The sequence below is a fragment of the Pseudoxanthomonas wuyuanensis genome, from assembly GCF_900215535.1.
In the GTDB taxonomy this organism is placed as follows: Bacteria; Pseudomonadota; Gammaproteobacteria; order Xanthomonadales; family Xanthomonadaceae; genus Pseudoxanthomonas_A; species Pseudoxanthomonas_A wuyuanensis.
On sequence record NZ_OCND01000003.1, the window covers coordinates 300,422 to 403,456 of the forward strand.

The 103,035-nt window shown below is 64.6% G+C and carries 94 protein-coding genes, 2 tRNA genes and 1 pseudogene (1 of these 97 running past the window's edge); 73 read left to right on the forward strand and 24 right to left on the reverse strand.

Annotation, left to right across the window (positions count from 1 at the left end):
* The 3 genes from CRO39_RS08875 to CRO39_RS08885 form a co-directional block, all read left to right on the forward strand.
* Nucleotides 1-952: the 3' portion of an MFS transporter gene (locus tag CRO39_RS08875; protein WP_217991842.1), read on the forward strand. 395 nt of this gene lie to the left of the window's left edge; 952 of the gene's 1,347 nt are visible here — the last part of the coding sequence; its start codon lies beyond the left edge, outside the window; it ends in the stop codon at nt 950-952.
* 97 nt (nt 953-1,049) lie between these two features.
* The gene (locus CRO39_RS08880; RefSeq protein WP_162125936.1) at nt 1,050-1,862 is read left to right on the forward strand and encodes an inositol monophosphatase family protein; all 813 of its coding nucleotides are present in this window, start codon (nt 1,050-1,052) and stop codon (nt 1,860-1,862) included.
* A complete protein-coding gene (locus tag CRO39_RS08885; RefSeq protein ID WP_097121533.1) occupies nt 1,859-3,322 on the forward strand; it encodes an alkaline phosphatase D family protein in 1,464 nt (487 codons plus the stop codon). Before CRO39_RS08880 ends, CRO39_RS08885 begins: the two co-directional genes overlap by 4 nt.
* Here the strand turns inward: CRO39_RS08885 and CRO39_RS08890 are convergent.
* Nucleotides 3,288-5,348, reverse strand: coding sequence for a TonB-dependent receptor plug domain-containing protein (locus tag CRO39_RS08890; RefSeq protein WP_097121534.1), 2,061 nt, complete (start codon nt 5,346-5,348; stop codon nt 3,288-3,290). The genes CRO39_RS08885 and CRO39_RS08890 overlap by 35 nt on opposite strands.
* Before the next feature lie 110 nt (nt 5,349-5,458).
* Between CRO39_RS08890 and CRO39_RS08895 the strand changes: the two genes are divergently transcribed.
* The 4 genes from CRO39_RS08895 to CRO39_RS08910 all read left to right on the forward strand — a co-directional run bounded on the left by CRO39_RS08895 (nt 5,459) and on the right by CRO39_RS08910 (nt 8,454).
* Nucleotides 5,459-5,785 (forward strand): PepSY domain-containing protein, encoded by a 327-nt coding sequence (locus tag CRO39_RS08895; protein ID WP_162125935.1) that lies wholly within the window; start codon nt 5,459-5,461, stop codon nt 5,783-5,785.
* Entirely contained in the window at nt 5,785-6,447 is a 663-nt protein-coding gene (locus CRO39_RS08900) for a response regulator transcription factor (RefSeq protein ID WP_097121536.1), read from the forward strand. Before CRO39_RS08895 ends, CRO39_RS08900 begins: the two co-directional genes overlap by 1 nt.
* On the forward strand, nt 6,444-7,805 hold the full coding sequence (locus tag CRO39_RS08905) for a sensor histidine kinase (protein ID WP_097121537.1): 1,362 nt from the start codon (nt 6,444-6,446) through the stop codon (nt 7,803-7,805). Before CRO39_RS08900 ends, CRO39_RS08905 begins: the two co-directional genes overlap by 4 nt.
* Before the next feature lie 295 nt (nt 7,806-8,100).
* Nucleotides 8,101-8,454 (forward strand): YkgJ family cysteine cluster protein, encoded by a 354-nt coding sequence (locus CRO39_RS08910; RefSeq protein WP_097121538.1) that lies wholly within the window; start codon nt 8,101-8,103, stop codon nt 8,452-8,454.
* A 234-nt stretch (nt 8,455-8,688) separates the two neighbouring features.
* Here the strand turns inward: CRO39_RS08910 and CRO39_RS08915 are convergent, their stop codons facing one another.
* The 5 genes from CRO39_RS08915 to CRO39_RS08935 form a co-directional block, all read right to left on the reverse strand.
* On the reverse strand, nt 8,689-10,005 hold the full coding sequence (locus tag CRO39_RS08915) for a jacalin-like lectin (RefSeq protein ID WP_097121539.1): 1,317 nt from the start codon (nt 10,003-10,005) through the stop codon (nt 8,689-8,691).
* A 92-nt stretch (nt 10,006-10,097) separates the two neighbouring features.
* Nucleotides 10,098-11,411 carry a histidine-type phosphatase gene (locus CRO39_RS08920; RefSeq protein ID WP_141400758.1) on the reverse strand — a complete coding sequence of 438 codons (1,314 nt, stop codon included), beginning with the start codon at nt 11,409-11,411 and terminating at the stop codon, nt 10,098-10,100.
* Between the two features lie 73 nt (nt 11,412-11,484).
* Nucleotides 11,485-14,289 carry a TonB-dependent receptor gene (locus CRO39_RS08925; protein ID WP_097121540.1) on the reverse strand — a complete coding sequence of 935 codons (2,805 nt, stop codon included), beginning with the start codon at nt 14,287-14,289 and terminating at the stop codon, nt 11,485-11,487.
* A gap of 203 nt (nt 14,290-14,492) precedes the next feature.
* A complete protein-coding gene (locus CRO39_RS08930) occupies nt 14,493-15,482 on the reverse strand; it encodes a FecR family protein (RefSeq protein ID WP_097121541.1) in 990 nt (329 codons plus the stop codon).
* A complete protein-coding gene (locus tag CRO39_RS08935; RefSeq protein WP_202926350.1) occupies nt 15,463-16,104 on the reverse strand; it encodes an RNA polymerase sigma factor in 642 nt (213 codons plus the stop codon). The genes CRO39_RS08930 and CRO39_RS08935 overlap by 20 nt, the downstream gene beginning before the upstream one ends.
* A 519-nt stretch (nt 16,105-16,623) precedes the next feature.
* On the opposite strand from CRO39_RS08935, the gene dusA reads away from it, so the two are divergent.
* The 5 genes from dusA (at nt 16,624) to CRO39_RS08960 (ending at nt 21,276) form a co-directional block, all read left to right on the forward strand.
* On the forward strand, nt 16,624-17,637 hold the full coding sequence (gene dusA / locus CRO39_RS08940; RefSeq protein WP_244904257.1) for a tRNA dihydrouridine(20/20a) synthase DusA: 1,014 nt from the start codon (nt 16,624-16,626) through the stop codon (nt 17,635-17,637).
* A 7-nt stretch (nt 17,638-17,644) separates the two neighbouring features.
* Nucleotides 17,645-18,556, forward strand: coding sequence for an arginine deiminase-related protein (locus tag CRO39_RS08945; RefSeq protein WP_097121544.1), 912 nt, complete (start codon nt 17,645-17,647; stop codon nt 18,554-18,556).
* A gap of 146 nt (nt 18,557-18,702) precedes the next feature.
* A complete protein-coding gene (locus CRO39_RS08950; protein ID WP_238394722.1) occupies nt 18,703-19,083 on the forward strand; it encodes a hypothetical protein in 381 nt (126 codons plus the stop codon).
* Nucleotides 19,084-19,147: 64 nt separating this feature from the next.
* A complete protein-coding gene (locus CRO39_RS08955) occupies nt 19,148-19,834 on the forward strand; it encodes a response regulator transcription factor (protein WP_097121545.1) in 687 nt (228 codons plus the stop codon).
* A complete protein-coding gene (locus tag CRO39_RS08960; RefSeq protein ID WP_097121546.1) occupies nt 19,834-21,276 on the forward strand; it encodes a sensor histidine kinase in 1,443 nt (480 codons plus the stop codon). Before CRO39_RS08955 ends, CRO39_RS08960 begins: the two co-directional genes overlap by 1 nt.
* Nucleotides 21,277-21,283: 7 nt before the next feature.
* On the opposite strand, the gene CRO39_RS08965 is transcribed toward CRO39_RS08960, so the two are convergent.
* Nucleotides 21,284-22,033, reverse strand: a complete 750-nt coding sequence (locus CRO39_RS08965) for a M90 family metallopeptidase (protein ID WP_338015740.1) — start codon at nt 22,031-22,033, stop codon at nt 21,284-21,286.
* 53 nt (nt 22,034-22,086) lie between these two features.
* Nucleotides 22,087-22,389 carry a hypothetical protein gene (locus CRO39_RS08970; RefSeq protein WP_097121547.1) on the reverse strand — a complete coding sequence of 101 codons (303 nt, stop codon included), beginning with the start codon at nt 22,387-22,389 and terminating at the stop codon, nt 22,087-22,089.
* A 325-nt stretch (nt 22,390-22,714) separates the two neighbouring features.
* On the opposite strand from CRO39_RS08970, the gene birA reads away from it, so the two are divergent.
* The 8 genes from birA to CRO39_RS09010 all read left to right on the forward strand — a co-directional run bounded on the left by birA (nt 22,715) and on the right by CRO39_RS09010 (nt 27,475).
* A complete protein-coding gene (gene birA, locus CRO39_RS08975; RefSeq protein WP_162125934.1) occupies nt 22,715-23,698 on the forward strand; it encodes a bifunctional biotin--[acetyl-CoA-carboxylase] ligase/biotin operon repressor BirA in 984 nt (327 codons plus the stop codon).
* The gene (locus tag CRO39_RS08980; RefSeq protein WP_097121549.1) at nt 23,695-24,450 is read left to right on the forward strand and encodes a type III pantothenate kinase; all 756 of its coding nucleotides are present in this window, start codon (nt 23,695-23,697) and stop codon (nt 24,448-24,450) included. The genes birA and CRO39_RS08980 overlap by 4 nt, the downstream gene beginning before the upstream one ends.
* Nucleotides 24,451-24,499: 49 nt before the next feature.
* Nucleotides 24,500-25,258: an SPOR domain-containing protein gene (locus CRO39_RS08985; protein ID WP_097121550.1), complete on the forward strand. Its 759-nt coding sequence runs from the start codon at nt 24,500-24,502 to the stop codon at nt 25,256-25,258.
* A 37-nt stretch (nt 25,259-25,295) separates the two neighbouring features.
* A tRNA-Thr gene (locus CRO39_RS08990) sits at nt 25,296-25,371 on the forward strand.
* Between the two features lie 156 nt (nt 25,372-25,527).
* A complete protein-coding gene (gene rocF / locus CRO39_RS08995) occupies nt 25,528-26,451 on the forward strand; it encodes an arginase (protein ID WP_097121551.1) in 924 nt (307 codons plus the stop codon).
* A gap of 134 nt (nt 26,452-26,585) precedes the next feature.
* Nucleotides 26,586-26,738, forward strand: coding sequence for an entericidin A/B family lipoprotein (locus CRO39_RS09000; RefSeq protein WP_097121552.1), 153 nt, complete (start codon nt 26,586-26,588; stop codon nt 26,736-26,738).
* A 193-nt stretch (nt 26,739-26,931) separates the two neighbouring features.
* Nucleotides 26,932-27,066 carry an entericidin A/B family lipoprotein gene (locus CRO39_RS09005; RefSeq protein WP_097121553.1) on the forward strand — a complete coding sequence of 45 codons (135 nt, stop codon included), beginning with the start codon at nt 26,932-26,934 and terminating at the stop codon, nt 27,064-27,066.
* Between the two features lie 190 nt (nt 27,067-27,256).
* Nucleotides 27,257-27,475, forward strand: a complete 219-nt coding sequence (locus tag CRO39_RS09010) for a CsbD family protein (protein WP_097121554.1) — start codon at nt 27,257-27,259, stop codon at nt 27,473-27,475.
* Nucleotides 27,476-27,564: 89 nt separating this feature from the next.
* On the opposite strand, the gene CRO39_RS09015 is transcribed toward CRO39_RS09010, so the two are convergent.
* Nucleotides 27,565-28,377, reverse strand: a complete 813-nt coding sequence (locus CRO39_RS09015) for a hypothetical protein (RefSeq protein WP_097121555.1) — start codon at nt 28,375-28,377, stop codon at nt 27,565-27,567.
* Between the two features lie 208 nt (nt 28,378-28,585).
* Between CRO39_RS09015 and CRO39_RS09020 the strand changes: the two genes are divergently transcribed.
* The 4 genes from CRO39_RS09020 to CRO39_RS09035 all read left to right on the forward strand — a co-directional run bounded on the left by CRO39_RS09020 (nt 28,586) and on the right by CRO39_RS09035 (nt 33,256).
* Nucleotides 28,586-29,881: a tryptophan--tRNA ligase gene (locus CRO39_RS09020; protein ID WP_097121556.1), complete on the forward strand. Its 1,296-nt coding sequence runs from the start codon at nt 28,586-28,588 to the stop codon at nt 29,879-29,881.
* A gap of 3 nt (nt 29,882-29,884) precedes the next feature.
* Nucleotides 29,885-30,184, forward strand: a complete 300-nt coding sequence (locus CRO39_RS09025; protein ID WP_097121557.1) for a hypothetical protein — start codon at nt 29,885-29,887, stop codon at nt 30,182-30,184.
* 298 nt (nt 30,185-30,482) lie between these two features.
* Nucleotides 30,483-31,412 carry an MBL fold metallo-hydrolase gene (locus CRO39_RS09030; protein ID WP_097121558.1) on the forward strand — a complete coding sequence of 310 codons (930 nt, stop codon included), beginning with the start codon at nt 30,483-30,485 and terminating at the stop codon, nt 31,410-31,412.
* 197 nt (nt 31,413-31,609) lie between these two features.
* The gene (locus CRO39_RS09035; RefSeq protein ID WP_238394721.1) at nt 31,610-33,256 is read left to right on the forward strand and encodes a M28 family metallopeptidase; all 1,647 of its coding nucleotides are present in this window, start codon (nt 31,610-31,612) and stop codon (nt 33,254-33,256) included.
* A gap of 213 nt (nt 33,257-33,469) precedes the next feature.
* Here CRO39_RS09035 and CRO39_RS09040 read toward each other — a convergent pair whose 3' ends face one another.
* From CRO39_RS09040 to CRO39_RS09060, 5 genes are all read right to left on the reverse strand, one after another.
* Nucleotides 33,470-33,856, reverse strand: a complete 387-nt coding sequence (locus tag CRO39_RS09040; protein WP_097121647.1) for a VOC family protein — start codon at nt 33,854-33,856, stop codon at nt 33,470-33,472.
* Nucleotides 33,857-34,042: 186 nt separating this feature from the next.
* Nucleotides 34,043-35,491 (reverse strand): dihydrolipoamide acetyltransferase family protein, encoded by a 1,449-nt coding sequence (locus CRO39_RS09045; RefSeq protein WP_097121559.1) that lies wholly within the window; start codon nt 35,489-35,491, stop codon nt 34,043-34,045.
* Nucleotides 35,492-35,606: 115 nt separating this feature from the next.
* Nucleotides 35,607-36,590: an alpha-ketoacid dehydrogenase subunit beta gene (locus CRO39_RS09050; protein WP_097121560.1), complete on the reverse strand. Its 984-nt coding sequence runs from the start codon at nt 36,588-36,590 to the stop codon at nt 35,607-35,609.
* A 91-nt stretch (nt 36,591-36,681) separates the two neighbouring features.
* Nucleotides 36,682-37,761: a pyruvate dehydrogenase (acetyl-transferring) E1 component subunit alpha gene (pdhA, locus tag CRO39_RS09055; protein WP_097121561.1), complete on the reverse strand. Its 1,080-nt coding sequence runs from the start codon at nt 37,759-37,761 to the stop codon at nt 36,682-36,684.
* Nucleotides 37,762-37,950: 189 nt separating this feature from the next.
* Entirely contained in the window at nt 37,951-41,535 is a 3,585-nt protein-coding gene (locus CRO39_RS09060) for a lamin tail domain-containing protein (RefSeq protein WP_097121562.1), read from the reverse strand.
* Nucleotides 41,536-41,678: 143 nt separating this feature from the next.
* On the opposite strand from CRO39_RS09060, the gene CRO39_RS09065 reads away from it, so the two are divergent.
* From CRO39_RS09065 to CRO39_RS09075, 3 genes are all read left to right on the forward strand, one after another.
* Nucleotides 41,679-42,557: a tryptophan 2,3-dioxygenase gene (locus tag CRO39_RS09065; protein WP_097121563.1), complete on the forward strand. Its 879-nt coding sequence runs from the start codon at nt 41,679-41,681 to the stop codon at nt 42,555-42,557.
* Nucleotides 42,554-42,958: an NUDIX domain-containing protein gene (locus CRO39_RS09070; RefSeq protein WP_097121564.1), complete on the forward strand. Its 405-nt coding sequence runs from the start codon at nt 42,554-42,556 to the stop codon at nt 42,956-42,958. Before CRO39_RS09065 ends, CRO39_RS09070 begins: the two co-directional genes overlap by 4 nt.
* Before the next feature lie 233 nt (nt 42,959-43,191).
* Complete coding sequence (locus CRO39_RS09075; protein ID WP_097121565.1) at nt 43,192-44,694, forward strand: peptide MFS transporter; 1,503 nt, start codon at nt 43,192-43,194, stop codon at nt 44,692-44,694.
* A gap of 376 nt (nt 44,695-45,070) precedes the next feature.
* Here CRO39_RS09075 and CRO39_RS09080 read toward each other — a convergent pair whose 3' ends face one another.
* Nucleotides 45,071-45,553: a MarR family winged helix-turn-helix transcriptional regulator gene (locus CRO39_RS09080; protein WP_097121566.1), complete on the reverse strand. Its 483-nt coding sequence runs from the start codon at nt 45,551-45,553 to the stop codon at nt 45,071-45,073.
* A 128-nt stretch (nt 45,554-45,681) separates the two neighbouring features.
* Here CRO39_RS09080 and hppD point away from each other — a divergent pair, with 128 nt between their 5' ends.
* The 11 genes from hppD (at nt 45,682) to CRO39_RS09135 (ending at nt 56,973) form a co-directional block, all read left to right on the forward strand.
* Nucleotides 45,682-46,752, forward strand: coding sequence for a 4-hydroxyphenylpyruvate dioxygenase (hppD, locus tag CRO39_RS09085; protein WP_097121567.1), 1,071 nt, complete (start codon nt 45,682-45,684; stop codon nt 46,750-46,752).
* 130 nt (nt 46,753-46,882) lie between these two features.
* Nucleotides 46,883-48,172, forward strand: a complete 1,290-nt coding sequence (gene hmgA, locus CRO39_RS09090) for a homogentisate 1,2-dioxygenase (protein ID WP_097121568.1) — start codon at nt 46,883-46,885, stop codon at nt 48,170-48,172.
* A gap of 67 nt (nt 48,173-48,239) precedes the next feature.
* Nucleotides 48,240-48,860: a lectin gene (locus CRO39_RS09095; protein WP_097121569.1), complete on the forward strand. Its 621-nt coding sequence runs from the start codon at nt 48,240-48,242 to the stop codon at nt 48,858-48,860.
* 188 nt (nt 48,861-49,048) lie between these two features.
* Nucleotides 49,049-49,999, forward strand: a complete 951-nt coding sequence (locus CRO39_RS09100) for a calcium/sodium antiporter (RefSeq protein WP_097121570.1) — start codon at nt 49,049-49,051, stop codon at nt 49,997-49,999.
* Between the two features lie 217 nt (nt 50,000-50,216).
* Nucleotides 50,217-53,042 (forward strand): monovalent cation/H+ antiporter subunit A, encoded by a 2,826-nt coding sequence (locus tag CRO39_RS09105; protein ID WP_097121571.1) that lies wholly within the window; start codon nt 50,217-50,219, stop codon nt 53,040-53,042.
* Nucleotides 53,042-53,434 carry a Na+/H+ antiporter subunit C gene (locus tag CRO39_RS09110; protein WP_097121572.1) on the forward strand — a complete coding sequence of 131 codons (393 nt, stop codon included), beginning with the start codon at nt 53,042-53,044 and terminating at the stop codon, nt 53,432-53,434. The genes CRO39_RS09105 and CRO39_RS09110 overlap by 1 nt, the downstream gene beginning before the upstream one ends.
* Nucleotides 53,431-54,957: a monovalent cation/H+ antiporter subunit D gene (locus tag CRO39_RS09115; RefSeq protein ID WP_097121573.1), complete on the forward strand. Its 1,527-nt coding sequence runs from the start codon at nt 53,431-53,433 to the stop codon at nt 54,955-54,957. Before CRO39_RS09110 ends, CRO39_RS09115 begins: the two co-directional genes overlap by 4 nt.
* The gene (locus CRO39_RS09120; RefSeq protein ID WP_097121574.1) at nt 54,954-55,442 is read left to right on the forward strand and encodes a Na+/H+ antiporter subunit E; all 489 of its coding nucleotides are present in this window, start codon (nt 54,954-54,956) and stop codon (nt 55,440-55,442) included. The genes CRO39_RS09115 and CRO39_RS09120 overlap by 4 nt, the downstream gene beginning before the upstream one ends.
* On the forward strand, nt 55,439-55,708 hold the full coding sequence (locus CRO39_RS09125) for a K+/H+ antiporter subunit F (protein WP_097121575.1): 270 nt from the start codon (nt 55,439-55,441) through the stop codon (nt 55,706-55,708). Before CRO39_RS09120 ends, CRO39_RS09125 begins: the two co-directional genes overlap by 4 nt.
* On the forward strand, nt 55,705-56,091 hold the full coding sequence (locus CRO39_RS09130) for a Na+/H+ antiporter subunit G (protein WP_097121576.1): 387 nt from the start codon (nt 55,705-55,707) through the stop codon (nt 56,089-56,091). The genes CRO39_RS09125 and CRO39_RS09130 overlap by 4 nt, the downstream gene beginning before the upstream one ends.
* Nucleotides 56,092-56,100: 9 nt before the next feature.
* A complete protein-coding gene (locus tag CRO39_RS09135) occupies nt 56,101-56,973 on the forward strand; it encodes an NAD-dependent epimerase/dehydratase family protein (protein ID WP_097121577.1) in 873 nt (290 codons plus the stop codon).
* 52 nt (nt 56,974-57,025) lie between these two features.
* Here the strand turns inward: CRO39_RS09135 and CRO39_RS09140 are convergent, their stop codons facing one another.
* Together CRO39_RS09140 and CRO39_RS09145 are read right to left on the reverse strand one after the other, a co-directional pair.
* Nucleotides 57,026-57,505, reverse strand: coding sequence for an Mpo1 family 2-hydroxy fatty acid dioxygenase (locus tag CRO39_RS09140; protein ID WP_097121578.1), 480 nt, complete (start codon nt 57,503-57,505; stop codon nt 57,026-57,028).
* A 119-nt stretch (nt 57,506-57,624) separates the two neighbouring features.
* The gene (locus CRO39_RS09145; protein WP_162125911.1) at nt 57,625-58,566 is read right to left on the reverse strand and encodes a phosphoribosylaminoimidazolesuccinocarboxamide synthase; all 942 of its coding nucleotides are present in this window, start codon (nt 58,564-58,566) and stop codon (nt 57,625-57,627) included.
* A gap of 192 nt (nt 58,567-58,758) precedes the next feature.
* On the opposite strand from CRO39_RS09145, the gene CRO39_RS09150 reads away from it, so the two are divergent.
* From CRO39_RS09150 to CRO39_RS09190, 9 genes are all read left to right on the forward strand, one after another.
* Entirely contained in the window at nt 58,759-59,085 is a 327-nt protein-coding gene (locus tag CRO39_RS09150; RefSeq protein WP_097121580.1) for a J domain-containing protein, read from the forward strand.
* A gap of 20 nt (nt 59,086-59,105) precedes the next feature.
* Nucleotides 59,106-59,777: a ribulose-phosphate 3-epimerase gene (gene rpe / locus CRO39_RS09155; RefSeq protein WP_097121581.1), complete on the forward strand. Its 672-nt coding sequence runs from the start codon at nt 59,106-59,108 to the stop codon at nt 59,775-59,777.
* Nucleotides 59,778-60,392: 615 nt separating this feature from the next.
* Entirely contained in the window at nt 60,393-61,880 is a 1,488-nt protein-coding gene (gene trpE, locus CRO39_RS09160; RefSeq protein WP_097121582.1) for an anthranilate synthase component I, read from the forward strand.
* A gap of 32 nt (nt 61,881-61,912) precedes the next feature.
* A complete protein-coding gene (locus CRO39_RS09165; RefSeq protein WP_097121583.1) occupies nt 61,913-62,626 on the forward strand; it encodes a hypothetical protein in 714 nt (237 codons plus the stop codon).
* 3 nt (nt 62,627-62,629) lie between these two features.
* On the forward strand, nt 62,630-63,208 hold the full coding sequence (locus CRO39_RS09170) for an anthranilate synthase component II (protein ID WP_097121584.1): 579 nt from the start codon (nt 62,630-62,632) through the stop codon (nt 63,206-63,208).
* Between the two features lie 165 nt (nt 63,209-63,373).
* Nucleotides 63,374-64,426: an anthranilate phosphoribosyltransferase gene (gene trpD, locus CRO39_RS09175; protein WP_097121585.1), complete on the forward strand. Its 1,053-nt coding sequence runs from the start codon at nt 63,374-63,376 to the stop codon at nt 64,424-64,426.
* Nucleotides 64,423-64,770 carry an antibiotic biosynthesis monooxygenase family protein gene (locus tag CRO39_RS09180; protein ID WP_097121586.1) on the forward strand — a complete coding sequence of 116 codons (348 nt, stop codon included), beginning with the start codon at nt 64,423-64,425 and terminating at the stop codon, nt 64,768-64,770. The genes trpD and CRO39_RS09180 overlap by 4 nt, the downstream gene beginning before the upstream one ends.
* Nucleotides 64,771-64,885: 115 nt before the next feature.
* A complete protein-coding gene (gene trpC / locus CRO39_RS09185) occupies nt 64,886-65,680 on the forward strand; it encodes an indole-3-glycerol phosphate synthase TrpC (protein ID WP_097121587.1) in 795 nt (264 codons plus the stop codon).
* Entirely contained in the window at nt 65,677-66,399 is a 723-nt protein-coding gene (locus tag CRO39_RS09190) for a haloacid dehalogenase-like hydrolase (RefSeq protein WP_097121588.1), read from the forward strand. Before trpC ends, CRO39_RS09190 begins: the two co-directional genes overlap by 4 nt.
* A gap of 546 nt (nt 66,400-66,945) precedes the next feature.
* Here the strand turns inward: CRO39_RS09190 and CRO39_RS09195 are convergent.
* The gene (locus CRO39_RS09195) at nt 66,946-67,695 is read right to left on the reverse strand and encodes a sulfite exporter TauE/SafE family protein (RefSeq protein ID WP_097121589.1); all 750 of its coding nucleotides are present in this window, start codon (nt 67,693-67,695) and stop codon (nt 66,946-66,948) included.
* Nucleotides 67,696-67,774: 79 nt separating this feature from the next.
* Nucleotides 67,775-68,461, reverse strand: coding sequence for a cAMP-activated global transcriptional regulator CRP (gene crp / locus CRO39_RS09200; protein ID WP_097121648.1), 687 nt, complete (start codon nt 68,459-68,461; stop codon nt 67,775-67,777).
* A 198-nt stretch (nt 68,462-68,659) separates the two neighbouring features.
* Between crp and speD the strand changes: the two genes are divergently transcribed.
* Nucleotides 68,660-69,454 carry an adenosylmethionine decarboxylase gene (gene speD, locus CRO39_RS09205; protein WP_097121590.1) on the forward strand — a complete coding sequence of 265 codons (795 nt, stop codon included), beginning with the start codon at nt 68,660-68,662 and terminating at the stop codon, nt 69,452-69,454.
* 176 nt (nt 69,455-69,630) lie between these two features.
* Entirely contained in the window at nt 69,631-69,951 is a 321-nt protein-coding gene (gene sugE / locus CRO39_RS09210; protein WP_097121591.1) for a quaternary ammonium compound efflux SMR transporter SugE, read from the forward strand.
* 153 nt (nt 69,952-70,104) lie between these two features.
* Here sugE and coq7 read toward each other — a convergent pair whose 3' ends face one another.
* Complete coding sequence (gene coq7, locus CRO39_RS09215; RefSeq protein WP_097121592.1) at nt 70,105-70,749, reverse strand: 2-polyprenyl-3-methyl-6-methoxy-1,4-benzoquinone monooxygenase; 645 nt, start codon at nt 70,747-70,749, stop codon at nt 70,105-70,107.
* A gap of 228 nt (nt 70,750-70,977) precedes the next feature.
* Here coq7 and rplM point away from each other — a divergent pair, with 228 nt between their 5' ends.
* The 6 genes from rplM to maiA all read left to right on the forward strand — a co-directional run bounded on the left by rplM (nt 70,978) and on the right by maiA (nt 74,637).
* A complete protein-coding gene (gene rplM / locus CRO39_RS09220) occupies nt 70,978-71,406 on the forward strand; it encodes a 50S ribosomal protein L13 (RefSeq protein WP_097121593.1) in 429 nt (142 codons plus the stop codon).
* Between the two features lie 3 nt (nt 71,407-71,409).
* Entirely contained in the window at nt 71,410-71,820 is a 411-nt protein-coding gene (gene rpsI, locus CRO39_RS09225) for a 30S ribosomal protein S9 (RefSeq protein WP_097121594.1), read from the forward strand.
* A 9-nt stretch (nt 71,821-71,829) separates the two neighbouring features.
* Nucleotides 71,830-71,904, forward strand: a tRNA-Gln gene (locus tag CRO39_RS09230).
* A 90-nt stretch (nt 71,905-71,994) separates the two neighbouring features.
* Nucleotides 71,995-72,732: a 2OG-Fe dioxygenase family protein gene (locus CRO39_RS09235; protein WP_097121649.1), complete on the forward strand. Its 738-nt coding sequence runs from the start codon at nt 71,995-71,997 to the stop codon at nt 72,730-72,732.
* 160 nt (nt 72,733-72,892) lie between these two features.
* Nucleotides 72,893-73,882, forward strand: a complete 990-nt coding sequence (locus CRO39_RS09240) for a fumarylacetoacetate hydrolase family protein (protein ID WP_097121595.1) — start codon at nt 72,893-72,895, stop codon at nt 73,880-73,882.
* 95 nt (nt 73,883-73,977) lie between these two features.
* Nucleotides 73,978-74,637: a maleylacetoacetate isomerase gene (gene maiA, locus CRO39_RS09245; RefSeq protein WP_097121596.1), complete on the forward strand. Its 660-nt coding sequence runs from the start codon at nt 73,978-73,980 to the stop codon at nt 74,635-74,637.
* Between the two features lie 22 nt (nt 74,638-74,659).
* On the opposite strand, the gene CRO39_RS09250 is transcribed toward maiA, so the two are convergent.
* Nucleotides 74,660-75,796 (reverse strand): PilT/PilU family type 4a pilus ATPase, encoded by a 1,137-nt coding sequence (locus CRO39_RS09250; protein ID WP_097121597.1) that lies wholly within the window; start codon nt 75,794-75,796, stop codon nt 74,660-74,662.
* A gap of 93 nt (nt 75,797-75,889) precedes the next feature.
* Here CRO39_RS09250 and CRO39_RS09255 point away from each other — a divergent pair, with 93 nt between their 5' ends.
* The 13 genes from CRO39_RS09255 to CRO39_RS09310 all read left to right on the forward strand — a co-directional run bounded on the left by CRO39_RS09255 (nt 75,890) and on the right by CRO39_RS09310 (nt 94,111).
* Nucleotides 75,890-76,285 carry a DUF4398 domain-containing protein gene (locus CRO39_RS09255; RefSeq protein WP_097121598.1) on the forward strand — a complete coding sequence of 132 codons (396 nt, stop codon included), beginning with the start codon at nt 75,890-75,892 and terminating at the stop codon, nt 76,283-76,285.
* Nucleotides 76,282-77,169 (forward strand): OmpA family protein, encoded by an 888-nt coding sequence (locus CRO39_RS09260; protein WP_097121599.1) that lies wholly within the window; start codon nt 76,282-76,284, stop codon nt 77,167-77,169. Before CRO39_RS09255 ends, CRO39_RS09260 begins: the two co-directional genes overlap by 4 nt.
* A 355-nt stretch (nt 77,170-77,524) precedes the next feature.
* A complete protein-coding gene (locus CRO39_RS09265) occupies nt 77,525-77,743 on the forward strand; it encodes an HP1242/YdcH family protein (RefSeq protein WP_097121600.1) in 219 nt (72 codons plus the stop codon).
* Nucleotides 77,744-77,926: 183 nt separating this feature from the next.
* Entirely contained in the window at nt 77,927-79,297 is a 1,371-nt protein-coding gene (locus CRO39_RS09270; RefSeq protein WP_097121601.1) for a pyridoxal-phosphate dependent enzyme, read from the forward strand.
* A 106-nt stretch (nt 79,298-79,403) separates the two neighbouring features.
* Nucleotides 79,404-80,603 (forward strand): cystathionine gamma-synthase, encoded by a 1,200-nt coding sequence (locus tag CRO39_RS09275; RefSeq protein ID WP_097121602.1) that lies wholly within the window; start codon nt 79,404-79,406, stop codon nt 80,601-80,603.
* 2 nt (nt 80,604-80,605) lie between these two features.
* Nucleotides 80,606-81,394 carry an ABC transporter permease gene (locus CRO39_RS09280; protein WP_097121603.1) on the forward strand — a complete coding sequence of 263 codons (789 nt, stop codon included), beginning with the start codon at nt 80,606-80,608 and terminating at the stop codon, nt 81,392-81,394.
* A gap of 2 nt (nt 81,395-81,396) precedes the next feature.
* Nucleotides 81,397-82,542, forward strand: coding sequence for an ABC transporter ATP-binding protein (locus CRO39_RS09285; RefSeq protein ID WP_097121604.1), 1,146 nt, complete (start codon nt 81,397-81,399; stop codon nt 82,540-82,542).
* Between the two features lie 27 nt (nt 82,543-82,569).
* Nucleotides 82,570-83,958, forward strand: coding sequence for a class I SAM-dependent methyltransferase (locus CRO39_RS09290; RefSeq protein WP_097121605.1), 1,389 nt, complete (start codon nt 82,570-82,572; stop codon nt 83,956-83,958).
* A 55-nt stretch (nt 83,959-84,013) separates the two neighbouring features.
* The gene (locus CRO39_RS09295; protein WP_097121606.1) at nt 84,014-85,816 is read left to right on the forward strand and encodes a hypothetical protein; all 1,803 of its coding nucleotides are present in this window, start codon (nt 84,014-84,016) and stop codon (nt 85,814-85,816) included.
* A 40-nt stretch (nt 85,817-85,856) separates the two neighbouring features.
* Entirely contained in the window at nt 85,857-89,372 is a 3,516-nt protein-coding gene (locus tag CRO39_RS09300) for a glycosyltransferase (protein WP_162125909.1), read from the forward strand.
* A gap of 140 nt (nt 89,373-89,512) precedes the next feature.
* A complete protein-coding gene (locus CRO39_RS09305) occupies nt 89,513-90,619 on the forward strand; it encodes a methyltransferase domain-containing protein (protein WP_176520182.1) in 1,107 nt (368 codons plus the stop codon).
* Between the two features lie 15 nt (nt 90,620-90,634).
* The gene (locus CRO39_RS20480; RefSeq protein WP_141400760.1) at nt 90,635-91,243 is read left to right on the forward strand and encodes a hypothetical protein; all 609 of its coding nucleotides are present in this window, start codon (nt 90,635-90,637) and stop codon (nt 91,241-91,243) included.
* A 75-nt stretch (nt 91,244-91,318) separates the two neighbouring features.
* Nucleotides 91,319-94,111, forward strand: coding sequence for a glycosyltransferase family 2 protein (locus CRO39_RS09310; RefSeq protein ID WP_238394708.1), 2,793 nt, complete (start codon nt 91,319-91,321; stop codon nt 94,109-94,111).
* Nucleotides 94,112-94,153: 42 nt separating this feature from the next.
* Here the strand turns inward: CRO39_RS09310 and CRO39_RS09315 are convergent, their stop codons facing one another.
* The 3 genes from CRO39_RS09315 to CRO39_RS09325 form a co-directional block, all read right to left on the reverse strand.
* Nucleotides 94,154-95,092, reverse strand: a complete 939-nt coding sequence (locus CRO39_RS09315; RefSeq protein ID WP_097121609.1) for an electron transfer flavoprotein subunit alpha/FixB family protein — start codon at nt 95,090-95,092, stop codon at nt 94,154-94,156.
* Between the two features lie 95 nt (nt 95,093-95,187).
* Nucleotides 95,188-95,934: an electron transfer flavoprotein subunit beta/FixA family protein gene (locus CRO39_RS09320; RefSeq protein ID WP_097121610.1), complete on the reverse strand. Its 747-nt coding sequence runs from the start codon at nt 95,932-95,934 to the stop codon at nt 95,188-95,190.
* Nucleotides 95,935-96,009: 75 nt separating this feature from the next.
* Nucleotides 96,010-96,942, reverse strand: coding sequence for an ATP-grasp domain-containing protein (locus CRO39_RS09325; RefSeq protein WP_097121611.1), 933 nt, complete (start codon nt 96,940-96,942; stop codon nt 96,010-96,012).
* A gap of 111 nt (nt 96,943-97,053) precedes the next feature.
* On the opposite strand from CRO39_RS09325, the gene CRO39_RS09330 reads away from it, so the two are divergent.
* The 5 genes and pseudogenes from CRO39_RS09330 to CRO39_RS09350 form a co-directional block, all read left to right on the forward strand.
* Nucleotides 97,054-97,806 carry a CoA transferase subunit A gene (locus CRO39_RS09330; RefSeq protein ID WP_097121651.1) on the forward strand — a complete coding sequence of 251 codons (753 nt, stop codon included), beginning with the start codon at nt 97,054-97,056 and terminating at the stop codon, nt 97,804-97,806.
* Nucleotides 97,806-98,435 (forward strand): CoA transferase subunit B, encoded by a 630-nt coding sequence (locus CRO39_RS09335; protein WP_097121612.1) that lies wholly within the window; start codon nt 97,806-97,808, stop codon nt 98,433-98,435. Before CRO39_RS09330 ends, CRO39_RS09335 begins: the two co-directional genes overlap by 1 nt.
* Nucleotides 98,436-98,629: 194 nt before the next feature.
* Complete coding sequence (locus CRO39_RS09340) at nt 98,630-100,981, forward strand: reprolysin-like metallopeptidase (protein WP_097121613.1); 2,352 nt, start codon at nt 98,630-98,632, stop codon at nt 100,979-100,981.
* 420 nt (nt 100,982-101,401) lie between these two features.
* The gene (locus tag CRO39_RS09345) at nt 101,402-102,388 is read left to right on the forward strand and encodes an IS5 family transposase (RefSeq protein WP_097121614.1); all 987 of its coding nucleotides are present in this window, start codon (nt 101,402-101,404) and stop codon (nt 102,386-102,388) included.
* Nucleotides 102,389-102,774: 386 nt separating this feature from the next.
* A pseudogene (locus CRO39_RS09350) lies at nt 102,775-103,035 on the forward strand (IS5/IS1182 family transposase); the annotation flags it as partial.

The following is a 103,035-nucleotide window of genomic DNA, read 5'->3' on the forward strand; positions in this document are numbered from 1 at the left end:
CGGCTGGTTCCAGAGTTTCGGCGCGCCGGGGGGCGTGGTGGCGATGACCGCGTGGTTCTCCAACAAGGAGCGCGGCCGTGCCTATGGCATCTGGAGCACCGCGCATTCGATAGGCGAGGGCCTGACGTTCCTGGTGGTGGGGGCGGCGGTGGCGGCATGGGGCTGGCGGATTGGGTTCTGGGGGCCGGGGCTGATCGGCATGGTTACCGCAGCCGGCGTGTGGATGTTGCTGCAGGATCGTCCGCAGACCCTGGGTCTGCCCAATGTCAACGACTGGAAACACGACCGCTATCAGGAAGCGGAGAAGCCGCATCTGAAATCGGTGCTGGCGTTGCAGCTTTCCATCCTGAAGATTCCGGCGATCTGGGTGCTGTGCCTGGCCAGCGCCAGCACCTATGTCACCCGCTACGCCATCAACTCCTGGGGCATCCTGTACCTGCAGGAAGAACGCGGATTCAGCCTGCCGATGGCCGGCACGCTGCTGATGACCAGCACGCTGGCCGGCATCGTCGGAGCGGTGGCGTTCGGTTTCATTTCCGACAAGCTGTTCGATGCGCGCCGCCCGCCGGCCAACCTGCTGTTCGGGATACTCGAGCTGATCGGCCTGCTGCTGATCTTCTTCGGGCCCACCAGCATGCCGGCGCTGATCGCGGGCATGCTGCTGTTCGGCATGGGGCTGACCGGCCTGGTCACCTCGTTGGGCGGACTGTTCGCGGTCGACATCGCGCCCAACCGGGTGGCCGGCGCAGCGATGGGCGTGATAGGCATCTTCAGCTACATCGGCGCGGGCATCCAGGAGCAAATCTCCGGCGCGTTGATCCAGAAGGGCATGATCGTGGCCGGCGATGTCCGCACGTATGATTTCGGGCCGGCGATCTGGTTCTGGATCGGTTCGTCGGTGCTTTCCATCCTGCTTGCCACCAGTCTGTGGCGCACGCGTCGCCGGGATTGACGGTGGGGATGGCGACATCCGTGTCCTCGCTCCTTTCTGCCGTGCGGGCAACCGGGCCCGGCGCGGCCCATCCACGTGGCGTCAACAGGCCCTAGACATGCTCGTACCTTCATCCGATCTGCAGGCGATGATCGAGGCCGCGCAAGCGGCCGGCGCCGGCCTGCAGCGACACTTCGGCCAGCTGGCCGAACTGGCCATCCGCTCCAAGAGCGGTCCTGCCGACCTAGTTTCCATTGCCGACGAAGAAGCCGAGCGAACCTGTCGCGCGCTGTTGGCCAAGGCGCAGCCGGCCTATGGCTTCCTGGGCGAAGAAGGCGGCGCGTTCGGCGGCAGCGACGATGCGCAGACCTGGATCGTCGATCCGCTCGACGGCACCACCAACTTCCTGTTCGCCTGCCCGCTGTGGGGCGTCAACATCGCGTTGGCGCGCGAAGGGGAGGTCGTCGCCGGCGTCACCTACCTGCCGGCCGTCGACGAAATGTACGTGGCCGAACAAGGCAAGGGCGCCTGGCTCAACGGGCAGCGCATCCGGGTATCGCAGCGCGGTGCGTTGATCGACGCAGTACTGGCCTGCGGCATTCCCTTCGCCGGCAAGCCGGATCACCCGCTGTTCGCGCGCGAGATGGCGCTGCTCAGCGCGCAGGTGGCCGGCATCCGCCGCACCGGCGCCTGCGCGGTCGACATGGCGTGGGTGGCGGCCGGACGCTGGGATGCGTACTGGGAACGTGCGCTCAACGTCTGGGACATGGCGCCGGGGGTGATCCTGGTGAAGGAGGCCGGCGGCGTGGCGACCTCGGCCACCGGCAGCGTGCTCGATCTGCACGGCCAAAACGTCTGCGTGTCGAACGGCGCGGTGCACGCCGCGCTGATCGAAACACTAAATGCCGCATTGGAGAATCCCGCCGCATGAAGACGCCCCGCCGCACCTTCCTGAAAAGCACCGGCCTGGCCGCGCTGTTCTCATTCGTTCCGCGTAGCTGGGCCGGTGTGCTGGGCTATCCGCGCGCGCTGCAAGGGCCGATGATCGGCGCACCGGGTCCGCATCATTTCACCGTATGGGTCCGCGCCAGCGGCGCGTTCGAGGTGACGCTGGAATATTCCACAGACCGCGAGTTCAAGACGGTGCTGCAGGGAGCCCGCGCGACCGCGAAGACGGAAAGCGACTGCTGTGTGGTGCTGCGTGCCGAGGGCCTGCAGCCGGATACGACCTACTGGTACCGGCTGAAATACGCGGGCGAAACCGACCGACACCAGTTCCTGCCGCAGCGGACACGGACCGCACCGGCCGGCGCGGCCGATTTCCGCGTTGCCTTCGGCTCCTGCTGCCGCATCCAGTTCGACCCGGATCAGCGCATCTGGAACGCGGTGCGCGGACTGGAGCCGGACATGTTCTTCTGGCTGGGCGACAACATCTACGCCGACAGCGATCAGCGTGCCGCGCTGGTGGACCTGTACGGCCGCGGCCGCACGGTCGAGCGGCTGGAGCCGCTGTTGCGTTCCACGCCGCAACTGGCGACCTGGGACGACCACGATTTCGGCTACAACGATTCCGACGGCCACAGCCCATACAAGGCCGAATCGCTGCAGGTGTTCAAGAATTTCTGGGCCAATCCCGGCTATGGCGAAGCCGGCAATCCTGGCGTCTATTTCAAGCAGCACTACGGTGGCGTGGACTTTTTCGTGCTCGATGGCCGTTACCACCGCGACCGCACCGACAAGACCGACGACGCCGGCAAGACCATGCTTGGCGCTGTGCAGAAGGCCTGGCTGAAGCGCGAGCTGAAGGCCAGCCGCACGCCGTTCAAGGTGTTGGCCATCGGTGGCGGCTGGTCGACGGCGGAGAACGAGAAGGGCGGCGATTCCTGGGGCGTCTACCTGACCGAACGCGATGAGATCTTCGATTTCATTCGCGACAACGGCATCGGCGGCGTGGTCTGCATCTCCGGCGATTCGCACATGGGCGAACTCAACTGCATCCCGCGCTCGCAACAGGGCGGCTACGACATCTACGATTTCTGCTCTTCGCCGCTGGCGCAGATGCCGGCCAACAAGAACACCCGGCAGGCGCCGGAAGTGCGCGTGCGCGACACCTGGACACGCAGCGTCAATGTCGGCCTGATGCGCTTCGACATGACCGGCGACAAGCCAACGCTGACCTATACACTGCACGATGTGCTGGGCGAGTCGGTGTGGGAACCGCTGGTGCTGACTCCGGAGGATCTACGCAATGGTGTCAGTACCTGGGAGAGCAAGAGCGATCCGGTGGAACTGCAGCGGCTGGAACGGTTCAAGCGCGGCGGCGGCTACTACGGCCAAGACGTGCCCGAAGGCTGGCCTAGCCGCCCGTACTACGACGGAAGCTCAGACTGAAATAGCCGGGACTGTTGCGATCGCGCCGCTCGACTTCCTCTATCGGGGAACTCGAACGCGGGCCGTCGTACTTCTGGCGGATCTCGCGGAAATCGCGCCCGCCGATATCGGTCGCTTCCGCACGCACACGCCAGCGCTGGCCGATGCGGCGCTCGATGAAGACTGTCCAGCCGCTGTCTTCCGACTCGCGCGAGATCTCGTCGAAGCGGTACTTGCTTTCGCGCTCGGCAATGTGATCGAAGCCGATGCCCCAGTGCATACGCAATGCCGGCAAATCCTGGGTCAGCGACACGCTGGCCTCCACCGGCTTCTCCTTCGAAATGGAACGCCGCTGCCCGGTCGTCGGATCGGTCACGCGGCTCCTGCGCCACAGCATCGACGAGCGCAGATGCGCGCCGTTGAATCCGAACCGATCCAGCGGAGCGGACAGATCGAACGCCAGCGTGTCGCGCTGCCCGTCGCCGATATTGCCGGGCGCATCGAAAACCTCGCCGTCGGCCGCGGTCACCAGCACCCGATCGACCGCGTCGGAAATGGCGTCGTGGGTCCAGCGCAGGGTGATGGCCGCGTCGGTCGGGAAGCGATGCTCCCACGCCGCCGCCAGGCGCCAGCTCTTGTCCGGCGCAAGTTCCGCGTTGCCGGCGGTCACCACGCCGCTGTCCAGCGAGGCGGAGGCGACGAAATCCTCGAAATCCAGTTGCCCCACTTCGCGCGACAGCGACAGCCGCAACTGGTTGCGGGCGTCGGCTTCCCAGCGCAGCGCAACGCGCGGCTTGGGGTAGGTGAAGCGGCGCTTCAGCGGACTGTCGCCGGTTTGCGAGATGGCCGAATCCTCGACCCGCAAGCCGGCCTCGGCCATCCACCGCTCGGCAAAACGCCAGCTCGCGCCGGCCGCCGCTTCGAAGCGTCTTTCCTCGATGCGTACGTCCGAACCGGGAAGGAACACTGGCATGCCGTCCTCCTCGAGCCGGGTATCGCTTTCCAGGAAATTGAATGCGCCTTCCAGCGAGGCGCTGAGCGACCAGGTTTCCGACCATTCGTGGGTCAGGTCGATGCGGCCGATGCTTTCGCCGGTGTCGGTGCGCTGGGCGAAGTTCTCCGAATCGCCGCCTTCGCGCGATCGCTCTTCCGCATCCAGCCACCCCAGGCGCTGGCTGGCCACCGCTTCCAGCGTAGTGCGCTTGCCGATCTGACGCACGTAACGGGCACCGACCTCCGCCTCGAGCAGGTCTTCGCCCTCGTCGATGATTTCGTCTGGATCCCCGGAATCGGCGGCACCGATTCGGGTATCGGTCCTTGCGCGCTCGCTGCGTACCGCACCGGTCAGGGTCAGTCGCCCGCCGGCCACGGGCTGCCGCCAGCTCGCGCTGATTTCGCCTTCGTCCTTGAGCGCACGCGTGTCGGTCCGACGCTTGTCGATGAGTGCGCCGTCCGGCAAGAACGTGCATATGCGCCCGCGGCCGCTGTCATCGTCCAGCGCGGGCGCGAATGCCAGCGCGAGATCCAGCGCACGGCCTTCCCAGCGCCGGCCGTACTCCAACTGCGCGGAAGGGGCGATCCAGCCATCGGGGGAAGCGACGAAGCCGGCTTCAAGCGCCGCTTCGGTGACGGCATCGCGGCGCCGGATCACGTTGGCCAGGACCGGGTGCCCCGCCATGTCGATGCCGCTGGCGCCGCTGCGTATCAGTTCGATGCGTTCGACCGAAGCTGCCGGTATGCGCTTGAGCAACTGGCCGGTGTCTTCGCGTTTGCTCGCCGGATGCGCGCCATCGATAAGCACATTGCCCTGAGCGGCCGAGTAGCCGCGAACGTCGGCAACGGCTTCGATGATGGCAAAACCCGGCAGGCGCAGGACCATGTCGTAGGCGTTCGCGGGCGCTACACCCGCAAAGAACTCCTTGCCGTATGCGCTGATGGCCGGTTCGCCAACGGAGCCGGGCGCCTGCGCCCGGACCGGCATTGCCAGCGCAGCGCAGGCCAGCGCCACCAGGCTGATTCGCAACGTTCCCACCGCGTTCTGCATCATGCGTTGCCCGATTCCCCAGGTAGAGGCGCACAGGCTAGACTGCGTCGGCTGACGCTATGGCCGCCGTTGTTGTCAGCAGAATGTCAGGAGCGTTGCCGCATGCTCGCCCCATGAAAACCATCTCCCGTCTCAGCACCATCGCTGCGTCCATTGCCCTCGGCACGGCGACTGCCCTGTTGCCTGCCGCCAGCGTTCTGGCAGGCAAGGACGATCACCTGGAAGCGCGCGAGCTGCTGAAGCGCGGCGAGATCCTTCCGCTTGCCCACATTCTGGACGTGGTGCAGGCGCGGGTCCCCGGCGATGTGATCGAAGTCGAGCTCGATCGCGATGACGATGGCTGGGAATACAAGGTCAAGGTGCTCACCCCCACCGGGCTGGTGCGCAAGATCACGTTGAATGCACGCAACGGCGCGGTCATCAAGATCAAGGACGACTGATGCGTTGTCTCGTCGTCGAGGACGATCCGGATATCCGCGCCGATCTGCAGCGCGCGCTGTGCGCAGCGGGATTCTCGGTCGACGCGGTGGCCGATGGCGACAGCGCCTGGTACCAGGGCGATGTCGAGGACTATGACGCGGCGATCCTGGACCTTGGCTTGCCCCGGCTGGACGGGCTGTCGGTGCTGCGCCGCTGGCGTTCGGCGGGCCGCTCGTTCCCGGTGATCGTGCTGTCCGCGCGCAGCGACTGGACCGAGAAGGTGGAAGGCATCGAGGCCGGTGCCGACGATTATCTTTCCAAGCCTTTTCAGATGGGCGAACTGGTGGCGCGGGTACGCGGCCTGATGCGGCGCGGCGCGGGCCGGTTGTCCAGCATTGTGGCGATCGGCGGGTTGCGCCTGGACACCACGCGGATGAGCGCCACGTTCGACGGCGCGCCGGCCAGGCTGTCGCCACTGGAATTCCGCCTGCTGGACTATCTGGCCCACCAGCCCGGGCGTGCGGTGTCCGCCAACGAATTGGCCGAGCATCTGTACGGTGCTGCCGAGAACGGCGACGCCAACGCCATCGAGGCCATCGTCGCGCGGCTGCGGCGCAAGTTCGGCGCCGGCATCATCGCCACCCGGCGGGGGTTCGGCTACCTGCTGGAATCGGGGGGATGATCGCCCGTTCGCTGCGTTGGCGCCTGCTGCTGGGGGCGATGGCGGCCATCCTGGCCGCGTTGGCGGCGGCATGGTTCTTCATGACGTTGCTGTTCGAACGCCATCTGGAGCGGCGGCTGCAGGCCGAAATGACGCGCGATGCGCTCGGCTTGGTGGCCGCGCTCTCGCTTGCCGCTGACGGCCGGCCGCTGCTGGACGCCGAGCCGGGCGATCCGCGCCTGCAGCAGCCGGCCGGCGGCTACTATTGGCAAGTGACCGCACCGGTGGCGGCGCTGCAATCGCGTTCGTTGTGGGACGCGGCGCTGCCGGTGCCGGCCGATGTTCCGGCCGGCAGCTGGCGCATGCGCAATGCCACAGGGCCGTTCCGGCAACCGGTTTCGATACTCGAGCGCAGTCTACTGGTGGAAGCCGATCATGCGCCGGTGATGGTGCAATTGGCGCAGGACACCCGGCCGCTGGCCACGGCGCGCGCCGAATTCGGCCGCGAACTGGCGGTGTTCCTGGCGGTGCTGTGGGTGGTGCTGTCGCTTGCGGCGTGGTTGCAGGTATCGCTGGGGCTGCGACCGCTGCGCAAGATTCGCGGCGACCTGGCCAGGCTGCAGCAGAGCGCCAGCACCCGCCTTCCCACGGCCAGCCTGCGCGAGATCCAGCCATTGTCCGACGCCATCAATGCCTTGGCCGATGCGCGCGAACGCGATCTGGAAATCGCCCGCCGGCGCGCCGCGGATCTCGCCCACGGATTGAAGACGCCGTTGGCGGCGATGGCGGCGCAAAGCCGTCGTGCGCGCGAATCCGGCGCGGAGCCGGCCGCCGATGGCATCGACCGCGCCATCGCCGCCATTGGCGCGACCATCGATGCGGAATTGGCGCGCGCACGCATCGCTGCGGCCGGCCATGCCGGTGGCGCGTCGGCCCGCGTGCGCCCGGTAGTGGAACAACTAGTGCTGGTGCTTGAGCACACCGAGAAGGGCGGCGGCATCGCGTTCACGGTGGATGTCCCGGCCAACCTCGAACTGGCTGTGCCGCCGGAAACCTTGTCGGAGCTACTCGGCGCGCTGTTGGAGAACGCGGTGAAGTACGCGCGCCGGCAGGTCCGCGTCGCTGGCGCGGCCGGGCCCGGATGGACACGCCTGTGCGTGGAGGACGACGGCCCCGGCATCGCCAGCGACCATGCGCGCCGTGCGCTGATGCGTGGTGGCCGCCTTGACGAGGCAGGCGAGGGCACCGGACTGGGCTTGGCCATTGCCCGCGAATTGGCCGACGCCACCCGCGGCAGCCTGACGCTGGGCGAAGCCAGCCTGGGCGGGTTGCAAGTCGGCCTTGCCTGGTCCGGAACGCCGGATTGCCGCCGCGACTGAAGTCGACCGGAAAGAGGAAGCGGCCGTCTTGCGTGCCGCGTTCCCGTGCGAAGGCTTTGACGCGAACCAGAGCCGGACTCAGTATGGGCAGAGATGACGGGAAGAAGATCCAAGGCCGTGCCGATGGATCTGTCCTGGCTGTCGCCAGCCTGATGCGATGCCGGCCCAGTAAGATCGCCCTCTGCGGCTGGCCCATCGCATCCGCGGGCGAACCGGGCTGCGTGGTCGAGACAATGCTTTGACCGGAGCTAAAGCCCGTAAAAGACGAAAGATCAACGAATAGCGGCGACGCCTTATGACCCCAAATCACCGCAAACTCGAGGATCTGCGCCGGCGCATCCCGTCGTTCACCTGCATCGTCGGCTGCCACGACTGCTGCGGCCCGGTTACCGCCTCATCCGAGGAAGTTGCCCGGTTGCCGGTCAAGACCGAGGCCGAGCACGAAGCCGCACTGGCCGAACTCAGTTGCCCCTACCTGGGCCAGCACGGCTGCGAGGTCTATGCCGAACGCCCGCTCATCTGCCGCCTGTTCGGGACCACGCCCCGCCTGCTTTGCCCCAACGGAAAACGGCCGGTGTACATGATCGATACCCGCACCGAGAGCGAGATCCACCAGTTCCTGGCCACGACCCGGCAGGTGCTGCTGTGAGCTGCCGGGGAATGTCAGCTCGGTTCGGCCTCATCCCGCACCGAGGCGGAGCGGTTACCGCAACTTTCGAGCGCGCGGGACCCAAGGTGACCAACAGACGAGCCCTGCTTCGCCCCACCACAGCCAGTGCGTTCTCATAAGGTGGGATGGCTCGCAGCAAGGAGTGGCCAATCCGGATGGCGACACGCCAAGCTCCATGTCGCGATCCGTTCGGCAATTGGCGACTGATGCCTCTCATTCCTTCATGTAGATTGCGCCCAGTTTGTCGATTTCGTCACCGGCGCGTCCGTTGAATCCAGCGATGTGCCAACCCGCAGGTGCCGTCAGCGTATAAGAGTCAGCGGTAGGCGAACCTGCCTGTAGCCGGCGGCCTTGGTTGGTGTGAACTTCCAGCGAGAAAACACGAGTGCGATCGTGGCGCTTGCCCAAGGTAAAGGTCATCGAGACCAGTTTTTCGCCCGCCCGCAACGACAGGCTTTTCTCGGTGCCACCGGTGCCGCCATGGCCCAGGGTGACGCCGTTGCCGAGAGTGAGGGCCACGGCATCGAGGCGGGAGCCGCCGCGAAGAGTCAGTACATGGATCGGCCGCCCGGCATGGGGCGAGGCCAAATCATTGAACGGCGTGCCGTGCGGGCCACCAAAGGTATCGCTGGTGCGGACGTCCTCACCCGCAGCCCAACCGAAGCGGGTGAAGAGCGGATAATGATCGGACAGCGGCTGGCCCTGCTCGTTGTAGAACCGTGCGTCGTCGTTGCTGTAACTGTCGGCGACCAGAAGCAGGTTCGGGGCGTCGCGGTACAGGATCTTGTCCACTACTTCGCAGTCATTGCTTGGCGGCGTGCCGCATAGCAGCGCATCGGTGCCGGTGGCCGGAGCGGTGCCCTTGACCAGTTCGATCCACGGATCGCGCAGGTTGTTGGCCTGGATCAGTTCGCGGATGTTGTCTTCGCTGCGGGTGTAGCGGGTGTTGGAATCCATCATCACCAGTACCGGGTTGCCGGCTGACCAGTTCTGGATGAACTGCGACATCTGGCTGATGTTGTTGCGGCGTGCGGCCAGATCGGCGCTTCCGACGCCCGCGTTGGGATGGGCGTTGTACACGTCCAGCCACTGGCCTTCGGCCAGGCGCAAGCGCATGAAGGTGAAGCCCTTCGGCGTCAGGCAATCGGTGCCGTTGCACTGGTTCCATTTGACCCGGGTGAACTCGCTGAAGGGGTAGCTGCTCAATGTGTTCAGGCCATCGCCGAAGGCCGCGCCACCGCTGGTCGGCGTGCGGTAGGGATGGGTGTCGCCAGCGTACAGCGCGGCGTGATAGTTGAAGTCTTCCTGTACGTGGACCAGATCGAAGGCGGCGAGCTTGGGCGCCAGCAACGGCGTGTTGGTTTCGGGATTACCGCTGGAAAGGCCTTCCGGCAGGCCGGCAATGTTGTAGCTGAGCACGTCAAGCACGCCGATTTCGGACTGGGTCTGTGCTGCAGCCTGGCTTGCCAGACCGAAGGCGAGGGCAAGCGACAGGCTGCAGGCGCGGATGATGCGGAATTGCCTGGTCATGAGCGGGACTCCTGGATAGAAAAGCCGGGAAACGCCCGGCACGTCGGTTGCGCGCTCGCGTTGCCGCAGGTGCGGAAGCGGAAGAAGGCGATTCAGTTGCCGTCCGTGACGATGAAACCGGGGTCGATTGCGGTGTTCATCGCTTGCGCCAGTACGTCCAGCGGGCAGTCATAGGCCGGCGTAGCCGTGCTGCAGCCGGGAATGAAAACCTGCGCGGTCAGCGGCGGGGTATCCAGGCTGAGTGGACGCCGTTCGCGCAGTTGCGACAGGCTCTGCGCGACGTAGCGGGTGCGGATCACGCGATTGCCATCGGCGCGAAGCCAGCGTTCGAACACCAGTGCGCCGCCAGGCGGAGTCTGGTCGGGCTGGTAGCCGGGCAGCTGCCAGTGCAGGTCGAGCAGGCCGGCCAGCAGGGTCAGGGTCCCGTCGTGGCCGGAGACCACCACCAGCGGTTCGCCGTTGCCGATCGGCGCCTGGTGCATGGAGGCATCGGTGCCCTGCAACAGCGTGGCAAGCAGGCGCGAGGCCAGCTGCGAACTGGCCATCCGCGCCACGTCCGGCGCGCGCAGGCGCAGCGCGAACTCGGCCTGGTGCGGGGCGAACGCGCGCAGCAACGTAGCTTCGTCCAGCCCTCGCCAGCCCAATGCAGCGAAGTCTTGGCCGTCGGCCCAGCCCATCAGCAGGCTTTCGGTGAGCCCGGAAGCGGTCGCTGCCGGGCCTTCGATGCCGGGGATGCCTCGCGGCGGGGTGGGCAGTGCCGCCGGCACCGCATCGAGGCGGCGTTGGCTGGGCACGGCGTCAGCCGGGCAGGGGCGTTGCGCGCATTGCAACAGCAGCGCCTGCAAGCTGTCGATGGCATCCTGCTGTGCCGCATTCCAAGCCTGCGCATCGGCGCCGATGCGGCCGGCAAGTGCGGCTTGCATGCGGGCGCCGGCGATTTCGGCGTGCAACGCCGGCGGGCCATCGAACATCGGGTCGGATCGACCCTCGGCGACGTGATGCACTTCGGCATCGCAGCCGGGCGTGAGGGTTTTCGCCAGCGCCTGCGCGGTGGCGATGGTGCGCTGGGTGCGATTGGCCCAGTAGTAGGCGCGGCTGCAGTCGCGGCGATCGCCGCGCAGCAGTCCGGCCTGACGGTAGTAGGCGTGATAGTAGTTGCCGAGCAGGCTTTCCAGTTCGACGCCATTCGTGGTCAGGTGACCGGCGGGCACGGAGAAGCTCGGCCACGGCCTCAGTGAGAACTCGCCCAGCTTTTCTGGCGAGGACATGGCCGCGCGCACACCATGACGCTTGAGGATGACGACTTTTTCCAGCATGTCCTGCGCTGCACGGGCGTCGGCAAGCGGGAAGGCCAGGGCAAGGGCGAACAACACGTGGACATGCAGGTTGCGTGGGAAGAATGGCATAGGGGCGAGCGGGGAAGTTGGAAAGGGCTGCGGGAGTGGCCGATGCCGCTCCCGCAGAACACGCCGCGACGGTTCAGAACCGCGCGCGCAGGCCGAGCGACCAGGTGCGACCGTAGTCGGTGTAACCGCCGAACAGGTGGTTGCCGACGTACTGGCGCTGCACTTCGCCGGTCAGGTTGATCGCGTTGGCGAACACGCTCAATTGGTCGCTGACCTTCCACGACACGCTGGCGTCGAGGCTGCCGAAGTCGTCGCTGTTGAGCGTGGCCAGACCGGCATTGCCGACCGAGTTGACCACGTCGTCGAGCCAGCTGTAGCTGACGCGTGCGGCGAACGGACCCTTCTCGTAGAACAGGGTGGCGTTGTAGCTGTTCTTGGCCACGCCTTCCAGCGCGTCGGTGAAGGTCTCATCGCCGTCGTGGTACTCGGCCTCGCTGTCGGTCCAGGTGTAGTTGAGCTGCATGCCCAGGCCGTCCAGCGGCGCCGGAAGGCCGGCGAATACTTGCTGCCAGGCCAATTCCGCACCCTTGACGCTGGCCTGGCTGCCGTTGGTCTTGGCCGAGAGCAGGTAGGTCTGGCCCTGGTAGTCGAAATACGACTTCTGGGTCTGGATGAAGCTGGAGATGTCCTTGTAGAACAGTCCGGCGGTCAGCGCCGAGGTCTTGTCGATGTACCACTCCCAGCTCAGGTCGTACTGCCAGGCTTCGTACGGGTCCAGGTTCGGGTTGCCGCCGCTGGCGGTCAGGGTGGTGCCGGAGTTGAAGGTCAGCTTTGGCGACATGTCGGTCAGGTCGGGGCGGGTGATGACCTTGGCCGCGGCGCCGCGCAGGACCATGTCGTCGCGCAGGTCCCAGGCCGCGTTCAGCGAGGGCAGCACGTTGGTGTAGTCCTTCTCGAAATGCACCGGAGTGGTGGCACCGTCGACGACGGAGTGGCCGTCGGAGGCCGACCTGGTACGCGACAGGCGCACGCCGACGTTGCCGCGCAGCGGGCGCCCTGCCAGGTCATGGTCGAAGTCGGTCATCAGGTAGCCGGAGGTGATTTCCTCGTCGATCGTGTACGAGTTCTGCAGGTCGCCGGCCTTGGGCATCGCGTCGAAGTCGGCATCGGTCGGCCAACCGGCCCAGAACGGGTCCTCGATCGGCGCCAGCCACGAGTTCGGCAGGCTGCCGTTGGCGCCGGACAGGAAATCGCTCACCGGCAGCGAGGTGAAGTGGCTGTCATCGAAGTAGACGCCGGCGATGCCGGAGGTCTTGTTGCTCGGATCGCGGCGCTGGTAGTCGCGCGAACGCTCGCGATACTTCACGCCGGCCTTCAGGTTGCGGAAGAAGCTGCTGTCGAGCGCGCGGTCGGCGTCGAACTGCAACGCCGACTCCTTGTCGACCACGTCGATCGTGCGGAATTCCAGGCGGCGGCCGGGGGTGCCGCCGGCATCGGTCGGGTCGTAGCTGGCGAAGCTCAGGCTGGGCACGTTGTCGCCGGAGGCGATGGGGACGACCACGCTGATGCTGGTGTCCTTGCCGGTGATGAAGCGGGTGCGGCGGATCGGGTCGGAGTCCCAGCTATCGGCGGTGGAGCGGAAGGCTGTGCCGGAGAACGTCCACAAGTCGCCGATCCACTTGCCGTTGAGGTTGGCGGCCTTGTTCTCGTCGGTGATGCCGGAGGTCTCGCGGCCGATCTGGATTTCCGCTACGTCGGTGCTGAACGAGGTGACCGCGCCGTTGCTGGTCTGGACGTCGTTCATGGTCGCGTAGCCCAGGTTGCTGATGCCCAGCGCGTATTCGTCGTAGTTGACCTTCTGCCGGGCGTAGAACAGGTCCAGGTTGAGGTCGAAGCGGTCGGTCGGGCGCCACTGGAACGCGGCGCTCACGCCGGTGCGTTCGCGCTTCTCCAGTTCCAGGGTCGGGCGGAAGGAAGTCATCACGTAGTAAGGCACGCTGTCCGTGGGCGCGTTCCAGCCGACCTCGTTAACGCGGTCCTGGCGGGTGTGGCGGATCGAATGCGCCGCCGAGACCAGGAAACCGAAGGTGTTGTCGGCGCTGACCCAGTTGAACAGCCCTGACACGCGCGGATCGTTCTCGTCGGCCAGTTCGGGGTGGCTGTTCTCCAACGAGCCGCTGAACATGGTCTTGCCCAGTTGCAGAGGCTTGAACGTGCGTACGTTGACGATGCCGCCGATCGCGCCTTCGTCGAGGTTCGCGCTCGGGCTCTTGATCACTTCCAGGCCCGACACCAGCTCGGCAGGCAGCGTGTCGTAACGGAACTGGCGACCGGTCTGGCCGGAGGTGCGCACATTCTCGTTGACCGCCATGGTCTGGCCGTTGAGCGTGGTGATCTGGAAGTTGGGGCCGAGGCCGCGCACGCGCACGTACACGCCTTCGCCGCGGTCGCGGGTGATGGCCACGCCGGTCACGCGCTGCAGCGCTTCGGCGACGTTCTGCGCCGGCAGCTTGCCAATGTCCTCGGCGGCGATCACATCGACCACGTTGTCGGCGTAGCGCTTGAACCGCGATTGCTCGCTCAGGCTGCCGGCGTAGCTGCCAGTCACTTCGATGGTCTCCAGGTCGATGGCCTGCGCGGCTGGCGCCGCCGCGGTCGCGGTCCGGGTGGCGGATTTGTCGCGCAAGGTAATGATGTTGCCGTCATCGGACTGGATTTCCAGCGTGGTGCCCTCCAGGAGTTTCTTCAGGGCTTCACGCACATCCATTTCGCCGCTGACCGCCGGCGTGTCGACGCCCTGCAGTGAACCGGCGGGCGCGACTATCTGTACGCCGGCCTGGCGTGCAAATTCGGGGATCGCGTTCACCGCCGGCTGAGCCGGCACGTCGAAGCTGCGCTGTTGCGCCATGGCCTGCGGCGCGGAAACCAATGCGAGCATCACGGCGCTGGCCAGGAGGAGTTTCTTCGGTCGTATCATTTCGCTGCTCTTGGGTAGTTCCCCGAAAATGGGGCGTCATCCCAATAGAGCAGCGGCGCGTACCGTTTCCGCCACTTGTCACGAAAAATTCATGGGCGTAGCGGACCGACGACGAGGCAGCGTCAACTGCCTAGGGCGGATCCCCAATGGATGACACGCCCTAGTCACTCCCGACTGATGATCACCTCGTTGTCCTGCTGCCTTACTTGCGCATCAAACGCGGCGGCAACGGCGCGGGCGAAGCCGGCGGGGTTGCTGGTGGCGAACAGGCCCGCCACCGGTTCATTGGCCAGTTTCGTGTCGGCAATGATCAGGCGAGTGTCGCTGTACCGGGAGAAACTGCGCGCGGCATCGGCCAAGGTCTCGCCCTGAAATGCGATCTTGCCCTCGCGCCAAGCCAGTTCACGTCGCAAGTCGTCCGCGGACAGCGGTACGGTCGCGACTTCTCCGGGTTTCCCCTGCACCAACAAGCGTGTGTTGGGCGTCAAGTTAGTAGCCGCGTTGCCGCCGGGGATTTCAACGTTGCCATCCTGAACCACCACTTGCGCTGGCTGATCATCGAGTTTCCGGACGACGAAAGCTGCTGCGTGTGCGTCAAGGTGCCGCCCATCGATCTCGATCATCAACGGTTCGTCGCCGGCCGCTGCCTCGATGAACACTTCGCCGCGCACCACTTTTACCCGAAGGCGGCCGCGCTCGTCATAGACCTTAACCTTGCTCTCGGTGTTCAGCGTGAGTGTGGAGCCATCGGCCAACGGCACCCGGCGCATTTCGCCTTTGGCCGTCGCATAGGCCGTCGGCGCTGGAATGCTGACGAACAGGAATGCTACCAGCAGCGCAGAGGCTGCAACTGCGCCACTCCACCGCAATACTTCATGCCTACGCGCATTCCGGCGCGATGACCTTGCGGGCGGCCGCACTGCCACGCGACATACCGATACGGGCAACTCGTGCAACTGGCCGTGACCGCGCAACGTTTCCGCCCGCATCCACAGCGCTTTGGCCCGAACCCATGCACCGCGACGGCGTGCATCGCCAGCCAGCCAGCATTCCAGATCCGCGGATTCTTCCGCCGACAGAGGCGCACGATCCACCCGCGCCAACCACTCTGCCGCCGCCTGCTCAATATCCTTGCTAGTTTCTCGTTCGCTCATCGGCCCGCTGTTTTTCCCGTTCCATTCCCCTAGAGGTTTGGACGGGCAGGCTTCCGCCACTGGCCATCCATTCTCCCAGCCAGCGTATGCCGCGGGCAATGTGCTTCTCGACAGTACTCTCGGCCAAGCCCATGCGCTCGGCGATCTCACGCTGCGGCAGGTCATGGACGCGGCGGAGAACGAAGGCTTCCCGAGCCTGTCCAGGCATGGCGGAGATCAACGAGGCCAACCGCCGCAGCTCATCTCGATCCAAGGCAGCTCGTTCCGGCGTCGCGCCTTCGTCAGCGAACTCGACTTGACCCAGGTCTTCGATCGAATGGATCGAAACCACCTGTGCACGGCGGATATTCCTCACCACCAGCGATTGCGCGACCTGGAACAGATAGGCGCGCGGATTGAGGATGTCGTCCAGATCTTCGCGCTCAGCAAGGATGGCGTAGCTTTCTTGGATGAGATCATCTACATCAAAGGCTGGAGCGTGGCGGCGCCCCAGCCATGCGCGCAACGCAGGCTCGTGCGGCAGGACGCGCTGCATGAACCATCGGGTGCGGGCAAGATCATCCATCGCGCTGCCTTCAGACCCCGATTCTCCGCCGGATGGTCCCTGCCTGTCGAAAATCATCTGTATCGCTTCCGGCCCCCATCCCCGAACTGGAAGACGCTAAAGCTTCCATATGACAATTCGGTTTCGATGCCGCGTTGCAGCGTCTTTTTCCTCCTGCCCACCGTTCACAGCCGGCTTTGCGGCTTTTTTTGAACGGCATGGTCTTCTCTTTTCGGCCGCGGCTCTGTCGTCACAAGATCCTGGGCCAAAGGACCAAACTGCGAATCTGCGCGGCGGTGAGGAAAGAGGCAGGTTCTTGGCGTGGCTGTCATTGCCTTTATCGGCAATCAAGTGCTCGGTACCCAGGCCTTGGATTAGGGTAGAAGCTTCCGCACAATCCGCTCGGGTAGCGACGGCCCGCTGCCACAGGAACGATTGTTTGCGTCGGGCCCGGGCCACCAGCGGTTACCCGAAGCTGCGGAACCGTCGCCATTCAGGCGTGCTGCATGCGTGCGCTGATTCCGTCGTGGGGGGCCAAGCCGGGCGAACCCAGTGCGCACACCACTCTGCTTGATGCACTATCATGCGATTGCTTTAATGGATAAACAATTGAAATACAACGAAAACACCTTATCCGTCGCGCCGATGATGGATTGGACCGATTCGCACTGCCGGGTCTTCCATCGACTGTTGTCGCGGCATGCACGGCTGTACACCGAGATGGTGCATGCGCAGGCGGTGATCCACGGCGATCGCGACCGGTTGCTGGGTTTCGACGGCAGCGAGCATCCGGTCGCCCTGCAACTGGGCGGCAGCGAACCGGCGTTGCTGGCGCAGGCGGCGCGCATTGGCCAGGAGTGGGGTTATGACGAGATCAATCTCAATGTCGGCTGTCCGTCCGACCGGGTGCAGGCCGGGCGTTTCGGTGCCTGCCTGATGAAGGAGCCGGCGCTGGTGGCCGACAATGTGGCGGCGATGATCGCTGCGGTTGCCGGTTCCGGGCGGCCTGTCCCGGTGACGATCAAGTGCCGCCTGGGCGTGGACGAGGAAAACGACTACGAGCGCTTCCGCGCCTTTGTCGATACCGTCGCGGCGGCGGGCTGCCGCACGTTCTTCGTGCATGCGCGCAACGCCTGGCTGCAGGGACTGTCGCCGAAGGAAAACCGCGAGGTGCCGCCGCTGCGCTACGACTGGGCCTACCGGCTCAAGCGCGAGTGCCCGCAGCTGACCGTGGCCATTAACGGCGGCATCGCCACCCTTGCCGATGTACACGTCCATCTGCAGCACACCGATGGCGTGATGCTGGGCCGCGCGGCCTATCACGACCCGTACCTGCTGCATCAGCTGGAACATGCGCTGTGGGACACCGCGCTGCGCTCGCGCAGCGAGCTGCTGCGCAGCTTCCGGCCCTATGCCGAAAACCGCCTTGCCGCCGGGGTGGCGCTCAAGCACATCACCAAGCATGTGCTGGGCCTGTTCCATGGGCAGCCGGGTGGCAGGATGTTCCGGCAGATTCTCAGCGAAGGCGCGCACAAACCCGGCGCCGACTGGGCGCTGGTGGAGCAGGCGCTGGCGGCTACCGGGTCGCAGTCGCGGCCGGCAGCGGCCTGAGTCCGGCATGTTGACCCGCGACATCGAGGCCTTCATGCGGTTCGCGCGGGAGGTCGGCGCGGATTTCGGGCCGGCGACCGCGCGTGCGGCGTTCCTGGTGACGCCGGAAGGGTTCGCCCGCGCCGAGCAATCGGCCCAGGACAATCGTTACATGCAGGCGCAACAGCACTTCGACGCCGAAGCCGCGCTGCGCCAGCACCGCCAGTTGCATGCGGCGCTGGCGACGGAGTTGCCGGTGTTCTGTTTTCCGGGACGCGCCGAAACGCCCGACGCGGTGTTTCCGAACAATGTCTTCGCCACCGCGCCGGGGCGGTTGATCGTCGGCCGCATGCGCCATGAGGTGCGCCAGCGCGAAGCGCAGCGCAGCGATATCCGCGGCTTCTTTCACAATCTGTTGGGCTATCGGGAAATCGATCTGTCCACGCAGCCGCACCCGTGCGAGTTGACCGGCGCGCTGGTGATCGACCGCGCGCGCGGGCTGGGTTATTGTGGGCTGTCGGAGCGCTGCGACCAGGCCGGCGCGCAGCGCATGCACGAAGCCTTCGGCCTGCGCGCCACGCTGATGTTCGATCTGGCCGCCGGCGAATACCACAGCAACGTGCTGCTGGCGGTGCTGGCCGGACGCGCCGCGCTGATCTGCGCGGCGGGTTTCGCCGACCCGGCCGTCCCCGTGGCAATCGCCGGGCTGTACGCGCCGCATGCGCTGATGCTTTCCGATGGAGAACAGGCCGCCTTCGCCGGCAATGCCATCGCGTTGCGCGAAGATTCGCTATGGATGAGCGCCCACGCGGCGCACGCCCTGACCGCAGCCAGCCGGCAGCAGCTGGCCGCGGCGGGACTCTGCGTCCGCGAGGTCCGGCTGGATGCCATCGAGGCCGGCGGAGGCTCGCTAAGGTGTTGTGTGGCCGAGGTTTTCTGAGTAGTCATCTATCTGAACAAGCCGCATCGAGTTGTGGATAAGTTCAGACCGGATTCACTGCCCCAAGCCAAGACTTTGGGTCCATCTTCAGAGGGCGTTTCGGCTCCCGTTCAGTTTGGGACACCGATATCCGTTACGATTCCGTTATGCGCTGTATCCATTTCTCAATTGGGTTTGCCCTGCTGGCCTCGCTTGCCGCAGGCGCTGCCTTTGCGCAGCAGGCTGACCAGCCGCCACCGCCGCCGCAGAGCGCCCGCCCGATGATTCCGGAGTCGCGCGCCAGCCGGCATAACTCGTTGTCCGATTCGGTGCGCCGGGTCAGAAACGAGACCGGTGGACAGGTGCTGAGCGCCGAGCGCATGCAGTTCGACGGTCGCGACATCAACCGGGTCAAGTACTACGACGATCGCGGCCGCGTGCGTTACCGGGAAGAGGCGGACCAGTCGCGCCGGCAGGCGCCGTCGCGTCCGCGCCGGGATATTCCCAGTGAGCCGCCTGCACGCGGCGATAACCCTTCCAACCCGTAGTCTTACGTAGAATCGGTTCGTAAGCACTCGCGGCCACGGCCGCCCGCATTTCCAAGGAGAGTCCATGCGTATCTTGCTGGTCGAAGACGAAGCCCCCCTGCGCGAAACCCTGGCCGCACGCCTCAAGCGCGAAGGTTTCGCGGTCGACGCCGCCCAGGACGGCGAAGAAGGTTTGTACATGGGCCGGGAGGTGCCGTTCGATGTCGGCATCATCGACCTGGGCCTGCCCAAGATGTCGGGCATGGAGCTGATCAAGGCGCTGCGCGATGAGGGCAAGAAGTTCCCGGTGCTGATCCTGACCGCGCGGTCCAGCTGGCAGGACAAGGTCGAGGGCCTGAAGCAGGGCGCCGACGACTACCTGGTCAAGCCGTTCCATGTCGAAGAGCTGCTGGCGCGTGTCAACGCGCTGCTGCGCCGCGCCGCCGGCTGGAGCAAGCCCACGCTGGAATGCGGCCCGGTGGCGCTGGACCTGGCCGCGCAGACGGTCAGCGTCAACGGCAGCAATGTCGACCTGACCAGCTACGAATACAAGGTGCTGGAATATCTGATGATGCATGCCGGCGAACTGGTCTCCAAGGCCGACCTGACCGAGCACATCTACCAGCAGGATTTCGACCGCGATTCCAACGTGCTGGAAGTCTTCATCGGCCGCCTGCGCAAGAAGCTGGATCCGGAAAGCGAACTCAAGCCCATCGAGACCGTTCGCGGCCGTGGCTACCGGTTCGCGATCCCGCGCAACAACGAGGACTGATGGCCCGCGCCAGGGACGCGGAGCCGTCCAGCGCCGGCGGCCGGGTCAGGTTCGACGGCTGGCGTCCGCGTTCGCTGCGCGCCCGCCAGCTGCTTGCGGCCAGCATCGGCCTGCTGGCGTTTCTGGCCTTGGCCGGCTACGCCCTGGACAGCGCCTTCGTCGCCACCGCCGAAGACAACCTGCGGCAGCGGCTGAAGGCGTACGCGCTGAAGTACGTCGACGGCATCGAGTTCACCCGCAACGGCTTGCTGGTGCCGCCCTACGATCCGCCTGATCCGCGCCTGGACATGCCCGACAGCGGCCTGTACGCGCAGGTGGTGATGCCCGACAGCACCTGGGGCTCGAATTCGACGCTGGGGCCGGAACTGCCGCAGTCGCCCATGCTGGGGCCGCTTGAGGAAGCGTTCGACGCGGTCGATTTCCGCCGCGCCGACGGCAGCCAGAACCGCGCCTACCGCTACGGCGTGGGTTTCGTCTATGCCGAACTCGGTCCGGACGAGGAATTTCCGTACACCATCTACGTACTGGAAGATGCGATGTCGCTGACCTCGCAGATTCGCGTTTTCCGCGGCGCCCTGTGGGTCTATCTGGGCAGCGCCGGGGTATTCCTGTTGTTGCTGCAGATGCTGGTGCTGCGCTGGAGCCTGCGCCCGCTCAAGCGCGTGATCGCCGAACTGACCCGCGTGCAGGCCGGCGAAGCGCCCGGCATGAGCGAACGCCATCCGGTCGAACTGCAGCCGCTGACCGACAGCATCAATGCCTTCATCGACAGCGAGCGGGAAAACCTGGATCGCCAGCGCAATACGCTGGCCGACCTGGCGCACAGCCTGAAGACGCCGCTGGCGGTATTGCGCACGCAGATGGACAGCGGCGCGGACGACGCGGCGCTGCGGCAGGAACTGGACGCGCAGCTCAAGCGCATGAACGGCCTGGTGTCCTATCAGCTGGCGCGCGCGGCTTCCAGCGGCCACAAGCTGTTCTCCGCGCCGGTGGCGATCGAACCGCACGCCGAGGAGATCGTGCGCGGGCTTGAAAAGGTCTACGCGGCCAAGGGCGTGCTGTGCGAGTTCGACCTCGACCCGGCGGCGCGCTTCTACGGCGAACCGGGCGATCTGCTGGAACTGCTGGGCAACCTGCTGGAGAACGCCTTCAAGTGGGCGCGTTCGCGGGTGCTGCTGACGGTCAAGCCGGGCCGGGTGATCGCCAACCGCCGCGCCGGCCTGCTGCTGTCGGTCGAGGACGATGGCCCGGGCATTGCCGAAGAAGACGTGGTGCATATCCTGCAGCGTGGCGTACGCGGCGACGAACGCGTGCAGGGCCATGGTATCGGCCTGGCCACGGTGCAGGATCTGGTGCGCGAATACCGCGGCGAGCTGCAGGTCCGGCGCTCGCAGGAACTGGGCGGCGCGCATTTCCAGGTCACCCTGCCGCCCGGGCTGTAAGCGCAGGCTACAGCAGCGGCGGCGGGCCGTAGAAGCGGCGCAGATGCGCGGCCACATCCGGCATGGCCTGCTTCAACAGCCGCGGCGCCGAGAAGTGGTATTCGGTGACGACCGCGAAAAACTCTTCCGGGGCTTCGGCCGCATACGGATCGATGGCGGTGTCATCGCCGGCATCTACCGTGGCGCAGAACGCGTCGTAGCTGCGCTGGAAATCGTGCGCCCACTGCCGCTGCCAGGCATGCGGCAACGGCGGCGTGCCATCCATTTCGCCATCCAGCGCATCCAGCTTGTGCGCCATCTCGTGCACGGCCACGCAGAAACCGGCGTCGGGTTCGGCCAGGTCCGCCTGCACATCGGCCCAGGAAAGAATCAGCGGCCCCGCGCCCCAGGACTCGCCGGACAGTTCGTCTTCCCACTCGTGCAACACGCCGGCGGCATCGGTATGGCTGCGGTGCACGCGGAACGCATCCGGATAGACGATCAGCTGCGACCAGCCGCGCAGTCCGGCTGCGCCGAATTCAAGAAGCGGCAGGCAGCACAGCGCCGCCAATTGCAGCCGCTGGCCGGCGTCCAGCTCAAGTCCGGCGAGCGGGGTAATGGTTTTCTGCTGCAGGAAGCGCGCGCTCAACTCGCGCAGCCGCGCCGCGCGCACGTCGTCCAGCGCGGAGAACCAGGGTGCGGAAGCCAGCACCTGCTGCCAGCGTTGCGGATCGATGGCGTCGGCGGCGTTGCGGAAACGTCGGAACAGCCCCAGCACTGCTTAGCGGACGTTGGCGGCTTTGGGATGGGATGCGACGTCCATGACACCCTCTACCGGAACATGCCCGGCAGGAAGCTGTGCCATTTCGGCGCACGCGGCCGGGTCATCGGCGCATCGTCATCGTCGCCGCCGCCGCGTACCGGTGCCGCCGTGTTCGCCGGCGGTGCCGGCTGCGCGTATTTGTTGCGTACCGCCGCGGTACGCGGCCGGTCGCTTTGCTGCAGGCCGGCCTCGGTGGATTTTTCCACCAGTTCCTGGCAACTGGTCGAGTTGTCGGGCACCGGAGTGCGCCCGTTCTGGGCGGCGGCCACGCAGGTCCACAGCAGCAGCAGGATTGGCAGGGCGCGCAACATCGGGGACTCCTGTCGGTGAAGGCACACGGGCGGAAAGCCGGACGAATATAGCCGGAAACCGCACCGGCGGCATTAATGGCTGCGTCCGCCGGGCCGAAGCGTCCTGGAATCGCGACGAACCGATGCCGCGGCACCGGGGTTTACCGCATCGCAGCATCTGCGCCCCGGGGCATCCGGCCAGGCGGCGCCCGCATCTCGCGCATAATTGATGCATGTCCGCTCCCCGCCCGTTGTCCGAAAGTGATTCTCCGCCCATGGCGGCTTCCCGCGGCCCACGCTGGGCCGGCCGCAACCAGGCCAGCTTGCGCCGGCGGTGCCGCCGCCGATGAGCAGGGCAGCGATGGGCAATGACCGCGAGCTGCTGCAGCGGCTGATCGCCGGCCCGGTATCCGGCGATGCGCTGGCGCGCGCGGGCGGCCAGACCCGGGCCGCGGTGTGGAAGCGCATCCAGGCCCTGCGCGACGCCGGCATCGCCATCGACGCGCGGCCCGGCCGCGGCTATGCCCTGAGCGAACCGGTGGAACTGCTGGATGCCGCGCGCATCGAGGAAGAACTGCCGGCCCGGCTGCGCCCGCAGATCGCAACGCTGGAATGCGCCTGGGCGCTGGATTCGACCAACAGCGAACTGTTGCGGCGGCCCACACCGGCACAGGGCGTGGCGGCTCTGATGGCCGAACAGCAAACCGGTGGCCGCGGCCGCCGCGGGCGTACCTGGGCCTCGCCGTTGGCCGGCAACCTTTACCTGTCGCTGGCGCGGCAGTTCTCCGGCGGACTGGCGAGGCTGGGCGGATTGAGCCTGGTCGCCGGTGTCGCGGCGGCCGAAGCGTTGCAGGCGCAGGGCGTCGCTGCGGTGCGGCTCAAATGGCCCAACGATCTGGTCGTGGCCGACCGCAAGCTGGGTGGACTGCTGATCGAAGGCGGCGGCGAACACGGCGGCCCGGTGCGGGCGGTGATCGGTCTGGGCTTGAACGTGCGCATGCCATCGACCGCCGCTGCCGCGATCGCGCAGCCGTGGGTCGACATTGCCGCGCTGACTGCGTTGCCGCCTTCGCGCAATCGCATCGCGGCGGCGGTGCTGGAGCACCTGCTGCCGGCGCTGGCGCTGTTCGATCGCGAAGGGCTGGCGCCGTTCCTGCCGCGTTTTGCCGCGCTGGATGCGTTGGCCGGCCGCCAGGTCCGGGTAATCTCGGAACAGCAGCACCGCTCCGGCATCGCCGAGGGCATTGCTGAAGATGGCGCCTTGCGGGTGCGCATCGATGGCATCGTGCAGTCGGTGCATGCCGGGGAAATCAGCGTGAGGGCGCAATGAGCCACTGGTTGTTCGACTTGGGAAACACCCGGCTCAAGTGCGCGCGGATGCGGCACGGCGGCGGGTTGGAAGAGGCCACCGCCTTCGGCCACGACCAGGCGGCATTCGTCGATGCGCTGCGCCGGCATCTGGACGCCCACCAGGCGTCCGGTTCGGCATGCCTGGCCAGCGTGGCGTCGCCGGCGCTGAGCGCCGGCGTGCTGGAGGTGCTGACCGCACGATTCCAGCGGATTTCCGTCGCCCGCACCCAACCGCGGTTCGCCGGCGTCCGCATCGCCTACGCGGAGCCGGCGCGGCTGGGCGTGGACCGCTTTCTTGCGCTGGTGGCCGCGCATGCGCGGGCGGCCCGGCCGCAGCTGATCGTCGGCGTCGGCACTGCGGTGACCGTGGATCTGCTGGACGCCGATGGCCGCCACCTGGGGGGACGCATCGCCCCTTCGCCGCGCTTGATGCGCGAAGCGCTGCAGCGCGCGGCGGCGCAGCTGCCTGCACAGGGTGGCCGGTACCGGGAATTCGCCGACGACACCGAAGACGCGCTGGCCTCGGGCTGCGACGGTGCGGCGGTGGCATTGATCGAACGCAGCCGCGACCGGGCCGCATCGCTACTGGGGCAGGTGCCGGCGTTGCTGCTGCATGGCGGCGGCGCCGACGCGTTGTCGCCGCATCTGCCCGATGCCGATTCTGCGCCATCGCTGGTGCTGGAGGGGCTGGCGCAATGGGCGCTGGCCGGTATTCCCGGCCCGCGGCGGTAGTGGGTCTCGCGCCCCACCCAAAGTTCATAACACGCTCTAGAATCGCCGCATGCTGATTCGCGTCCTGATCGTCCTGCTGGCCGTTTTGAACCTGGGCGTCGCGCTGTGGTGGATGACCCGGCCGGCACCGTTGCCGCCGCAACCTCCTGCGCTGCCGTCCGGCGTGGCGCAACTGCAGCTTGTCCAGGACCCGGCGCCGGAGCCGGAGCCGGAGCCGGCCGCGCCTGGGCGACCCGTTGTCCCCGTCCCCGCCGTTGCCGACAGCACTCCAACCGCGGCTGCCGAACCGGTATCCACGGCCGGTTCGCCGGCCGCAGCGGCGGTGCTACCGCCTGCGCCGCCGCCAGCGCAGTGCTTCAGCCTGGGGCCGTTCGCCGAGGCCGGTCTGGCCGTCGCCGCCGCAGAACGTCTGAAGGGTCACGTCCAGGTCGCCAAACCGCGGACGCTGCCGGCTGCCGGCGCCAGCGGCTACCGCGTACTGATGCCGGCCGCGGAAAGCCGTGAAGCCGCACAGGCCGTCGCGCAACGGATTGGCGCGGCCGGTTTCGACGATTTCCTGGTCATCAACAATGGCGAGGAAGCCAACAGCATCGCCCTGGGCCGCTACCGCAGCCGCGAAGCCGCGCTGCGCCGGCAGGAGTCGCTGCGCGCTGCCGGTTTTGCGGCGCAGTTGCTGCCGATTGGCCGCGACGCGGCGCCCCAATGGTGGCTGGACGTCGCGCTGGACGGGTCCGCAGACGCCGCGCAACTGCGCCGGTTGGCTGCGAGCGCGCAATCGGTGCCGCTGGATTGCGCGCGGCTGCGGTAGAATCCGCAGCGGGCGGCCTGAAGCGTTCGCCCATCTTGCCGGCATAGCTCAGTTGGTAGAGCAACTGATTTGTAATCAGTAGGTCGCGGGTTCGATTCCTGCTGCCGGCACCACCGCTTTGATCCCGCCTGCGGCTCTGGGGAACGCCCTGGCAGCGCTCAATGCCGGAGGTTCTGCGCCGTCGCGCCGCCGCCGCTGTTGCGCTGCCACAGGCCGGAAACGCAAACCCGTCTAGACTCATCGCCCCGAAACAAAGCATGTGGTGGCCGATGAGCCGAATATTTCCGCCTGTATCCCTGATTGGCGTGCCGACCGATGTCGGTGCCGGCCACCGTGGCGCACGGATGGGGCCGGATGCCTTGCGTATCGCCGGCCTGGGCGAAGCGCTGGCGGCGCGCGGGGTGGACGTGGTCGATGTCGGCAATGTCGAGGGGCCGCGCAACCCATGGACCGATCCGGTCGCCGGCTACCGCCACCTGGACGAAGTGGTCGCATGGAACCGCGCATTGATGGAAGCCACCGGCGCCGAGCTGGGCAAGGGCCGGTTGCCGATCATGCTGGGCGGCGACCATTGCCTGGCGATCGGCTCGATCACCGCCATCGCCCGCCATTGCCGCGAAACCGGCAAGCGGCTGCGGGTGCTGTGGCTGGACGCGCACTCGGATTTCAACACCAGCCAGGTCACGCCGTCCGGCAACATCCACGGCATGCCGGTGGCGTGCCTGTGCGGCATCGGTCCGGACGAACTGACCAGGCTGGGCGGCGACGCGCCCGCCATCACCCCGGCGATGGTGCGCCAGATCGGCATCCGTTCGGTGGATCCGGAAGAGAAGAAGCTCATCAAGGATCACGCCATCGACGTCTACGACATGCGCTACATCGATGAGGTCGGCATGAAACGGACGATGGAGGCGGCGCTGGAAGGCGTCGGCGAGGACACCCACCTGCATGTCAGTTTCGATGTCGATTTCCTCGACCCCAGCATTGCGCCGGGCGTGGGCACGACCGTACCGGGCGGGCCGAACTACCGCGAGGCGCAACTGGTGATGGAGATGATTGCCGACAGCGGCCGCATGGGCTCGCTGGACATCGTCGAACTGAACCCGGTGCTGGATCGCCGCAACCGTACCGCCAAGCTGACCGTGGACCTGGTGGAAAGCCTGTTCGGCAAGTCCACCCTGATGCGCGACTGATTGGAAACTGAACGGCGCCGCGCGGACTTCACCCGCCTTGAACGGCCCGACCAGCTAAGGTCGACTCAAGCCGCAATCGGGCGCCCCCTGGCGCCGCACCCGGATTGCCGCCCAATCATCATGAGGAGGCGAACATGAAACGTTTGATGGCGATGCTGTTGGTGGCGCTGTTTTCCACTGCCGTGCTGTCCGGCTGCAACACGATGGCCGGCGCCGGCAAGGACGTCCAGAAGGTCGGCGAAAAGGTCGAGGACAAGGCGGAGGACTGCAAGGACGGCAAGTGCTGACCACCGGTTGCTTTTGAACCGGACGTTCCCGCCGGGGACGCAGCGAAAGGGCCGGTCTACGGCCCTTTCGCGCGTCTGCCGAATGGTCAGCCGGCGTGCAGCATGGTCTAATCAGACTCGTATTCAGGGGGAAACGCGCCGGTTGCCGGCCTCTTCCCTGGTACCGATAACCCATGCATGAAGGAGTCGCGTGATGAAGCGCCTGATGTCATTGTTGTTGATCGCTGCGTTGTCCATGGCCGTGCTTTCCGGTTGCAATACCGTCAGCGGTTTCGGCAAGGACGTGCAGAAAGTCGGCGAGAAGGTCGAAGACGCGTCGGGCAAGTGATTCGCAGCCGCGATGCATCGCCAGCGCAAAGGCCGGGAAACCGGCCTTTGCGCTTTTCCGGGTGCGGTTGGGCCATGCCGATTCAGCCTGCCCTAATGCCGCGTTGACGGTGGCGCGACGGCCGCTGAACGCGGACGGGAGGACACTTGCGCACGCGGCATCTGTTGCCGCGACAGCACGAGGTAACGCCATGAACCAGGACATCATTGCCGGCAACTGGAAGCAGCTCAAGGGCAAGATTCAGGCCAAGTGGGGCGATCTGACCGACGACGACTTCAAGGTGGCGCAAGGCAACGCCGAATACCTGGAAGGCCGCCTGCGGGAACGCTATGGATGGGATCGCGACCATGCCCATACCGAGGTGCAGGACTTCGAGCGCAGCCTGCGCTCGGAAATGAAGAAGAACTAGGGCCGGGCTTGCCCTGACCGCATCGTTCATCCGGACTCAACGGGCCGCCTCCGCGGCCCGTTGCCGTTCCTGCGCTCGCCCCCGCGGATTCAGCGATAGCCGCCCGGCGGGTCGGCGACGAAGCCGCCGGGAAAGGCATCCGGCCGGTCGTGGAAGCGGAAATGGCGATAGCGATGCGGTATCACGCCCAGCGCCACCAGCCGATGATGGGCGTCGTAGCGCAACTGGGTGATCTGGCTCGGGCTGCGGGTCGCGCGCACGAATCCGGTCTGGCCCACCGGGGACCATTCCCGTTGGCCATGTCCGGTACCGATGCTCTGCCGCCCGAGCGACTTTTCGGCGATGGCGTCGGTGGCGGCGGGAGCGGTAGCGCTGCGCTCGTTCTGCTGGCGCCGACCGTCCTCGCCGCCGCGGGCTATTGGCGGCGGCGAAGGCGGGTAATGGTAATGGCGCGGGCGCGCTTCCTCGAACACCGCCACACCGATCACGCCGACGTTGTCCGGCCGGCCGGTTCGCGCCGCATAGCTGTCGCCCAGGTCGGTGAAGACGAACTGCGCCACATCGCTCAGCGATTTGCGCCAGCCGGTGATTTCCGCGCTTTCCCACGGCCCCAGCACGTAGCCGGCCTGGCCGGGATCGGCGGTCTGGCCGGTGATCGCGTTGACGCCGTCCACCGACAGCACCACCAGCACGCGCTGTCCGCTGGTGTTGGTCAGACGCACGGCGTAGCGGTGGCCGGGGCGCCCGGCCACCCAGGTATCGCGCCGGTGCGGGTATTGCGGCAGCCATTGGCCGCTGTCGCGGTCGACCACCGCGACATCGACCAGCGGCCCGGCGGAGGCTGGTCCGGCTGCGGCAAGCGCCAGCAGAATGGCGGCCATCGACAGGATCGTGCGGAACATGGTGGCGTCTCCTCAGGGAAGTTGGCGATGGAAACGCGCCGGCGGCGGCAGCGGGGTTGAACCTGACAGCGGTTAAACTTGCGGCGTTCAGGCTTTCCGGTCCTGCCCAAGGCGGAAAAGTTCCGAATGAGCCGTCGTCCCGGCTTGCTCCGCATCCGGCGGCCCGAGCGCCGCCGTAACCAAACCGAATCCGTCCAGAGCTTCTTGAATGACCACCCGCGTTCTTACAGGCATCACCACTTCCGGCACCCCGCACCTGGGCAACTACGTGGGCGCGATCCGCCCGGCGGTGGCCGCCAGCCACCGCGACGGCGTGGAGAGCTTCTACTTCCTGGCCGACTACCATGCGCTGATCAAGGTGCAGGATCCGGCCCGCGTGCAGCGCTCGACGCTGGAAATCGCCGCCACCTGGCTGGCCTGCGGGTTGGAGCCGGACAAGGTGTGGTTCTACCGGCAGAGCGATATCCCGGAGATTCCGGAGCTGACCTGGCTGCTGACCTGCGTGGCCGGCAAGGGCATCCTCAACCGCGCCCATGCCTACAAGGCGGCGGTGGACAAGAACCGCGCCGACGGCGAGGACGATGACGCCGGCATCAGCGCGGGGCTTTTCATGTACCCGGTGCTGATGGCCGCCGACATCCTGATCTTCAACGCCAACCAGGTGCCGGTGGGGCGCGACCAGATCCAGCACATCGAAATGGCGCGCGACTTCGGCCAGCGTTTCAACCACCTGTTCGGCAAGGACTACTTCAGCTTGCCGGAAGTGGTGATCGAGGAGCATGTCGCCACGCTGCCCGGCCTGGACGGGCGCAAGATGAGCAAGAGCTACGACAACACCATCCCGCTGTTCGCCCCGCGCAACGAGCTGAAGAAGCTGATCGCCGCCATCGTCACCGATTCGCGCGCGCCGGGCGAAGCCAAGGATGCCGATGCCTCGCACGTCTTCCAGCTGTACCGCGCATTCGCCTCGGCCGAGGAAACCGCTGCGATGCGCCAGGCTTTTGCCGAGGGCATCGGTTGGGGCGACGCAAAGCAGCAGCTGTTCGAGCGCATCGATGCCGAAGTGGCGCCGTTGCGCGAAAAGTACGAAGCGCTGATTGCCAGGCCGGCCGAAATCGAAGGCATCCTGCGCGACGGCGCGCAGCGCCTGCGCGCGAAGTACGCGGTCCCGTTCATCGCCGAGCTGCGCAATGCGGTGGGCCTGCGCGACCTGGGGCAGCGCAGCGAATCGGTGGTCGCCGAATCGGCCAAGGCATCGCTGCCGCAGTTCAAGCAGTACCGGGAAAAAGCCGATGGGCGTTTCTACTTCAAGCTGCTCGATGGCGAAGGCGAACTGCTGATACAGAGCGAAGGGTTCGATTCGCCTAAGGATGCCGGCCAGCTGATCGCGGTGCTGAAGCAGGTCGACAGCGCCGATGCGATGGAGACGCCGGAGATCGTCCTGCACGCGCCGGCCGTACAGGTGCTGGAGGCGCTGACGCGGCTGCGCGAGGCCGAGGCCTGAGTCGTGCCGTATCTGGCGCTCGTGCTGTTTCTGCCGTGGTTCCTGTTGCTGGGCACGCTGTTCTGGTCGTTTCCCCGTCAGCCGCGCGGCCGCCAGCGCCGCGTCTTCGACACGCTGGCGCTGCTGGTCGCGTTTGCGCTGAGCGTTGCGGGCATGTCCTGGGGCTATGCGCTTGGCGCGCTGGACGCCGGCAGCGGCGCCATCTGGCGGCAGGTGCTGGCCAGCTTGGTCGCCTACGGCGCCTTCCTGATGGCAATGACGGTAGCGGTGCCTTTGCGGACCTGGTGGCTGGGGCGGCGTTGATCAGCAGAGCTGTCCTGTAGGAGCGACGCCGATCGCGATGGCGCCCCGATAGCCGCCCAGGCACGCACGATGAAGTGCGCGCCGAAGCGCGTCCGGATGGCGAACTTACCGGCTTCCCTGTTGTCCGGATTTCCAGTCGCGACTTGACCGGCCATTCGGCTGTTGAGAGCCATCGCTCCGACGACAGGAAGCGAGCGATTCGAAATGGGCGGATTTGCGACTAAAGCCCAAGCGTGGACGCGGCAGCAGGCCGGTAGAATCGGCACTCCATGGCCGATTGCCGCAAACCTGCAAGCGTATGGACGATCACGGCATCCACACCATCGACACCGCGTTCCACCGCGACCGCTTCGATGCCGCCTATCTGATCGTCGAGAACGGCCGTGGCGCATTCGTCGACTGCGGAACTTCCCATTCGGTGCCGCGGCTGCTCGCCGCGCTGGCGGCGGCGGGTCTGTCGCCGGCGGCGATCGACTGGCTGCTGGTCACCCATGTCCATCTGGACCATGCCGGCGGCGCCGGCGCACTGATGGCGCAACTGCCGAATGCCAGGCTGGTGGTGCATCCGCGCGGCGCCCAGCACATGATCGATCCGGCGCGGCTGATCGCCGGAGCTACCGCGGTCTACGGCGAGGAGGAGATGGGCCGCAGCTATGGCGAGATCCTGCCGGTGCCCGAATCGCGCGTGGTGATTGCCGAAGACGGCCACCGGCTGTCGCTGGCCGGGCGCGAGTTGCTGTGCATCGATACGCCCGGCCATGCCAGGCATCACTACTGCGTCTGGGATGCGCGCAGCCGTAGCTGGTTCACCGGCGACACCTTCGGACTGTCCTACCGCGAACTGGACAGCGCACGCGGCGCGTTCGTCATTCCAACCAGTTCGCCGGTGCAGTTCGAACCCGAAGCGCTGAAGGCTTCGATCGGACGGATGCTGGCCTATGCGCCACAGAAGATGCACCTGACCCACTACGGCGCGGTCGGGAATGCGGACAAGCTGGCGCTGGACCTGTACGAGCAGATAGACGCCATGGTCGCCATTGCGCGCAACTGCGACGGGCTGGCCGACCGCCATCGCTGCCTGGTTGCGGCGCTGGCCGCGCTGTACCTGGAACGGGCGCGCGCGCACGGTTGCGCTCTGGACGATGCCGGCGTGCAGCGGGTGCTGGAGATGGATATCGAGCTCAACGCGCAAGGCCTGGCGTGCTGGCTGGATCGCGACCGGCGCTGAGCGCGCAAGCTGTCGCGTGGATTTTTCAGGCGCCGAGCAAGGCGCTAGCGCGGGCTGACGCGGTTTGGCGTTGTGTCCGGCTCATCCGATTCTACCTGTGTCGGATGCTCCTGCCGTTGTGGCCGCAAACGATCTGCGCCACCCTGTCGGCGTCGGGGGTGTCGTAGACTCGGGTTTGGTCGATCCGGAGCTTCGCTGTGAAAAAGAGTCCCCTGCTTCTTGCATTGCTGCCGTTGGCGTTCGCATCGGTGGATGCGGCCGAACTGCCCGGCGGCGGCATCAGCGCCGAGCAGTTGTCCCGGCATGTGCGCATGCTGGCCTCCGACGCGTTCGAGGGGCGCGAACCGGCTTCGGCCGGCGAAGACAGGACAGTGGCCTATCTGAGCGAGGAACTGCGCAAGGCTGGCGTGCAGCCGGGCGGCGACAATGGCGGCTGGACCCAGGCGGTGCCGCTGGTGCGCGCGCAGGTCGCAGGTCCGGTCAGTGCGCAATTGCGGATCGCAGGAAAGACGCAACCGCTGGCCAACGGCGATGACGTGGTGTTGCAGACGCTGCAGCCGGTGGAAAAGGTGACGGTGCAGGACGCGCCGCTGGTATTCGTCGGCTACGGCATCGATGCGCCCGAGCGCGGCTGGGACGATTACAAGGGCGTGGACCTGGCCGGCAGGATCGCGGTGGTGCTGGTCAACGATCCGGATTTCGAAACCGAGCCCGGCGACTTCGACGGCCGCGGCATGACCTATTACGGCCGCTGGACCTACAAATACGAGGAACTGGCGCGCAAGGGCGCACTGGGCGTGCTGATCGTCCACGAAACGGCGCCGGCTGCCTATGGCTGGGCGACGGTGCGCGCGTCGGGGCTGTCGCCGGTGTTCGATATCGAACGCGCCGATGCCGCGAGCTACCACACCCACCTGCGCGGCTGGATGCAGCGGGAGCTGGCGGTGTCGCTGTTCGAACGTGCCGGGCTGGACTTCGAGGCCGAAAAGAAGAAGGCGCAGGGCAGGGATTTCGAGCCGGTGGCTTTGGGCGATGCCGCGCTGTCGGCTTCTTTCCAGGTCAAGCGCGAACAGGTGATCAGCCGCAATGTGGTCGGGCGCCTCGAAGGTGCGCAGCGACCACAGGAAACGGTGATCTATTCGGCGCACTGGGACGCGTTCGGAAAGGGCGAGCCGGATGCCGAGGGCGATCGCATCCGCCATGGCGCGGTAGACAACGCCACCGGCGTGGCCGCGGTGCTGGAACTGGCGCGGGTGTACGCCGCCGGGCCGCGGCCGCAGCGCTCGCTGCTGTTCATCGCCTTGACCGCCGAAGAGAAGGGGCTGCTGGGCGCCACCCATTACGCCGCGCATCCGCTGGCGCCGCTGGAAACCACCGCGGCGGTGATCAACGTGGAGATGCTGAGCCCGGACGGACCGACCCGCGATATCGCTTCCTGGGGCAAGGGCCGGGTATCGCTGGAGCAGGCGTTGGCAGACGCCGCCGCCGCGCGCGGCCGCACTTACTCGCCGGATCCGAATCTGGAGGCCGGCTTCTTCTATCGCGCCGATCATTTCGCCTTTGCCCGCATGGGGGTACCGGCGCTGACCGTTGGCGCAGGCCTGGACCGTGTGCAGGGCGGGGTGGAAAGCGGACGCGCGCTGCGCGACACCTATTTCGCCAACTGCTACCACCAACCCTGCGATGCGTGGAAACCGGACTGGGATGCCAGCGGGCAGGCGCAGGATGTCACCTTGCTGTACGACCTGGGCCATGGCATCGCCAACAGCAGCCAGTGGCCGCAGTGGCAGGATGGCTCGGAGTTCAAGGCGGCGCGCGATGCCAGCGCGGACGCGCGGGAGTAGGTTGCCGTTCTTTCCCGGTTGTGGGAGCGACGTCAGTCGCGACTGCGCGCCGGTAGCCATTCGGCGTCGGCAATGAAGAGCGCTGCGCTGCGTCTGACTGGCGGAGAGGTGGGCATAGATCGCGATTCCCGAAGAGCAATCGCGACCGACACCGCTCCCGCAGGACAGGTGGTTGAACGATCCGAGCCGGCCGCAATGGCGGAGACGAAGCGGTTATTCCCAACGATTGGGTTCGCCGCGGGCGCTGTTCTCGTTCATCGGCACCACGCAGAAGCGGTGGCCGGTCGGCGCCTGCATGACCCACCAGCGGCCGCGTACGCACTCGATGCGCTGGGCGCCGAGCTTCTCCAGCCTGGCGACTTCGGCTTCGACATCGTCGGCCTCGATATCCAGGTGCACGCGCGAGGGGTGCGAGACCTTCTGCACTTCGATGTGCATGCCGCCGGGGCCGTCTTCGAGCATGTCGTAGATGCCCAGGCCGCCGTCGTCGGCGCTGGTGACTTTCAGGCCCAGCGCCTGGCTCCAGAATGCCGAAGCGGCGGAAAGATCGTCGGTCTGACTGTCGATGATGAAACCGGCAAGGCGGCTGCGGTGGGCCATGGCGAACTCCGTCAGCGGGGACTGCCAGGATTGTAGCGCGGCGGAAGGCAACGGCTTGGCGCCATCGCAGGGATGGCGCCAAGCCGATCGCTCCGCCGGCCAACGCGCCGCTGACATTCCCATGTCGAACCTCGCTTGTTGAAAAAAGCGAAGCGCGGTACGGAGGTGTGAAACAGCCGCGGTATGTCAGCCGGCCAGCGCCAGGTCGTCGATCAACGCCTTCAAAAAGCGCGCCGCTTCGCCGCCGGTGCAGGCACGGTGATCGAAGGTCACCGACAACGGCACGATCTTGTGCGATTCGAAGCCGCCCATCACCGGCGTGACCTGGTGGCGGGCGCGGCCGGCGGCAACGATGGCCACGCACGGCGGCACCACTACCGGGGTGGCGTAGCGGCCGGCGAACATGCCGAAGTTGGACAGCGAGATCGTGTAGCCGCTCAGCTCCGAGGCCGGGATGCTGCGGTCCTCTACCTGCGCGCGCAGCCGGTTGACGCCTTCGCGCACGCCACGCGCATCCAGGATGTCGGCATTGCGCAGCGCAGGCACGAACAGGCCGTCGTCGGTGTCCACCGCGATGCCGATGTCGACCTGCGGATGCAGCGTGCGGGTCAGCTTGTCGCCGTCGAACCAGGCGTTCATTGCCGGCACCGCCTGGCAGGCGCGCACGATGGCGCGGATCAGCCGCACGGTGACGTCGTTGCCCGGCTGCCAGGCTTGGATATCGGCATCGTCGCTGAGCGTGGTCGGCACGACCTTGGCGTGCGCATCGGCCATCACGCGCGCCATGTTGCGGCGCACGCCCTTGAGCTGTTCCGGTTGGCCGACCACCGACACGCCGGGCGGTTGCGTGCGCATCGGTTTGCCGCTGGCGGAGAGGGCGGTGCGTTCGTTCGGTTGCCTTCCCGCGCTGGCGAGAGCAGCGCCTGCGGACGAAGCGGGTGAAGCCTCACCGCCTGCGCGGCTGGCGCCTTGCGCTTGCGGCGGAAACGAGCCCATTCTTGCGCTGCCATCGGCCGCCGCCTGCTTGACGTCGGCCATCGTCACCGCGCCGTCGGCGCCGGTGGCGCGCACGCGGCTCAGGTCCACGCCGAGCTTCTTCGCGGTCGCGCGCACCGCCGGCATCGCCTTGACGCCGCCGACGGCGATCGCCTGTTCGGCGTGCACGGCATTGGAGCTCTGCATCGCGCCGACGACCGTGCCGGCGTCTCCGCGCTGGTTTTCGGCATCGTGGCCGCCATCGGCTTCCGACGGCGCCGGACGTGCTGGAAGCTGGCCGCCATCATCGCTGGCCACAACCTTGCCGGACGTCCCGGCAGCTGTCGCGCCGGCGCCGGCCGGCGGACCATGATGGTGGCCGGTGTCCTGGCCTTCGGCGCGCTGCGGCAGATTGGGATCCGGTTCGAACACCGCCAGCATGCTGCCGGTCACGACCACGTCGCCGGCATCGCCGGCCAGCTTCAACACCTTGCCGGACACCGGCGAGGGCACTTCGACCACCGCCTTGGCCGTTTCCATCGATACCAGCGGCTCGTCGAGACGGATCACGTCGCCTTCCTTGACGAACCATTCGACGATGGTCGCGTCCGGGAGGCCTTCGCCCAGGTCGGGCAGGTGGAATGTCTTGCTGTCGCTCATAAGAAAAGCCGGGAATGGGGAATGGGGAATCGAGAATGGGGAAACGGGAGTAGGAATTAAGTACTGCGGGAGGTTGCTACGATTCCCGATTCTCCATTCCCTATTCCCGGCCGCTTTACGCGCCAACGGCGCGTAAAGCGGCGGCGACGATCTTGTCCACGCTGGGCAAGTACTTCATTTCCAGCCGGAACAGCGGGATGTGGGTGTCGTAGCCGGTGACGCGTTCGACCGGCGCCAGCAGGTCGTACATCGAATGCTCGGCCAGGCGCGCGGCGATCTCGGCGCCGAAGCCGGCGGTGCGCGCGGCCTCGTGCACGATCACGCAGCGGCCGGTCTTGCTCACCGATTCGGCAATGGTGTCGAAGTCCAGCGGCTTCAGCGTGGCCACGTCGATCACTTCGGCGCTGATGCCCTCGGCGGCCAGCTTGTCGGCCGCTTCCAGCGTTTCCTTGACCTGCGCGCCCCAGGTCACCAGGGTCACGTCGGTGCCGTCGCGCAGCACGAAGCAGACATCCAGCGGCAGCGCCTCGCCATCGTCGGCCACCACTTCCTTGTACTGGCGGTAGATGCGCTTGGGCTCGTAGTAGATCACCGGATCCGGATCGCGGATCGCCGCCAGCAGCAGGCCATAGGCGCGCTGCGGCGAGGACGGCATCACCACGCGCAGGCCGGGTACGTTGGTGAAGATGGATTCGTTGGCTTCGCTGTGGTGTTCCGGCGCGCGGATGCCGCCGCCCCACGGCACCCGCAGTACCATCGGGCAGTGCAGGCGGCCGCGGGTGCGCGAGCGCATGCGCGCGGCGTGGCAGATGATGTGGTCGACCATCGGGTAGACGAAACCGTCGAACTGCGCCTCGGCCACCGGCTTCATGCCCTGCGCGGCCAGGCCGACGGTCAGGCCGGCGATGGTGGTTTCGTCGAGCGGGGTATCCAGCACACGCTCGGCGCCGAAGCGCTGCTGCAGGCCGGCGGTGGCACGGAACACGCCACCGTTGACGCCGACGTCCTCGCCCAGCACCAGCACCGAATCGTCGTGCTTCAGTTCCCAGGCCAGCGCCTGGGTGATGGCTTCGATCAAGGTAATCGGGGTATCGGTCATCGCTGCGCCTCCATTTGCGGGTGCCGGAATGTCCTGCGATGCGGGCGCAGTACGGGTGGCCGGGTTGTGTTCGGCGGTGACGGCGTCATGCTTATCCATGGCGGCCCTCCGCGGCAATGGCGGCGGCGCGCTGGGCCAGCAGTTCCGGCGGCGGATCCGCGTACAGGTAGTCGAACATCGCCTCGACCGGTTGCACCGGCGTGTTGAGGTAGGCATTGACCTCCACGTCCACGCGCGCGCCGCACTCTTCCTTCCACTTGGCTTCTTCGGCCTCGCTCCACAATCCTTGCGCGGTCAGCCAGATGCGCAGGCGGGTGATCGGATCGCGTTCCCAGGCGGCCTTGACCTCGGCATCGTCGCGGTAGCGGCGGGCGTCGTCGGCGGTGGTGTGGTCGGACAGGCGGTAGGTGACGAATTCCAGCACGGTGCCGCCGTAGCCCTTGCGTGCGCGTTCGCTGGCCTGGCGCATCGCTTCCAGCACCGCGATCAGGTCGTTGCCGTCCACCTGCAGGCAGTGCAGGCCGCCGGCCAGGCCTTTCTGCGCCAGCGTCTGCGCGCCGGTCTGCGCGCTGCGCGGAACCGAAATGGCCCAGCCGTTGTTGATCACGCACAGCACCAGCGGCAGCTCGTAGGCGCCGGCCGAGTTCAGCGCGGCGTAGAAGTCGGTCTTGGAAGAACCGCCATCGCCGCAGGTGCTGACCGCGATGCGCGGCTGCTTGCGCAGCTTGAACGACAGCGCCGCCCCGGCCGCATGCAGGCACTGGGTGGAAATGGGCACGCACCAGGCGAAATCGTGCGGGGCATGCTCGAACGCGTTGCCGCGCTCGTCGCCGCCCCAGTACAGCAATACTTCGCGCGGCTGCACGCCGCGCATGAACTGCGCGCCGTACTCGCGGTAGCTGGGCGCGAACACGTCTTCCGGGCGCATCGATGCACCGATGCCGACGTGGGTGGCCTCGTGGCCCAGGCAGGACGCATAGGTGCCCAGCTTGCCGGTGCGCTGCAGCGCGATGGCCTTGGTGTCGAAGGTGCGCACGAACAGCATCTGCTTGAACAGCTCCAGCAGCCGCGCGGTATCGCGCCCGGCCTCGGGCAGATCGTCGCGGACGAGCGTGCCGTCCGGACCCAGGTATTGCAGGAACTCGATTTCGAACTTGGCGGCGATGGTCATCGCAACGGCACCTTCAAAGGGGGATCGCAACAGGATAGACGCGCTATGTTAAGGAGCCGGCAGCCCAACGCCGTCCTGCACCGCAACAATGAACGCTTGGATCGAGGCAAGAAAAAACGCGGCCGGAGCCGCGTTTCTTCCTGTCGCAACAAGCGCTTGCGGGTCATTCCGCCCATCCCGGAACGCGTTTCAGCAGCCCCAGAATCCGCAGGCGATGCGGGTGGCGAATGCGGCCTGGTTGTCGGTGGCATCGCTGTCGGGCGTGGCCGAACGCACCGCCGCATTCACCTGGATCCGGCCGCCGTCCGGTGCCGGGATGGCATTGGCGCGCAACGTGAACTGCGCGCTGGCTCCCGGTGTCAGCGCACCCGCCAGGGTGCAGCGGAAGCGCGCCTGGTGCAGGCCGCCCTGCGCCAGCTTCTGGCATTGCCAGCCGCTGGCGCCCTGCAGCGAAGACAGCAGCTTCCAGGTATTGCTGTCCACTTCCAGCACCGGCCGCTGCGCGGCAACCGTGCCCAGGTTGCGCACGCTGATGCGGTAGTCGGCGCTGAGCGCGTAGAACGGCAGCGTGGCGGGGCCGTCGATGCGCACGCTCAGGTTGGCCTGCGCCGGCGCCACCACGGTCACCGCGACCACATCGGTGTTGTTGTCCTGGTTGCCGTCCGGCGTTTGCGAAGCCACCGATGCTGCCAACTGCACGACGCTGCCGGCAGCAATGGCGTCGCTGGGCACGCTGACGCTGAAGCTTTGCGCAGCGCCGGCGGCAAAGTGCGCCACCGTGCAGACGATGCGCGTGCTGGTGGTGACCTGCGGCGGCGCGCAGTTCCAGCCCGGTGCCGCGGCGACCGCCGCGGTGAGCGGCCGGTTCAGCAGCAACGCCACCGCCGCCGACTCGGCCGCATCCGGGCCGCGGTTTTCCACGTCGACGGTGAAGACGATCGGCTGCCCGGGCATCACCTCGTTGGCCGCCGCATGCGCGGCCAGGCCCAGGTCGGCGACCCGCAGCGACTTGAGCTTCAGCAGCACCACGGTCGGGTCGTGGTCGGACAGGCGTAGCGGGCTGTCGGCCTGGTTGCGGGCGATTTGCGGGAAATCCGCATTGACCCGCGCATGGCTGACCGCAACATTCGCAATCTGCGGCGATTGCATCAGCGCGCGGTTGGCCAGGATGTGGTCCAGCGACTGCACGTTGCCGTCGTAGGCGTAGGAGTAGCTCTGGTCCGGCGACGCCATCAGGGTCAGGTTGTACAGATCCGGGTCGACCAGATCCGCGCCATCGCCGGCGACCACGGTCTGCGCATCCGGCGAGGGCAGGCCGGTGACGGTGCCCAGCGCATCGACATAGCCGTCGTTGAACTCGAACGCGTTGAAGTCGCCCATCAGCAGCAGCTTCTCCGACGGGTCTGCCAACTGCCGCGCCTGCACCAGCTCGGCCAGGAACTTCGCCTGCGCCTGGCGCTTGGCGCGGATGCGCTCGCCGCTGGCGGTGTCGGCCTCGGCGCCGTTGAGCGAACGCTGGTGCACGACGATGGCGGTCAGCGGCAGGCTGCGGCCATCGGCAAAATGCACCACTGCCTTCAGCAGCAGCGGCGGACGGTCGTTGAGCAGGCTGGTGGCGCCGCCCGGTTCGACCCAGGTGGTGGCCTTGCCGTGCTGGACGACCGACAGCACCTCCACGCGCGGGCGATCCGCGCCGACGGCAGCGGTCTTGACCAGGAAGCCGACGTCGATCCCGCCGACATCGTTGCCTTCCTGCAGATAGGCCACGTACTGCGGATTGGGCTGGCCGGCGGCGACCGCATCGGCATTGATGCGGTCGGCCAGGGTCTGCAGCACGCTCTGGCTTTCGACTTCCACCGCGCCCAGGATGTCGGGCAGGTGCAGGTAGTCGCGCACCGTCAGCGAGGCCTTGCCCAGGCGCATCTGGTAGGCGGCCGGGGTCAGCACCGGCTCGCCGATGGCCGGGTCGTTCTGGTCGTCGAAGAAACGTTCCATGTTGTAGGTGGCCAGGCTGACGTCGTCGGCCTGCGGCGCCAGCGCCGGTTTGGGCTGATCGGCGCCGTCGCAATCCACGGCCAGTTCGCTTTCCGGGTACAGCGTATAGCGGCGGAAGCTGTAGTCCAGCGGGCCGGTCACCGCGCCGATGCGGCAGCCGGCCGCCACGTCCACGCGCGGGCCGCCCAGGCCGGCACTGCCGACCGCGATGACCTGCGGGTTGGTGTTCCAGCGTGGCACGTCGGCCGGGCTGCCGGCCGGCAGCGGATCCGGCTGCTGCACGCCGGGTTTGCGCCAGGCGCGCGGCACCCCGGCGACCACGGCATGGAACACGCCGTTGCTGGTGCCGGTGGCGCTGCTTTCGTTGACGTTGCCCAGGGTGGGCGTGTTGACCACCAGGCCGGCAGCGGTCACCCGCATGCCTTCCAGCCGTTCCAGCTGATCGTAGTCGCCCTCCGGGTCCGGGAAGCTCGGGCTCAGCGCCACCGGCGCCGGCAACGCATGGCCGCTGGACTGCAGCAACACGTTCACGCTGCCGCCGATTTCGGTCAGCGGCGGCTGGGTCGGGTCCGCGCTGGGCACGTATTCGACCACGCTGCCGCGCACCCGCACATGGTTGCCGACCGCGGCGGCGGCCGGCGGTTCGCTGCCGGTGTAGACATAGATGCCTTCGGACGTGCGCGCATCGCTGTCGGCCTCGGCATCGGGCGTCTGCAGAAAGAAGCCGGCGCTGCGCCGCGCGGTGACGATGCCGCTGGTGGCGACCACCTGCCCGGCCAGCGGCGAGACATTGCCCGGGCCCTGGATGGCATGGATCGGGATCAGGTTGAAGTCGTCGTTGAGGATGGTGCCGGTGGCCTGCAGCGTACCGGGCAGCGCGCCGCTGACATCGGTCACGTCGAGGAAGAAGGTTTCGTCCGGTTCGTTGGCGGTATCGCCCAGCACCTGCACGCTGACGCTCAGGCTGGTCTGGCCTTCGGCGATACTGTGGCGGGCGCTGGCCAGCGCCTGGTAGTCGCTGCCGGCCGTCGCGCTGCCGTCGCGGGTGGCGATATCGAAACTGACGCCGCCGGCGCCGGCGGGCATGTTCAGGCTCAGGAAGAACACGAATGCCTTGCTGCCGCTGTCGCCTTCGGCCAGGGCCACGTCGGAGACGGTCAACACCGGTTGTCCGCCGCCGCCGCAGACCAGCGCGCTGCTGGCGCTGTTGCGCGGCGCCGGCGTAGCGGTGGCGAAATCGGCGCCGTTGTTGTCGGTATCCCGGCAGCCATTGTCGGCGCGCAGCACCGCCAGCGTATTGCTGGGCGCGGCGGTAGGGCTGCTGCCTTCGGCGCAGCTGGCGCTGCCGCCGTAGCCGACGAAGTCGACATTGCCGGTGGGGCAGGTGCCGCTCAGTGCGCTGCCGGTATTGCTCAACGCGACCTTGCCGGCGGTGCCGCTCATCGCGATGGTGCCGGTGGCGTCGGGCGTGGGCAGATCCACCGTGCCGCCGGCACCGTCGGCCTGCTTGACCAGATAGTAGCCGCCCGGGCCGATGCTGCCGGACAGCGGCGTGACCTGCCAGCTGCTGCCGGCGGCCGAGGCGTACTGCAGCGACCAGCCGTCCAGGCTGACCGTGCCGGTGCCATTGTTGTGCAGTTCGACAAAGTCGCTGCGCCAGGTGGCGCCGCTGTTGCCGCCGCCGCCGTAGACCTGGCTGATCACCACCTGCGCCAGGGCAGGGCCGGAAACGAACAACGCCAACAGCAATACCGCAGTTCTGAACCGCAACGACTTCATCGCTATCTCCCTGTGAGGGCGCGCCTGGGCAGGCTTGCCGCAATCTATCCCGTTCACTTTCGAATAGTTCGGTGACGCTGGGGTGACAAGTCCGGAACCCGCCTGGTGGGTTACCCTTGCAGGCCCCGTTCCGGCTGCCGTCCATGACTGTCGAAAAGAACCAGCGCCCGCTGGAGGCTACCATCCATACCGACCTGGAAGGGAGGCTGACCTACGGCGGCTATCTGCGGCTGGACAAATTGCTGTCGGCGCAGCAGCCCATATCGGACCCGGCCCACCACGACGAACTGCTGTTCATCGTCCAGCACCAGGTGTCCGAGCTGTGGATGAAACTGATGATCCACGAGCTGCGCGCGGCCATCGGCCATCTGCAGCGCGACGAGGTCTGGCAGTGCCGCAAGGTGCTGGCGCGCAGCAAGCAGGTGCTGCGCCAGCTGACCGAACAATGGTCGGTGCTGGAGACGCTGACCCCTTCCGAATACATGGGCTTTCGCGATCTGCTGGGTCCGTCCTCGGGCTTCCAGTCGCTGCAGTACCGCACCATCGAGTTCCTGCTGGGCAACAAGAACGCGGCCATGCTGAAGGTGTTCGCCTACGACCCGGCCGGGCAGGCGGACCTGAAGGCGGTGCTGGAAGCGCCCAGCCTGTACGAGGAATTCCTGCGCTATCTGTCGCGCTTCGGCCACGCGGTCCCGGCCGCCGGCGCGGACCACGACTGGAGCCAGCCACACGACACGGATCCGGCGCTGCTGCCGGTGTTCGAGGCGATCTACCAGGACACCGACCGTTACTGGCGCGAGTACTCGCTGTGCGAGGACCTGGTGGACCTGGAAAGCCAGTTCCAGTTGTGGCGCTTCCGCCATATGCGCACGGTGCTGCGGATCATCGGTTTCAAGCCCGGCACCGGCGGTTCCAGCGGCGTGGGCTTCCTGAAGCAGGCGCTGGAGCTGACCTTCTTTCCGGAACTGTTCCAGGTGCGCACGTCGATCGGCCCGGCAACGGATTACGGCGCGCCGGCGTGAATGCGCCTAGGCACGACTGCGTCGGCGCGCTGCTGGTGCGCGGCGGCCGGGTCCTGCTGGGAAAGCGAAGCCAGGACGTCTGGCTGGCCGGCGCCTGGGATGTCTTCGGCGGCCATGTCGAAACCGGCGAGAGCGCCGAAGCGGCATTGCGACGCGAACTGGAGGAAGAGTTGGGCATCACCCCGCGCGGGTTTTCGTTGCTGGCGACGCTCGACGGCGACCAGCCCGAACCCTGGCGATTGCGGTTGTACCTGGTCACCGCCTGGGACGGCGAGCCCCGCAATCTGCAGCCGCGCGAGCACGTCGCCATCGGCTGGTGTTCGCTGGAACAGGCGCAGGCGCATCTGGCGGCGGCCCACCCGCAGTTTCCGGCCCTGCTGGCCAGGGCGATGGGCGCATAGCGCTGAAGCCGGCCGGCGCGGGGCCGGGCGCATGTTGCCGGGACTGGCGCGCGCCGGCTGCAGGCAGGTGCCTTGACCGCGTGCAGGCCCGGAATCACGGGCCCGGGCAGGGGATTGGTGCTTTGCAGCAGCCGGAAATGGTTTGACGTCCCCTACCGCCGTCGGTAATTCTCTCCCGTCCCGTGCGTTCTCGCCCGGTTTTTATTTCCTGAACCAACCAAGGGGGAAACCGCATGGGCGGTGCCGTCGATACGCAAGCTCCGGGACAGATTCCGGAATTCAAGCAGGTAATGGGCCATCCGCGTCCGCTGTGGATGCTGTTCATGACCGAATTTTGGGAGCGCTTCGCGTTCTACGGCATGCGCTGGGCGCTGACGCTGTACATCGTGGCCGAATTCTTCCAGGGCGATGCGGCCGGCGAACGCACCGCCAGTGAGCTGTATGGCGCCTACCTGGCCCTGGTCTACGCCGCGGCGATCTTCGGCGGCTATGTCGCCGACAAACTGATCGGCTACCAGCGTTCGATCCTGATCGGCGCCCTGATCATGGGTGCCGGATTGTTCATGATCAGCATACCCAGCCAGACCATGCTCAAGGTTGGCCTGGCGACGGTGATCGTGGGCAATGGCCTGTTCAAGCCGATCATCTCGACCCTGGTCGGCAAGATCTACGCCAGCGGCGATGTGCGCCGCGATTCGGGTTTCACGATCTTCTACATGGGCATCAACATGGGCGCCTTCGTCGCGCCGCTGTTGACCGGCTGGCTGGCCGAGAAGCTTCTGGGCGAGAGCGGAATGCCGGCCTACAAGGTGGTGTTCATCGCCTCGGGCATCGGCATGCTGCTGAGCCTGCTGTGGTTCTGGTTCGGCCGCGCGCAGTTGAAAGGCGTGGGCATGGTGGCCCCGGAGGCGGCTGGCATCGGACGGGTGCTGCTGGTGCTCGTGGGCGCCGCGATCGCGGTGCCGTGCATCTATTTCCTGCTGACCATCGATGCGGCCGCGCTGCAGTGGCTGTTGCTGGCGTTGTTTGTCGTACCGGCCATCATGTTGCTGGTGGAAGGCATCCGCGAAGGCAGCATCGCCCGCGACAAAGTGATTGCGATGCTGCTGATCTTCGGTTTCAACGTGCTGTTCTGGATGTTCTTCGAACAGGCCGGGAGTTCGTTCAACTTCCTGGCCGACCGCATCGTCAACCGCGATCTGTGGGGTTGGGAATTCCCGGTGGGCTGGTTCCAGTCGGTCAATTCGATCGCCATCATCACCCTGGCGCCGTTGCTGGCATGGATCTGGGTGAAGATGGGCAGCAAGAACCCGTCCATCCCGCGCAAGTTCGGACTGGGCCTGATCTTCAACGGACTGGCGTTCCTGCTGCTGATGTTCGCGCTGTCCAGCCTGGTGGATGCGGAAACGCTGAAGATTCCGTTCTGGACGCTGTTCATGGTTTACGTGATCCAGTCGGTAGGCGAGCTGTGCCTGTCGCCGATCGGCCTGTCGATGACCACCAAGCTGGCGCCGTCGAAGCTGGCCGGTCTGGCGATGGGCGGCTGGTTCCTGTCGGTGGCCATCGGCAACAACCTGTCGGGCATCTTTGCCGGCAGCGTCAGCGGCGAAAGCGGCATGACCACCGATTCAGCGTTGGCCGGCTACACCTTCGGCTTCTGGGCGCTGTTGGGCGCAGGCGTGCTGCTGTTCCTGATTGCCCCGTTGATCCAGAAGCTGATGCACGGGGTTAAGTGACGTACCGGCGCGTGCCCGCCGCGGGCACGCCTTTGCCGGCACGTCACCCCGGCGCAAGCCGGGGTCCAGCGGCTTGACCAGCCATGCGGCTGCTGAGAGCTGCGGAACCGTCACCCCGGCGTAGGCCGGGGTCCAGCCTTTGCCGGCACGTCACCCCGACAGGGCCTGCCCTCGAATGTCGTAGCCGAACCGTCCGAAGCGGCGACTATTTCCGAAGCCGCTATCCCCAAGAACCCGCAGCAAGAACCAGAGAACGGCGGCAATAGCCGCCGCTTTGGTATCCGCTTCCCCGCCCCGACCCCCGATCTCCCAGTCCCCAGTCCCCCGTCCCGAGTCCCGAGTCCCGAGTCCCGAGTCCCGAGTCCCGGCCCCCGCCTCAATGCGGCTCGGCCATATGCGCAATGCCATCGCTGAGCTTGCGCATCAGCGCATCCAGTTGCGCCTTCTCCTCGGCGGAAAGATGGGTCAGCAGCCGGCGCTCGCAGGCCAGCGCCATCGGCGCGATTTCGTCGTAGACCGAGTAGCCGACCTCCGACAGCGTCAGCACCGAACGGCGGCGGTCGTTGCCGTGGGTATCGCGTTCGATCAGGCCGCGGTCGAGCAGGCGGGCGACCGCGCGGCTGACTGCGACCTTGTCCATCGCCGTGCGCTCGGCCACTTCGCCGGCCGACAGGTCCTTGTAGCGGCCCAATACCGCCATCACCCGCCATTCGGTGATGGCCAGGCCGAAACGCTGCTCGTACAGGTGGGCGATGGTCTGGCTGACCCGGTTGGACAGCACGCTGAGACGGTAGGGCAGGAAGTGTTCCAGCTCCAGGATGGCATGTACGTGGTTGGAAGATTCGTCGGTATCGCTCATGGCTGGCCGGTCGTGGAAGGGGGTAATGACGCGGCGCGGCTTGCAATTAGTTTCAGCTGAAACTATAAAGCAAGCTGTCCGTACGCAAGCCTACGAGGCGCACCATGAGCACACAACCCAACCTGGGCATGCAGGTCACCACCTTCGAAAACCCGATGGGCATCGACGGCTTCGAGTTCGTCGAATTCGCCGCCCCGCAGGGCCAGGGCGAACAGCTGCACGACTACTTCCGCAAGCTCGGCTTCACCGCGGTGCTGCGCCACAAGGCGCGCCCGATCACCGTGTACCGGCAGGGCGGGGTCAACTTCCTGGTCAATGAGGATCCGGACTCGTTCGCTGCCGAGTTCGCCCGCGCCCATGGCCCGTCGGCCTGCGGCTTTGCGATCCGCTTCCAGCGTCCTGCCGACGAGGTGTTCGCCACCGTCATCGGCAACGGCGGCCAGGCCATCGAGCGCAAGGCCGCCAGTCGCGCCGTGCCGGCGCCGGTGGTCAAGGGCATCGGCGACTGCATGCTGTACCTGGTCGATCGCTACGGCGACAAGGGCAGCATCTACGACGCCGACTACCTGCCGATTCCCGGCGCCGAGCAGGACCCCAGGGGGTTCGGCCTGACCTTCATCGATCACCTGACCCACAACCTGTATTTCGGCAACATGGCCAAGTGGTCGGACTACTACGAGCGGCTGTTCAACTTCCGCGAAATCCGCTACTTCGACATCAAGGGCGCCAAGACCGGCCTGCTGTCCAAGGCGATGACCGCTCCGGACGGCGTGGTGCGCATCCCGCTCAACGAGTCCAGCGACCCGAAATCGCAGATCAACGAATACCTGGACGCGTACAAGGGCGAGGGCATCCAGCACATCGCCTGCTTCACCGACGACATCTATTCCACGGTCGAGGCCATGCGCGCGCAGGGCGTGGAATTCCTGGACACGCCGGATGCGTACTTCGAAGTGATCGATCAGCGCGTACCCGACCATGGCGAGGACGTGCCGCGGCTGGCGAAGAACAAGATCCTGATCGATGCCGACCCGGAAACGCACAAACGCAAGCTGCTGCAGATCTTCACCCAGAACGCTATCGGCCCGATCTTCTTCGAGATCATCCAGCGCAAGGGCAACGAGGGTTTCGGCGAAGGCAATTTCCAGGCGCTGTTCGAAAGCATCGAGCGCGATCAGATGAAGCGTGGCGTGCTGTAATCGGCTGGACGGTGGGAGCGACGCCAGTCGCGACGCAGAATCCGATTGACTGGATAGAATCCATCGTTTCCATTGGCCCGGTCGCGACTGACCCGTGCAGGCATGCCTGCACGACTCCCACAGGTGCAACATGAAGAGCCACGCCTACCAATCCGGTTTCGGCAACCACTTCGCCAGCGAGGCGATGGCCGGCACGCTGCCGGTGGGGCAGAACTCGCCGCAGCGGGCGGCGCACGGCCTGTATGCCGAGCAGTTGTCGGGCACGGCGTTCACCGCGCCGCGCAGCGAAAACCGGCGCAGCTGGCTGTACCGGATCCGGCCGGCGGCGATGCATTCGCCATTCGAAGCGTTCGACCAGCCGGCATTCCATAACGCGTTCGGCGACGGCCCGGTGTCGCCGGACCAACTGCGCTGGTCGCCGCTGCCATTGCCCGGGACGGCCACCGATTTCGTCGATGGCCTGTTCACGATGGCCGGCAACGGTTCGGCCGAAGGACAGCATGGCATCGGCATCCATCTGTACGCGGCCAACCGTTCGATGCAGGGGCGCTACTTCTACGATGCCGATGGCGAACTGCTGATCGTGCCGCAGCAGGGCCGGCTGCGCATCGCCACCGAACTGGGCGTGCTGGAGATCGAACCGCAGCAGATTGCGGTAATCCCGCGTGGCCTGCGTTTCCGCGTGGACCTGCCCGACGGTCCTTCGCGCGGCTACGTCTGCGAGAACTTCGGCACGGCGATGCGGCTGCCGGATCTGGGGCCGATCGGCGCCAACGGCCTGGCCAACCCGCGCGATTTCGATACCCCGGTGGCGGCCTACGAGGACATCGAAGGCGAGTTCGAGCTGATCGCCAAGTTCCAGGGCCATCTGTGGCGTGCGGCCATCGGCCATTCGCCGCTGGATGTGGTCGGCTGGCACGGCAACTATGCGCCGTACCGCTACGACTTGCGCCGCTTCAACACCATCGGTTCGATCAGTTTCGATCACCCGGATCCGTCCATCTTCACTGTGTTGACCTCGCCCAGCGACACGCCAGGCACGGCCAACCTGGACTTTGTGATCTTCCCGCCGCGCTGGCTGGTGGCCCAGCACACCTTCCGCCCGCCGTGGTTCCATCGCAACATCGCCAGCGAGTTCATGGGGCTGGTGCATGGGGAATACGACGCCAAGGCCGAGGGTTTCGCCCCGGGCGGCTGCTCGCTGCACAACTGCATGACCGGGCATGGTCCGGATGCGGCCACGTTCGAAAAAGCCAGCCAGGCCGATCTGTCCCGCCCGGACGTCATCGCGGACACGATGGCTTTCATGTTCGAGACCCGTGCGGTGATCCGTCCGGCGCAGCAAGCGCTCGATGCCGGCCACCGGCAGCGCGACTACCAGGCGTGCTGGGCCGGATTGAGGAAGCACTTCCCGGGCTGACGGGCGCTGCATTCGCAGCGTCTTAACGGCCGCAGGGTAGTCTCCGTTTTTTGTTACGGAGATCTTCATGAAGGTGAAATTGCCCTTCTGCGCCCTGCTGGCCGTTGCCGCGCTGTCTGCCTGCAACCAGCCCGAATCGGCCGCACCGGCAAAGCCCGCCACCACCGCGTCGATGGCCGAGCCGCCGCCGGTGGATGACACCGCGCCGCCCACGATCCCGGCGGAGCCGCCGGTGGTCTACAGCCAGGCCAGTTTCCTCGGCTATGGCGACATGAAGCTGGGCAGCACCATCGACGAGGCCAGGGCCGCCTGGGGCGGAGAGCTCGACGGCGCACCGGCCGAAGGCAGCAGTTGCCACTACCTGACGCCCAAATGGGTGAGCAAGCCGTCGGATTTCGCCTTCATGATGGAAGACGGCAGGTTTGTTCGCTACGACGTGGGCACCGACAAGGAAATCGCCCCGGGCGGCGGCCGGGTCGGCATGAGCGCGGAAGAACTGCAGAAGATGTACGGCGGAGCGTTGGAGTCGGCGCCGCACAAATATGTCGAAGGCGGCCAGTACCTGTCCATCGACGCCAGCGGGGTGGCGCCGACCAAGCTGGTCTTCGAGGTCGACGCCGACGGCAAGGTCAGCGCCTGGCGGGTGGGCCTGTTGCCGCAGGCCGATTACGTGGAAGGTTGTTCCTGAGCACCTGTCCGGGCGCTGCAGCAAGCGCTGCCGCAGGATATGGGTACCCGCACGCGCGCCGCGCCGGATGGCGAGCGCAGCAAGATGGTCGGGCAGGTTCCGAGCCAGGCCCGGCGCGCCGGCAGGACATGCTGGTATGGGACGCGCTGGCATAGAATCGGCGGACGGCCGATAGCGGAGGGACGGTGATGCTGGAAGCGTGGGGATACTTCTTGCTGGGCCTGGTGCTGCTGGCGCTGGGCGGCGATTCCATCGTCAAAGGCGCTTCGGGCCTGGCGCAGAAGTTCGGCGCGTCGCCTTTCGTCGCCGGCCTGCTGTTGATCGCCTTCGGCACCTCGTTGCCGGAACTGGCGGTCAATGCGCGTGCGGTCTGGGTGGGTGCGCAGGATCTGGCGCTGGGTAATGCCGTTGGCAGCAATATCGTCAACCTGGGACTGACGCTGGGGGCTGCGGCGCTGGCCGCGCCGGTGCTGGTGCGGCTGCGGTTGTTGTCGCCGTTGCTGGTGTTGCTGGCGGTGGCGACGCTGGCGCTGATCGCATTCGGTCTGGACGGGGTGATCGGCCGGATCGAAGGCGCCGTGCTGTTGCTGGGGTTTGCGGCGATGCTGGCGTTCGTGCTGGCGCGCGCGCGCCATGAGCCGGCGGACGTGCAGGCGGGCGTCATCGCCTACGCCAGCACGCGGGTGGTTCTGTGGATGAATCTGCTGCGGTTTGCGGTGGCTGCGGGGTTGCTGTATTTCGGCGCCAAGTTCGTGGTGCAGGGCGCACCGATGATCGGCGCGCAGTGGGGCCTGTCGCCGTTGCTGGTGGGCCTGCTGCCGGTGGCCATCGGGACCGCGCTGCCGGAAGTGGCCGCTGCCATCGCGGCGGCGCGGCGCGGCCAGGGCGACATGGTGGCCGGCCATGTCATCGGCTCCAGCCTGTTCAACCTGTTGGTGGTGGTAGGCGGCATGGCCGCGTTCCGGCCGCTGCCGCTGCCGCAGTCGTTCGTGCGGCTGGAACTGCCGGCCGCGATCGCGTTCGTGCTGGTGCTGTATCCGCTGTTGCGCGGCGACCTGCGCATCAGCCGCAATGAAGGCAGCGTGCTGCTGCTGGCATTCCTGGGCTGGGTGGCGTTGGAACTGTTGTTGCTGACGTAAGCGAGGCCCGGCGCGGCGGACACATCACGGCGCCACACCCTGTTGCCTTTGAATAGGCCCTTAGGCGTAGCGGCACGGTCCGGTCCGGGATAAGTGCTTGATCCGGCATTGTTCCGCGGCCGCGAGGGCGGCCGCGCGACCGAACCGGTTTTCACAGCCTGTTAAACTCCCGGGGTTGCTCGCGAATCACGCATTCCCTGCAAGAAGAAGGCTGTTGATGATCCCCTTTCTGGAAATCCTGCTGGCCTTGCCTTTCGCAATGGCCCTGGTGGTGGCGCTGCTGCGCGGCGTACCGCGCGGCGTCACGGCATGGCTGGCGGCGGCGGCACCGCTGCTGGGGCTGTTGGTGCTGGCCTGGCTGACGCCGGCGGTGATGGCCGGCCATGTGGTCCATGGCGATCACGCCTGGATGCCGCAGATAGGACTTTCGTTCGCGCTGCGGCTGGACGGGCTGGCGTGGATGTTCGCCGGACTGGTGCTGGCGATCGGCGCGCTGGTGGTGATGTACGCGCATTACTACCTCAGCCGCAACGACAGCGCGCCGCGTTTCTTCGCCTACCTGCTGCTGTTCATGGGCGCGATGCTGGGCATGGTGCTGGCCGGCAACCTGCTGTTGCTGGTGATCTTCTGGGAACTGACCAGCATCAGTTCGTTCCTGTTGATCGGCTTCTGGTCGCAGCGCAAGGATGCCCGCGAAGGCGCGCGGATGGCGCTGGTGATTACCGGCGGCGGCGGCCTGGCGCTGCTGGCCGGCGTGCTGCTGATCGGCCGCATCGTCGGCAGCTACGAACTGGATGCGGTATTCGCCGCCGGCGATGTCATCCGCGCCAGCGACTGGTACCCGGTGGTGCTGGGACTGGTGCTTGCAGGCGTGTTCACCAAGAGCGCGCAGTTCCCGTTCCATTTCTGGCTGCCGCATGCGATGGCGGCGCCCACGCCGGTGTCGGCCTATCTGCATTCGGCCACCATGGTCAAGGCCGGCGTATTCCTGCTGGCGCGGCTGCACCCGGTGCTGTCCGGCACCGATCTGTTCTTCTACGTGGTCTGCACCATCGGTGCGCTGACCCTGCTTATCGGCGCCTGGAACGCCATTTTCCAGCACGATCTGAAGGGCCTGCTGGCGTATTCGACCATCTCCCACCTGGGCCTTATCACGCTGCTGTTCGGCCTGTCCAAACCGATGGCGGTGGTGGCCGGCGTATTCCATATCCTCAACCACGCCACCTTCAAGGCGTCGCTGTTCATGGCCGCGGGCATCATCGATCACGAGACCGGCACCCGCGACATGCGCCGGCTCGGCAATCTGCGGCGTTCGATGCCATTCACCAGCGCACTGGCGATCATCGCCTCGCTGGCGATGGCCGGCATCCCATTGCTCAACGGCTTCCTGTCCAAGGAGATGTTCTTCGCCGAAGCGCTGGACGTGGGCGGCGGCGGCGGCATGCGCATCGCGATCATCACGGCGGCATTCCTGGCCGGCGTGTTCGGGGTGGCCTACAGCCTGCGCTTCGTGCTGGAAACCTTCTTCGGCAAGGGACCGCGCGCGCTGGAACACGAGCCGCACGAGCCGCCGCGCTGGATGAAGATCCCGGTCGAGATCCTGGTGGTGGTGTGCCTGGCGGTGGGCGTCCTGCCCGCGCTGACCGTCGCGCCGGTGCTGGATGCCGCCGCGCGTTCGATGCTGGGCGATGCGATGCCCAGCTACAGCCTGGCGGTCTGGCATGGCCTGAACCTGCCGCTGCTGATGAGCATGGGCGGCCTGGTCGGCGGCATCGCGCTGTATTTCGGTCTGCGCAAGCTGCTCGATCTGCACGCGATCATGCGCGAGTCGCTGGGACGCCGGCTGTTCCAGATCAACCTGGAGGCGATGTTCCGGCTGGCGCGGCGATTCACCGACGCGCTGGCCAACGGCAGCCTGCAGCGCAGCCTGCTTTGGCTGGTGCTGGCGGCGTTGGCGGCAGCGGCGGCGCCGTTCCTGCGTGATGCGCAGCTGCCGGTGCCGCGCCTGCACACGATGCCTGCGCTGGGCTGGCTGGTCTGGCTGGGCCTGGTGGCCGCAACCGTCTGCACCGTGGCGCTGTACCGGCAGCGCCTGCTGGCGATCATCGTGATGAGCGTGGTCGGGCTGATGGTCAGCCTGGCGTTCGCGTTCCTGTCGGCGCCGGATCTGGCGCTGACCCAATTGCTGGTGGAGATGGTGACGCTGGCGCTGATGCTGCTGGCGCTGAACTACCTGCCGTCGGCTTCGCCGCTGGAGCGCTCGAGACTGCGCAAGCTGCGCGATGCGGCGATCGCCGCCGTCGCCGGCGCCGGCGTGGGCGGACTGGCGTTTGCGGTGATGACGCGGCCGGTCGACACCATCGCCGGCGAGCTGCTGGCGCGCTCGCTGCCGGAAGCCTACGGCAGCAACGTGGTCAACGTGATCCTGGTCGACTTCCGCGGCTTCGATACGATGGGCGAGATCACCGTGTTCGGCATCGCCGCGCTGGTCGTGCATGCGTTGCTGCGGCGTGCGCGGATGCTGCCCGAGAAGCACATGCCCGGCGGTCCGGCGCAACTGCCGGTACCGGCGGATCTGACCCAGATTCTGTTTCCGCTGGCGATGACGGTGTCCATCTATCTGTTCCTGCGCGGCCATAACGCGCCCGGCGGCGGCTTCATCGCCGGACTGGTGCTGGCAGTGCCGCTGCTGATGCAGTATGTGGTGCAGGGCGCGGCGTCGGTGGAGTCGCGCTTCGGCTTCAACTACGTGGCCTGCATCGGCATCGGTCTGGCGATTGCGGCATTCACCGGCGTGGCGCCGATGCTGTTCGGCTATCCGTTCCTGACCAGCGGCCACGCCGAGCCGGTGCTGCCGTGGATCGGCGAAGTCGGGCTGGCCAGCGCCATCGGCTTCGATATCGGCGTGTACCTGGTGGTGTTCGGCGGGTCGATGCTGATCCTGTCGATGATGGGGACGGTGAAGCCATCGCCGAAACTGCCGTCGCGCCACGGCGTCATCGATCCCGCGCGCCGTTCCGTCCGAACCGGGGAGTTGCACTGATGGAAATCGCTCTGGCCAGCGCGATCGGCCTGCTGACCGCCGCCGGCGTCTACCTGATGCTGCGCGCGCGCAGTTTCGATCTGATCCTGGGGCTGACCTTGCTGTCGTATGCCACCAACCTGCTGATTTTCTCCGCCGGGCGCCTGGTGGTGGGCAAGGCGCCGGTATTGCGCGATGGCGTGGAAGCCAGCCTGGCCAACTACACCGATCCGCTGCCGCAGGCGCTGGTGCTGACCGCCATCGTGATCGCGTTCGCGATGACGGCGGTGACCATCGTGCTGGCCATCCGCAGCCGCGCCGACAACCAGAGCGACCATGTCGACGGAAGGGCGGTCGAGGGCACCGGCGGGCGCGGCGCAGGTGAGCGCGGCGCAAGCGGGGAGCGCGCATGAAGGAGCATCTGGTCATCCTGCCGGTGCTGGCGCCGCTGTTTGCCGGTGCGGTGCTGCTGTTGTGCGAACGCTTCGGCCTGGCGGCGCAGCGGGCGCTGTCGGCGCTGGCCATGGGACTGCTGCTGGCGCTGTCGTGGGCGCTGGTGGCGCAGGTTTCCGGCGGCGATATCCAGATCTATCTGCTCGGCGACTGGCCGGCGCGGCTGGGCATAGCGCTGATGGCCGACCGGTTGTCGGCGCTGATGGTACTGACCAGCACGCTGCTGGCGATCGCCTGCCTGCTGTATGCGTGCGCGGGCTGGGACCGGCGCGCGCCGCATTTCCATGCGCTGTTCCAGTTCCAGTTGGTGGGCTTGAACGGCGCGTTCCTGACCGGCGATGCGTTCAACCTGTTCGTGTTCTTCGAGGTGCTGCTGATCGCTTCCTACGGGCTGATGCTCAGCGGCGGCCGCGGCGTGCGGATGCGCGTGGGCCTGCACTACGTGGCGTTCAACATCGCCGCCTCCACGCTGTTCCTGATTGCGCTGGGCCTGCTGTACGGCTTGCTGGGTACGTTGAACATGGCCGAGATGGCGCTGCGCGTGGCGGCCGCGCCACCGCAGGACCTGAAACTGATCCAGGCCGCCGCCGGCCTGATGCTGGTGGTGTTCTGCGCGAAGGCGGCGTTGCTGCCGCTCTATTTCTGGTTGCCGGAAGCCTATTCGCGCGCGCCGGCCGCCATTGCGGCGCTGTTCGCGGTGATGACCAAGGTCGGGTTGTACGCGGTGTTGCGGGTTGGCACGCTGATGTTCGGCGCCAGCGCAGGCGCATTGGCCGGATTCGCCAACAGCGCGTTGCTGTACCTGGGCGTGGCGGCTTTGCTGCTGGCCGGGCTGGGGGTGCTGGCGGCAGCGCGCTTGCGGGTGCTGGTGGCCTACCTGGTGCTGGTGTCGGCGGCCACGCTGTTCATCGCCTTCGCACTGGCGCAGCCGGAAACCATCGGCGCCGGACTGTACTATCTGGTGCACAGCACGTTCATCGCCGCGGCGCTGTTCCTGATTGCCGATCTGATCCGCCGCCGTCGCGGCGACGCCCGCGACTGGTTGCAGATCATCGCGCCGATGCCGGCCAAGACGCTGCCGGCGCTGATGTTCCTGACCGCGGCGGTGTCGGTGGCCGGATTGCCGCCGCTGTCGGGGTTTCTTGGCAAGCTGATGCTGATGCAGGCGGTGCCGCAGGCGCAGACGGCCTGGGTATGGACGGCCATCCTGCTCAGCAGCTTCATGGTCATCGCCGGGCTGGCGCGCGCCGGTAGCCGGGTGTTCTGGCGCATCGACGAATCCGCCGATGCGCCGGCGGCGCCGATACGCCGGCCGGAAACGCTGGCGGTGGCGCTGTTGCTGGGTTACGGCATTGCGATGACCGTCGCCGCCGGCCCGATCGCCGGCTATACCCGCGCTGCCGCCGAGCAGTTGTTGGATGCGGAAGCGGCTATCGGCCAGATGCGCGCGACCGCGCCGCTGCACAGGAGTCCTTCGCCATGATCAAACGGCTGTTTCCATCGCCGCTGCTGAGCGCCACGGTGTTCGTTTTCTGGCTGCTGATGGTCGGCAGCGTCGCTGCCGGGCAGGTGCTGCTGGCGTTGCTGCTGGCGATCGTGATGCCGCTGTTTGCCGCACGGCTGGATCGCGAGTTCGCCCGCATCGGCAGCCTGCGGCTGCTGCCGAAGATGATGCTGGTGGTGGGCTGGGACATCGTGATCTCGAACATCGAGGTCGCGCGGCGCATCCTGGGCCCGGAGTCGGCGATCACCCCGGATTTCATCTGGGTGCCGCTGGACATCCGCAACATCCATGGCATTGCCGCGCTGACCAGCATCATCACGCTGACTCCGGGCACGGTGTCGGCCGAACTGTCGCCGGATCGCCGCTACCTGCTGGTGCACTGCTTCAACCTGAAGGATGCCGATGCGGCGATCGCGCAGATCAAGCGGCGCTACGAGGCGCCCCTGATGGAGATATTCCCATGATCCAAACCGCCATAGTGGGTTCGATGATGGTCGTCGGCCTGTCGATGCTGATGGCGCTGTGGCGGGTGCTGCGCGGGCCCAGCGTACCCGACCGCATCCTTGGCCTGGACACGCTGAGCATCGCGGCCATCGCCGAGCTGATGCTGTTCGGCATGTACCTGGATTCGCCGGTGTATTTCGAGGCGGCGCTGATCATCGCCCTGCTCGGGTTCGTCAGCACGGTGGTGTTGAGCAAGTACGTGCTGCGCCGGGATATCGTCGAATGAACGCGCTGCTGGAAATCGCGCTGGTGGCGCTGCTGGCGGTGGCCAGTTTCTTCATTCTGGTCGGCTCGTTCGGGCTGGTGAAGCTGGGCGATTTCTTCAAGCGCCTGCATGGGCCGACCAAGGCCAGCACGTTGGGCGTGGGCTGCGTGCTGCTGGCGTCGGTGGGCTACCACGCGCTGCTTGGCGATGGCTTGCAGCTGCGCGAGCTGCTGGTGACGGTGTTCGTCTTCATCACCGCGCCAATCAGCGCGCACATGATGGCCAAGGCGGCGCTGTCGCTGATGATGGAATCGCGGCCGCAACTGCCGCAGCCGCCGGCGGCCGAACCGGCAGCGGAGCAGGCGCCGCACGCGGGAACGCCCCGGCAGGACGGCCGGGCGTAAAGCCTCTGCATGCGCAGCGCCCTGGTCTTCGGCGGTAGCGGCCAGATTGGCGAGCCGGTGATCGCGCGCCTGCTGGCCGATGGCTGGCAGGTGCAGGCGGTATCGCGGCAGCCGCGTGGCCAACGCGCCGGACTGCGCTGGTTGCGCGGGGAGTTCGACGGGTTCGAGGAACCGCTGCCGGTGCAGGTCGATGCGGTGTTCAGCCTGGGCCCGCTGGATAGGTTTTCGCTCTGGTATGAGCGCTCTTCGCTGACGGCCGCGCGGGTGATCGCGTTCGGATCCACCAGCATCGATACCAAGCACGCGTCGGCCGATGCTGGCGAACGGGATCTTGCCGCGCGGCTGCTGGCCGGCGAAACCCGGGTGTTGCAGGCCGCGCGGGCACGCGGTGCGCAGGCCACTTTGCTGCGGCCCACGCTGGTCTATGGCGCCGGGCGCGACCAGACCCTGAGCCGGATCGCCGCGCTGGCGCGCCGCACCGGATTCTTCGTGCTACCCGCAGGCGCCTGCGGCCGGCGCCAGCCGGTGCATGTGGACGATCTGGCGGCGGCGGCGCTGGCGGTGATCGACCGCATGCAGTGCGCAGGCAACAGCTACGCGCTGCCGGGCGGCGAAACGCTGACCTATCGCGACATGATTGCTCGCACGCTGCAGGCGCTGCAGCCTCCGGCGCGGCTGCTGGAAGCGCCTGCGCCGCTGTTCCGGGCCGCGTTGTGGCTGGCGCGGCGCACCGGCCGCATGGGCGGACTCAGCAATGCCGCGGTGGCGCGGATGCGCGAGGACCTGGTTTTCGACGCCGCGCCGGCGGTGCGCGATTTCGGCTACGCGCCGCGGCCGTTCCAGCCGGATGCGCGGGCATTGGGACAGGGCGACGCGCCGTAGCGCAGGCCCAGGCCCGCTGCCACGTCGGCTGCAGGAACCAGCCGGGAGACCGTCAGTACTTCCAGCCCAGCTTGCGGTACAGCTTGCTCAACACCCACGCCGGTCCGATCAGCAGATAGGTCAGGTCGGTCAGGAAGCTGGGTTTGCGGCCCTCGATCTTGTGGCCGACGAACTGCGCGATCCAGGCGATGACGAACACCGCCAGCGCCAGCCAGAACAGGTTTTCGGTGCCCAGCAGCATCTGCAGCCAGCGGGTCACCCAGGCCATGGCCACGAACAATGCCAGCATGCCAAAACCCAACGGGCGCGACATCTTGTAGTAGAACATCCACGCGCCGAACATCGCCAGCGCCGCCCAGATGCCGGTCTTCATCCAGGTGCCGAACACCGGGACGCACCACAGGAAGGCGATCACCGTCCACAGGATGGCCGGCACTGCGAAGACGTGGATGCGCTGGTTGGTTTGGTTGCGGTGGTCGCCGGAATAACTGGCGAACCAGCGGTCCAGCGGGCGTTGCGCGGTCGCATTCATTCATCCCTCCCGAGGATTCAGTGCGGCAGGGTACGGAGCATACCCCAGCCCGGCCGGCCATGTTGGGCCGGCCGTCAGCACCGCGGGAGCGCTCCTGCGAGGCCGCGCGCGCAGGGAACTCAATCCACCACGATGCCGGCCAGCTTGTGCAGCGCCTCGGCGTACTTGCCGCGGGTGCGCTCTATCACCTCGGCCGGCAGCCGGGGGCCCGGCGCGGTCTTGCCCCAGTCCAGCGTTTCCAGGTAGTCGCGGACGAACTGCTTGTCGTAGCTGGGCGGGCTGGTGCCCACCTGGTACTCGTCGGCCGGCCAGTAGCGCGACGAATCCGGGGTCAGCATCTCGTCCATGATGTACAGGCGGCCGTCTTCGTCGGTACCGAACTCGAACTTGGTGTCGGCCAGCAGGATGCCGCGTTCGGCCGCGTATTCGGCGGCGTAGCGGTAGATGCGCAGGGTGGCGTCGCGGACGCGTTCGGCCAGCTCGGCACCGACGGTCTTGACCATCGCGTCGAAGTCGATGTTCTCGTCATGATCGCCCACGGCGGCCTTGGTCGACGGGGTGAAGATCGGTTCGGCCAGTTGCTCGGCCTGGCGCAGGCCGTCGGGCAGCTCGATGCCGCTGACCTTGCCGGTGCGCTGGTAGTCCTTCCAGCCGCTGCCGATCAGATAGCCGCGGGCGATGGCTTCCACCGGCACCGGCTTGAGCTTCTTGGTCACCACGGCGCGCTTGGCGTACAGCGCCGCGTCGACGCCGGCCGGCAACACGCTGGCCACATCGATGCCGGTCAGGTGGTTGGGCATCAGGTGCGCGGTCTTGGCGAACCAGAAGTTGGAAATCTGGCACAGCATTTCGCCCTTGCCGGGAATCGGATCCGGCAGCACCACGTCGAACGCGCTGAGGCGGTCGGTGGCGACCATCAGCAGATATTCTCCGTTGAACGCGGTGGCGGCCAGCACATCGGCGGGCAGACGGTCGCGGGGCAGGTCGAACACGTCGCGGACCTTGCCGCGGTGGCGCAGCGGCAGGCCGGGCAGATCGGATTGAAGCAACGTCGTGGGCACAAACACTCCTTGGGGAGTCCGGAAACCAGGTCGGTCGATACAGGGGCCATGGCCCCTTCGTTGTTCCCCCCGGCGGTATGCTCCGCTCCTGCTCACGCGGGCCCGCGGAACCGGCCGGGCCGCGTAGTGTACGACCCTGGAGCCTTGCATGTGCCGTAAAATGGCCGTTTCGACCCGGAAACCCTCCCTCCGATGAAGCGCTGGTACGGAAAACTGCTGGGATTCATCGCCGGCTGGCTGCTGATGCGGCACCCGCTGGGCGGGCTGATCGGCCTGATCATCGGCCACGCCTTCGATGAGGACTGGTTCAGACTCAGCCGCGACAACCCCTACCGGGTGCTCAACCTGACCCGCGATGCCAGCGACGCCGAAATCGATCAGGCCTATCGCCGGCTGATGTCGCAGTACCACCCCGACAAGATGGCCGGCGTGGCCGACGATCTGCGCCGCCAGGCTGAAAAGAAGGCCGGCGAGATCAACGCCGCCTACGACCGCATCAAGGCGCAGCGCAAGCGCTGAATCCCACCAGGAATCCTTTCATGTCCGATTGCATCATCGCCCCGTCCATCCTGTCGGCCAATTTCGCCAAGCTGGGCGAGGAAGTGGACAACGTGCTGGCGGCCGGTGCCGACTGGGTGCATTTCGACGTGATGGACAACCATTACGTGCCCAACCTGACCATCGGGCCGATGGTCTGCCAGGCGCTGCGCAGGCATGGCGTCACCGCGCCTATCGACGTGCACCTGATGGTGCAGCCGGTGGACCGCATCGTCCCGGATTTCGCCGAGGCCGGCGCCAGCGTCATCAGCTTCCACCCCGAGGCCAGCAGCCACGTCCACCGCACCATCCAGCTGATCAAGTCGCATGGCTGCCAAGCCGGCCTGGTGCTCAACCCGGCCACCCCGGTCGACGTGCTGGACTGGGTGCTGGAAGACCTGGACCTGGTGCTTCTGATGTCGGTCAATCCCGGCTTCGGCGGCCAGGCCTTCATCCCCTCGGCGCTGGACAAGCTGCGCGCGGTGCGCAGGAAAATCGATGCCGCCGGAAAGGCCGTTCGGCTGGAAATCGACGGCGGCGTGAAGGCCGACAACATCGGCGAAATCGCCGCCGCCGGCGCCGACACGTTCGTGGCGGGCTCGGCCATCTTCAACGCCGCCGACTACGCCGACGTCATCGCCCGCATGCGCCAGGCGGTGGCCGCGGCCAGATAGCAAAAGGGCGGTAGCCTGCGCCACCGCCCTAGGGGCTGTTGATGTTTCCCCAACAGGTTGCGTCGAGTCCGGCAAGCCGCCAACAGCCCATAGAATATTGGAGGCTTATCCCGCCTCCGCCCGTCGTCCCTGCTATGGCCTTCCACGCTACGCCGGGACCATGACGGCGTCATGACAAGGACGGCTTGCGGGAGCGACGCGAGTCGCGATGCGCCTCTATGCGTCGGGAGCGCGCCGGCGCCAGCAGGAAACGCGAATGCCATTGCGCTCGGCATGGCGAATAACGCATGCGTCGCGACTCGCGTCGCTCCCACCGGGAGGCAGATAGATTCGGCCTTCCCGCCAGGCAGCTCCATGAATCCCCGGCCGGTTACCTATGCGGCTGCCGCCGGATCGTCCGCTGTCCCGCCGAGCCCTTCCACCTGCCCTGACTTGGCAAGGGGCCGCCGGTCTGGCGATGCAGGAAGCCCATCCGGCGGATCTTGCGGTAAAGTAGCCGGGTGTTCATCCAGACGCGCCAGCTCCCTCTTTCTTCCGCACGCCGTGGGTGGCGATGGTGGCCTGTAGCCGTCGCCCGCCGTATCCATGTCTCTGCGTCCCGGAAGGAACTCCGTCTTGATTTCGCCCGAACAATTCCAGCAGTACGCCGCTGAAGGCCATACCCCCAGCTATACCCGCGTCCCGGTCGTCCGCGAGGTGCTGTCCGATCTGGACACCCCGCTGTCGGTCTACCTGAAACTTGCCGACGCCCCGCACACCTACCTGCTGGAGTCGGTGGAGGGCGGCGAACGCTTCGGCCGCTATTCGATCATCGGCCTGCCGGCCCGGCGCGTCATCACCTTCCGCGGCCACCGGCTGGAAGTCCGCGACGACGGCGCGCTGACCGAAACCCGTGAGGTCGCCGATCCGTTTGCCGAAGTGGAGGCGCTGCGTGCCGCGTATTCGGTGCCCAGGCTCGAAGGCCTGCCGGGGTTCACCGGCGGGCTGGTCGGCTGGTTCGGCTTCGAGTGCATCGGCTACATCGAGCCACGCCTGGCCAGCGGCAGCAAACCGGACGAGCTGGATACCCCGGACATCCTGCTGATGCTGTCGGAAGAACTGGCGGTGTTCGACAACCTCAAGGGCCGGCTGTACCTGATCGTGCATGCCGATCCGCGCGAAGACGGCGCCTGGGCGCGGGCGCAGGCACGGCTGGATGCGCTGACCGGCAAGCTGCGCGAGCCGGGCGCGGGTTACCCGGCGCCGATAACGCGGGAAGTGCTGGACGAAAGCCATTTCGTCTCCGGCTTCACCCGCGATGGCTTCATCGACGCGGTCGAGCGATCCAAGGAGTACATCCGCGCCGGCGACATCTTCCAGGTGGTGCTGAGCCAGCGTCTGAGCGTGCCGTTCAACGCGCGCCCGGTGGATGTCTACCGCGCGCTGCGCGCCCTCAATCCGTCGCCGTACATGTATTTCCTCGATGCCGGCGACATCCAGGTGGTCGGTTCGTCGCCGGAGATCCTGGTGCGGCTGGACGGCGACGAAGTCACCGTGCGCCCGATCGCCGGCACCCGCCCGCGCGGCAGGACGCACGAAGAGGATCTGGCGCTGGAAGCCGAACTGCTGGCCGACCCCAAGGAGCGCGCCGAGCACCTGATGCTGATCGACCTGGGCCGCAACGATGCCGGCCGGGTGTCCAGGGCCGGCACGGTGGAGGTGGGCGAGCAGTTCGTGATCGAACGCTACAGCCACGTCATGCATATCGTCAGCGAAGTCACCGGCAAACTGTTGCCCGGGCTGAGCTACGCCGACGTGCTGCGCGCCACCTTCCCGGCCGGCACCGTCAGCGGCGCGCCGAAGATCCGCGCGCTGGAAGTGATCCGCGAACTGGAACCGATCAAGCGCAACGTCTACGCCGGCAGCATCGGCTACATCGGCTGGCACGGCGATGCCGACACCGCCATCGCCATCCGCACCGCCGTGATCAAGGATGGCCGCCTGCATGTGCAGGCCGGCGCCGGCATCGTCTACGACTCGGATCCGGAAAAGGAATGGGACGAGACGATGAACAAGGGCAGGGCGCTGTTCCGGGCGGTGGCCGAAGCGGCGAGGGGGTTGTGATGTACCGAAGGCCTGCTGCTGTCGGCATCGCCATGTTGGCGATCATGACGGACGCCGGCGCCGATCCCATATCCTCTCTGCTGCAACTTGATGAGCCAGTGGTCGTCGTCCAGCAGCGGACGATTGTCTATCGAGGCGAAATCACCCAATCGGGTGTCGAGGAGGTAAAGCGGCTTTTGGATGCAGCGATTGATGCCCGCGAACTTGCGATCGAATCCGGCGGAGGAGATGTGGAGGCAGGTCTTGATCTAGGTGGACTGATCCTGAAGCACGGACTGGACGTTCGTGTCACTGGAGATGTTTGTCTGTCTTCTTGCGCCAACTATGTGTTCGTTGCGGGGAAAAGCAAGATAATCGAGCCTGGAGCGCTCGTTCTCTGGCACGGCTCAATGATGCAAAAGAACCTTCTGAGCAATGTCGACATATCATCGGCGGAAACCACCCTCGGAAGACCCCTGAAGTGGTTCGAGCGGTGGCAGTCCAAGCGAGTGATAAGTGCCTGGCTCAAGCAGATCAGGCGCCGCGAGGCGGAATTCTATCGTGCTCTCGACATCGATCAGCGCATAACGATCTATGGTCAAGACGTTGGGTGCGGTTGTGATTGGACGTTCAGTGTCGTTGATATGGGAAAGTTCGGGCTGCGCAACGTCGTCGCCTCAGAAAGTTATGGCTATTCTGATTACGGACGCTGGTCACGTCCCTGGAAAATGCTCAAGGTTGACTCCTCACTGTTGGAAGGGAAATAACCCGTGCTGTTGATGCTCGACAATTACGACAGCTTCACCTACAACCTGGTCCAGTACCTGCAGTCGCTGGGGGCCGAGGTGCAGGTGGTGCGCAACGATGCGCTGAGCGTGGACGAGATCGAAAAACTCGCCCCGCAGCGCATCGTCATCTCGCCAGGGCCTTGCACGCCGAACGAGGCCGGGGTTTCGCTGCCACTGATCGAACGGCTGGGCCGCACCACACCCATCCTTGGCGTCTGCCTGGGCCACCAGAGCATCGGCCAGGTCTATGGCGGCAAGGTCGTCCGCGCCGGCCGCATCATGCATGGCAAGACCTCGCGCATCCGCCATGAGGGCCAGGGCGTTTTCGCCGGTCTTCCGGATCTGTACGAAGCCACCCGCTACCATTCGCTGGTGGTCGAGCGCGGCAGCCTGCCCGATGCGCTTGAGATCACCGCATGGACCGAGAACGAGGATGGTTCCTTCGAGGAAATCATGGGCCTGCGTCACCGCGAGTTCCCGGTGGAAGGCGTGCAATTCCACCCCGAATCCATCCTGACCGAGCACGGCCATGCGCTGCTGAAGAATTTCCTGGAGAGGTGAGAAGAATCAGGTACAGGGAATGATCAGATCCCTTGACCATGGCCTCCCAGCCCCGGCAGCCTCTCGTTCCTCGTTCCTCGTTCCTCGTTCCTCGTTCCTCGTTCCTCGTTCCTCGTTTCTCGTTCCCCGTTTCTCGTTCCCCGTTCCCCGTTCCCGGCCTTTCCCATGCCCATTACTCCGCAAGAAGCCCTGCAGCGCACCATCGAGCACCGCGAGATCTTCCACGACGAAATGGTCGAGCTGATGCGCCAGATCATGCGCGGCGATGTGTCGCCGGTGATGACCGCCGCCATCCTGACCGGCCTGCGGGTCAAGAAGGAGACCATCGGCGAAATCGCCGGTGCGGCCACGGTGATGCGCGAGTTCTCCCGCACCGTCGAGGTACCGGACAAGACCCATCTGGTCGACATCGTCGGTACCGGTGGCGATGGCTCGCATACGTTCAACATCTCCACCTGCTCGATGTTCGTCGCCGCCGCGGCCGGCGCCCGGGTCGCCAAGCACGGCAACCGCAGCGTGTCGTCCAAGTCCGGCAGCGCCGACGTGCTGGAGGCGCTGGGTGCGTCCATCGAATTGCAGCCGGAGCAGGTGGCGCAGAGCATCGCCCGCTGCGGCATCGGCTTCATGTTCGCGCCGGTGCATCACCCGGCGATGAAGGCGGTGGCTCCGGTGCGCCGCGAAATGGGCGTGCGTACGATCTTCAACATCCTCGGCCCGCTGACCAATCCGGCCGGCGCGCCGAACATCTTGATGGGCGTGTTCCATCCGGACCTGGTCGGCATCCAGGCGCGCGTGCTGCAGGAACTGGGCGCCGAACGCGCGCTGGTGGTGTGGGGGCGCGATGGCATGGACGAACTGTCGCTGGGTGCGGGCACGCTGGTCGGCGAACTGCGCGATGGCGTGGTGCGCGAGTACGAGGTGCACCCGGAGGATTTCGGTATCGCCATGGCGGCCAGCCGCAATCTGCGCGTTGGCGATGCCGCCGAATCCAGGGCCATGCTGCTGGGCGTGCTGGACAACCGGCCTGGCCCGGCCCGCGAAATCGTTGCATTGAACGCTGGCGCCGCCCTGTATGTGGCCGGCGTTGCGGAGAGCCTCGAACAGGGCATCGACCGCGCGCGCGACGCCATCGCCAGCGGCTATGCCGCCGCCAGGCTGGAACAGTTCGTCGCGGTCACCCGCGAGCTGGCTGGCGAACGCAAAGGAGCTCCGGCATGAGCGCAGACGGATTCGCGGCGCTGCCGAAGCCGCCTTATTACGCCGTGATCTTTTCCTCGCAGCGCAACGGCCGCGACGAGCCCGGCTATTACGCCACGGCTGCGCGCATGATCGAACTGGCGCAGCGGCAGCCGGGCTACCTTGGCGTCGAATCCACCCGAGGTGCCGACGGTTTCGGCATCACCGTGGCGTACTGGGAAAGCGAGGAGGCGATTTCGGCCTGGCGCCGGCATGCCGAGCACGCCGCCGCGCGCGAGCAGGGCCGGAGCGACTGGTACGATCATTTCGAACTGCGCGTGGCCAAGGTCGAACGCGCCTACGGCTGGGACCGCCAGGCGCCGTAGCGCACAGCGTGCTCCGTTGCTGCGATGCCCGGCGCGACCTGCTCGGGAAACGGCAACAGCCCCTAGCGTGCGAGAATAGGGAGCCGCGCGGACCCGGGCGGACGACAAGGATCCTATGAGCGACATCCTCAACACCATCCTCGCCCGCAAGGCCGTGGAGATCGCCGAGCGCAGCGCCAGGGTGCCGCTGGCCGAACTGGCCGCCAGGGCCGTGGACGCGCCGCCGACCCGCGGGTTCGCCGATTCGCTCAATGCCGCGATCGCCCAGGGCGAACCGGCGGTGATTGCCGAGGTCAAGAAGGCCAGCCCGTCCAAGGGTGTGATCCGCGCCGAATTCCATCCGGCCGACATCGCGGTCAGCTACGAGTTCGGCGGCGCGGCCTGCCTGTCGGTGCTGACCGATGTCGATTTCTTCCAGGGCGCCGATGCCTACCTGCAACAGGCGCGCGAGGCCTGCACGCTGCCGGTGCTGCGCAAGGATTTCACCATCGATCCGTATCAGGTCTACGAGGCTCGCGCGCTGGGCGCCGACTGCATCCTGCTGATCGTCGCGGCGCTGGACGACGGCCAACTGGTCGAGCTGTCCAGCCTGGCCATGCAACTGGACATGGACGTGTTGGTGGAGGTGCATGACATCGACGAACTCGAGCGCGCGCTGCAGGTGCCGGTGCCGCTGATCGGCATCAACAACCGCAACCTGCGCACGTTCGAGGTCTCGCTGGACACCACGCTGGCGATGAAGGACGCGGTGCCGAAGGACCGGCTGCTGGTCACCGAGAGCGGCATCCTGGTACCGGAGGATGTGGCAAGAATGCGCACGGCCGGGGTCAACGCGTTCCTGGTCGGGGAAACCTTCATGCGTGCAGAAGAACCGGGCGAGGCCCTGCGTCAGCTATTCTTCGCCGCATGAGCGACCCGGTCTATCCCAAGCCGCGGCCTGATGCGCCGCTGGTGGTGTTCGATTTCGACCACACCCTGTACGACGGCGATTCCGGCGGCCATCTGGTGCAGTGGCTGATCCGGCGCAACCCGTTGCGCATTCTCGCCGCACTGGCGGCGTCGGTGCTGCTGGGGCCGATGGTGGCGTTCCTGCCGACCCGCCGCCGCGGCATTTCCGGCTACATCTGGATCGGCACGTTCGGTCTGCATGGCCGGCGCGGTTTCGATGCGCAGATCGATCGCTATGTCGCCACACACAAGGAAGAGGTGCGGCAGCGGCTGCTGCCGGTGGCGCTGGAAACGTTCCGCAAGCATCGCGCCGCCGGCGACCGCGTCGTGGTCGCCACCGGTGCGCCGCCGGAACTGGCGCGTGCGATTCTCAGCTTCGTCGCCCACCAGGACGTGCCGGTCATCGGCACCGCGGTCGGCCCGCGTTTCGGCGCGGTCGTCGCCACCCGCCATTGCCACAACGAAGAAAAGATGCGGATGCTGCGCGAACGCGGCTATGGCGACATAGCGGTGGCCTACTCGGACAGCAGTGCCGACCTGCCGCTGCTGAAAGCTGCGCGCGTGCCGGTGGTGGTCAATCCGAAGCCGGGCCGCATCGACATGTTCCGCCGCGCGTTGCCGCCGGGGACGCAGATCCTCAATTGGGGCTGCCGGGACCGCGGCGGGACGCCCACCGCGTAGGGCGAGCCCCGGCCCTCCATCGCCATGCCGGCAATTGTGATGGCCGGTGAGAAATCGTTCTGCCGGCAAGGCAGCAATCAGCGGAAGATTGCGGTGGAAGGCCGCGACCCAAACCGCCACATGCTTGAAGTTTGCCGCATCCAGCGAATTGGTTTCGTCATGCGCTATCGTCAACCCGAGCATGACAATGGTGGGCCGAGGCCTGAAGTATCCCCACTTTTTCCGAAGCCAGTCGTCCCCCCTTGACCAGCCATTGAGCTGTTGAAAGACGCCGAAGAGGGTTCTTCTTTCAGGTACGGGGAACGTCGTGTGGAACCCGGTGGCCAGGGCAGTGCAGGACACGCCGTAAATGCCCGCTGCGCGGGCCCGGCCCGCCATCGCAGAGGGCGGGCGTTCGGCGGCGCGCGAAGCGATGCTTCTGTCCCAAAGTCGCCGGCCAGCGACTCTCGCCGAAGCCAAGCTCCCCTGGAATGGGCGAAGAAGAATTTGTGGGGATACCTCAGACCGAGGCCCCACCCTATGTCGCAGGACCGTTGCCGGCCGTCGTCAGAACAGCCAGGCGCGGGCGATCTGGAACAGGCTGATGCCCAGCACCAGCAGCCCCACCACGACCAGTACGACGCGTTCGGCCACATGCCTGACCAGCCACGCGGCCAGCGGTGCCGCAAGGACGCCGCCGATCAGCAGCCCCAGCACGATCTCCAGGTGCTGCAGGCCGATCGACAGGAAAAAGGTTATCGACACCGCCAGCGTCACCACGAATTCGGCGGGATTGACGGTGCCGATGGTGGTGCGGGCCTGGCCGCCGCTGGCCAGCAGCGTGGACGTGGCCAGCGGTCCCCAGCCGCCGCCGCCGCTGGCATCCAGCAGCCCGGCGAAGAACCCCAGCATCGGCACGCGGCGGATTTCCCGCTTGGGTATCAGCTTGCCGGCCGCGCGCAGCAGGATCAGCACCGCCAGCACCAGCAGGTAGAGGTAGATGAAGGGACGGATCGATTCGCCCGGCAACCGGGTCAGCACGTAGGCGCCGATAACGCCGCCGATGGCTCCGGAAACCGTCAGCTGCCAGAACAGCCGCTTGTCTATATTGCGGAAGTAGGCGTGCGAGGCGCCGGAAACGCCGGTGGTGAACACTTCAGCGGTATGCACGCTGGCGCTGACCGCCGCTGGCGGCAGGCCCATGCTGAGCAGAATCGAGGACGACACCAGCCCGAACGCCATGCCCAGCGCGCCGTCCACCAGCTGCGCGCCCAGGCCAATCAGGATGAACCAGTAGAACTCGCTGCCGAATTCCATCCGTCAGTTCCGAAGAGAGGTAAGTTGCTTGTAGCGCAACCGCGCGCCGCGGGTCGATAGCGGCGTTGCTCCGGACGGGTCAGCGGGTGCCGTACAGCACGACGGTCTTGCCGCGGGCGTGCAGCGAACCGTCGGCCTGCAGCTTCTTGAGCACACGGCCGGCCATTTCGCGCGAGCAGCCGACCAGCCGCGCCAGCTCCTGCCGGGACACCCGCAACTGGGTGCCCTGCGGATGGCTCATCGCCTCCGGCTCGCGGGCCAGGTCGTGCAGGGTGCGGATGATGCGGTCGGTCACGTCCAGGAAGGCCAACCGGCTGGCCTTGCGGCTGGTGTCCAGTAGCCGCCGCGAGAGTTGCGCGCCGATGGAATAAAGCAGTTTGGGAGCATCGGCAGCCAGCGAGCCCAGAAACAGCTGGTGCAGGCGTTCATAGCTGACTTCGGCCAGTTCGCACTGGGTGCGGGTGCGCAGGATGACCTCGCGCCGGTCCGATTCGATGAACAGGCCCATTTCGCCGACGAACTCGCCGGCGCCGAAGTAGCCCAGGACCAGTTCGCGGTCGTCGTCTTCCTCGGTGATGATGCTGACCGAGCCGCTGACCACGTAATACAGGGTTCCGGCCGGATCTCCGGGCCTGAACACATCGGCGCGGGCCGGGTAGCGGCGGCGGTGGCTGTGGGCCAGGAAGCGCTCGATAGTGGCGGCATCCGGAGTCAACGGGCTGGCGGCGGTACGCACAGGCATAGAGTGATGGTTGCCTAGGTTCATGGTCATCGGAACGGTGAATTCCAGAAGCTTAGTCTGAATACGTGCCTGACAGCAAACCGCGGCCATGCAAGCGCCGCGCCAGAGCGGCGTCGGGCCGCCGACGCCCGCCCGGGCTGGCCTGGGGCGGACATTTCGTTGTCACGCCGCATGCCGCATAATTCCGCCCTTCTTCCGCTTTCCCCAAGAGGGACTACCGCCGTGGTCAAACCACTGCCTCGCCTGAGGCTGCAAGGCTTCAACAACCTCACCAAGGCGCTGAGCTTCAATATATACGACGTCTGCTATGCGGTTTCCGAAGAGGAGCGCCAGCGCTACATCGCGTATATCGACGAGGAATACAACGCCGACCGCCTGACCCAGATCCTGACGGATGTGGCGGAGATCATCGGCGCCAACATCCTCAACATCGCCCGCCAGGACTACGATCCGCAGGGCGCGTCGGTGACGATCCTGATCTCGGAAGAGCCGGTGATCGACAAGAAGCAGGCGGGCAAGGAAATCATTTCCGACGCCGTGGTGGCACACATGGACAAGAGCCACATCACCGTCCATACCTATCCGGAAACCCATCCGCAGCACGGTATCGCCACTTTCCGCGCGGATATCGACGTGGCCACCTGCGGGGTGATTTCGCCGCTGAAGGCGCTCAATTACCTGATCGAGAGCCTGGAGTCGGACATCGTCATCATGGATTACCGGGTGCGCGGCTTCACCCGCGACGTGAAGGGCAAGAAGCACTACATCGATCACAAGATCAATTCGATCCAGAACTTCCTGGCCAAGAACATCAAGGCCCGTTACGAGATGTTCGACGTCAACGTCTACCAGGAAAACATCTTCCACACCAAGATGCACCTGAAGGACTTCGACCTGGATCAGTACCTGTTCGAGGAAAAGGCCAAGAACCTGTCGTTCAAGGAGCGGATGAAGATCGAAGCGCTGCTCAAGCGCGAGATCGAGGAACTGTTCCACGGCCGCAACCTGGTCGAATAAGCCGGTTACGGGCGGTTACCTCTGCTTGACCGGCGCCGGGCTAGACTGCCGGCACGGCTGACAACTGCGGGACGGCCCGCATGCGGAGAACATCCGCAGACGTAGACCGACGGCGGTCCGGAGCGAAGGCTCCGGGCCGCTTTTCGTTGGTTCGTTGATTGAAAGGAGAAAGCCTCATGGCCTGGATCTACCTGCTGCTGGCCGGTCTGTTCGAAATCGGATTCGCCATCGGCCTCAAATACACTGATGGCTTCACCCGGCTCTGGCCCAGCGTGGGCACCGCGCTTTCCGCGGCGATCAGCCTGTGGCTGCTGACCCAGGCGCTGAAGGCGATCCCGGTCGGCACCGCCTATGCCATCTGGACCGGCATCGGCGCGGTCGGGGTGGCGGCGCTGGGCATCGCGCTGTTTGCCGAAAGCGCCTCGCCCGCGCGGCTGCTGTGCATCGCCATGATCGTGGCCGGCGTGGTCGGGCTGAAGCTGGCCTCGCCGGCCTGATTGCGAGGACCTGGAGACCTCGCGCGTTCCATACCTGTGGGAGCGACGTGAGTCGCGATGGGTTTTCCCGTGAAAGCCCGTCGCGACTCACGTCGCTCCCACAGATACAGCTACAGGCGGATTTCAGCATTCAGGGCTCAGCCGAGCCGGAACTCACAGCCGGTAGGCGATCGCCTTCATCAGGTTCGACGCGCCGGCCATCAGCGCCGGAATCGGCGGTGGCAGCACCCGCGCCCCGGCCTGTTCGGCGTGGGCGGCATGGCGGGCCTCGTCGGCCTTCATGACGGTCAGGATGTCGCGGCTGCGCAGGTCCGCCTCCGGCAGGGTCTGCAGGTGCTCGTCCAGGTGGGCCTCGACCTGGTGCTCGGTTTCCACCACAAAGCCCAGGCTCCAGCCGTCGCCGCGCAGGCCGGCCAGCGCGCCCAGCGCATAGCTGCCGGCGTACCACAGCGGGTTGAACAGGCTGGGCCGGCTGTCCAGTTCGCGCAGGCGGTCGGCGCACCAGGCCAGGTGGTCGGTCTCTTCCTGGGCCGCGTCCAGCAGGTGCCCGCGGGTCTGGGCGTCGCGCGCCACCGCGGCCTGGCCGAAATACAGGCCCTGGGCGCAAATCTCGCCGACATGGTTGATCCGCATCAGCCCGGCTGCGTGGCGGCGCTCGGGTTCGGTCAACTCGACCTCCGGGGTCTGCGCGGCCGGGTTGGGGCGGCGCGCAGGCGGATTGCCCAGCACGGTTTCCAGCGCGCGCTGGGTCTCGGTCAGGAACTGATCGAGCGGCGTGTACAGACGGGCAGCAGTCATGGCGGCAGCGGCAGGGTAGCGGACGGGGCAGGGCGGTTAACGGGCGAATTTTCCCCCTGGACGCCGCCGCTGCCAAGCCGGCACCTGCCGAAGCCGGGGTGGGCGGCTTGCAACGGCCTTGGCGAGGCCGTACAATTCCGCTTCTGTCGTTCCGCAATTCACAACGCGAGGCAAAGTTCCGCCAGACATTTCTGCCGGAATCAGCCCGACCAAACCAAAGAGCTTTATATGACTACCTTCACCGCCAAGTCCGAGACCGTCCAACGCGACTGGTACCTCGTCGACGCCGCCGGCAAGACCCTGGGCCGCCTTTCCACCGAACTGGCCCGCCGCCTGCGCGGTAAGCACAAGCCCGTGTACACCCCGCACGTCGATACCGGCGATTACCTGGTGGTCATCAACGCCGAGAAGATCCATGTGACCGGCAACAAGCTGGCCGACAAGAAGTATCACCGCTTCACCGGCTACATCGGTAACCTGAAGACCGAAACGCTGGCTCAGGCGCTGGAGCGCCACCCCGAGCGCGTGATCGAGATCGCGGTCAAAGGCATGTTGCCCAAGGGCCCGCTGGGCCGCGACATGTACCGCAAGCTCAAGGTCTACGCAGGCCCCAATCATCCGCACGCCGCCCAGCAGCCGCAAGTCCTGGATATCTGAATCATGGCCAACACACTCAATAACAGCTCGGCGCAGAATTACGGCACTGGCCGTCGCAAGTCCTCCACCGCCCGCGTGTTCCTGCGCAAGGGCACCGGCAACATCACGGTCAACGATCGTCCGCTGGACGAGTTCTTCGGCCGCGAGACCGCGCGCATGATCGTGCGCCAGCCGTTGGAACTGACCCAGAACACCGAAAGCTTCGACATCTTCGTCACCGCCGCCGGCGGCGGCACCACCGGCCAGGCCGGCGCCATCCGTCTGGGCATCGCCCGCGCGCTGGTGGAGTATGATGAGAGCCTGAAGACCGAACTGCGCAAGGCCGGTTTCATGACCCGCGATGCCCGCGAAGTCGAGCGCAAGAAGGTCGGCCTGCACAAGGCGCGCCGCGCCACGCAGTTCTCGAAGCGTTAATAGAAATACTGCCCCGTCGCCAAGCGGTAAGGCACCTGACTCTGACTCAGGCATTCGGTGGTTCGAATCCATCCGGGGCAGCCAATTCAAAAAGGGATGCACAGCGCCGGCAACGGCGCGGTGTACCAGCAAGAGCCCGCCCTGTGCGGGTTTTTGCTTTCCCGGGAAGCGTTCATGGTCGCTACATTCCTCCCGCCATTCTCGCCCGTCGGCGAACTGCTGCCGCGTTTGCGCGAGCGCGGTTACGCGGTACTGGAGCCCGGCAGCGTGGCGGCGCTGTGCGGTTTTCCCCTGGCCGCGCTGGATGCGCTCAAACCCAGCTGGGAGCATCTGCAACCGGATCGCTACCTGAAGGACGGCGGGCGCTACCGTCGCCGCCGCCATTCCTGTTTCATCGTCGACGACGATGAAGTCACCCAGGCCGCGCATCGCGCGCACTGGCAGTCGCTGGACTACAACGCCCTGCATGGCGGCATGCAGCGCTGGTTCGAACCGATGCAGCCGGAGGTGGTGGCGCAACCGGCATGGACCGGCCTGCTGGCCACGCTGGGCCGCTGCTGCTCCGGTTTGAAGGGCGCCCAGCGCTGGTATGTCGAGGCGCATCAGTTCCGCATCGACACCAGCGACGGCATCGGCCGGCCGACCCCGGAAGGCGCGCATCGCGACGGGGTCGACATGGTGGCGGTAATGCTGGTCGACCGGGTCGGCATCAAGGGCGGGGAAACGCGGGTGTTCGCGGCATCCGGCCCGGACGGCCAGCGGTTCACGCTGGAAGCCCCGTGGTCGCTGATGCTGCTGGACGATGAGCGGGTCATCCACGAATCCACCCCAATCCAGCCCTTGGCCGAAGCCGGCCATCGCGATACGTTGGTGCTGACCTACCGCGCCGGCAGCTTCCAGGGAGACGAATAGGCTCAGGCCGCTTTCCGGCAAGGCAGGAATCGGGCAGGGTGCCCACCTGCGGCGAACGCATTGAAAAGCCAGCCCTCCCGGGCAATTCTCCATTCGGAGCGGGCAGGAGTTTGGTTACAATTGAAACCATGTCGCCGGGGCGACGGTATCGGGAGTCGGAATGAAACTGGGTTCGTTGAAGGAAGGCGGCCGCGACGGCACGCTGATCGTGGTGTCGCGGGATCTGAAGCGCGCCGTGCGCGCCACCGGTGTGGCCGCGACGCTGCAGCAGGCGCTGGAGGACTGGTCCAATATCGCGCCCCGGCTCAACGCGCTGTCCGAATCCTTGAATGACGGCGACGCCGATGGCGTCTTCGAGGTCGATTTCAACGCACTGGCCGCGCCGCTGCCGCGCGCCTACGAATTCGTCGACGGCAGCGCCTACCTGCCGCATGTCGAGCGCGTGCGCCGCGCGCGCGGCGCCGAAGTGCCGGAGAGCTTCTACACCGACCCGCTGATGTACCAGGCCACCAGCGCCGGCTTCTACGGCCCGCGCGATGCGGTCAAGGTCGTCAGCGAGGACTACGGCATCGACCTGGAGGCGGAAATCGTCGTCGTCACCGACGATGTGCCGATGGCGGTCAGCGCCGGGCAGGCAGCCGGCCACATCCAGCTGATCGGCCTGGTCAACGACGTTTCGCTGCGCAATCTGATTCCAGCCGAACTGGCCAAGGGCTTCGGCTTTCTGCAGTCCAAGCCGCGTTCGGCGCTGTCGCCGGTGTTCGTGACCCCCGACGAACTGGGCCCGGCCTGGCGCGGCCACAAGGTGCATCTGCCGTTGCTGACCCACATCAACGGGCAGTGGTTCGGCGCGCCGGAGGCCGGCGTGGACATGCAGTTCGACTTTTCCCAGCTGGTGGCGCATGCGGCCAGAACCCGGCCGCTGTCGGCCGGCACCGTGGTCGGCTCGGGCACCATCGCCAACGAGGACACCTCGAAAGGAGCGTCCTGTTTCGCTGAGTTGCGTACGGTCGAGACCCTGCGCGACGGCAAGCCCAGCACCCCATTCATGAAATTCGGCGACGTGGTCCGGATTGAAATGCTAGATTGTGACGGGGGTTCGATTTTTGGTGCCATCGAGCAGCGCATCGAACAGCAACCGGTGCCATAAACCGTCCGCGGCCGCGCCATGCGTCTGCGGGCACTGGATAGACCGCATCATGGGTGTGCCGCAACAGGTGTCGCAAACCGTCGGGGGCGGGGTGCATGGGTGAACAACTACGGTTGTATTCGTACTGGCGCTCCAGCGCGGCCTATCGCGTGCGCATCGGCCTGAACCTGAAAGGCCTGCGCTACGAGACCGTGCCGGTGCACCTGATCCGCGATGGCGGCCAGCAGCATCTGCCGGACTACGTGGTCAAGAATCCCCAGCACATGGTGCCGACCCTGCAGCACGGCGTGCGGATCATCCGCCAGTCGCTGGCGATCCTGGAATACCTGGACGAAGCCTGGCCGTCGCCGCGGCTGTTGCCGATGACCGCGCGCGACCGCGCACGCGTCCGCAGCCTGGCCCAGATCGTCGCCAGCGACATCCACCCGCTCAACAACCTGCGGGTGCTGCAGTATTTCGAGAACACCTGGCATGTTCCGCAGAGCGAGCGCGACGACTGGATCAAGCGCTGGATCGTCGAAGGGTTCGGCGCGCTGGAGTCGCTGCTGAGCCAGGATTCGGCCACCGGCCAGTACTGCCATGGCCAGACCCCCGGCCTGGCCGACTGCTGCCTGGTGCCGCAGGTGTTCAATGCCCGCCGCTTCGGCGTGGACATGACGGACTTCCCCACCCTCGTGCGCATCGAGCAGGCCTGCCTGGCATTGCCGGCTTTCGATCAGGCGCGCCCGGAAAACCAGCCGGACGCGCAGCACTGAGCCGCCGCGGAGCAGGCTCCGATCAGCCGAATCCGTGGGTGATGCTGGGCGAGGCGCCGCCGTTGTCGTAATCGGCATAGGGGTCGTGCTCGCCCTTGCTGCCCTCGGACAGGCGGAATTTCAGCGCCAGGCCATCGCGGGAGTCGGCTGCGCGCAGCGCTTCTTCCTGCTCGATCTGGCCTTCCTTGACCATCCGGAACAGGCACTGGTCGAACGATTCCATGCCTTCTTCCAGCGATTCCTCCATTGCCGCCTTGATCTCGTGGACCTGGCCGCGGCGCAGCAGGTCGCGGATCATCGGCGTGTTGATCAGCACCTCGGCGGCCGGGAGCCGGCGCCCGTCCACGCCCTTGACCAGGCGCTGGGACACCACCGCGCGCAGGTTCAGCGCCAGGTTCATCAGCACGTTCTTGTGCGCCGATTCGGGGAAGAAGTTGAGGATGCGCTCGATGGTCTGATCGGCGTTGTTGGAGTGCAGCGTGGCCAGGCACAGGTGGCCGGTCTCGGCAAAGGCGATGGCCGCCTCCATCGTGGTGGCGTCGAGGATTTCGCCGATCAGGATGACATCCGGCGCCTCGCGCATGGCGTTCTTCAGCGCGTTGTGGAAGGCGTGGGTGTCCAGGCCGACTTCGCGCTGGTTGACGATGGACTGCTTGTGCTTGTGCAGGTACTCGATCGGATCCTCGATGGTGAGGATGTGGCCGGTGCTGGTGCTGTTGCGATGATCGATCATCGACGCCAGCGAGGTCGACTTGCCCGAACCGGTGGAGCCGACAATCAGCACCAGCCCGCGCGGGGTCATGATGATGTCCTTCAGCACCTGCGGCAGGTTGAGTTCCTCGATCGAGGGAATCACGCTGCGGATGGCGCGGATGACCATGCCCACTTCGCCGCGCTGCTTGAACACGTTGACGCGGAAGCGCCCGGCGTCCTGCAGGGCGATGGCCATGTTGAGCTCCAGGTCGCGCTCGAACTGCGGCACCTGGCCTTCGTCCATCAGCGAATAGGCGATCTTCTTGACCATGCCTGGCGGCAGGCCTGTATTGCCCAGCGGATACAACTTGCCTTCAATCTTGATGTAGACCGGCGCCCCGGTGGTCAGGAACATGTCCGAGGCGTTTTTCTCGGTCATCAGCTTCAGGAAATAGCCGATGTCCATATGTAATGCTCCCCACGATGCGCGGCGCGACGTTGCAACGGCGCCAAAGGCTTCCGACAATGGCCGCGCGCCCCACTTCGTCACGGCACCCCAATGACTGTTAGCTTCGCACAAATCCGCTTGCCACTGTATGTGATGGTTGCCGCACTAGCGTCAGCTGTCGCCGCGACTTCGCCGGTTTCTGCCCAGACTGCGCCCACACCGGAGCTGGAAACCGCCCAACAGGCGGTGCAGCGCGCCGAACAGGCCGATGCCGACCAGTACGCGCCGGAAGCGCTGGCAGTGGCGCGGCAAACGCTGATACAGGCGCAAGCGGCGCACAGCAAGCGCGACCGCCGGTTGGCGCTGGACCTGGCGCTGCGCGCCGCCGCCGACGCCGATCTGGCGCGTGCGCGCAGCCAGGAGGCCGTTGCCAGCGCCGAACTTCAGCACCGCCAGAACGAGGTGGCCGAATTGCAACGCCGGCTCGGCCAGGAGGCGCGCCGATGAGCCGGTATGCGCAGCAAGCCCTGCTGCTGGCGGCACTGCTGGCGTTCTCTGCCGCCAGTCTGGCGGCAGAGCGCCCGGAAGTGATCCAGCTCAACCAGCGCCTGGCGGCGCTGCAAATGGACCCGGACCAGGCCGAAGCCGCAGCTTTCGAGAAGCTGCAGGCGCAGCAGGCCATCGGCGTGCTGGTCAAGGCGCGCAGCCGCGACCGCGATGGGGCGTTGTACATCGCCCAGCGCCGGGTGGAAATTGCCGAAACGGCGGTACGTACGCAGCTGGCCCGCCGCGAGGTGAACCGGCTGGACCGCACCCGCAGCGAGCTGCTGGTGGAAGCCAGCCGGCGCGAAGCCGAACGGGCGCGGCAGGAAGCCGAACGGCTGCGGGTGCAGGCGCAGATCCAGGCCGAGGATGCCGAACGCCTGCGCATGGAGGCCGAGGCCGAGCTGCTGGCCCGCCAGGACGTCGAACAGGCCCTGAGCAAGGTCACCGGCCAGCAGACCGCGCGCCTGAGCGCGGCGCGGCAGAAAGAGGCGCAGCTGGCGCGCCAGGAAGCCGAACTGATGTCCGGCGCCAAACTGCCGGCTTCCCGCTTCGACAACCGCGGAGAAGTCTTCACCCTGGCGGCGGATACGTTCGAGGCCGGTTCGGCGACGCTTTCGGCGGCCGGACAGTCCCGGGTCAGTGCCCTGGCCGCCTACCTGCAGGCGGTGCCCAAAGCCAAGGCCCGGGTCGAGGGCTATGGGGACGCGCAGACGCCGGGCCAGCGCCGTGCCGACGCCATCCGCGAGGCGCTGGCCGCTGCCGGGGTGGGCAAGGCGCGCATACAGGCAGTGGCGAAGGGAGATGGCTCCCGGGCACGTGCCGCGGAAGTGCTGGTCATTCAGTAAAAGATTCATTAAATCAAATATTTGCGCGAAAAATCAGCGTGTTGGAACAGCACCTGGGCGGCGCCGTTCAGCGGGTTGTCTCAACTCTGAGCGAAGGCGCCAGGAAGGCCTTGCCGACCCCGATTTGCAGGAGTAGGGTCATATACCCAGGCGGCGGTTGAGCGCCGCCTGGCTCACCGGAGAACCGAGCCGATGGCGCTGACCCCCATTTCCCAGGAGACACCCGCAGGCAACCAAGGCCGTGCGGGCGCTTCCGGAGGATGCGCCCGCGCCGACCGCTCGATAATCCGCTCCAAAGCCAACGCCCCGTGCCTGTGAAGGCCGGGGCGTTCGTATTTCCGCTGGAGGTAATCCCATGTTCGAAGGCCAACCGCAGACCGAAATCGACGCACTGATCAAGACTGACCCGGAGTTCAAACAGCTGTACCAGCGCCATCGCGAGCTGGACAAGAAAGTCACCGACGCCGAACTGGGCGTACTGCCCATCGACGACAACCTGCTGGGTCAGATGAAGCGCGAGAAGCTGGTCGCCAAGCAGCGGCTGCTGCGGATGTACGACGCCAAGCCGCACTGACGCCTCCCCCCGAGACGACTTATTGTCGCGGGCGGCGATGGCCTCCTCGTCGGTCATCGCCGTCCGCGTCAACCTGAAGCGTGCCATGCCCGCTTCCATAATTGGATTCGCGCCTGCCGCAAGCCGGTAGCGCGCCCAAGTGCGATAATCCGGGCAACTCCAGCCCGTGAGCGCACAGCCAGCATGGCGATCCATTCTTCCGTACTCGAACTGATCGGCGATACGCCAATCGTCAAGGCCCAACGCCTGGATACCGGCGTCTGCGAGCTGTTCCTGAAGCTGGAGAGCGCCAATCCCGGCGGTTCCATCAAGGACCGCATCGGCCTGTCGATGATCGAGGCGGCCGAGCGGCGCGGCGATCTCAAGCCCGGTGCCACCCTGGTCGAGGGCACCGCCGGCAATACCGGCATCGGCCTGGCGCTGGTGGCGCAGCAGAAGGGCTACAAGCTGGTGCTGGTGGTTCCGGACAAGATGAGCCGGGAAAAGATCTTCAACCTCAAGGCGATGGGTGCGGAAGTCATCCTGACCCGCTCGGACGTGGCCAAGGGCCACCCGGAGTACTACCAGGACCTGGCCGCGCGCATCGCCGCCGAGACGCCGGGCGGCTATTTCATCAACCAGTTCGGCAATCCGGACAATCCGGCCGCGCACGAATTCGGCACCGGTCCGGAAATCCTGCGCCAGATGGACGGGCAACTGGATGCCATCGTGTTCGGCTGCGGCAGCTCCGGCACGATGACCGGCCTGTCGCGCTGCTTTGCCGAGCATTCGCCGCAGACCGAACTGGTGCTGGCCGACCCGGTCGGCTCCATCCTGACCCAGTACATCAACGAGGGCACGATCAGCGAGAAATCCGGCAGCTGGCTGGTCGAGGGCATCGGCGAGGACTTCCTGCCGCAGATTTCCGATTTTTCCCGGGTAAGAAAGGCGTATTCGATCAGCGACAAGGAAAGCTTCCTCACCGCCCGCGAACTGCTGGCCAAGGAGGGCATCCTGGGCGGCTCGTCCACCGGTACCCTGCTTGCCGCGGCGCTGAAGTACTGCCAGGAGCAGACCGCGCCCAGGAAAGTGCTGGTATTCGTCTGCGATACCGGCAACAAGTACCTGTCCAAGATGTACAACGACTACTGGATGCTGGACAACGGCTTCATCGAGCGCCCGCAGTACGGCGATCTGCGCGACCTGATCCTGCGCCCCTACAGCCAGCGCGACACCGTGGTGGTGAGCCCGACCGACCTGCTGACCACCGCCTACCAGCGGATGAAGCTGTACGACGTCTCGCAACTGCCGGTGATGGAGGGGGAGAAACTGGTCGGCATCGTCGACGAAAGCGATGTGCTGCTGCATGTGTACGGCGAAGAGGCGCGCTTTCTCGATCCGGTCTCCACCGCGATGGTCAGCAAGCTGGACCGGCTGGACCTGCGCTCGCCGATCGAGGCGCTGCTGCCGGTGTTCGACCGCGGCCAGGTCGCCATCGTTACCGATGGCGAAGCGTTCCTGGGCTTGATCACCCGCATCGATCTGCTGAATTATTTGCGACGCCGGGCACAGTAAATGCATTTACCTGGCCGCTGGCGACGGCCGTTCGCCGCGGTGCAACATTGTGGACGGCAGGTTAAGGCGCAGCTGCTAAAATCGCCGGCTGCATCAAGGATTAGTTATGTCGGAAACCCCTAGCAAGGCCGGGAACGGCGCCCCGCCGCTGGCGCTCGGCACGCTGGCCATCCATGGCGGGCAATCGCCGGATCCCAGCACCGGCGCGGTCATGCCGCCGATCTACGCGACCTCCACCTATGCCCAGAGCAGCCCGGGCGTGCATCAGGGCTTCGAGTATTCGCGCACCCACAACCCGACCCGCTTCGCCTACGAGCGCTGCGTGGCGGCGCTGGAGGGCGGCAGCCGCGGATTCGCCTTCGCCTCGGGCATGGCGGCCACCTCGACCGTGCTGGAACTGCTGGACAGCGGCAGCCACGTCATCGCCATGGACGACCTCTACGGCGGCAGCTACCGCCTGTTCGAACGAGTGCGCCGGCGCAGCGCCGGGCTCGATTTCAGCTTCGTCGACCTGACCGACCTGGCGGCGTTCGAAGCGGCGATTCGCCCCGAAACGCGGATGGTCTGGATCGAAACCCCGACCAACCCGATGCTGAAGATCGTCGACATCCAGGCGGTGGCAGCCATCGCACGCAAGCGCGGCTTGATTGTCGCGGTCGACAACACCTTCGCCTCGCCGATCCTGCAGCGTCCGCTGGAACACGGCGCGCACCTGGTCATGCATTCGGCCACCAAGTACCTGAACGGCCACTCCGACATGGTCGGCGGCATGGTCGTGGTCGGCGATGACACCGAACTGGCCGAGCAGATGGCGTTCCTGCAGAACTCCGTTGGCGCCGTACAGGGACCCTTCGACAGCTTCCTGGCCCTACGCGGCCTGAAGACCCTGCACCTGCGCATGAAGGCGCATTGCGAAAACGCCCAGGCCTTGGCCGAATGGCTGGAAACCCAGCCGGCGGTCGAGAAAGTGATTTACCCCGGCCTGGCCTCGCACCCGCAACATGAACTGGCCAAACGGCAGATGGACGGCTTCGGCGGGATTATCTCGCTAGTGCTGAAGGGCGGCTTCGAAGCCGCCAAGCGCCTGTGCGAAAACACCCACTTGTTCACCCTGGCCGAATCCTTAGGTGGCGTGGAAAGCCTGATCAATCACCCGGCGGTAATGACCCATGCGTCGATTCCGGTGGAGCGGAGGGAGAAGTTGGGGATTGCGGAAGGCTTGATCAGGCTGAGCATTGGGGTGGAAGCCTTGGACGATTTAACCGAAGACTGCGCTCAAGGGCTATCTAAGGCGCTCCAAGGTTGACGATGAGATACCTGACTAAAGATATTGCCGCGAGTTTTAAGCATCCCGAATTTTGGGCACTGTCGAGTTGGCTCGATATCGTGGTGCGCTACAGGCGATCAAGCTTAGGCCTGTTCTGGCTGGTGCTGCCCGCAGTGATCTACATCTGGGGCCTGGGCGGGTTCTTTGCCCATATTGCCGGAACACCGCTCTTCAAGTTCGCGGCGCATGTCGCCATCGGCTACGCGGTGTTCAGGGTACTGAGTACGGTCATCGTCGAATCGACGACCGCGTTCGCCAGTTCCAGCGCTTTCATCATGGACGGACATGTCCGCCTCACGGATTTCATGCTGCGGGTCATCGCCAAAGCGCTGTTCTACTTTGTGGCATCGTTGCCGGTGGTGGCGATTGCACTGGCCATCTATCCGGATCTGCATTGGACCGGTGTTTTCCTCAGCGTGCCATCGATGACGCTCATCATCTTCAACGTGTTCTGGATAGGTGTGGTGTTCGGTCTGGTTGGTGCGCGCTTTCCGGACATGAGTCAGTTCATCGGCAATATCTTTATGTTCGCCTTTCTGCTGACGCCGATTATCTGGCGAGCCGACGGCATGCCGGCCGACAGCCTGCGTGGAATGCTAATGCGCATCAACCCGCTGTTCCACATGGTTGAACTTGTGCGCGCTCCAATGCTCGGTGAGCGAATCGAAATGCTGACGTTCTACTACATGGGAATACTGACCATAGCGGGTTGGATGGCTGCCGTGTTCGCCTACCGCCGATATGCGCGGTTTGTTCCCATCTGGATCTGAGTATGGCACGCATAAGCGTCAACGCATTGAATCTGGAGGTTCCGATCTACGTGCAGCCGGAACGCAAGGCGAGCAACTGGTCGGCACTCTTCCTGGGCGCGGCATTCGATCCTCCACGCAGGGAGTTCGCCCGGCTTCTGACCGATATCTCCTTCGAAGTGGTCGAAGGTGATCGAGTTGCATTGCTGGGCCGTAATGGAGCGGGCAAGTCTACGCTGCTTCGGGTAATCAACGGGGTGTACGCTCCCACATCAGGCCATTTGAAGGTCGAAGGAAGCTGTCAAGCGCTGTTGAACATGTCACTTGGCTTCAATAGCGAGGCGACCGTTCGGGAGAATATCTTGCTTCGCGGTACGGCGATGGGACTTACGGCGAAAAAACTGCGTGACCACATCGAGCCGATACTTGAGTTCGCCGGGCTGCAAACCAAAGCGAACCATCGGCTGCGGACGCTCTCTGCGGGGCAAAAGATGCGACTTGGCTTTTCGATCTCTACGACATTCCAGCACGACATCATCCTCATGGATGAGTGGGTGGGTGCAGGTGATTCGGAGTTCATGAAAAAGGCTACGGAGAGGATGAAAAGCCGCGTCGGCGGCAGCAAAATTGTAATGCTTGCCAGCCACAGCATCGGGTTGCTTCGCGACATATGCAACAAAGGCATCGTTCTCGATGCGGGACGAATAATTTTCATGGGCGACATCGTTTCCGCTCTCCGAGCCTACCACGACGTCATGGCCCATCCGGCGGATACCGAACAACCCATACCCGAAACTGAGCTGCCAGCCGGTGCCGCGACGGCTCCCGGTTATGGTGCAATAGAGAGCATCACCGTGTCTGGTGGTGTTGCTTGCGCGACGGGATGGGCGGTTGGGATCAACGGCATACCGCAGCAGGGCATAGTCATCGAACTGAGTGGCACACGCTATTCACCGAAACGTTTGGAGCGACGCGAACGACAGGATGTCGCCAGCCACTTGGGTCTGCGGGAATCGGTTTGCGGATTCTTTGCGGTATTCGAGATGCCTTTCGTCGAGGATGTTGCTCAGATGCAAGGCATGCAGGCTTTCACTGGCGAGACCGCTGAAGTCGCTCGGTCGCCGCTACGTCTGGCACCATTGCTGGCGGCACAGATTCGCGGTGAATGAGACCATTTTCAGATAGAGCAGCTATTCATGGCACAGTACCAATCTTTTCCTGATGTTGAAGGTGATTCGCGAACACTCGAGAAGTTGAAGGCACTCAGCATTCCTGATCTCGCGGGTAGGAGATTCCTCGACGTTGGGTGCAATGAAGGCTATTTTTGTGGATTTGCCAAATTTAGGGGTGCGGAACGTGTGGTCGGCATCGATCATTCGCGATTCTACATTGAGCGTGCACGCAAGCGATTTCCGACTTGTGAGTTTTTAGCTCAGCCTTGGGGTCACCTTCCCGAAGGACCTTACGAAGTCATTCTGCTCGCTTCTGCGCTTCACTATGCGGATGATCAGAATGCCCTCATCCGCCAGATCATGAACAACCTGACGCCGGATGGAACTCTGGTGCTGGAGCTTGGGATCGCGTCCTCGCCAACCGCCGAGTGGAAGAAGGTCAGTCGCGGCATCGATGAGCGCCTTTTTCCAAGCATGCCGATGGTCAAGGAGATGCTCAGCGACTATGCATGGAAATGGATAGGCCCTAGCGTTTCGCAGGAAGGTGATCCGGTCCCGCGTCATGTCATCCACGTCACAAGAAAGCGGCCCATGGCGTACCTGCTGATGCAACCTCCTGGCTATGGGAAGACCTCGATGGCTGAAAAGCTTTTCCAGCCGGCGGGCGTGCGGGTCATCTCTGGTGATGAAATTCTGCATCTTGTCTCGCAAGGACGGTTGCCTGCATCCAAGGAACTTACGCATGCCATCCGAATCGATTATTCGCCGTTCCGCATCGACAGCACTGTGCGCCGGCTGTTCGACGAAGGGCATGGTGCCGAGTTCGTTTCTCTCTTGCTCGGATCATTGCAGGAAGACTTTGCATTGGACACCTATGTGCCGGCCGAGCATCGGAACTCAGTGGTGTCATTGATCAAGTCAGCGGGTTTCGTGCCGATGTGTTTTGAATGGGAACGGCCGGGCGAAGCGCTGCTCCCCATGGAAGTATCATTCCAGGCCGCGGAGAATTACCACTTGTTCTTGCAACAAGCACGGGTGGAAGGCAGCGACCCTACTCAAGGCTACGACAAGGGTGCGCAAGGTTTTGTCGATGAAGTTTGTTGGCTTCCCAATCGCGTGGTCATCAGAGGATGGGCGGTCGATGCGCGTGGCCGGGCGCCCAGAGTGCTTTCTGTGCGGGTGGATGGGAAGTCGTTTCTGGTTCGCGCGTATGAGAGACAGTCACGACCGGATGTGCAAAGTCACTTGAATTTGCCACATCCCAGATACGGCTATCAAGTTAGCGTGCCGCTGGAAAAAGGTAGTAACTCGGCCTCGCCGGGGCCGATAGAAGTACGGGCAGGCACATCGGAGGAAGATCTGGGAGTCCCGCTCAGGTTCTCGAGTAATATCACAACTTCGGATGGCCATTAAGTCTTTTCGGTCAATTGCGCGATTTCGTACGGCCGACCCAAGACAGGACTGCAGAATGTCAGATTTAGAAGAGAAAACTCCCAAGCGCGATGCCATTCTGGTGCTCGGAATGCATCGTAGCGGCACGTCTGCGCTAGGAGGGGCCTTGGCTCGACTCGGCGTGACGTCGCCGCGGACCAAGCTACCGCCCGCCAGCGACAATCCTAAAGGTTTTTGGGAGTCGGCGGAACTTCTCAAGTTCAACGATCAGATTCTGTCGGCTTCCGGTAGCCGCTGGAACGACTGGGGCAAACTCAACGAAGACTGGCACCGGTCCCTGCTCGCAGATGAATTCGTAGAACGCCTGCGTCCCGTCTTCCATCATGAGTTCGGGGATGCACCGCTAGTGTTCATCAAGGATCCGCGCATCTGCCGCTTTGCTCCATTTTGGCTGCGTGCGCTGGATGCTTTAGGCTACCGGAGCAAGGTGCTGATCCCACTACGTTCCCCTCTAGAGGTGGCGGATTCCTTGGCCGCCCGGAACGGTTTTGGCCGTACCTATTCGTTGCTCCTCTGGCTTCGTCATGTGCTTGAGGCGGAGGCGAGTACGCGCAACATCCCTCGCGCATTCGTTCACTACACGCACTTGCTTCAGGACTGCAAGGAGGAAATGAAACGCATCTCCGAGCGGCTGGCCATTGTTTGGCCACGTTGGTCTCTTACGGCGTTGTCGGAACTTGAAACGTACTTGACGAACGACTTGCGGCACCAGCATGGCAATCTTGAACTGAGTTCGGAAAGTCCTTTAGGCCGTTGGGTGTCGTTGACAGTTGGTGCACTCGACAAGCTTTCCCATGCCGAATCCGATGAGGCCAGGGCAGTGCTCGATCAAGTTCGGTTCGAGTTCGATACTGGTGCAGATATCTTTGGTGTCGCTGCCCGCGAGAACGAGAGGCGGTTGGATGGTGGCATTGGTGCGCGCGATCAGAAAATCGCTGCACTGATGTCCGACCTGGAAGCGGCCCAACGAAGCGCCGAGCAGCATCGAGCGACCAGCAATAGCAAGGATGCGCGCATCGCAGAGCTCCAAGCGGCCATGGAAGAGCGTGCTATGGAGCTAGAACGCGCCATCGGTGAGAAGGAAGCGAGCATTGGAGAGCTCAAAGCGGAGTTGACGCGTGCCAGCAACGACATTGAGCAGCTTACTAAGGCACTACAGGAAGCGAAGCGAACACAGCAATCCGAGGCGGAGTTGAAGCGGTTCAAAGCACAGGCCGAAATACGACTGAGCCAAGGCAAGACCATAGTTCAGGAGCTCTCGAAAGCGAACAAGGACTTGTCCCTCCAGAACGGACAACTGCAGCGTAGTATCAAGGAACGGTACGAGGAGATAGCAAGGCTCACCAAACTTGTTATCCGGCAGGAACGTGAGTTTGATCTGCGCTTCCAGGAACGAGACGCTCTGGCCATCAGCCAATTTCAGCAGAAGAGCGAAGAAGTTCGGCAGCTACGGGACGAGCTCACTTCCATCCGGCGTGGACTGGTGTGGCGGACAGCTGCTCCTGTCCGGAAGGTCAGCCGCTTGCTCGGTGGCCGGAACGAGGCCGCGGGAAACCTGCAGCGGCTTGTCGCAACAATAAGCGCATCAGATCTGTTCGACAGGGATTGGTACCGGCAGACTTATGCCGACGTCGATGAGAGCGGCATGGATCCGGTGCTGCATTATCTGCAGTTCGGCGCGGCGGAAGGACGTGACCCGGGGCCGCGTTTCAACGTTAGGTCCTACTTGCGAAAGAACATGGACGTTGCGCGCTCGGGGATGAATCCGCTGCTGCATTACCTGGAGCACGGTCGATTCGAGAACCGTAGTCCGACCTGAGGTAGATAGAGGATTGGGGGAACATTTAAGTATGATGTGCATGAAAGAACAAGCTCGGCTTCTGCGCGAATCAAAGCTGTTTGATGGTCGCTGGTATCTGCGGAGCTATGCAGATGTGGGCGTACTCGGGATCGACCCTGCGGAACACTACGTGCGCTTTGGTGCAGCGACATTGAGGAATCCAAGCCCGAACTTCGATACCGCGCATTACATGGAGCGCAACCCGGACGTCGCCGCGACCGGGATGAATCCTCTAGTCCACTATTTACTTCATGGCGCTGTCGAGAGGCGTTCGGTGCGTCCGGTGACTGCCGATAGTCCATTGGTGACGGATGAGTACGACGACGCGGGGCGTTGGTTGTTCGACATAGAGCCTCTGCTACAGGGCGCGAAGCTGGAGGGTACGGCGGTCGTGGTCGCTCGTCGCAAGATTCTGCGGGAGCCACCGCCCCCGGGAGCGTTGGTCGTTGCCTGGGTGATCAACCAACACGACAAGATGACTCATCAGTATAGGGTCAGGAACTACGCCGAGGCGCTTTCAGCACTGAACGTGCACCCGTTGATCCTGTCCGAGAGGGATTTGGCCGAGGGTGATTTTGGGGGGATCGACATTGTTGTTCTATGTCGGATCGCCGCGAACCCGGCAATGTTGCGAACCGTGGATGAGTTCCGCAGTGGTGGTGGCAAGGTTATCTTCGACATCGACGACATGGTCTTCGACCCAGATCGCATTGATTTCATCCGCCATGTCGCAGCAAAGTCGGAGCCCGATAAGGACATCTTCCGCAAAATCATGTCACGTCTGCGCGACACCATGTGGCGGTCCGATCTGGTCACCACCAGCACCTTTGCGCTCAAGCTGGAAGTCGAGCGGATGGGGATGCGGGCACTGGTGCTTCCCAACAACATCAGTCTGCGCCATGAAGCGGAGGCGCAGGACTTGATGGCGCGGTCTCGTGATGAAGGCGCCCGCATTCGGATTGGCTACTTTAGTGGCACCAAGAGCCATGAACACGATTTTGCAGAGTGCTCTGAAGCGTTAGTCTCTATCATGCAAGAACAACCGAATGTGGAACTGCTCGTAGTGGGATGGTTAGAAGCAGCTGAGCGTTTTCGAACATTCGGCGACAGATTCATCCAGATGCCTCTGTTGTCTCATCACGAGATGATGAAGGCTCTTTCGACAGTCGACATCAATCTGGCCCCGCTAGAACTACGCAATCCGTTTACCCACTGCAAGAGCGAGCTCAAGATCTTCGAAGCGGCTCTGTATGGAATCCCGACGATCGCATCGCCCACCGCCAGCTATTCGGCAGTCATCACTCATCAGCGTGATGGATTGCTCGCCGAAACGCGCGTCCAATGGGTGAAATTGCTCCGCCAACTTATCTCCGAGCCCAAGCGCCGCGTTGAGATTGGCCAGCGAGCCAAGAAAAATATCGCAAATCGCTTCCTGGTCAGTACCACTGTCCATGAAGCCAATGCGATACTGCGCTCTGTCAAGAACGAACGAGCCCGCCCGCTCCCTCCACGGTCCATTCCGCCTATGGACCGTACTACCCCTGCCATCTCGGTTGTGTCGATCCTCTACCGCAAGAGCGAGGAAGTGGTCTATTTCCTTGAGACCATGAGGCGGCAGTCCTTCGACCTGCCTTATGAAATTGTGTTAGTCAACGACAGAAGCCCTGATGAATCGGTGGCTGTCGTCGAGGAGTTCGTGCGCAAGAGGAGTAGCTTGCCGGATGCTAATCCAAACATGCAGGTGCGCATCATTACCAATGACGCCAATCTGGGGAATTGCGCAAGCCGGAACCGGGGTGTCAGCGAATCCACGGGTGACATCATCGTCGTAGTTGACGCTGACTGCCTGTTCAACCGGGATTTTCTCGCGCTCCACTATCGTGCGCACCAGCGTGGAAAATGCGACGCGGTTGTCGGGCCAAAGGGCATAGAAACGAACCATAGACCGCCAATGTCCGTACTTGCCCTGCATGAAGCGGATTCGTCGCTGGCTGTGCAGGAAGCTCGTCCTCAGGATGGCACGAATCAGGACAGTTTCGTCAACAGCGTGACTCGGAATTTTTCCGTGCGCCGGAGCTTTGCCGAAGCCTCTCTACCGGAAGGATTGTTCGACGAACAGTTCACCTACAGCGCAAGCCCGGACTCAGGCTTTGGGTGGGAAGACGTCGAAATGGGCTGCCGCCTCTACAAGGCGCATGCCAGAATCAAGTTTCTGGCTGACACAGCCTCCATCCACATTTCTCATCCTCCCACCGTCGAAAACCGGGACAAGCCGTACCGGTCGTTGAAGAACTTCCGCAGGCTCCACGAGAAGCATCCGCTGCTTCGGTTGGAATCGCGTCAATGGACACGCTCTACCTACGAAGCGATTGTCAAATGGTGCAAGTCCGCGGGTGGGGATCTGAAGTCGAATGCCGATTTCCACTTTATGGAGGAACATTTGGCGGACACGAAGCGTGATCTGGTCGTGTTCACCCGGCCGGCGAAGCCGCTGCGGATCCTTACTTTCCGCTGGCATTGTCCCCATCAGTATGAGCTGTACCGCCTAGGGCATCAGTTCACGCTGGCGACAGGCATGGGCACAGGCCTCTGCGAACGATGGGAATGGGCGCATCGCCCGATGCCAACTAATGCCCGAATGGTGCCGTATGCGAGGATCAATCCTCACGACTACGACTTAGCTATCCTTCATTTCGACGAGAATCTACTTCACCCCGAGATATGCCATGGGAAAGTACCGTTGGACTGGGGCGCCACCTTCCTTAAGGCTATGAAAGAGTGGGATCTGCCTAAGGTTGCAATATGCCATGGCACGCCGCAGTTCCACGGTCAGTATGATCCGGAGTACGATCAGTCTGACCTCGGTGAGGTCATCGAGGAGAATCGGCTGGAGCTCGTGGAGCTACTGAAGGACGTAGAGGTTGTCTGCAATTCGCATCAGTCGATGCGAGAGTGGAAGTTCATCAAGAGTAGGACGATCTGGCATGGATTTTCTCCGCACGAGTTTCCACCGGGCATGAAGGGCGCCGGTGTATATGCAATGGCTATTCGGGGTTTAGCAAATCGCCCGCATTACAATGGTTATCAAGTCATGCGACGAGTAATGGAAGCCCTTGGCAGAGACATCCGGGTCTCGAATCTGGCTGTTGGCGATCCTTCCGTTCAGTACACACCGCGGACGTATGAGTGGGCCAAGGTGAAGTATGAGAACTATGTCCGCTCGATCGGTGCTAAAGGCATTTATCTGAATACAACCGTGCGGTCTCCCATGCCGCGGACTCGTGGTGAGGCCATGATGGCGGGCGTTCCCACGGTCAGCCTGCGCAATCACGATGTTGATATGTTCATAGAGAACGGGGTCAACGGTTTTTTTACCGATACCCCGGAGGAACTGGCAGATCAGGTACGCTATTTATTCACGCATCAGGAAGTACGTGAACGCATGGGGAAAGCCTCGAGGCTTACTGCTATGAATGTGTTCAACCAGGACAGGTATCTGGCGGCATGGACACAATTGATCCGTGACATCATGTGACAGAATCAGGTACAACCTTGGAGATTGGGATGGAGGGTCGGGAGCGGATGATCACGGAAGTGACAAGCCTCAACTCTGGCGCCTGGACGTGCGTGGGCGTAAGCGTGCGTAGCCTGATCGATGGATACTCTGGAGCCCCCTTGCTGGTAGAAGAGCAGAAGGTGCCAGGACGTCATTGGCTGAACACAAAACTTTCCATGTCCTTCCGCAAGGACGAGCGGCTGGAGATATTTTTCGCGTTACGACAAATGGACTCCGCACGAATTAGGATCAGGCTGGATCTAGCGGGGACGACTCGGAATGGGCTGATAGACATGGCGACCGCGGAGGTACTGTCGAGCGAGTTCACCGCGTTTGAAGTCCAGCGCGCACGCGACGGAGCTATATGGGTCACTGCGACCATCGGCGTGCCAACTGACATCGCTTACCTGAATGTCGGGCTGATGCTGGAGTCGGCGCACGGTGAGTATGAATATCTTGGCGGCGGGACAGCGTTCGTCATCGAGGCACTGGAGATCAGAAATACTGGTGTCATGTATTCGGATCCATCCGTGCACTCAAGGCACGAGCCTTTCGGACGCGCGGCGCATCACCTCTGCAAAGGTAAGGGGCTCGAAGTCGGCGCGTTGCATCGACCCTTTGACCTAGATGCACACGTCACCTATCTGGACTATGAAAAGACCGCAAGTCTAAGGAAGGACTACAAGGCCGACCCGCGTGTCGGTGACATCCGGCAGGTGCAGGTGGTCTGGAAGGAGAACAACTACCCGTTCTTCGACGATGATGCGTTCGATTTCGTCATCAATAGCCATGTATTGGAGCATGTCTGCAACCCGGGCCGCGCAATCGAGGAGTGGCTCAGGATCATCGGTCCTGGTGGAGTACTTTACATGGTGGTCCCAGACAAGAACTATACATTCGATAAGCCTCGAGAGATTACTCCGCTTGAACATCTCATGGAAGAGTTCCACGCAAAAACTCAACTGATCGCGCGCGCGCACTATGAGGATTATGTGCGAAATCGTGAGGGTGGAAAGACAGGAAAGGACGCGGAAGCGGCGATTGAAGCTGCTTTCAAACGGCAAAGCAGCATACACGTACACACTTTCACCAAGGACAGCCTTCGAGAATTCCTCGAAACGCTGATGCGTCACCTTAATTTCAAGATCGAGCACTTCGAGGCGGAAAATATGCATATACACGTCGCTCTGCGCAAGCTTTCTGACCAGTCCCTTTCAACCCACTGACTATTCCATCCCACTATGAAACGCATTGTTGCTATTTCCGCAGTACTCACAGCTTCTTTCCTTGTGTCCTGTAACAAGGTCGATAGCCCTTCGCCGACTTCGGCGCAGCAACCCGCAGCAGGCATGGCCGGGCCTGAGACGAGCCCAGTCGGTACGCGAACCGAACAAGCGCCAAAGGCGCCAGTTGGCAGCAAACTTGTGCAAGCTCCCGTTGGTGAGGGGGCGGCAACTGCATTTCGCTTGACTAATGGTCAGACGCTGCGCGGAAACTATGTGTCTGATCGGGATGCCACCCTCCTAGGTTTTGGCGTGCGCATCGGTAATTCCCGTGGAAGTTCGGACGGTAGTCTAGAGCTAAGCATATGCGAGGCAGATGCCTGCCAGAAGGCGAGCATCCCCCTAAAGGGCACGATAGACAATGGCTATGCGATCTTTACGTTGCCTACGCCTCTAGAGGTTAAGAACGGTCGTACTTATACCTATTCCCTGAAGCGCAGTATGGACGCCACGAATTCACTCGCCATCTGGCTGCATCCTGCTCCGGCGAACGCGTCCACGGTTGTGGACGCTGGCGGCAAAGATACGGGTCGCGTGGCGAAGCTGGGCCTGTATTTCAAGGAGTAGACAGGCTAGCACGCCTAGGTGTGGTACTCCCATGCGCCCATGCTCTGTTCGTGAACCCATCAGCAGTATCTCGAAATGAATGACGACAGCAGCCTCGGGCATCGCCAGCGAATCGATCCGGTGGGGCGGGTTTCCGACGGGTGGTACTGGTTCCGGTGGCCTGCCTCGCTGGCCGACGTGGGAGACGGGGCCGTGGTCTATCACCGCGCCGGATCCAGCGAACCTGCCTCGCTGCCATTGTTGCGGAGGGCGGGGAAAGCAACCTCATTTGTCCTGCCTCTCGCTCCAGCTGATGAGGTGTGGCTGGAAGAAGGCGCAGGGGAACCCCTTGTGGTCCCTCTGCCGCCTTTGCCGCTCCGAGTCGGGCGGCCGAAGGCCGTCGCGTTGATTCTCATTTTGCTCGCTCGCGAGGAAGGTTGGGACTTACTAAGCACGGCAAGAAATTTGGCAGGCATTCTGATGTCGCTACCTGCCCGCGGAGCTAGACGTACGATGGATGCGCTACTGGGACGTCTGCTCATCGCCATGCAGATGCGGGATGAGCGGAATCCAGTGGCGCATGTGAGGACCTCGCTGGCTGCGGGCGTCCGCCGTGTCCTTCTCAAGCCACTCCATCAGTTGCAGGTGCTCGCTGGCGCAGCCGGTATACGTTGGGTCAGCGCTGGCGATGACCCGCAGATGCTGCTCGATCTGACGTCGGTGGACATCGTGCTGCCAGCAGGCTGGTACCGCTTTCGTTGTCGCTTGCAAGTCCTCGCGGGGCATCTGGTGTCGCCCTGTCTGTATGCCGACCAGGGCAGTGGTTTCAAGCCCAACTTGCTTGTTCGAATTCCTGCGCCGGACGCGACGGGCCGCATTGATATGCTGTTCGTGCTACCGCGAAACACGGTGGGTGTGCGCATCGACCCAAGCAGCCGTAGCGTCGAATACTCGGTTTCCGACTTCAAGCTCATAAGAGAGCCTCGATGGCGAGCGCTGCTTTTCATGCTCCTGCGACGCGAGGAGTCAGGTTGCATTGACTGGAATGCCTCGACGCGCCTTGCCCGGAACTTCCTCCGCACGCTGATTTTCGGTGGCCTGTCGGCCGCAGCCGACCATCTCATGTCGCAGCAGCCCTATGCGCAGCAGCCATCCGGCTTCGACTACACGGACTGGGTGCGCCGCTTCGACACCCTGGACGAGTCGAGCCGCAACTTGTGCGCGCGCGTCTCTGTGCTATCCGAGCGCCCGCTCATCAGCGTGCTGGTCCCGGTGTATAACACCCCTGAACGTTGGCTAAGACGCTGTCTGGATAGCGTCCTCAAGCAGGCGTATCCACATTGGGAGCTATGTATCGCGGATGATGCTTCTCCCGCGCCTCATGTCCAACATGTACTGCGGGAGTACGCGGATCGTGATGAGCGGATCCGGATAGTTAGGCGCGAAGAGAATGGACATATATCCGCAGCTTCGAACTCTGCTCTCGCGCTAGCCAATGGTGAGTACGTCGCCTTGCTGGACCATGATGACGAACTGAGGCCTCATGCCCTGCTGGAAATTGCAGAGGCCATCAATCAGCAACCGACGCTCGAGGTGATCTACTCTGACGAAGATAAGATCGACGAGAAGGGACGCAGGTTTCAACCCTACTTTAAGCCGGACTGGAACCCGCAGTTGCTTCTGTCTCAGAACTATCTTTGTCATCTTACTGTCATCAGGACCGAGCGTGTGCGGTGCGTGGGTGGGTTTCGCGCCGGCTTCGAGGGAAGTCAAGATCACGACCTCTTCCTGCGCTGCTGCGGAGGACTGTCGGAGGAACGAATCAGGCACATTCCCAAAGTGCTATACCACTGGCGTGCCATAGAAGGTTCGACTGCGCTCGAGCGCGACGCAAAGGATTACGCATCCCTGGCGGGCGCGCGCGCTGTGCGCGAGCATGTTTCGAGCATCGAAGGAGTCCGCGTGGAGGAACTCCCGCACGGACATTATCGCGTCAGATGGCCTTTGCCCTCACCGGTGCCGAAGGTCAGTATTATCATTCCCACGCGGGACAAAGTAGATTTGCTGCGAAAGTGCATCGAGAGCCTGTTTGAACGCACCAAGTATGCAGATTTTGAGTGCATCGTTGTCAACAACCAGTCCAGTGAGCCCTTGGCCCTGCGGTACCTACACGATATAGCGGGCCGTGCCGCCATCCGAGTACTTGACTACGACGCGCCCTTTAACTATTCGAAAATAAACAACTTGGCAGCGGAGCACGCACAAGGCTCGGTTCTCTGCCTGATGAACAACGATATCGAGATCATCACAGAAGACTGGTTGGAAGAAATGGTCTCTCACGCCGTTCGTCCTGATACAGGCGCCGTCGGTGCGATGCTCTACTATCCGGATGGAACCATCCAGCACGCGGGCGTCATTCTTGGCGTTGGCGGTGTGGCGAATCATGCCTATCTCGACCGGCCCGCAGGATATCCGGGGCATGGCGCGCGTGCGCTCGTTACACAGAATCTGTCAGCGGTGACAGGCGCCTGCATGGTAGTGCGGCGTTCGGTCTATTTTAAAGTCGGAGGATTGGAGGAACGCCTGAGTGTCGCGTTCAATGACATCGATTTCTGCCTGCGGCTTCTGGAAGCGGGATATCGCAATGTATGGACGCCGCATGCGCAACTCATCCATCACGAATCTGCAACGCGTGGTTCCGACGACTCGAAGGAAAAACGCCAGCGATTCGTCGCCGAAGTCGACTTCATGCATGCAAGATGGGATGGCCTACTACAATCTGATCCAGCATACAATCCGAACCTCGCTCTTGATGATTGCAGCGCGGCTCTTTCCTATCCGCCCAGGCATAGTGCATTCCACGTCGTACCTCCCGCACGCGCGACGTGATGGCGGCGGGTAAGAGGTAAGAGTGCCCCTCCTTTTGAAGGACTAAAGCGCCGCTTCCAACTCAGGCAGCAACTTGAACAAATCCCCCACCAGCCCGATGTCGGCCACCTCGAAAATCGGAGCCTCGGCGTCCTTGTTGATGGCCACGATGGTGCCGGCGTCCTTGATGCCGGTCAGGTGCTGGATGGCGCCGGAGATGCCCACGGCTACGTAAAGTTCCGGGGCGATGATCTTGCCGGTCTGGCCAACCTGCATTTCGTTGGGGCAGTAGCCGGCATCGACCGCGGCGCGCGAGGCGCCGACGGCGGCGCCCAGCTTGTCAGCCAGGGCGTAGATGATGGCGAAGTTCTCCAGCGAACCCACGCCGCGGCCGCCGGAGACCACGCGCTTGGCGCTCTGCAGGTCGGGACGGTCGGATTTCCCGGCGGCCAGACCGACAAAACGGGTGTGGCCGGGTAGCGTGGCTTCGACAGAAACGGCTTCCACCGGGGCATTGCCACCCTTGTCGGCTTCGGGCCAGGAGGCGGTGCGCACGGTGGCAACCACGGTCTGATCGGCCGGGGCCTCGACAGTGATGATGGCGTTGCCAGCATAGATGGGGCGCTTGAAGGTGTACGGGCCTTCCATCGTCATCAGATCCGAGACCTGATTTACTCCGAGCAGGGCAGCAACGCAGGGCATCAGGTCCTTGCCGAAGGTCGTGGACGGGCCGAATACATGGCTGTAGCCGGCGGCCAGTTTGGCGACCTGCGGGGCGAGCACCTGCGCGAGCGCATGGTCATTGGCGGCATTGGCCACGGTCAGCACCTTGGTCACGCCTGCGATCTGGGACGCTTCGGCAGCAACGGCGGCGGGGTCGGCGGCCAGCACCGCGACATCGATGGATTCCGGCGACAACGCCTGCGCGGCGCTGACGGTCTTAGCGGTGGCGGCGTTGAGCTTGCCGTCCAGGTGTTCGGCGATGACAAGAACTTTGGACATGAAGGAATCTCCGGAAAGGTGGGCAGGTCGCGGCAGCTTGGCTTCGCGCCCTCGCCCCAACCCTCTCCCGCCAGCGGAAGAGGGGGCTAAAAGCGTTACAGCAGGCCTTTGGCCTTCAGGGCGGCAACCAGTTCAGCCGCATCCTTGACCATCACGCCCTTGCTGCGCTTCGGCGGCGGGGCGTACTGGGTGGTTTTCAGCGTATCGGCGGCGTCCACGCCCAGTTCGGCCAGTTGCAGCGTTTCCATCGGTTTGCTCTTGGCCTTCATGATGTCCGGCAGCTTGATGAAGCGCGGCTCGTTCAGGCGCAGATCGGTGGTGACGACGGCCGGCAGGTCTACCTCCAGCGTTTCCAGGCCGGCGTCGACCTCGCGGGTGACGGTGGCTTTGCCATCGGCAATTTCGAGCTTGGAAGCGAAGGTGGCCTGCGGCCGGCCCCAGATCGTGGCCAGCATCTGCCCGGTCTGGTTGGCGTCGTCATCGATCGCCTGCTTGCCCAGGATTACCAGGTCCGGCTGCTCTTTTTCGACCAGCTTGAGCAACGTACGGGCGGCGGTCAGCGGTTGGATGGCCTGATCGGTGACCACATGGATGGCCCGGTTGGCACCCATGGCCAGTCCGTTGCGCAAGTGGGCCTGGGCGTCGGCGGGGGCAATCGTGGCGACCACGACTTCGGTGGCGATGCCCTTGTCGCGTAGTCGCAGGGCTTCTTCCAGTGCGATTTCATCGAAGGGGTTGGCCGACAGTTTGACGCCGTCGGTGACCACGCCGGACCCGTCCGGCTTGACCTGGATGCGGACGTTGTAGTCCACCACGCGCTTGTAGGCGACGAGAATCTTCATCCTGTGGGAATTCCTTGAGCTACGAAAAGACCCGGCCGCGTTGGCTGGCCGAGGGCAGAAGCCCGATTTTACCGGTCAGCCGCTCCCCGTGCGAGTGCGTACGGTGTCATCGGCCAGGCGAGCCGCCAGGGTAGCCGCAAAGCGGTCGGCGCTGCCAGGAACCTGATCGAAGAACAGCGAGGGCTCGGTGAGTTCCAGTTCCAGTAGCCGGGGGCGTCCATCTGCGTCGCGAATCAGGTCGATCCGGGCATAGGCCAGCGGCTGCTCCAACTGGAGCAGGCGGCCGGTAGCGGCAAGCGTCCGTTCGGCCAGGGCCAGTTCGTCGGCGCCAGCGGGACAGGCGGTGATGTCTCCGAGGGCAAAAGGGTCCGCTTGATCGGAGCCGCCAGGCAGCAACAACGGCCCCTTGCGGATGGCATGGCTGAACCGGCCATCGAAATAGAGCAGGGCGGTCTCGCCGGCACTGTCGACGGCAGGCAGGTAAGGTTGCAGCATCGCGCTGCGTTGCTGATCCAGCAGGCGCGCCAGGTGATTGCCGGCCGCGAACTGCTGATCGCGCCGGTAGCGTTGGGTGTCGCGGGCACCTGCGCTGACCGCGGGCTTGATCACCAGTTCCTCCGCCGATTGTCCGTCCAGGAAGCCTTGCAGCGCGTCCAGCGGTTCGGCATCGGGTTCGACGAAGACGGTCGGCACCACCGGCACTCCGAGCGTCAGCAGGTCGGAAAGATAGTGCTTGTCGGTATTCCAGCGAATCACGTGCAACGGATTGATCAGCATGGCAGTTGCGCTGACCCGCTCGCACCAGGCCAGGAACTCGGGCAGCCGTTCCGTGTAGTCCCAGGGCGAGCGCAGCAGCACCGCATCGAAGCGCTGCCAACTGACGCTGGCGTCATCCCAGGCCACTGCGCGGGCCTGGATACCGGCGCGCGCACAGGCATCCAGCAAGGGGGCCAGATCTTCGTCGTGGCTGGCGGCGGCGACGGCGGTGACAAGGGCTAGCGTTTTCATGCCCTCCAGTCTAAACGCAGGAAACCCCGCAGTTTCCAATTGCCCGAAAGTACCTGTGTCACGCTCGGGGGCGTGGGTAGAATGGGCGTTCATCCAGAAACGGACATGGTCATGGCTGAAGCTGTCATATCCGCGCCATCGCTTGGCGCAGCCAAGAGCAAACTCTTCCCCAGCGCAGAAGCGGCGTTGCAGGGCATCGTTGCCGATGGCCAGACGCTGGCGGTCGGGGGCTTCGGCCTATGCGGCATCCCGGAAGCGCTGATCGTCGCCCTGCGCGACAGCGGCGTGACCGGCTTGACGGCGATTTCCAACAACGCCGGCGTCGATGGCTTCGGCCTGGGCCTGCTGCTGGAAACCCGCCAGATCCGCAAGATGATTTCGTCCTATGTGGGCGAGAACAAGGAGTTCGAACGCCAATACCTGGCTGGCGAGCTGGAGCTGGAATTCAATCCGCAAGGCACCCTGGCCGAGCGATTGCGCGCCGGCGGGGCCGGCATCCCGGCGTTCTTCACCCGCACCGGCTACGGCACCATCGTCGCCGAAGGCAAGGAGACCCGGCAGTTCGACGATGGCCATCACTACGTGCTGGAAACCGCGCTGAAAGCCGATGTGGCCCTGGTCAAGGCCTGGAAAGCCGACAAGGCCGGCAACCTGGTGTTCCGCAAGACCGCACGCAACTTCAATCCAGCCTGTGCCATGGCCGGCATGGTCTGCGTGGCCGAGGTTGAACAGGTGGTGGAGATCGGCGATATCGATCCGGACCATGTCCATCTGCCCGGCATCTACGTGGACCGCATCGTCCACAACCCCAACCCCGAAAAGCGCATCGAGCAGCGCACCGTGCGCATGGCAGGAGACAAGTGATGGCCTGGACCCGCGATGAAATGGCCCAACGCGCTGCGCGCGAGCTGATCGACGGCGCCTACGTGAACCTGGGCATCGGCCTGCCGACCCTGGTGGCCAACCATATCCCCGAGGGAATGGATGTCTGGTTGCAGTCCGAAAACGGGTTGCTCGGCATCGGCCCGTTCCCGACCGAGGCCGAAATCGATGCCGACCTGATCAACGCCGGCAAGCAGACCGTCACCGCGCGGGCGGGCGCCAGTTATTTCGGCAGCCACGACTCGTTCGCGATGATCCGCGGCGGCCATATCGACCTGGCAGTGCTGGGCGCCATGCAGGTCACCGACAAGGGCGATCTGGCCAACTGGATGGTCCCTGGCAAGATGGTCAAGGGCATGGGGGGGGCCATGGACCTGGTCGCGGGGGTCAAGCGCATCGTTGTGCTGATGGAGCACGTCGCGAAAGACGGCAGTCACAAAATCCTGCCGCAGTGCGACCTGCCGCTGACCGGGGTGGGGGTGGTGGACCGCATCATCACCGACCTGGCGGTATTCGACGTGACCGCGGACGGCCTGGTCCTGGTGGAAACTGCGGACGGCGTCACGGATGATGAGCTGCGCGGCAAAACCGGGGTGCCGTTCAAGAAATAGCGGCCGGTCGCAGCGAAAATGCGCTGCGAGTATCGAAATGGCTGAGAAAAGCCGCCAGGCCAGGCGGAATCCTTAAGCCAGGCTGTATATCCGGAAGACCCCAAGCACGAAATCCCCGGCTTCACCGCTCTTTTCCATGGCCTGGGTTATAGTTGAAACTCAGGGGTATAACACCGGATAGCTTGAGGGTTCTCATGAAGTTTCGCTTTGGCGGCGCTTGCGCGTCGATTATTCTGTTGGCCGGCTGCAGCGGTGGGGACCCGGGCAGCCAACTGGGGCAGTTGCGGGGGGCGGCATCATCTACCGCGGAGAAGAACGCCAATTTGCTGGCTAAAGCGCGGCCGGTTGCTCGTGACGCGTCGCAATCGATAGCGAACTCGCCAGACCGTGGCGCATTGATGAGTTATCGCAACAACCGCACCGCCAGCAAGCAGGAAGGCGCCTACACCTGGTATCCGGTTGCAATCAGCGAAGAGCACGCGATCAAGTCGTTGCTCACCGGCGAAATGATCATCCCTTCGCCGGATGGCAGCCAGGTCAAGCTGCGCTACGAGCGCCATGAAGAACATCCCGACGGCAACTGGACCTGGGTGGGGCGGCTTGTCGACGGCGACCAGATGCAGGAAGCCATCATCACCTTCGGCGAAAAGGCCGTTTACGGTTCCATTCCGCAGCCCAACGGCGCTGCGCCGCTGAGCCTGCAGACCCGTAGCGGATCGCTGTTCGCAGTGACCACCGATCTGTCCAAGCAGAAGTCGCCCAACAGCGGCACTACCGACATGATGGTGCCGCCGGCACTGGCGTTGCGCGAATCGCTAGCGCAGCAGGTGCAACAGTCGGCACCGGTACAGCAGTCGGCAACGGTGATGGCCAGCGCCCCACCCACCTCTGCCAATACTATCGATGTTGCGGTCGGGTATACGCAGGGTTTCAGGGCTCGGGAGGGTAGCCAGTCCGCCGCGGTTACACGACTCACCTTCCTGATGCAGGTGGCCAACCAGGCGTATACCAATAGCAACATCAACGGTTATCTTCGGATGGTACGTGCGGTCGAAGTCAACTATGCCGACAATACCAAGAACAGCGATGTGCTGAGCGCGCTCACCGGACACAATGGCACCTCGCCGGTTTCCATCCCCTCGGCGCTTCAACCTCTTCACACCGCCCGCAATGAATATGGCGCAGACGTGGTCGTCTTGGTACGGAAGTTCCAGACGCCGGAGAATGATGGCTGCGGTATCGCCTGGTTGAACGGTGCGGATCAGACCGCTATCGTTCCCAGCGCTGATGACGATTTTGGTTTCGCGGTGGTCAGCGACGGCAGCGACACGGGCACCGACGGCAACAGCTATTTCTGTGCGCCCGAAACCTTGGTGCATGAGGTGGGCCATGTCATGGGTTCTGCCCATGATCGCGATAATTCGAGGAAGAGCGACAACAGTCTGCAGTATGGCGCCTATGCCTATTCCTTTGGCATGAAGACCGATTCGTCGAATGGGAACTTCTATACGATCATGTCTTATGGCGATAATAATCAGACGCCTTATCGCACTTTTTCAAACCCCGCAATTACCATCTGTGGGGGCCGTGCGTGCGGCGTGGCTAATGCGACGGACAATGCACGTAGCTTGAATCAGACTATTCCTCTGGTAGCACAGTTCCGTGCCACGGTAGTGCCTTTCGATAGCACCCCCAACCTTCATGTAATAAAGAAGCAAGGTTCCTCTGGTTATACGGAAATGCATTCTCTGACCGGATACAGTGACTTCCAGAGTTATTCAAGAAATCTTGCTACAACTCTAGCCCGCAGTGGGAATGATCGTTCTTGGGAGTTCCAGTTGGGGGATTACAATGGGGACGGTATTCTTGACCTGTACGCAGTGAAGAAAATGGGGGCCTCTGGTAAAACTGAGGTTCACATTATGGATGGAAAAAGTGGGTTCAAATCCTATCTATTGAACGTAGCTACTGCTCAAGCGAGAACCGGGACCGATGGCCGATGGGAATTCCGGTTAGGCGATTACAATAAGGACGGGAAGTTGGATCTGTATGGCATTGACAGAACTGGAGGGAGTGGAAAAACAGATGTCCATGTTCTGAGTGGTGCTGATAAGTTTCAAACCTATCTTCTGCACAGTGCAACGGCACTTGGCGCCACTGGTGTCAACGATGCGTGGAAGTTTGAGTTAGGTGATTACAATAAGGATGGAAACCTTGATATTTATGCAATCAAGAAAAATGGCTTGTCTGGCCGCACTGAGGCTCATGTGTTGAATGGAGCGGGTGGATTTAAATCGTTCCTTCTTAATAAGGCAACTGCTTTGGGAGCCACTGGAACAGACGGTTTATGGGATTTCAAAGTCGCTGATTATGATCTGGATGGGAAACCGGATATTTACGGTATAAAAAGAGTCGGTAGCTCTGGGAAGACAGAAGTTCATATCTTAAGCGGAGCAAGCGTTTTTCAGTCCTTTTCTTTGCATAAGGCTACTGCTCTAGGGAATACTGGGACTGACTACGCATGGGAGTTCGTTGTTTCTAAATAATCGGTGCTTCTTCATTCGCAACCTTTGGGATTTCCCAAAGGTTGCAGCGAACGAAGCTATGCCAGGAAAATTGAGAGCCTTCGTGAAGGCGTGTGAGTAGTTTGCTTCAGCCGGGAGGCCGGAAGCCGCGCCAAAGAACACTTTGAGTCAGTTCGCCGGTTGCTGGATTTCTTGCACGCTTGCACGATGCCTTCATCGATCAGGCATCTGGCGCTACCTCTTGAATCCCTAGACCAACTCGTGGGAGTCCCCCGGCTCTGCCGGGGAGGCAGCAGCCGTTTGACCTATCGGGAGTCCACCCTGGAGACTCCGCACTATGAGCCGCCAGCACACGAGACGGGGGCGTGTCCTAGGGAACCTCTGAACAATTCCCGCACGATGTTGGACAATAGCAACCATTGAAGCAAGTGGTGTGAAGCGATGACGCAGCTAACGTTCGGCGATGCGGAGTACGCGGGTAAACGCAAGCAGACGCGGCGGGAAGTGTTTCTGGCGGAGATGGAGCAAGTGGTGCCGTGGAATGCGCTGCTGAAGCTGATTGCCCCGCATTACCCGAAGTCGGGCCGTCCGGGTCGTCAGCCCTACGCGCTGGAGACGATGTTGCGCATTCACTTTCTGCAGCAGTGGTATGCCTTGAGCGACCCGGCGATGGAAGAAGCGTTGTACGAGATAGCCTCGTTGCGCCAGTTTGCGAAGTTGTCGCTGCTGGAGGCGATTCCGGATGAGACGACGATGCTGCACTTCCGTCATTTGTTGGAACGCCACGGCCTGGCGGCGAAGCTGCTGTCGGCGGTGAATGCAGACCTGTCCCGGCGCGGTTTGCTACTGCGGCAGGGGACCATGGTGGATGCGACGATTGTTCATGCCCCGAGTTCAACCAAGAACAGCACCGGCACGCGCGACCCTGAGATGCATCAGGCCAAGAAGGGCAACCAATGGTTCTTCGGGCTGAAGGCGCATATTGGCGCGGACTACGAATCGGGCCTGGTGCATACGGTGGTGACGACGTCGGCCAATGTGGCCGATGTCACGCAGACGCACGCGTTGCTGCATGGCAAGGAGCGGCTCGTCTTCGGGGATGCCGGCTACACCGGTGCAGACAAGCGGGAGGAGCTAAAGCGCAAGCGTCGATTGACTTGGCACATTGCTGAGCGTCGACATAAGGTCAACGCGCTACCGGAAGGCGAGTTGAAGCGCGTGACCGAGTGGGTCGAACATCTGAAGGCCAAGGTGCGCGCACGCGTGGAGCATCCGTTCCGAGTGCTCAAGCAGCAATTTGGCTTCCAGAAGACACGTTACCGGGGGCTGGCCAGGAACAACGCTCAGTTGCAGACGTTGTTTGCGCTGTCGAACTTGTGGATGGTGCGGCGACGAATTCTGGCCAACGCAGGGGAGTTGCGCCTATGAGGCGGGAAATCCCGCCGCAAAGCGCCACAAGCGGCGCTTGAAACGACAATCGAAGGGCCTTGCATGCCATTTTCCCCGCATTTTGCGCATTCGGGCTGCGTTATTCAGAGCTTCCCTAGATTTTGTGTAAACGGGTCGCAGGCAGGAAGCTGCCGCATAGCCCGGAGACACGATGAGCAAGCGCAACCACGAGGAATCCCGACGAGCTGCTGTCCAGCCGACGTCCCCCCGGTTTTGAGTAGCGCGGTGATTTGGAGTCCAATTCGTCGTCCCTGAAGAACTCAGTCGACGCATGACGCATAGCGTTTTTGACGCTTTTCATGCGTGCCGGAGCTACCAGTTTTCGATACGCTGAGGGCTGATTTCTTGCAGTTTGGAACCAGCCCATGCGCAAGCGCTCCGCTGCCGCCGACAGTGCCGCGGCCCACGCCGACGAGTTGTTCCGTTCTCGCCTTGAGAACCAGATCGACCTGCGGCATCCCCTGGCGAAGCTGGCCAGCCGGATGCCTTGGGGTGATCTGGAAGATGCGCTGGCCCCGACCTTGCCACCCGTGCCGTGCAACCCCAGTTCGCTCACGCGCTGGCGTCAGCGGTTGGGCGAGGTGGGCATGGAAGAACTGCTGGCGCAGACGGTCGCGGCGGCGCGA

Bases quoted from the DNA above. Each gene is read 5' to 3' on its own strand.
- CRO39_RS08880 (WP_162125936.1), top strand. From the start codon at position 1,050: ATGCTCGTACCTTCATCCGATCTGCAGGCGATGATCGAGGCCGCGCAA.
- CRO39_RS08885 (WP_097121533.1), top strand. From the start codon at position 1,859: ATGAAGACGCCCCGCCGCACCTTCCTGAAAAGCACCGGCCTGGCCGCG.
- CRO39_RS08890 (WP_097121534.1), bottom strand. From the start codon at position 5,348: ATGATGCAGAACGCGGTGGGAACGTTGCGAATCAGCCTGGTGGCGCTG.
- CRO39_RS08895 (WP_162125935.1), top strand. From the start codon at position 5,459: ATGAAAACCATCTCCCGTCTCAGCACCATCGCTGCGTCCATTGCCCTC.
- CRO39_RS08900 (WP_097121536.1), top strand. From the start codon at position 5,785: ATGCGTTGTCTCGTCGTCGAGGACGATCCGGATATCCGCGCCGATCTG.
- CRO39_RS08905 (WP_097121537.1), top strand. From the start codon at position 6,444: ATGATCGCCCGTTCGCTGCGTTGGCGCCTGCTGCTGGGGGCGATGGCG.
- CRO39_RS08910 (WP_097121538.1), top strand. From the start codon at position 8,101: ATGACCCCAAATCACCGCAAACTCGAGGATCTGCGCCGGCGCATCCCG.
- CRO39_RS08915 (WP_097121539.1), bottom strand. From the start codon at position 10,005: ATGACCAGGCAATTCCGCATCATCCGCGCCTGCAGCCTGTCGCTTGCC.
- CRO39_RS08920 (WP_141400758.1), bottom strand. From the start codon at position 11,411: ATGCCATTCTTCCCACGCAACCTGCATGTCCACGTGTTGTTCGCCCTT.
- CRO39_RS08925 (WP_097121540.1), bottom strand. From the start codon at position 14,289: ATGCTCGCATTGGTTTCCGCGCCGCAGGCCATGGCGCAACAGCGCAGC.
- CRO39_RS08930 (WP_097121541.1), bottom strand. From the start codon at position 15,482: ATGAGCGAACGAGAAACTAGCAAGGATATTGAGCAGGCGGCGGCAGAG.
- CRO39_RS08935 (WP_202926350.1), bottom strand. From the start codon at position 16,104: ATGATTTTCGACAGGCAGGGACCATCCGGCGGAGAATCGGGGTCTGAA.
- dusA (WP_244904257.1), top strand. From the start codon at position 16,624: ATGGATAAACAATTGAAATACAACGAAAACACCTTATCCGTCGCGCCG.
- CRO39_RS08945 (WP_097121544.1), top strand. From the start codon at position 17,645: ATGTTGACCCGCGACATCGAGGCCTTCATGCGGTTCGCGCGGGAGGTC.
- CRO39_RS08950 (WP_238394722.1), top strand. From the start codon at position 18,703: ATGCGCTGTATCCATTTCTCAATTGGGTTTGCCCTGCTGGCCTCGCTT.
- CRO39_RS08955 (WP_097121545.1), top strand. From the start codon at position 19,148: ATGCGTATCTTGCTGGTCGAAGACGAAGCCCCCCTGCGCGAAACCCTG.
- CRO39_RS08960 (WP_097121546.1), top strand. From the start codon at position 19,834: ATGGCCCGCGCCAGGGACGCGGAGCCGTCCAGCGCCGGCGGCCGGGTC.
- CRO39_RS08970 (WP_097121547.1), bottom strand. From the start codon at position 22,389: ATGTTGCGCGCCCTGCCAATCCTGCTGCTGCTGTGGACCTGCGTGGCC.
- birA (WP_162125934.1), top strand. From the start codon at position 22,715: ATGAGCAGGGCAGCGATGGGCAATGACCGCGAGCTGCTGCAGCGGCTG.
- CRO39_RS08980 (WP_097121549.1), top strand. From the start codon at position 23,695: ATGAGCCACTGGTTGTTCGACTTGGGAAACACCCGGCTCAAGTGCGCG.
- CRO39_RS08985 (WP_097121550.1), top strand. From the start codon at position 24,500: ATGCTGATTCGCGTCCTGATCGTCCTGCTGGCCGTTTTGAACCTGGGC.
- rocF (WP_097121551.1), top strand. From the start codon at position 25,528: ATGAGCCGAATATTTCCGCCTGTATCCCTGATTGGCGTGCCGACCGAT.
- CRO39_RS09000 (WP_097121552.1), top strand. From the start codon at position 26,586: ATGAAACGTTTGATGGCGATGCTGTTGGTGGCGCTGTTTTCCACTGCC.
- CRO39_RS09005 (WP_097121553.1), top strand. From the start codon at position 26,932: ATGAAGCGCCTGATGTCATTGTTGTTGATCGCTGCGTTGTCCATGGCC.
- CRO39_RS09010 (WP_097121554.1), top strand. From the start codon at position 27,257: ATGAACCAGGACATCATTGCCGGCAACTGGAAGCAGCTCAAGGGCAAG.
- CRO39_RS09015 (WP_097121555.1), bottom strand. From the start codon at position 28,377: ATGTTCCGCACGATCCTGTCGATGGCCGCCATTCTGCTGGCGCTTGCC.
- CRO39_RS09020 (WP_097121556.1), top strand. From the start codon at position 28,586: ATGACCACCCGCGTTCTTACAGGCATCACCACTTCCGGCACCCCGCAC.
- CRO39_RS09030 (WP_097121558.1), top strand. From the start codon at position 30,483: ATGGACGATCACGGCATCCACACCATCGACACCGCGTTCCACCGCGAC.
- CRO39_RS09040 (WP_097121647.1), bottom strand. From the start codon at position 33,856: ATGGCCCACCGCAGCCGCCTTGCCGGTTTCATCATCGACAGTCAGACC.
- CRO39_RS09045 (WP_097121559.1), bottom strand. From the start codon at position 35,491: ATGAGCGACAGCAAGACATTCCACCTGCCCGACCTGGGCGAAGGCCTC.
- CRO39_RS09050 (WP_097121560.1), bottom strand. From the start codon at position 36,590: ATGACCGATACCCCGATTACCTTGATCGAAGCCATCACCCAGGCGCTG.
- pdhA (WP_097121561.1), bottom strand. From the start codon at position 37,761: ATGACCATCGCCGCCAAGTTCGAAATCGAGTTCCTGCAATACCTGGGT.
- CRO39_RS09060 (WP_097121562.1), bottom strand. From the start codon at position 41,535: ATGAAGTCGTTGCGGTTCAGAACTGCGGTATTGCTGTTGGCGTTGTTC.
- CRO39_RS09065 (WP_097121563.1), top strand. From the start codon at position 41,679: ATGACTGTCGAAAAGAACCAGCGCCCGCTGGAGGCTACCATCCATACC.
- CRO39_RS09075 (WP_097121565.1), top strand. From the start codon at position 43,192: ATGGGCGGTGCCGTCGATACGCAAGCTCCGGGACAGATTCCGGAATTC.
- CRO39_RS09080 (WP_097121566.1), bottom strand. From the start codon at position 45,553: ATGAGCGATACCGACGAATCTTCCAACCACGTACATGCCATCCTGGAG.
- hppD (WP_097121567.1), top strand. From the start codon at position 45,682: ATGCAGGTCACCACCTTCGAAAACCCGATGGGCATCGACGGCTTCGAG.
- hmgA (WP_097121568.1), top strand. From the start codon at position 46,883: ATGAAGAGCCACGCCTACCAATCCGGTTTCGGCAACCACTTCGCCAGC.
- CRO39_RS09095 (WP_097121569.1), top strand. From the start codon at position 48,240: ATGAAGGTGAAATTGCCCTTCTGCGCCCTGCTGGCCGTTGCCGCGCTG.
- CRO39_RS09100 (WP_097121570.1), top strand. From the start codon at position 49,049: ATGCTGGAAGCGTGGGGATACTTCTTGCTGGGCCTGGTGCTGCTGGCG.
- CRO39_RS09105 (WP_097121571.1), top strand. From the start codon at position 50,217: ATGATCCCCTTTCTGGAAATCCTGCTGGCCTTGCCTTTCGCAATGGCC.
- CRO39_RS09110 (WP_097121572.1), top strand. From the start codon at position 53,042: ATGGAAATCGCTCTGGCCAGCGCGATCGGCCTGCTGACCGCCGCCGGC.
- CRO39_RS09115 (WP_097121573.1), top strand. From the start codon at position 53,431: ATGAAGGAGCATCTGGTCATCCTGCCGGTGCTGGCGCCGCTGTTTGCC.
- CRO39_RS09120 (WP_097121574.1), top strand. From the start codon at position 54,954: ATGATCAAACGGCTGTTTCCATCGCCGCTGCTGAGCGCCACGGTGTTC.
- CRO39_RS09125 (WP_097121575.1), top strand. From the start codon at position 55,439: ATGATCCAAACCGCCATAGTGGGTTCGATGATGGTCGTCGGCCTGTCG.
- CRO39_RS09130 (WP_097121576.1), top strand. From the start codon at position 55,705: ATGAACGCGCTGCTGGAAATCGCGCTGGTGGCGCTGCTGGCGGTGGCC.
- CRO39_RS09135 (WP_097121577.1), top strand. From the start codon at position 56,101: ATGCGCAGCGCCCTGGTCTTCGGCGGTAGCGGCCAGATTGGCGAGCCG.
- CRO39_RS09140 (WP_097121578.1), bottom strand. From the start codon at position 57,505: ATGAATGCGACCGCGCAACGCCCGCTGGACCGCTGGTTCGCCAGTTAT.
- CRO39_RS09150 (WP_097121580.1), top strand. From the start codon at position 58,759: ATGAAGCGCTGGTACGGAAAACTGCTGGGATTCATCGCCGGCTGGCTG.
- rpe (WP_097121581.1), top strand. From the start codon at position 59,106: ATGTCCGATTGCATCATCGCCCCGTCCATCCTGTCGGCCAATTTCGCC.
- CRO39_RS09165 (WP_097121583.1), top strand. From the start codon at position 61,913: ATGTTGGCGATCATGACGGACGCCGGCGCCGATCCCATATCCTCTCTG.
- trpD (WP_097121585.1), top strand. From the start codon at position 63,374: ATGCCCATTACTCCGCAAGAAGCCCTGCAGCGCACCATCGAGCACCGC.
- CRO39_RS09180 (WP_097121586.1), top strand. From the start codon at position 64,423: ATGAGCGCAGACGGATTCGCGGCGCTGCCGAAGCCGCCTTATTACGCC.
- trpC (WP_097121587.1), top strand. From the start codon at position 64,886: ATGAGCGACATCCTCAACACCATCCTCGCCCGCAAGGCCGTGGAGATC.
- CRO39_RS09190 (WP_097121588.1), top strand. From the start codon at position 65,677: ATGAGCGACCCGGTCTATCCCAAGCCGCGGCCTGATGCGCCGCTGGTG.
- CRO39_RS09195 (WP_097121589.1), bottom strand. From the start codon at position 67,695: ATGGAATTCGGCAGCGAGTTCTACTGGTTCATCCTGATTGGCCTGGGC.
- crp (WP_097121648.1), bottom strand. From the start codon at position 68,461: ATGAACCTAGGCAACCATCACTCTATGCCTGTGCGTACCGCCGCCAGC.
- sugE (WP_097121591.1), top strand. From the start codon at position 69,631: ATGGCCTGGATCTACCTGCTGCTGGCCGGTCTGTTCGAAATCGGATTC.
- coq7 (WP_097121592.1), bottom strand. From the start codon at position 70,749: ATGACTGCTGCCCGTCTGTACACGCCGCTCGATCAGTTCCTGACCGAG.
- rplM (WP_097121593.1), top strand. From the start codon at position 70,978: ATGACTACCTTCACCGCCAAGTCCGAGACCGTCCAACGCGACTGGTAC.
- rpsI (WP_097121594.1), top strand. From the start codon at position 71,410: ATGGCCAACACACTCAATAACAGCTCGGCGCAGAATTACGGCACTGGC.
- CRO39_RS09235 (WP_097121649.1), top strand. From the start codon at position 71,995: ATGGTCGCTACATTCCTCCCGCCATTCTCGCCCGTCGGCGAACTGCTG.
- CRO39_RS09240 (WP_097121595.1), top strand. From the start codon at position 72,893: ATGAAACTGGGTTCGTTGAAGGAAGGCGGCCGCGACGGCACGCTGATC.
- maiA (WP_097121596.1), top strand. From the start codon at position 73,978: ATGGGTGAACAACTACGGTTGTATTCGTACTGGCGCTCCAGCGCGGCC.
- CRO39_RS09250 (WP_097121597.1), bottom strand. From the start codon at position 75,796: ATGGACATCGGCTATTTCCTGAAGCTGATGACCGAGAAAAACGCCTCG.
- CRO39_RS09255 (WP_097121598.1), top strand. From the start codon at position 75,890: ATGACTGTTAGCTTCGCACAAATCCGCTTGCCACTGTATGTGATGGTT.
- CRO39_RS09260 (WP_097121599.1), top strand. From the start codon at position 76,282: ATGAGCCGGTATGCGCAGCAAGCCCTGCTGCTGGCGGCACTGCTGGCG.
- CRO39_RS09265 (WP_097121600.1), top strand. From the start codon at position 77,525: ATGTTCGAAGGCCAACCGCAGACCGAAATCGACGCACTGATCAAGACT.
- CRO39_RS09270 (WP_097121601.1), top strand. From the start codon at position 77,927: ATGGCGATCCATTCTTCCGTACTCGAACTGATCGGCGATACGCCAATC.
- CRO39_RS09275 (WP_097121602.1), top strand. From the start codon at position 79,404: ATGTCGGAAACCCCTAGCAAGGCCGGGAACGGCGCCCCGCCGCTGGCG.
- CRO39_RS09280 (WP_097121603.1), top strand. From the start codon at position 80,606: ATGAGATACCTGACTAAAGATATTGCCGCGAGTTTTAAGCATCCCGAA.
- CRO39_RS09285 (WP_097121604.1), top strand. From the start codon at position 81,397: ATGGCACGCATAAGCGTCAACGCATTGAATCTGGAGGTTCCGATCTAC.
- CRO39_RS09290 (WP_097121605.1), top strand. From the start codon at position 82,570: ATGGCACAGTACCAATCTTTTCCTGATGTTGAAGGTGATTCGCGAACA.
- CRO39_RS09295 (WP_097121606.1), top strand. From the start codon at position 84,014: ATGTCAGATTTAGAAGAGAAAACTCCCAAGCGCGATGCCATTCTGGTG.
- CRO39_RS09300 (WP_162125909.1), top strand. From the start codon at position 85,857: ATGAAAGAACAAGCTCGGCTTCTGCGCGAATCAAAGCTGTTTGATGGT.
- CRO39_RS20480 (WP_141400760.1), top strand. From the start codon at position 90,635: ATGAAACGCATTGTTGCTATTTCCGCAGTACTCACAGCTTCTTTCCTT.
- CRO39_RS09310 (WP_238394708.1), top strand. From the start codon at position 91,319: ATGAATGACGACAGCAGCCTCGGGCATCGCCAGCGAATCGATCCGGTG.
- CRO39_RS09315 (WP_097121609.1), bottom strand. From the start codon at position 95,092: ATGTCCAAAGTTCTTGTCATCGCCGAACACCTGGACGGCAAGCTCAAC.
- CRO39_RS09320 (WP_097121610.1), bottom strand. From the start codon at position 95,934: ATGAAGATTCTCGTCGCCTACAAGCGCGTGGTGGACTACAACGTCCGC.
- CRO39_RS09325 (WP_097121611.1), bottom strand. From the start codon at position 96,942: ATGAAAACGCTAGCCCTTGTCACCGCCGTCGCCGCCGCCAGCCACGAC.
- CRO39_RS09330 (WP_097121651.1), top strand. From the start codon at position 97,054: ATGGCTGAAGCTGTCATATCCGCGCCATCGCTTGGCGCAGCCAAGAGC.
- CRO39_RS09335 (WP_097121612.1), top strand. From the start codon at position 97,806: ATGGCCTGGACCCGCGATGAAATGGCCCAACGCGCTGCGCGCGAGCTG.
- CRO39_RS09340 (WP_097121613.1), top strand. From the start codon at position 98,630: ATGAAGTTTCGCTTTGGCGGCGCTTGCGCGTCGATTATTCTGTTGGCC.
- CRO39_RS09345 (WP_097121614.1), top strand. From the start codon at position 101,402: ATGACGCAGCTAACGTTCGGCGATGCGGAGTACGCGGGTAAACGCAAG.